Below are 115343 nucleotides of genomic sequence, written 5' to 3'. Positions count from 1 at the left end.
GCCAAAACCCAATCTATTAAAATGATCATCAAAAGCAATAACAGGAGTAATGATTGTGTCGGGAATTACGTCTTCATTTGTTTTGTTCCATTCCTCAAATTTTAGTAACTTATTTTTATTAGGAATTGCTACTTTATAATCTAAATCGAGTAAACTATGCATCAAAGGCACAACATCTATTTCCTCATCCATTGGAATGTAAGCTGCTATTGTTTTGCCTTTAACGTAGCTTAAGTTCTGATTAAAGAGATTAATAAGGGAATTTGCCGCATAACTGGAATAACTTTCATCAATATCTTTTCTTATAGCTCTATATTGCTCTCTTATTTCCTTTTTGTGCTGTTTAATATCTTTGAACATGATCTATCCATTTTGCAGTAAGTTTTTCTTGTAAACTATTTTGCTTCAAGCGCTCACTTAAAAAGTCAAAGTCAACACACCCCATATCCTGGTCTTGATTACTGCAACTATAAACAAAACTCCTTTCTCCTGTTTTCGCATTTATATGTTGCTGCACACACTGAGCGCAGATTTCTTTCATCATACACTGCATAGGAGAATTAACTGATGATATCGCTATGTGGCCTGATTTCAGATATGGCTTTAAAATTGTTTTTCTAGCTTCATTCACAGCTTTCATCATTTTGTCAGAACCAATAGTGATAATTTTATCTATAACGTTCAAATTAATACCTAATCTTCCTTGTTGATAAGAGACTATTGCATCAACTATATTACCATGAAAGGATTTATCTTGATCTCTGCTTGTTTCTATCAATCCTTCTTCACATGCCCAAACTACTGCATTTGATGCACGCTCTATCAGTGCTCGTTTAAATACATCACTTAACTTCTTATAGCCAGCAAAGTACAAAACCTTGTTATTATTTTCAAGACATGCCTTCCCTATCGAAAATAACACTGCATTTCCAACTCCACCACCAATTAGCATTATATTCTTCATGTGCTATTTTAACTGCATTTGTTCAAATTTTTTGAAATTTTATAGAACAAAGTAATTTATATAGTTCTATACACAAAGACAAGAACACTCTCTGACTTCAACTATACCGATAACTGATAGCTGCATTTTTACGCATATCATCTAATAACAAGTTGCTTTGTATCATAATCTTTTGTTGGTACATTTTCTGTTTGATTGCTTCTATACCCGCTACATTACTCTTGATATCACACAACATCATCAACTTTGCAGTGCCATTTTCTCTCAATTCTACTATTTCATTCACACTTGTTTTACTAAATAAAATCTGTAAATCAGGATTTAAATCTCGCATTTTTATTTCAAATTCTTTTGCGTTTGGCAGCTTAAAATTATCTGCCAATTTATCAAAATTTAAACAACTGACCTTTTGCTCCTTGAGATTATCTAATAAACTTTCTGAACCTTCAACCACAATCTGTTTTAATTTTAAAGTGCTTTCCAGCAGTGCATGATTAAGTTGTACTTTATCTATTACTTTTATAACGGAGTAACCTTCACTGAAACTGAATGGACCTGCTATGTCGCTGGTTTCTAATCCTTCTAAAACGCTCTTGAGTTTTCCTTTTAGCTGACTTAAATTAACTGTTGCTTTACGCATCTTTATTGGAGATTCTGGGTTATCACTGTTGCGTAATTTTTTTACTAAATCTTCAGCTATACCATAAACGTCCTTGTCTTTTTGTTCAGGAATTATAAACTCTTGGAACGTGATAAGATAATCCGGCTTTTCTGTTTGCCTTTTTACATCATCTACTTCTTTATCGCTTATATTAATAAATGGCACAATTCTTACTTCAATAATTTTGCTCCACAGTAACTGACATTTTATTTGTTTTCTTAAAATACCAAGATCTATATTATGCTTCTCTATGTATTGATCAACTTCATTAGCCTTAAGTTTAAAACTTTGGGTTAAAAATAACATAATAGCATTATCTAACTCCTCGTTGCTCAATTTTATATTCAGCCTCTGTGCTTCATTGATAATGATAATTTCGTCTATTAGCTCCCTAAGCACTTGAGGCTTTGCTTCTTTTTGATTAACACTTTGAGTGCCAAACAATGAATTTATAAAGTTGATGCGTTTTTCGATATCTAAATTTGAAATTGGTTCACCATTTACATCTGCAACAATTTCAATCTCGGTTGCAAGCAACCTAAGTGGCAACACTATCAACAGTAAAATTAGTATTTTATACATACAAGTAAAGTTAATAACCAATTCTATAATAAATACTGAGTCAATGCTAGCCAACTTTTTAATAGTGATCTCAGTGACAATGGAAATAAAAACCATTGCAACAAAATCAGGTACGCTGGTAAATAGGCTAAAAACATGCTAATATAGCGAATTTAAACCGTGCTAAAAACAGTATACGGAAGGAGAGGGATTCGAACCCTCGATACGACTTTTGGGTCGTATAACGGTTTAGCAAACCGCCGCCTTCAGCCGCTCGGCCACCCTTCCAAATTTAGAACCTAAAGATTATATAATACCAAGACCTCTACCACCTGTCTAATGCTTTTAATTGCAATATTTGTATCTGTTCAGATGCATGGCTAATGCTGAAACAAAAATTCCAGTGCTCCCTTTCTTGTCATCCCAGTGCCCAGACACTGGGATCCAGGATTTTGATTAGCACTAAGTTGGTGAGCATATAAGTGTTATGTTAAAATATAACGTTTTTACGGAAAGTCTGGATCCCAGTGTCACGCACTGGAATGACATCGTTTACTATGTGCCATATTGCAATGTTCGTACAGTTGTGCGCGGTATAGATTCCGCTAACAAGTAGCGGAATGACGAATTTGTTGTTTTTCAAATTGTGGGCAAACCTAAGCCACTTTAGCTATAAATCAATAAAAACTAATTTCTGCTTTTTTCAATGATTTTCTTTGCTTCTTCCACACCAACCCATTCTCCAACTGCTACCGTTTTTCCCTTTTCCAGATCTTTATAATGAGAAAAGAAATGAGTAATTTTATCTAGTAGGCTTTTAGATAAGTCAGAATAGTCCTTTATATTGTCATAATAGCTATCAACACTGGAAACAGGCACTGCTAATATTTTCTCATCTTCTCCTTTTTCATCTTTAGTGAGTAATGCGCCTATTGGACGCACCGATATTAAAACACTAGATGCTAAGGGAAATTGAGTTAGCACCAAAACATCCACAGGATCACCATCACCTGCGCAGGTATTTGGTACAAACCCATAATTGCAAGGATAAGTCATTGAGGTAGATAAAAATCTGTCAACTTGTAACAACCTAAACTCTTTATTAAATTCATACTTTACAGGCTCAGCATTCGCACTTATTTCAATTACCACATTCACCGCATTTGGTCCTGCTGTTATTTTACTTAAATCCATAAATTACCTCTTAACTTAAGAATAAGCATTATACAATATATGCTTTTAAGTTGCTACATTTATGTAATTCTAAACTTATTTTGCACGGGCTGTCCTAAATTTTCATTCGTCATCTTATTGACTGTTGAAAGTGGTGGTTCCTGTGATAATTGAAATAAAGCATATACTATTACGATAGTAAGCACTGCAGCAATTACTAGATTAGCAAAATTATCCTGTGGTAGGACACCTTTTATTGGATTAAATAATTTTTGCTCCATAAAGAAATAATCAGCAACATATAACCCAACAGATAATACAAACATACCTAAAATAAGTTTACAGACTGTGTTTTTATGGTCTTTTTCTTTTTTCTTGCTGGTGATAGGATTTGGCCTACATTCATTCTCTTCTTGCAGCACTGAGTAGTATATATTATCAGGGCTCGTTATTAATTGTTCAAATTCATCACTATTTTGGTTTTTTAACAGTTGCTCTAGGGTGTTTTTTGTATTTATAGGATATATTAATCCATCCATTTTCAATGCTTTCTCTTGCCGATCCACATTCTCATGGTCGATTGTATATTTATCTCTACTTAATAATCCGATCATGTGTAGTTTGCCAGCTAAGAACATTATATAGCTCTCTATTAACTGATTCTCACATATCTCTAATACTTCTCTTTTTACTGTTTTGTTAGATGACGAAAGTTCTTTATAGTGACCACCCAAAGAAAAGAACAATGCTATATCTTTATCTGCTTTTATGTCATGAATGGAATAATAGCTGCTGATAACGCACTTATTTAATGCAAATTCTCTGTCATATTTGTTTAATGTATTTCCTTCACTTAGTAACTTTCTAAGACCAATGAGTACTTTATTTTCAAAATCTTCTTCTGTTTTAAATATTGGTTCTCTCTTTGGATTTGCTAAGATGTTAAGTAAATCTAATTTTCTTCCATCTACTACTTCATTTATATATTCATTTAACTCAGATCCTTTAATAACTTCATATATTTTATCTATGACATCTTTAGTATTCAGGTTATTGTTTTCACTTAGAATTTGATAAGCTTGAGCATAAATTAAAAACAGCCCTTGTAGACTAAATTTTAAGTTAAAATATTTATCTAATGGTTCCTCTTTTTTTCTAATGAATTCAGACAAACCAAAATGATTTCTGTGATCCATAAAACGACCTAAGTCAGCATGTTGAAAGCTACCTAAAAAAATAAATAACGTCTCTAATAAATTACCCTTACCAACAATTTTTATTAGTTCTTCAATTTCTTTTATCATTGCTGAAACCTATAATGTTCTACTTTATAGTATAAGGGATACATGGCAAAATAGCAATAAATGTTATTAGACTTCTTGCATAACCCAAACTAAGTAGAAAAAGGTATAGCTATACCGCCGCGGCACTAACAAGAGATCCCGCTAACACGCAGCGGGATACTATCTACACCGTCATACCGCGATTCATTCGCGGTATCTCTCAACATAGATCCCGCTAACACGTAGCGGGATGACGAGACTTATCTTTATGCTGCCACGAACCGTCATACCGCCGCGGTATCTCCAGATCCCGCTAACAAGCAGTGGGATGACGAGACTTATCTTTATGCTGCCGCGAACCGTCATACCGCGATTCATTCGCGGTATCTCTCAGCCACTAACAAGAGATCCCGCTAGCGGGATGACGGTTGTCGTTTAGCTACAAACATTAAGAAATTTACCAAACGAAAAAAAAGGCAAAAGAAGCCCCGTGGTTGGCTAATTACTTACATTATACTTTCAAGTATGGCGTTTTTTTATTCTAAACACTTAATAACCGCGATTTAGCTGCTTTTAAGCCGCAACTAATCTAAATTATAAACGTTAAGAAATTTACTAAACAGAAAAAAAGGCAAAAGAAACCCTAGGGTAGCTAGTTATTCACTATCCATTTTTTAAGTTGGCGTTTTTTAATGTTTTAAATGCTTTATAAGCGTATTTCAGCTTGTGTAGGTAAAAACCCAGAAATTTGATAAAGACATAGAGTGCACATAGTGCAAAAAATTAAACATGAGACGCCAGATACGTGAGTTTTTTTGTCATTTAATCTGTACAGAGAAGATAAATAAATAGCTTCAGTTTCATGATAAGGGGGCTGGCGGAGTTTGTCAAGCAAGTTTTTTCGTTTCTGTTATATGGTTATGCAAGAAGTCTATTGTATGTTTACACTCTGCATTAAAGCTTTTAGTTAAGAGCATATCCATCCACCGCCGATAACTTGCTCATCTTTATACGCTACACAGGCTTGACCTGGACTGATGCCAAAGTAATCGTCGTTTAAAATGACACAGGCTTTATTTTTTTCGTCAGTTGAATGTATTGTTGCTAAACTTCCCACATGTGATGATCTCAGCTTCACAGTTACTTCCATACCTTCCTTTGGTTGTTCTAACCAATTTAACTCCTTGATCAATATTTTTTTTTGCATTAATACGTTGATCGGACCTACTATAACCTCATTATTTTCTGTATTAATTTTTATCACATAAAGAGGTTCATTGTGTGCGATACCCAAGCCCTTTCTTTGCCCCACTGTAAAATTTACTATGCCACTGTGCTCGCCTAGCACTTTTCCATTAACATCCACTATTTTACCTTTCTGTACAGATTGTGGAGCTAATTTAGCTATTGTTTTACTATAGCTTTCGGAAACAAAGCATATATCTTGACTGTCCTGCTTTTCAGAAATTTGTAAGCTGAAATACTTTGCTAATTTTCTTATATCACTTTTATAGAACCCACCTAGTGGAAATCGCAAAAGCTTCAATTGCTCTTGAGTTGTAGCAAACAAAAAATAACTTTGATCTTTACTTTTATCAATGCTTCTGCACAACTTTACCTCACCATTTTTTTCTAACCTTCTCACGTAATGTCCTGTTACGAGCACATCCGCACCAAGATTTTTTGTAACTTGCAATAGATCACGAAATTTTACCGTTTGGTTACATCTCACGCATGGTATGGGAGTTTCCCCACGCATATAGGTACTCGCAAAATCCTCTATTACTTCCTTTTTGAATATTTCCTCATAGTTTAAAATATAGTGAGGAAAGCCAACACTTTCAGCTACACGCTTAGCGTCATAAATATCCTGTTCAGCGCAGCATGCGCCCTTTCTTGCGTTAGCATTACCGTCGGTGCCATAGAGTTGAAGAGTCACACCTACCACTTTGTACCCAAGGTTATGTAGCAGTGCTGCAGCAACGGAGCTATCAACTCCCCCGGACATTGCAACAACAGCCTTGGTCTGGTGCGGAGCTTTATCTTTTAGCAGAGGTTCTATTTCAAATTCTTTTAGCATAATCGCCTTAATTTATAAACACAAACTTGGTGTCATGCAAGTAGCTGACACTGGAATCTAGTTTCTATTACACAATTTCATCGAAACAGCATACTTGTTTATAGTCAATTTTTCTGGATCCCAGTGTTGGCTACTTGGATGACATCTTTATGCTTGAGGTAAAATTTGCTATAAAATTCGATGAACTACCTTTAAAAATAATTTAATCCTGCTTAAATAAAACATGGCCAAAATAATCCATGTTTTCAAGCACTTTTCCGCTACCCAGAGCAACACAACAAAGTGGGTCATCTGCAACACGAACCGGTAATTTTGTTGTTTCACTGATAACTTTACCTAGATTACGTAATAATCCACCACCACCGGATAAAACTATTCCTCTATCGACTATATCAGAAGAAAGTTCAGGTGGAGTGCTCTCCAGCGCAGTCTTAATAGCAGAAATTATCTGATGTACAGGCTCTATTAAACTCTCTGCAACTTGGTATTCTGATAAAAGCATTTCTTTTGGCATGCCACTCACTAAATCCCTGCCCTTAATTATCATTCCCTCTTTGTTATTTTCACCTGGCAGACTGGCTGAACCTATGCTTTTCTTAATTTTCTCAGCGGTTGTTTCACCGATTAATAATTTATGATTTTCACGAATATATGACTTTATTGCCTCATCCATAATATCGCCACCTACTCTGGCAGAACGTGAATAAACAATTCCGCCTAAAGAAATAATTGCAACTTCAGTTGTACCGCCTCCTATATCAACAATCATAGAACCCTCAGGTTCAGTAACCGGGAGCCCAGCTCCGATTGCTGCAGCCATTGGTTCTTCAATTAAAAATACTTCATTTGCACCAGCACTTTCTGCTGCATCTTGTATAGCACGCCTTTCAACTGGCGTGGATCCAGATGGAACGCATATGATAATATTAGGTTTATTAACAGTGAATTTTGTGTTTGCACTGCGTATGAAATATTTTAGCATTTCTTCCGCACTTTTAAAATCAGCAATAACTCCATCCTTTAAGGGCCTTATCGCCTCTATTTCTCCAGGCGTTTTCCCAAGCATCATTTTAGCTTTTTTACCAAAAGCATAAGGAACGTAACTTCCTTTTTCTTTTATTCTTGCTACAACTGAAGGCTCATCAAGCACTATTCCCTGATTTTTCTGATAAACTAAAGTGTTTGCAGTACCAAGGTCTATAGCAATATCGCTAGCAAACAAACCTTTGAAAGTAAAAAGGCTATAAAACTTTCCGGTTAATTTTCGAACAAAATTCATACATAACTCAAGAAAACCATTTATTAAGACAAATTATACTTTTCAGATAAGTAGTAAGTAACACACTCAACGTCTAAACCCTTACCTGTTACTTTTTTTAGCAGTTCCAGGCCACACTTTGCACTGTATATATTTTGAGATAACCAACTGATAAGTAAACTAAAATCTCCTTTTATTATAGCACTTAATGATTCGTAATGATTCTTTTTAACGCAAGAGAAAATCTGCACAGCAGCAATTAAAGCAATAATTTTTATAGGAAAGTAGCCCATAACACCGCTTGCCCAATATTCATCTTGAAAATAAGTGTTTAGCTCATTTTCAGCTTTTACTGGAATTTTATAGTGCTTCATACCTTCCAGCCACGCATCATGCAGGTCTTTGACTTCCAATGTACCATTTATTATATCTTGTTCTAACCTAGTTCTCAACATAATATGAGCTAACAGACTAAATTCATCTGCATTTTTTAAAAAAGAAGAAAGGTTTATTTCATTGAAAATCAAGTACAAATTTTCAACACTGCTAACTTTCTCGTTAGTTTTGCCTTTTATAGCAAATTTCTCTTTTATGTGTGGTTGAATAAACTCAATAAATTCTCTGGATGTTCCAATCATCCTTTCCATGAATAACCCTTGAGTTTCATACATAACATGTCTCGTAATTGGACTACTTATAGAATTTTGCGCTAAACATTTTTGATAAATTGCATAACCACTATGCCGTAAAAGTGAAAATAAACCATAACAAAAATCAGATTCATCATAATCTATAGGGTAGTAATAAGAAGTACGAATCTCATTTAGTGCAATACCCATTTGCTGTAAACATAATGAGCCAAGTTCAATCTGTTTCTGAGTAGCAACTTTTTGTATATTAGTAACCTTATCCTTTTTCTGCTTTTCAATTATTTTATCTACATTTTCGCTAAAAAATTTGCCTACCTTGGGGAATACTTCCCTTATATTCTTTTCTGTGATATCAGAGTCATAGTCAGCAAGCAGTGAGTCGTATTTTGAGCATTTTAATTGCTGCGATTTTATAGAAGCTACTTCGCGAATGAGTGTGATTAAATCAGTAAAACGTTCTTTTAGTTTTTCTAAGTTACTGGTTTCAGAATGAGATAGCTTCCATAAATTTTGGCATTCAACCTTAGCTTTGGATAAAGACTTTACTAAATCAATAGGAACAGCACTGTTGCTTTTATGTATTCTCTCTATTAACTTTAGCTGCTGAGTATTTGCACTTTTTTTGTTACCAAGAGCATCTGCTAATGATTCCTTTATTGCGTCATGAGAGATAATTTCATGTCTGATTTCTTCTAGAAGACTCATTTGTTCAACTTTGTCCTCTATATTCAATTGGCTTTGGTTTAGTACTTTTAGCGTATTTTCGATATTCTTTACCCTATATAATACTTCCTCTAAAAACTTATAAGATTGCATATTTGTTCATTATTTTAGAAAACATCTGTTTAATACCGTAATAGATTAATAATAAAGTTAAAAGTATATTTGCTTAAAGTACAATAAAAAATTGTACTTTTTATTCTTTTATTGGATTTTTCTACTCAGAGTCCAGCATATTATAGGAAAATTAATTGTAAGGTTGTAGAAAAAGTATTTAGTATTTTATTTCTCTTGACTATATTACAATATGGAGAGATATTAGCTACTGAAATTAAAGTTACGCACTATTTAAAATTTATGGAGGTTTAGTAATGTGGAGTAGACTGGTTATAATGTGCTGTTTTTGTTTATTACTTACTGGTGTAAGTTCTTGCCCAAAAAAAGGAGCAAATACAACAAATAAAATAAATTCTGTTGTTAAGCAGATAGGTGATAAAAGAGTTTTCTTTGGTTATGATGAATCTAGTATTGCTGAAGTAAGTGCAGATGCATTACTTGACGTAATGGAGGTGTTACAAGATAACCCTGACGCGAAGGTTACTTTAACTGGTCACACTGACAACCGTGGTTCTCATGAATATAATCTTGCGCTAGGCGCTAGAAGGGCTGATGCAGCTAAAAAATTTATGGTTAGTTGTACACCCTACATAGAAAACAGAATAAAAACTGCTTCTAAAGGTGAAACTGAGCCTTTGGTTAATGTAAAAGATGATTCTAGAAATTCTAAATATGAAAAAGAGCATGCTAAAAATCGTAGAGTGGAATTTTCATTTTCTGGAATAAAGAAATAGTTTCTTGCATTAAAACCTGGATCCCAGTGTCAAACACTGGGATGACATAAAGAAAGGGCACTGGGGTAGACAAAAAAGGACAAACTTGTCATATTTCGTTGCTTGTTAGCGGGATCTATATATACCACAAATAAGTCGCGGTATGACGTAAGAGATCTGACCTTTCTGGCCATCAAGAGACATAATGGAATTAGAGTTATTATTTCAAAATGTGGTTAATAGTTTTGCTTTCTATAACAATCAAGTTGCAGTTGCAGTATCAGGTGGTGTAGATAGTATAGTCTTACTGCACTTAATGACTAACTGGGCAAAAAAAAACAAGCTTTCACTTCCTATAGCATTAACAGTAAATCATGGATTACGTCCAGAGTCTCAAAAAGAAGCTGATTTTGTTGTAAGTTATGCAAAGGAACTTGGAGCAAAGGAATCGTTCATATTAAATTGGGAGAAGCAAAATATTAAAGGCAATATTCAGTTACAGGCACGAAAAGCACGGTATAAGTTACTAGCAGAGTGGTGTAAAAATAATAATGTTAAATATTTACTTGTTGCTCATCACAAAGATGATCAAGCAGAAACGTTCTTGTTAAGATTAGAGCGAGGTAGTGGCGTAGATGGATTATCATCAATGGACTACAAGTCTTTCCTAAATGGTATTTATATATTTAGGCCATTGTTAAATTTTAGTCGTAGTGAAATAGAAAAGTACGCTAAGCTTTATCGGTTAAAATGGATCGAAGATAGAAGCAATCATGACTTAAAATACAGACGAACTTTATACCGTAACTTACTTAAAGCAAGTGATAATCAAGAGATTTTAACAGAGCGAATATGCCTCACAGCCCTTCATATGAAAAGAGCTGCAAAAGCGTTGATGCACTACACACGCCTTGCGTTTAATGACTGCGTTAATGTGCATGATCTTGGTTATATTGAAATTAAACTAAGTGAATTTTATCAATTGCCAGAGGAAATAGCCTTGAGGCTTCTTCTTTACTCTATAATGGCAATTGCCAGTAAACATTATAAACCAAGGTACAGCAGCCTCATTGCAATATTTAATAGAATATTGCAAAAGGATAGTAATGTTAACTGTACACTTTCTGGGTGTAAAATAAGAAAGTATGGAGAAAATATCTTAATAATTAGAGAATCGTCAAGGATACAAGAAATTACCGTAAACCTACCTTTAAATGAACCTACCCAATGGGATAACAGATTTAGCTGCACAATACTCGGAAATCAAGGGTGTTCAGTTATCATCGCTCCATTAAAAAAAACACAAAAAGTTCCTGAATTTCTGAAGGATTACAACTGCTGCCCTGAAGTTTTCTACTCTTTGCCTACAGTACAAAAAGATAGCAAGGTGCTTGCTTATCCTGATGTAAATTATAACGGAAAAAATACCAATGACGATAAGGTTCAATGCATTATTAATAGCACGATAAAACAAAATTTGGTAAGCTTGATTAGTATTTAGTTAGAAATAGAAATGAAAAAATTTTTAGAAGGCTTATTGATCTGGTTAATAATTATTGTTCTTATTTCAGTTGCTTTTATTCAATTCAGCGGAAATGTAGGTAAAAGTAAAACAATTATACCTTTTTCGGAATTTTTAACTAGACTAGAAGACAATGATGTAGAAAATATTGTCATAAAAAACCAGAGCATTGAAGGCAAGTTCAGGGACGGTTCAAGTTTCAATTCAAGCGGTGTCATATATAGCAACCTAATAAAAAATTTACATGATAGAAAAGTGAGATTCTCCTTTTCAACTGGAGATTCTGCCATGAACGTAATTGGTGGATTACTTATCTCATGGGTCCCAACATTTATCTTTATTGGCTTTTTGCTATTCTTTCTTAAACGAACACAAGCGGGAGGCAACAGCACTATAAGCTTTGGCAAGTCAAGGGCTAGACTCATGACTAGTGGAAAAAAAGTAACATTTGATGATGTTGCTGGAATTGATGAAGCAAAAGAAGAGCTAGTAGAGATCGTTGATTTCCTTAAACAAAGGCAAAAATTTCAAATATTAGGTGGAAAAATACCAAAAGGGTGCCTTTTAATTGGCTCTCCTGGAACTGGTAAAACTTTACTTGCTCGTGCAATTGCAGGAGAAGCTAATGTGCCATTCTTTAGCATTTCTGGATCTGATTTTGTTGAAATGTTTGTTGGTGTTGGTGCGAGCCGTGTTCGTGATATGTTTGATCAAGGCAAGAAAAATGCTCCTTGTATAATTTTTATAGATGAGATAGATGCGGTGGGTAGACATCGTGGCATTGGTCTTGGTGGCGGCAATGATGAAAGAGAACAAACATTAAATCAGTTATTAGTTGAGATGGATGGCTTTGAGTCTAATGAAGGTGTAATAATAATTGCTGCGACTAACCGTCCGGATGTCTTAGATCCAGCACTGCTTAGACCTGGTCGTTTTGACCGACAGATTACTATTTCTTTACCCGATATAAATGGGCGTGAAAAGATATTAAATACTCATATAAAGAAAATATCAATAGCACCAGATGTAAACGTGAAAACAGTTGCAAGAGGAACACCAGGTTTTTCAGGGGCTGATCTAGCAAATTTGGTGAATGAATCTGCACTTATCGCTGCAAGAAGAAACAAGAAAATTATTACCATGGATGATTTTGAATATGCACGTGATAAAGTAATGATGGGCGTAGAAAGACGATCCCTAATTATGACAGAAGAGGAAAAGAGACTGACTGCATACCATGAAGCTGGTCATGCGATAATTGCGGTTAATATGCCTGCTTCTGATCCTATACACAAGGCAACAATCATTCCAAGAGGTATGGCCTTAGGTTTAGTTATGAGACTACCGGAAACAGAGAGAGTGTCCCACACAAGAGAAAAGCTGATAGCAGATATAACTGTTGCCATGGGTGGCAGGGCAGCAGAAGAGTTAATTTTTGGCTACGATAAAGTTACAAGTGGCGCGTCTTCTGATATACGACAAGCATCTAACATAGCACGTGCTATGGTAAAAAAATGTGGAATGAATGATGAGATAGGGCTAGTGTATCACAATCGTGAGCAGCAAGATCCACAACATCCTCATATGACATCTGAAGATACGCTAAAGCTCATAGATGAAGAAGTGAAAAAAATCATATCTTCTTGCTATGAAAAAGCAAAAGACATTTTGACCAAGCATAAGAAAGGCTTAGAGCTTATTGCTGAAAATCTACTGGAGTTTGAAACTTTAACAGGAGATGAAATAAAGGATATACTAAACGGAAAAAAAATTGTTAGAGAAGAAAATGAGAAGAATGAGAAAGTAAAAAAATCCTCTCTCTATGAGAGTTGACCTCATCTTAAAAATGCTAATCAGCTAACGCTGCAATAAAACATTCAGAATTGTAACTGTCAATATAAATTGTATTAAAATATTCATAATATTGCATTTTCATCACAATAATGCTATCATTCAGTTAGTATTAATGTTTAATGAGGTGTGAGTGATGATTGATATAGCTTCTATTGGTGTAAGTACAGTTATTGATCAGAATTATAGAAGAAAAGCACAATTATGTTTATCAGGATTATTTGTAACTGTGTCAATAGCAACTGTTACCTGGTTTATTTTCCCTGCGTCACAAAATGTATTAGCTCCGTTTTTACTTCCGGCTATGTTCTTGCTCTTCACTTTATCGATGGGTTATTACATGTTCATATTTAGTTGTGAAGAAAAATCTTTGGTAAAGAATGTTCTTGGTATGGTTGAACCGGCTGAATCGGTAAAGAGAGTGCATTGCCAAGAAAATATTAAGTCCTTATTAGCAGAAGTGAGAAGTACTACGAAAGATAGGTTTCGTAACGTGCTTGTTAATCTTTGTTTTGAAGATCGTAGTAAAGCACACAAACTTGCATTATATGTGAAAGAAATTGACGATATTGTGTCTTCAATAAAAAATAAAGACCTCTTAGACCATTTTGATCAATTTTTTACTATTACTGAAGTAAGCAATAAAAAAAATAGAAGTGAATTAATGAACCTCGCAAGGGCATATAAGATGATAAGTGAAGAAGATCCAGACAAAATACAGGATTTTTTAGCTACTCAAACAAAAAGTTATTCATATGAAATAATGTTACCTGAAATTGATAATTTTCTATCACAAGCTAGGTGATTTTATCAATAATTTCATTGTGTACGTGATTATCATTTTTTGTTTCAATTCCAGTGATAACACTGCACCTAACGGGCTCTTTTATGGCTATTTCCTGAAATCCTTTTCTGACCTTATTGTAAAAATTAACATCCATTTCTTCATATTTATTCTTGTCTTTTGCTCTATTTAACCCAACTTTAACATCAATATCTAGAATGAATGTAATATCTGGATATTTAATTTCCACTAGCTTATGTAAGTCCCTTATTAGCCCTAAGTCAACTCCAAAGCCATATCCTTGATATGCAATAGTTGAATCAATAAACCGATCACAAATCACTATTTTTCCTTCTGCAAGAGCTGGTAATATTAATTTTTTCATATGTTCGCGCCTCATCGAGATAAGTAGCAAGAGTTCAGAAATAGAATCAATATTATTCGTTAACAATACTCCTCTTACCTTCTCTGCAAAGTTAGTGCCACCTGGTTCTCGAGTCAATACCACATTATTTTCGCCGCGAATTTGCTTAAAATGATTTGCAAGTAGCTTAGATTGTGTTGTTTTACCAGAGCCGTCTATTCCTTCGAAAGTTATGAACATAAGTTTTATAATTATAATACTAAAAAAGAATATGCAAACAGTATACATAGAAACCGTTTGACATTTAAATAATAAGACCGTAAATTACATGTGGTATAATAATAGTCTATGGTTGCTCTGAATACTCCTAAAGTCGATTTTAGTTTTACTGCAAAAGATTTTAATCTTTTGGGAGTAGACAATAAATATTATGCATTAAGTGACTGTTGTGGAAAAAATGGTCTTATTATAATGTTTATATGCAATCACTGTCCTTACGTTCAGTCAATTATTAGCAATCTGGTAAGCGATGTTGATCAATTGAAAAAAGATTATCAGGTAAACACCATTGCAATAATGCCAAATGATGTAAATGAATATCCAGAAGATTCCTTTGAAAATATGATTAATTTTGCCAAGGAAAATAAGTTTATATTTCCATATTTAATTGATAGTACACAGAAAATAGCTAAAGAATACGGGGCTGTTTGCACTCCTGACTTTTTCGGCTTTAATTCCAATTTAAACCTTTGCTATCGTGGACGTTTTAACGACACAAAAAAAGAAAAGGTTCAAAGCTATGAAGTAGGAAGTAGTGACTTATTTCAAGCTATGAAATTTATTGCAGAAACTGGTAATTCTCCAATTGACCAAAAATCAAGTATTGGCTGCTCAATTAAATGGTCTAATTCTACAGGTTAAATATCATGCACAGTGGCTCTCAGCATTTGTTTGATATTATAATTTTGCTTTCTGCTGCTGTGTTTATAGTCATAGCATTTTGGAAAATGAATATTAGTCCAGTGCTTGGTTACTTCGTTGCAGGTGCAGTTATTGGTTCTCACGGATTTAATCTGATACACTCAGCTGAAGCAATGGATAATCTTGCAGAATTTGGTGTAGTTTTTCTATTATTCATTATAGGCCTTGAATTGACATTTGAACGCCTGATCGCTATGCGTATTCATGTATTTGGGTTCGGTTCTCTTCAAGTTATAGTTACCATGGTAGCAATATGGTGCATCGCTCTTGCTTTCGGAGTGAATACGAATATAGCAACAGTTATTGGTGGTGGGCTTGCGCTATCCTCAACAGCAATAGTGTTGCAGGTTCTGCAAGAAAAAGGTTCTCAAGCAAGTCAGGTTGGTAGGTTGTCGATAGCAGTGCTATTAATGCAAGATTTTGCAGTGGTACCATTAATAGTATTGGTACCTTTACTTACTGGCAATTCTGAGCACAGCCTGATAAGCTCATTGGCAGGTTCATTGGTGCAAGCAGCTATTGCATTAGTGCTGATATTTATAACTGGTAGATTATTGCTTAGACCTTTATTTTCGGTTATTGCTAAAATGGAAAGTAATGAGATCTTTATATCAACAACGCTTTTAATAGTATTAGGAGCAGCATTTATTACTGAGCAATTCCATTTATCGTTAGCATTAGGTGCATTTGTTGCTGGATTGTTAGTTGCAGAAACAGAATATAGACACTCAGTAGAACACGCAGTATTGCCATTTAAAGATTTGTTTCTTGGCTTATTTTTCATGACTGTTGGTATGTCCATCAATACCGAACTTTTACTCAATAAGTTACCACTAATTACTTTATTATCGATTATCCTTATCGTTTTAAAAACATCTATTATATATATATTGTGTAGATTTTTTGGGTTTAAGAGTGCACCTGCTATACAAGCTGGGTTACTGCTTTCACAAGGCGGTGAATTTGCGTTTATTTTGTTTCGCTTAGCAGATGAGCTAAATGTGCTACCAAGTGAAATCGCTCAAGTACTTATGATGGTAACTACAGTAACCATGGCTTTCACTCCTCTTTTATCGGGGCTTGGAGATTGGATAGCAAACTCATTTAGCACTGAGAAAACAATATTAGATGATGAAGCTGTTGAAACAGATACACAAGATCTTTATAACCATGTGATAGTTGCTGGATTTGGTAGAGTGGGATATATGGTAACAAAAATGCTTACGGCAGAGCATTTAAGTTACGTTGTTGTAGATATTCAATCGAAAATAGTCAAAGAAGGAAAAAGTGATAGTTTTCCTATATATCTTGGAGATGTTACAAGATGTGAAATTTTAAAATCGGTAGGAATAGAAAGAGCTCAAGCTCTCGTTATTTCAATAAAGAATGAAGTTACTATAAAAAAAGTTGTTTCTTTAGTTGCAGCAAATTTTCCGCATGTAAATATTGTAATACGCTTACCAGATCTGAGTAATGTGGAGGTTTATAGAGATCTAGGAGCTAGTAAAATTATTCCTGAAACATCTGAGATAGGATTGCAGCTAGGTGGAGCTGCACTGAGCCTTAGTGGTATTAGCGAAAGTGGAGTTACGTCTTTAAAAAGTAGATTCAGAAAAGGCAATTACAGTATGTTAAAAGACCTTGGTAGTGATAAAGATGAATAACTACTTCTCTAATTTTATGTACAGAAAGCTTCAAGCTTTATTGAGGTTTTGCCTATAGTAAATTACGCACATAATCAACCAAATTAAGGAAAGTGCAAACCAAGTGATTGCATATTCCAAATGCTTCATTGGCTGTATAGCTACTTTGCTGCCAAAATTGTTCGGCCACAATACACACTTCTCTAGCTTAATACCTAACTCATTGGAAATTTCTTCTGTACTCAGGGTAAACCATGTATTCGAAGCAGTATCGTTCTTGATAAACCAATTTTTACTTTTATTGCTATCGCAATATAAAATTCCATCTGCAACTACTTTTTCAATTTTTACTTTTTTCTCCTTTTTTTCTCCGACTACTCCTTTATTCACCAACATGTAACGTCCAGTGGTGAGCAACATAGGAGACAGCACGTGATAGCCGTGTTGCCCTGCAAAAACATATAGTTCTATGTCACTTAGAATCCCATCAATCTTGACATGCCTATAGTTAAATTTTTCAAGGTCGTTATTGGGCAACAGATGAACAACAGGAAGACTCATATTTTTGATAATATTATTCTTCCAGTTCAATCTGAATACTTGCCATAATCCTAATAAAAAAAGGAGCAAGCAAGGTACAATTAAAATAAATACTATTTTTTTTAACACTCTATATTTGTGTTCTTAAATAGTTTTCAACACCCATTAGTTCAATAAGGTCAATCTGTTTTTCAATCCAATGGAAGTGCTCTTCTTCATTTTTTAACATCTCTTCTAATAACATTACACTAACAAAATCTTTTTCTTTCTCAGCGATAGAAATCGTTTCTTTGATATCCTTAATACCTTTTCCCTCTAATTTCAAATTAGCTTCTAAGATTTTCCGTATTGTGTCTTTTGTCAACTTTCCATCATGCTTTGATATTTCGTTTGTATCCTGAAAATTTGGAACTCCTTTGAATAACAAAATTCTTTCTGCCAACTTGTTTGCATGTTCAAGTTCTTCGTTAAGCTCATTTTTTACTTTTTCTGCAAATCTATTAATTCCATTGTTTTTGAGAATCGCAAAATGCAAAAGATACTGGCGTACAGAAGTTAGCTCATTGGTCAATAATTTGTTCAAATGTTTTACTATCTCTTCATTCATAATCTTCCCTTAGTTCAATTCATCAGCATAATTTATATGATAACGATAGTTATAGCAACTCATTTAATATTTCCTTTGATAACAACCGTATTAAATAGCATGTCGTGGTATGTCTGTTTTTTCTTAGAGAAGCAAGCAACTAGATACCAGCAAAGAGTGAGCAGCACCGTTAATATAGTGAGTAGCACTATTAATATATCGAAAGCGTTTATTAACACGTCCTGTTCTTGGAAAAGCTCGATGAGGATAACTATTATGTTATATAATAGAGAAAGAAAAAACTGAGAAATGCTTCTATCAAATGCTAAACTCAAATCTATTTTAGAACCGTCCAAGCTTATGGTATGTATGTTCATTAATTGCTGACCAGGAGTTGCTTGGGCTTTTGAAGATATAAAATATGTGAAGTAACTGCAATCTATACACATAGATGAAATTAACGGAAAATTCTTTAACAATAGTCTGATTAATAAGTTTGGAATTAATAAAATTGCTCTATCTATCAAATATGCGCAAAAGCGTCTTATTATACTGGCAATCTCTGTAACAGTGGTCATTACCTATCTTCTAAATACTTTATTATAAAATCTGTAAGTTTATCAAAATGTTGAAAACATAACAAATCTTCATAACCGCTTATTGATTGACCGTATATAATAGGTAAACAATTGGCATTTTGTGCACACAGAACATCTGTGATGCTATCACCAACGAAAAACACATTTTCTCTATTTATAGGCAACGTACTCTCTTCTAGTGCAAATAGCAGTGGGGTTGCAGATGGTTTATCTTCTGCAGTATCGCATGACCCAACCACTCTTTCAAAGTAGGAATCTAGTTTAAAATAGGCAACTTCTTTACGTAAATTAGTATTTTTCTTATTACTTACTATTGCTAGATAAATATTGTGGCTTTTCAGTGTCTGCAACATTTTCTCTACTCCTTGATTCAAAGCAATGTTTTGCAATAGTGCATCATCTAAATATTGTTGATATATCTGATTCGCTTTTTTCCACTGATCGCCAAATAAATTGACCATATAGCTCTTTCTCGACTCATGGGAATTTCTATCAGCAGCTTTATTACTATACCCCATTGAGTTTATGGTATGCTTAATAGCATTAAAAATATTATCTTGAGTGTCAACTAAGGTATTATCCCAATCGAATACTACTGCTAATGAGCTATCTTTCATCTCTTATATAATTATACATTTTAACTTAATAAGTAAATAGCATTTTAATGAAAAAGATATAAATAGGACGCCCTTGATAAACACTTTTTACCACAAGTTATGTTAACTGTTTTTTATATAATTAGCTAATATACTGATTATATGATATGTTTTAATAGGTAACAGGTATGGCCCAGACATCTAAAGAAAGTGTTGAAAAAAAGTTTAAAGATGTTTTTGAACGTTCTCCAGGTGCTTTTCCAGAAGGTACCTCATTAGAAAAGAAGGTTAATTATATCGCAAAAGGAACAGAGGCTCTAAAAGCTGTGAAAAGTAAGGAGCTTGAGAACAAAATGAAAAACGTTGCAGAATTGAGTCAGAAATTTGAAAGTCAAAAAGGACGTGCAGATGAAAAAGTACGTCAAGATTTTGAAAGAATTGCTGAGCTTGACCAACAATATAAAGGGAAGGGCATCTTCACAAGTGAAAAAGTTGCAGAGCCAAAAAGTGACAAAAAACTCCAAGACACTCCGAGAAAAACTACAACAGCAGTTAAAGACCTTGAACATAATACACAAAAAAAGACTACTGAAGCTTCTGTGCAAACAGCATCAGAGCACGATTCACAAACCGTTAATCCCTCAGTAAGCAAGAGTTCTGTAAAAGAGAAGCTCAACACTGAGCCGGACAAAAAAGATAACACGCCTCAACCACAAGAAAATCAAAAAGAAGAAGGGTTTTTGAGTCTTCTGAAGCGCTTTGTTAAGAAAATATTAGAAAAATTTTTAGGTGAAGGTGAAAAGGATGTAGAGAATGCTCGTGGCATGAAAGAAGATGCTCAAAGAGATACGTCAAATAACGAAGAGCAACAAAAGAGTAAGCAGCTTGATGAAATTTTAAAGGACAAAAGTGTAAGCGAGGGTTTGAAGCAGGCAACAAAGCTTGAAAACCCGGCAATAACGCCTGTTAATACTCCTAAAGTGAATGAAGTAAACACGGGTCGTGAAAGGTGATCCGCTTTCAAGCTTCATTATACCGCCACAAACCGTCATACCGCCGCGGTATCTCATCCGCTAACAAGTAGCGGGATGACGATTGTCAGGGTGTCATCCCAGTGTCCCTATGATGTCATCCCAGTGCCCTGACTACTTGGATCTAGCAAGCTTTGCTTGCAAATAAGTCTAATACGCGTCGCGTTTTATGCCAAAACACAATTGGAGTTACATGCAAAATAGATCCCAGTGTCAGCTACTCGGATGACAAAAAAAGGAGCACTGGGATGACACCATTTGTTGTATTTAACAAAGTTCGTACTTAGCTTCATGTTAGCTATAAACATTAAGAAATTTACCAAGCGAAAAAAAAGGCAAAAGAAGCCCCAGCTAATATCTATTTTAGAACATTGGCGTTTTTTAAGTCTTAAACACTGCAATTTAGCTGCTTTTAAATGCAACTCACCTTAGTTTAAATGTTTAAGAAATTTACTAAGCAGAAAAAAAGGCAAAAGAAACCCCGTGTTAGCTAGTTGTCACTCCCTAATCCTGCAAATTGGCGTACTATACTGTCTTAAACGACTTATAAGCGCGTTTCAGCTTGTGTAGGTAAAAACCTAGAAATATTGTGAAGACATAAGGTGCACATAGTGCAAAAAATTAAAAATAAGACGCCAACTACGTTGTTTTCTTGCTGTTTAATCTGTACAGATGAAGATAACTGAATACCTTCAGTTTCATGATAAGGGGGCTGGCGGAGTTTGTCAAGTAAGTTTTTTCGTTTCTAACGGTTGTTGCCAAAAACTATGCAAGAAGTCTATTGACAGGTGATTAAATTATAATGTAGCCTATCGCCGTATATCCGGGGGTGGGTTGTTGTGAGGCTTTTTCACTTTTTATTCTTGTTAATGTGTTTTTCTCTGTATTACTATGCGGGTTTTATATTTTCGCCCTGCCCAAAAGCTACGGTTTGCTTTTCACCTGGAGAAGATTGTGCTGTACCGATAATCAACGTAATAGATCAGTCTAAAAAATCTATCTTAGTTCAAGAATATACATTTACTCTTGGAACAGTTGCAAAATCTTTGATTAATGCTAAAGAACGCGGTGTTGATGTTAAAGTCATCTTAGATAAATCGCAACTCTACTCAAAATATAGTGTTATAAATGAATTATTTTCAGGTGGAGTACCAATTTGGATCGATGATAAGCCAAAGATTGCTCATAATAAGATAATGATTGCTGACAATCAAAAAGTCATCACAGGGTCATTTAACCTTAGTAAGACAGCTAAAAAAGGAAATGCTGAAAATTTATTAATTATTACAGATTATCCTGAATCGATTCAGCAGTATGTGAAAAACTGGGAGGCACGAATGTCACAATCTTACAAATACGCTCCCAACTAATCGAGAGCGCTTGCTCAAAATCAGTTTTAAAAACAGCAAGGGAGAGCTTTTTTGATTGATTGGCATAATGATTATGATATAATGAACTAAAAATTTAAGGAATAAAGTAATGGATTATATAAATGATGCTGCCGGTAGCTACACTGCTATTCATGATTTTTTTCAAAACAACGGTGTTGGAGATTACAAAGTTCAATGCAATTATGGTGGGGTGCCGTATGCTACTGATGAGTACGTGCATTCTGGCGGTAAATTTTGGAGTAATAATTTCATAGACTCACATTTTGGCAGGGAAATAAAAATGTATCCTCAAAGTGAACTTTTAGCTAAAGAATATGCTGGAAATACGTTGCCAGTTTCAATATCACTAGATAAGGATTTAATAAAAATGAAGGAATGTCAGAAAAAAACGAAATTTGTGGAACTAGAAAGGGAGTCAGGTGATTTAGTGCATGATAAGCAAAAGTATGTAAAGTGTTACACAACAAAGCTATCATATGATGATGTACATATTTACAATAACGATAAAGTTTCAACATTTAGCATAAAATACGACGTGCCAAATGATCCGAAATACAGTTTAAATATAACATTTACAAAGGTTAATGATAATAAACCAGGATTTTGGCAGAAATTTAAAAATATGTTTTAACGTGACCATTCACTGGTTTTTACTCAATCAACCAACAACAGTTAATATCAAATTTTTATAATTAAAAAATATGCTATTTTTTAAAACTTTCATTCTCATTGACTCTGTCAACTTCACAAAACAACTCTTGGACCAAATGTATCTGGCATAACACCTTTTGGTAACTTGCTACTTCTTTTTTTCCGCATCTCCGACAACAGCCATTGATATTCCACTACATAAGGCTTGATTTTTGGTAAATCAACTTTTTTATGAATAATACTATGCTTCTCCTTAAATTGACCATTTACCCTAAACGCTATTAGCTTCCTTAAAATTTACATTAATGCCTATTTTGCCTAAACTGAAGCGTCTTTTCCAATTTTTTCTAGCATCAACTCAGCAGCTTTTTGTTCAGCAATCTTTTTACTAGAAGCGCATGCAGAAACTTTACCATAATCTTCTATGCAAACTGATATAGTAAATTCAGGATTGTGCGCTGGTCCAGTTTGTTTTACAAGCTCATACTCTGGTAAAGGCAATTTGTTTTTCTGAGTCCACTCTTGCAGTGAGGTTTTAGGATCTTGAGGGGGGTCAAGCATGCCTTTAGCTAGCTTTTCCCAATATTGGATAATAAATTTTTCAACATTTTCAAGCCCGCCATCAATATAAATTGCACCTATTAGTGCTTCAAGCGAGTTTTCTAAATTTTTTAAGTTACATCTCCCTCCATTGCAGCGTTCACTATTATTCATGATGATAAAGCTGCCTAATTTTATTTCTTTAGCAACATTAGCAATGGTGTTGCCACAAACTAAATCCGTCTTTCTTTTTGCCAATGCTCCTTCTTTTTCTTCAGGAAATAGTTTAAACAGTGTGGCAGATACAACCATATTCAAAACACTATCGCCCAAAAACTCTAGTCTTTCGTAGCTTACAATCTGGTTTTTGCTATTCCTTTTATTTACGCTTGGGTGAGTTAGTGCCTCTTCTAATATTGCATAATTTGTAAATTTATAATCAATGATCTTAGATATTGCATCATTCAAACTCTTCATACCCATTATTTAAAAGAAAAGCACTTTCTACCACCTTTATACCAGAGAATTAGTTTTATTTTATTAAAATAATACCACCAACTTTCAAAATTAATGTATACAACCCACCACCTCATTAATGTTACTAAATCCATCTCTCCTTATTAGTTCTGCAAGTTCTAGATTAATTTTGTTTACAACTTGAGGTCCGTGGTATATGAGAGCAGTGTACAACTGCACCAAAGAAGCTCCTGCCTTTATTTTTTTATATGCATCAGCACCACTTGAGATTCCTCCGCACCCTATCAATAATATTTTGCCCTTAGTAAATTTGTACATATCGCCCAATAACTCGGTTGAAAGTTTAAACAGCGGTTTGCCACTCAACCCACCACTCTCATTATGGTGAGAATGCAGATTATCTCTACTTACCGTAGTGTTGCTTACTGTTAATCCGTCAATCTTATATTCCAACGCAAGCTCAGCGATATTTTCTTTCGTTTGCTGATCTACATCTGGTGAGATTTTTAATATTATTGGTATGGATTTAGAATTATCAATTGATTTTCGGGTTAGAGTTACGGATTTCAACAATTCCGATAATTCTTGCTTATTGTGCAGATTGCGTAAATTAGGCGTGTTTGGGGATGAGATGTTCAGCACTATATAATTGCTCTTTCCATATACTATCTTTATTAAGTCAACATAATCGCTGATTTGGTCCTTTGATGTACTGTTTTTTCCTATGTTGATGCCAAAAATGCAGTCATCAAGCTTGGTTTCACCTATTTGTTTAAGAAAATAGTCTATTCCTTTATTGTTAAATCCCAATCTGTTAATTACCCCTTGATCTTTAATTAACCGAAAAATTCTTGGCTTTTTGTTTCCATATTGTGGATTACGAGTTACAGTACCAGTTTCAATAAACCCAAAACCAAATGAGAGCATAGGCCTTATAACTTCTGCATTCTTGTCAAAACCTGCAGCCAGACCTACGGGGCTTCTGAGCTTATTACCAAAAAAATTCACACTCAAAGATTCTGGTAGCTCTATAGGATTCTTATAAGGCATTTTCTTTAATGCCATAATTGCCAAAGAGTGAGCAACTTCGGGCGGTAGTAAAAATAGTAAATTACGTTTGTAAAACACTTTGCTTATTTTTAGTTTATTTTTTACCATGAAACGCTATAAGAGTATAACCATAACTTGAAAAGAAATTGATTTTACTATGGACAAGCTTTCTCTATAGGTTACACACTTAAAGCTACTGTTAACTTTTACAAGATATAGAGAATGAAAGAGGCCGGGACCGGAATTGAACCGGTATAAAAGGATTTGCAGTCCTCCGCATAAGCCATTCTGCCACCCAGCCGTTTTTTATGTGTAGATATCCATTATATCTTTTAGCATAGATAAAGCCTCCTCCCTTTTGCGTTGAAAAGTGTTACGTCCAATGATTGAACCATTACCGCCACCCTGCTTAATTTCTTTCGCTTCATTGTATATGTTATCTACTTCCTTCGATTCACCACCAGAAAAAACTACTATTCTTTTCCCTGCAAAACAAGACCTTTTAACATATTCAATTCTTTTAGATAATGATTCAATATTTTCTGTTTCTATTTTCTCCCTTTCCAAATATTTAGTTGGAAGTTTTACTTTTATTATATTAGCGCCAAGCAAAGCTGCCATGTGCGCAGCATAGGCAATAACATCAACTGCTGTTTCACCTTCTTTGGAAATCCCTTCACCGCGTGGATAAGACCATAGCACTACTGCAAGTCCATAAGATTTGGCTTCAGCTATGATTCCACGGGCTTCCTCCATCATATCGAAACACTTAGCAGAACCAGGATATATAGTAAATCCGACAGCTAAGCATCCCAAACGCAGCGCATCTTTCACAGAAGAGGTTATTGCCTGATCAGAGGTTAGATCCTTTGAATGTAAAGAGTTGGAACTATTAAGTTTCAAAATAAGTGGGAGCATTCCAGCATAAGTTGCAGCACCAGCTTCAATCATACCAAGTGGAGCAGCATATGCACTTACTCCCGAATCAACCGCAAGCTGAAAATGATAATGTGGGTCATAAGCATCAGGGTTAACTTCAAAACTTTTAATTGGACCATGCTCAAATCCTTGATCTACTGGCAGAATCACTAACTTGCCAGTGCCGCCAAGCTTTCCATGCATGAGAATACGAGTAAGATTTGCTTTTACCCCAGGGTTTTCACTTTCGTAGTAGCTTAGGACTTGTTTTACTTTATCACTTATCACTATAATTCAAATTGAATTTAAGTTATAGATTGTAACAAAGATGAAGTTCAATACAAGGATTTTAAACTATATCAAAAGCAATTTTATTTTCTACTTTATTCATATAGATTCTTAATTTCTTTCCTTTTATTAATTTACGATTCAGTATTTCTTCCGCTAAGTAACTTTTTATCTCTTTTTCAATAAGTCTCTCTATCGGACGTGCTCCCATTTCCTTACTATAACCTGTTTGTGCAAGATAAGATTTCACTTCATCTTCTACCAAGCAGTTTATGCCTTTTTGCGTCAGCTGCTTTTTCAGTTCCTGAATAAATTTATCTACAATATGCAGAATTATATCCGCATTTAAGTCAGAAAAAGAAATAATCGCATCAAGACGATTACGAAATTCAGGGCTAAAAACCTGTTCTATCGCTTTTTCACTATCACCAGTGTTAAATTTTTTATGCCCAAAGCCAACAAAACTTTTGCTGCGTTCAGCTGCTCCTGCATTAGTTGTCATAATTAAGATTATATTGGAAAAGTTAACTTTACGTCCGTAAGTGTCTGTAACGCAACCATAATCCATAATTTGTAGCAATATATTATAGATATCGCTATGAGCCTTTTCAATTTCATCAAGCAGCACAACACTATATTGATTATTAGATACAGACTCTGTGAGTAATCCACCCTGATCATAACCTACATATCCAGGAGGAGAACCAATCATCCTTGATATCGTATGAGACTCAATATATTCGGACATATCAAAGCGTATAAGATTCATGCCCATGCTTTCTGCTAATTGTTTTGCTAGCTCGGTTTTACCAACACCGGTTGGCCCTGCAAAAAGATAATTTGCTAAAGGCTTATTGTAATTTCTCAACCCAGATTTAGCAATTTTAATAGAATTAACAAGAGATTCTATTGCCTGCTCTTGGCCAAAAATCACCTTCTCTAGATTAGCTTTTAAAGACTTTACTTTCTGCAAATCATCAGATTCAGATCCGCAAGGCACATTTGTAATTCTAGTAATGGTATTCTTAATATCTCTACTATTTACAATTTTACCCCTGTTTCTTAGCAATTTACAATATGCCCCTGCCTCATCAATAACATCAACCGCTTTATCAGGTAATATTCGCCCAGTAATATACTTATGCGAAAGTTCAGCCGCAGACCTAATGGCATTCTTTGTATAATATACTCCATGATACCCTTCATAGTAGTGCTTTATACCATCTAGTATCTTTATCGTTTCGTTAACAGAAGATTCCTTAACATTAATTTTTTGAAACCTCCTCGCTAATGCTTTATCTTTTTCAAAACTATTGCTGTATTCTCTATATGTAGTTGCACCTATACAACGCAGTGTACCTCTTGCAAGCGCAGGTTTGAGTAGGTTACCTGCATCAAGAAAGCTACCACTTGTAGAACCTGCTCCAATGATAGTGTGTATTTCGTCAATAAAAAGGATAGCACCTGGTTTTGCCTCAATCGCTTTTATTATAGATTTTATTCTCTCTTCAAAATCACCTCTATAGCGTGTCCCTGCAAGGAGTGACCCTAAATCCAAAGCATAAATTATACTGGACCTGAGCGCACTTGGAACACTGTTTTCAATGATTTTGAGTACCAAACCCTCAACTATTGTGGTTTTGCCAACACCTGGATCTCCAACATATAAAGGGTTGTTTTTTCTACGCCTCAATAATATTTCTATAGTGCGATTTAATTCATAATCACGACCAATAACATAATCTATTTTTTTGCTTCTTGCATAGTCATTTAAATTTTTACAATAACTTTGTAGAATTTCCTCATCTTTTAGTAGCTCACCTTTATTTACTGTAGTAGGAGCATCATTATTTTTATCAAGTTTTACTTTATGATTAGTGGTGTATTCATCTATATCGTTAGAGTATTTCATGTTAGATATGTGGTAAATCAAATTGGAATCTTTCGCACTTTGTTTCTGCAATAGATCTTCAACGTATAAATCTTGCCCAGACAAAATTTCTACTAGAACACTTGCTCCATTTATTTCTTTTTTCCCCAAGCTATGAGCCCGTATTATTGCTCTGTGTATTATGCATTGAAACATTGAGCTAGGTTTAACTCCACTGATAATCAATTCAGAACTGCTTTGTAAAAACCCTTTTATATTATTATTATAATCATTAGCCTTAATATTGCATCTTGATAGAATGTTATCCATACTGATGATTTCATCGGCTCTGATATTACATCTTGATAAAACGTAATTTACATCCACGTCTTTAGTTAACGCCAGCAATAAATGTTCTACTTTCGCATATTTAAGATTAAAATTAGAAGCAATGAATAGTGCTCTATTCAAACTTGCCTCTAAGTTTTTGGAAATCATCTCCTATTCTCTTTAAAAGTGGGAACTCATATATAATGAATAGCACACAATTATTAAAAAAATTGAAATCCAGCAGTTCGCTGTAGCCAATTTGAATCCCACTCTGGATCTACGTCATAGCACCGCAATATCTCAGCATAGATTCCGCTAATGAGTAGCGGAATGACGAGTTTTACGCTTATCAAATTGTAGGTAAATCCTATCTAATACGCTTTTTCTAGTACTCTGCTTTTCTTCTTAAATGCATTGATCTTTTTTCTACCGTATTTAGTCTTTAACGTACTTGGCCTTTTAAAGACCTTTTTGCTGTTACGTTTTTTAAATTGCACACTACAATCAAAATTTAGCTCTCCTTCTTTGTCTGCCAGTGCAGGCAGTCTTCTCTTATCTTGAGGTGTAACAAAAGATAGCGCATACCCTTCAGCTCCAGCGCGTGCAGTTCTACCTATACGATGAATATAGTCAGCTTGCGATTGTGGTGCATCATAATTGATAACATGTTGAATGTGGGGAATATCAAGGCCGCGAGAAGCAACATCTGTTGCAACCATGATTTGATTACGGCCACGACGAAAAGAATTAATGACCCTTTCGCGCTTGTGCTGCCTTAAATCACCATGAATTGCTAAAGCGCTATAGTCATCTTTGTGCAATCTGTTAGCTAGCTGATCCGCTCCTCGCTTTGTTTTGACAAAGATAATGATTGATCCTTCGCGCTGACATAGTTGTGTAACAAGCTTTTCATATTTTTCTGATTCTGATGCATAAACAATTTCTTGCTTAATTTTTACAGAAGTTGTAACCTCACAATCAACAGAAATACGTTCTGGTCGATTAAGGTACTTCTCAGCAAGTTTTACTATATCTCCAGGAAGAGTTGCAGAAAACATAAGAGTTTGCCTTATTTTAGGCAAATGCTTCATAATTTCTTCAATCTGAACTCCAAAGCCCATATCAAACATACGATCCGTTTCATCAAGCACAAGAACGCTAACATTGCGAGTAATCAAAGTTTTACGCTCAATATGGTCTATAATACGACCAGGAGTACCTATTACAATTTGTGGTTTTTTCTGAAGCTGATTTAGCTGCCTAAAAATAGGCTCACCACCAATCAACAAAGCGACCCTTAGTGCAGAATTTTGAGATAAGAGTTTTCTTATCTCATTTGTTACCTGATGCGCAAGCTCTCTGGTTGGCACGATGACTAAAGCTGAACCAGTGTTAGGCTCATTCAGCAACTTAGCAACCAACGGAATAGCAAATGCTAAAGTTTTTCCAGTCCCCGTTTGAGCAGATCCGAGAATATCTTTACCTTGTAGCGCTAAGGGAATCGCTTGTATTTGAATCGGAGTTGGGACGAAAAGATTATTTTTATCTAGAGCTTGTCTAAGCGAAGCTGGGAGACCCATCTCATGAAAATTATTCACAATACGTTAATCCTGTTAAAAGACTTCATAATAGATTAATCTTCCAATCTTAAATTTATTGCAGATTTTTTATCTTCTCCGTTTCTACCGCGCTCCTCTTTAACCTCATAACTCACCCTTTCTCCTTTTATTCCCTTCTCTTTATTCTCTCCTTTAAGTGCCTCAGGTCTTATTCCCGAACGTTCCAATGTGCTAATATGTACAAAAACGTCACCCCCTTTACCTTCTGGCTTGATGAAACCATAGCCTTTTTCGGCATTAAACCATTTTACATTACCAAATTCCATTTAAACAACTCCTAAATTATTAACTAACATTACTAATGTGATGAAAAACTTTGAAATTACGATTGAGAATGCTTTAAGCTTAGCTATTGAAACTAAACCTTTATACTCCATAGTCTATTCTTAACATTACATGACAATAATACACAATTGTTGTACTTGATGCAAATAAATTTTTTAATCGTTAAGCGAACCTGCAACCGTCATTTCGCTAACTTTAATCGTTGGTGAATTAAATTGCCCACAAAAAGTTAGATCATCTGCAACGACTAAATTGCTAAACATATCCTTCAAATTGCTAGCAATGGTAATCTCATGTATTGGATACGTTATTTTTCCATTTTCTATAAAAAATCCGGAAGCGCCTTGGCTGTAATCGCCATTGATTAAATTGACACCAAAACCAAATAAATCAGTTACATATATTCCCTCTTTCACTTCCTGAATTAATTCTTCAAACGATACATCACCATTCTCAATGTAGAGGTTACTAGCTGCAGGAATAACTGCAGCATTACTTGCACGAGTTGCACTTCCGGTTGTTTCTGAGTCTAATTTTCTAGCCGAGTATAAGTCTAAAATCCAATTTTGTAATATTCCGTTTTTTACAAATATATTTTTCTTGCTAGTTATCCCTTCTCCATCAAATGGTCTCGATGCTATGCCTCTTGGCAACAATGGATCATCGATAATATTAATTCTATCGTTGAAAATCTGAGCGTTTAAACTACCCCTCAAGAAAGAACTGTTGCTTATAATACTGCTCCCATTTATAGCAGAAGCAAAACTTTTTACTAGCCCTTTTGCTGCTCTTTTTTCAAAAATAACTGGAAATTTACCAGTTTTCATTGTACGTGAATTCAATTGATCAACTGCTCTTTTTGCTGCTTCTTTTCCCATTAACTCTGGCAACTTTAAATCACTAAAATTACATGCTATATCATAATCGTAACCAACCTTCATTTCACTTTCTCTTCCAGCAACAACAGAGACCTGATTAGCAAAGGTTGATTTACTAAACGAGCCAATAAAACCAGAAACAGTCGATAATACTGTATTCACTAAAGCGTATGAAGAAGAGGCTCCTTCAGAATTAGTGATACTCTTATGTGCAAGGGCTGAATTTTCTGCAGCTTCAGCAATTTCTTTTAGGTTATCAACGGTTACAACATTATTATCTGAGATACTTAAATCTGCAGAAGAGATATAATTACTACCATTTACAGCAAAATTAATGCAAGGATCTTCTGGCGCATTCTTTGCCATTTCTACCACTTGGCTTACTGTATCACTCAGATTATTCAAATCGTTTGTAGAAATATACGCAGCTTTGTTTTTACCTGCTATAGCTCTGATTCCTACAGTGCAATTTTTAGATTGTGATATTTGCTCAATTTTTAATAGACGCTGAGAAACTGAAGTCTTATTAGTTTCATATATTGTAACTTCCGCATCTTGATTTTGCTTTTTTATTAGTTTAGTAATATCTGCTGCAATATTTAATATATTCATTTTCTATTCCTTAGATTTCTATAAAGATTCTGCACCACCTATAACTTCAATTAAATCAGTCGTAATCGCTGCTTGACGAGAACGATTATAAAGCAATGCTAATTTGTTCAGTATCTCTTTAGTGTTTCTGTTTGCTGATTCCATAGCAACCATTCTAGCACTATTCTCACTCGTTGCACTTTCAAGTAAAGCAGAGTAAAGAGCAATTACAACGTAATCTTGAACCAAAGATTTTAAAATAAATTCAATATTTTGTGGTTCATACTCATAGCCGTAATCTGTTGTTGGACCAGCCAGAGAGCTATCAATCAAGGATGAGTCTTTACTCCATGGTTTTATTGTTTCCAACATTGGTTTTTGCGTGAAGGTATTATAGAATTTACTATAAAAAACTTTAACTTTATCGTATTTACTTAAATCTATACCATCAACCAAAGCTTCTACGTGCTTTAACGTGATTCCCTTACTATTTTCAATTTTTAAGATACTTTTAGAGTCAAATCTATTTTTACCTACATCAAAAGCTTTTTTACCAAGAAATACAATATCTACTTTTTTGCCATTTGCGATTGACTTATTTACACGCTCTTGACTAAATTTGACAATAGAAGAGTTAAAGTTGCCGCACAAGCCACGATCAGACGCAATAATGAATACTAGGTAAGAACCGTCGTTACTGACATTTAGAATTTTTGCCAGTAATTCTTGATCAACTGATAGCATTAATGAAAAAATAATGTTATGCAGCTTAGATACATATAATTTTGAATTTAATAACTTCTTTTGGCTTTGTAACAACTTTGCTGCAGAAACCATTTGCATTATTTTCGTGGTTTTCTGTACAGACCTAATATTCTTAATTCTTAAGGATAATTCCTTTAAGCTCTTCATTTTGTATACAACCCTGATTTATTAAAATATATAACTGTTAGTGTCTAAAAGCAAGTTTTTTTGACATTAAAACCAAGTCTAGCTAAGAAACTTGCAGGTTTATTGTTTGGAGATAAGGATTATATTAAGAAAGTGCTCTAACTTCAGCAATATCAATGTGAAAGTAGCCTAATGGTAATTTCTACACTTTGTGGAATTTTATAATATATAATAAACACAATTAAAACTATTACAACTTGAACACTTATGATCCCATTGTTCTAGTTCCCTGTTACAATTTTTACATTTCCAGCCTGGATCAGGCAAAGCTTCTGAGCCCATCTTGTTTAGCCAATAAATTACCTTGTCGTGTTCTTGCAATGTAACCTTGAGTTGTATTACAATAAAGTAGATTGACATGTAATTAGCTTTTTTCATAGCAGTATCTAAATATTGACTTGCAAGATCATATTTACCTGAACTCATTGAGGACAAAGCAAGTAAACAGTAACTAAAATAATAATCAGGGCGTAAGTTGTATAGTCTTTCAGCACCTTTACTATTTAAATTGATGTACATTTTAGCCGACTGAGGAGTAGGATTTACTGTATACTCTGCCTCTAGCACTGCAGAAGCTTTTCTGATTTTTCCAAGTTTAATATATAATTCTGCCTTTAAATAATTGATGGGCTGAAAAATTGCACTATAACGTTGTGCTCTAAATAAAGACTTTATAGCCTCCTTAAAATTTCCTTTACTTTCATATTGCTTTGCTAAAGCGCAATAAAACACTGCAAACATTTCTTTATGATCAAAGGGGAGAAAAATATTGGACTTAACTGCTTCCTTCAACCTCAAAATTGCATTAATCCAATCTTCTTTCAATATGCAATGCTCTATTTGAAAGGGAATAGATAGCATTTTATCGTTAATTGAACTAGAGCAATATTCTATAAATTTTTGAAAGACTACTTTTTCTTGTTTGAGGTGGACAATCAGCTTATTGGCTAGAAGTAGAGCTAAGTTACGATTTTTATTTGCAATATTTGTTAAACCGTTACTGAAAAAGCTGTAATTTCCCGTCTTACCTGAGTTAAAGAGCTTTATTAAAGACAACCTATCGCTCTCCTCACTCAGACTTTAACTAGCTTTTGGGCATTCTCTATATTGTCTAAGTCTATGCTAAAGAAAGCTTCAAAGAGAAGCAATTCTTCCCTATCCCTTCTTCTATTTCTTATGTTGGCAAATGTTGATGAAATGGAGGAAAAAAAGCGTACAAGTGTAATTAATAAAAATAATAAAACTACACAAGTAAAAATAATGAAATATAGATCAATACTTATAGTGTAATTGCCTAATTCCAATTTTATTACTTCACCACTTACCTTGACCCATATACCAAATAAAAACGAAAAAGCGAAAATTATAAAATAAATCATGAGATATATTGTAATAAGTGATGATATATTGTTGAAATATTCTTAGAAGCTACAATAAAACCATTCAATTTATTCAGCCATAGCTTGAATTCTGAATGCGTTAAATTGCTTACTGTAACAGTTATATTTTGCCAATCATTATCATTTATTGACTCCTCAATTTCTGCGAATTTTACTCTTAATGGATCATTTCGGTCGTCTACCTTTATCCAGTTTGAAATGATTTTTTTAGACAATGTACTTTTGTTGTAATCGATAGTATCAATAGTTTTTTCAAAAGATAACTTCAATTCGTGTAAGGTATTTATCTCTTTCAAATTTTCTAATTCATCTACTGCATTTTCTATCTCTGGATCGTCAAGCTCTGATATCAAAGGCTTTATTGAATTTATATGGTTATCAAATTTTGCTTCTCGCAATAACGAATTCTTCATTTTAACCACAAGTAATAGCAATTTTGCAAGGTTCTTACATCTTGAGTTATTATCACCTTGCTCACATTGAGTATGCTGACTTCTCTTGAGGTCAAATATCTTTTTTTCTATTCTAGATTGATTAACTTCAAGCAACATTCTAAATTCATCCATGTTTTCCGTTAAAGCTTTCACATTGTTTTCACTCTCTTGCTGATTTATTTTTAAAAAGATTATGTTATTTATTGTGATGTAACCGGTAAATAACAATACAATTAAGAACCAACCTATGTACTTTTGCTGAGTATCATTCATAACGTAGTATCTCCGCAGGATCTTGTGCAGCTGCCTGCAACGCAGGAGCAATTGTCGCTAAAAATGATAAGAGTAACGCAAGTGCAGAAATATTTACTACGTCTTGGGGTACTAATATCACTGGCAAACTTGAAAAAAAGTATATCATAGGATCAAACAGCTTGACGTTAGTAATGTTTTCTAAAAACACTCTAATGCTTTCGATATTGAGAGAAAAAACGACACCTATAATACAGCCAAGACAAGTTCCCGTAAAACCGATTAATAGACCACAAGCGCAAAATATACGCATAATGCTTCCACTTGTTGCACCAAATGTACGCATAATTGCAATCGCGGATTTCTTTTCTTGCACTATCATCATTAAATTTGAGATAATATTAAACGCTGCTACAACTATAATCAAAGTGAGAATTAAAAACATCACATTTCTTTCAGTTTTTAAAGCACTAAAATAATGGCTTTGCTGTGATTGCCAACTTTCAGCTTCCATTCCTATTTCTTTTTCTATAGCATCTGCCAGCTTATCAGCTCTAGTAACGTCGTCTACAAGTACTTCTATATTTTTTATGCTATTTTTATAATTAAAAAAGGCTTGTGCTGATTTTAGAGGCATATATATCAAGGTATTATCATACTCAAACATACCCATATCAAATATTGCTATAACTTTATATTTTTTCATTCGCGGCATTTCACCAAGTAATGCATCAAATTCTTCAGATGATATAAACGTAATTTCGTCGCCATAGTCAATGTTCAAAACTTCTGCTAAGCGTGCTCCTATTATTATCCCTTCATCAAATTTTTTTACATCACCTATAATTACATTATTTGTAACGGCAGTACTATCAAGCAAATCTTTAGTTGACACACCTCGCACTACGCTACCTGCAATTTTACCATTTGCTACAATAATAACTTGATCATTGGTCATAGGAGTAGCTTTTAATATACCAGGAATTCTCTCAATAGATTTTGAAACTGCGTAGTAATCTGAATTTATGTTCCTATCAAAATAAACGTTAATATGGCCATCAATGCCAAGTATTGAGTCAAGCAACTTTGCTCTGAATCCGTTCATCACAGACATCACCACTATTAGTGTTGCAACTCCAAGGGCAATGCCGATAATAGAGAACAAAGTCATTATAGAGCAAAATCTGGCATTTCTTGCTCGCAAATAGCAAGCAGCCATAGTAATTTCAAAGGCAATGGACATTACAAAATATTTTGAGGTTAGACATTATATTTTTGAAACTTCGTATAATTGTAGACTTTTCTTTATTTAAAAACTAGAGATTTTTGCTTCCTTAAATTTAGCAGACTTATAGAGTATCTTTAACATTAGAATTTCAAAATCTTCCATATACATCATCCAACCTCACTATATCATTATCAGATAAATGCTCTCCTATCTGAAATTCAACTATTTCAAGTGGAGAGCTTGTGCTTTTATAACATAGAAAAAATCAAGAATATTATTGGGTTTATTCAATAAGTTATAATTCTTTCCTTCCATAATTTTCAAATTGTACAACTAGTTGCTTTACATTTACATCTGTGAGAAGAGCATTTTTGCTAACATGAGGTCTCGGATCAGATTTTGCTGATAAGGGATTCATCTGAGATATTTCATCCCTCATTGGAAATAAGCGAGATTGGGAAGCAACTTTTGGTGATGGCCTAGTTTTTTTCTCCACATCTATATTCACTTGTGCAACAGGAGGGGTCCTGCTTTCAATAGTTTGCGCATTAGGACTTTCTTTTGCTTGATTTTGTTTGAATTTTTTTCTTATCTCTTGTACTTTAATATCGATATTATAATTAATTTCTTTTTCCATAGAAGATACTACCATTTCTAGCTTTGTGCTTGATTTTTGATCAGTATGACCTAACTTTTTAAGTTTTAGTGGTAATTCAGGTTTATCTTTAGTTGATTTAGGAACAGTTCCTACTACTTTTGGTTTTTGTCTAACTTCTTGACCAGCAGTAAACATTTTTTTTGGCAATGGGGGTGCTATTGATGGTTTTGGCAATATTGGAGGTTTAGATTGTTGTTTTTGTTTAAGTTCTCTTTTTGCTTCCATATGTTCTTTAGGAACTGTTACATAAATTAGCTCTTCTCTAGGCGATTTTGAACTTTGTGAATTTTCTGTTAAAATTTTACTCTTCTTCTCTTGATAATTTGATATCTCTTTGTATCCAGGCTTTTCATCTAATGAATTTCCATGGCCTGAATCATTATAATTAACTTCTACTTGTCTATCTTCTTTTAGAAAACTGCGTTCTGGCTTTTCTGGAGCTATTGCAATATTTCCTCTTTCAACTTGCTCCAAACCTGAAATTTTACGATAAGCCTCTAGATATTCAAAGATTGTCATTGAAGTAGGAGGAGGTAATTTATCAATAAAACTACTTATATTCTTAACTGGAACATTTCTTCCCGAGATTCTATTCAATATTTCCTTTAATATCTTAAGACCTGATGGCTTTCCATTCATCGATTTTACATAATCAATTGAGTCACTACGTATAACAAACTTAGCTACATCTTCTGCCTTATCTGTAAAACGCTTTAATGCCTGAGATAAATCCCTTACCGTTTTATTATAATGTCTAATAGTTACTAACTCATCTCTTGCTTTTATAGCTTCTTTAAGGAAACCGAGATTTTCTCTATAATTGTCACTTTTAAATGGATCCTTCATATTAATTACAACTCATTATTTATTAAAATATGGGTATAGGTTTAAAATATTAAGATTTAGTAAATATTATTTTTTACATAAAGCAGCTATACCCATATTATAAATTGCCAACAAATGCATTTATGGCGTTACCATATTCTTCCATATACATCATCCAATCTCACTATATCATTATCAGATAAATGCTCTCCTATCTGAAATTCAACTATTTCAAGTGGAAAGCTTGTGCTTCTATTTTCAATCCTATGGGAAACTTCCCTTGGGATTTCTATCATATGGTCCTTTGCTATAGCATATTCTTTGTCTTCTAAACTAACATATCCAACTCCTGATAGCACTATATGGTATTCATCTCTATAGTGATGGAATTGCTTAGAAGTGCAGCTTAATGGATTGATAAAAAGATATTTTATAAGAAAATTTTCGCTCATTAAAATTATACTACAAAATCCCCATGGTTTAACTTCTTTCCTTATCACCTTTACTTTCTTAACTTTATGAATAAATGAAATTAGACTTTTGTTTGGTTGCTTACAAGCTCCACTCAATAAATTTTTATTACTTTCTGTCGTTGAAACTGGTTCTTTTTCTCTAATCACATGCTGAAATGATGCCGGTTCTTTACTAAACTTCTCACTCAATTCTAAAACTGAATTCCAAGTTCCAACATCCAACCAATCGAAATTAGCTTCTATCATTGCAACGTTTTTTGCTTTCTCCATCACCAAGTAATCAATGGATATGCCTTCAATTCCTGCAAAATCTCGTTGTTTTAAATACAGAAATCTCTCTTGCGGTGTGAAATATTTAAAACATAAATTGTAAAGATTCGGGGCAGATTTTTTAATCTCATCTATGTAGCGTTTTGCTTTAAGAGGTTGTCCGGAAACTAGTAAATTCAAGCATATTCCCTCTTTAACATAACCCTACTCATAGCTAGGTATATGAAATTCTCAGTGGATGTTGTGAGTAAATCATACTCCTTCGATAGCCTTCTATTCCTATTAACCCAAGCAAAAGTCCTTTCTACAACCCATCTTCTTGGCTGTACTTTAAACCCTTGTTCTCTTGTTGGTAGTAGCTCAGGTGGCGTATCTTTGTGCACCCAAAATCTACATGGAGGCCTTTTAACAATTTCAATATCTATGTCATATTCTTCCTTTATGTGATTCTTTAAATTTCTTCCTTGGTATCCCATGTCAGCCCACATTTTTTTAACTTTAGTATATTTTGTTCTCATATTGTTTAATGCTATTTTAATACCATCTCTATCATTTTCGTTAGCAGCGCCTACGTAACAACCTAGTATAAAACCCTGAGTGTCTGTAATTATATGCCTTTTTCTACCCTTTACTTTTTTACTTCCATCATAGCCTTTGATCCCCCCTTTTCTGTAGTCTTTACAGATTGACTATCTACTATACAGGCACTCGGCTGCTCATTCCTTCCTATTTTTCTTCTACTATATTTTGTAATTTCATAATTCATTTTCTCAAAAATTCCCTGCTTCTTCCATTGCCTGAACTGCTCATACACAGTCTTCCATAGCGGAAAATCATTTGGTAAATACCGCCATTGACACCCTGTACGCAATACATAGAAAATTGCTTCTAATATTTCTCTTTTGCTATACTTTGGCGGCCTTCCTCCTTTCTTGTATGATACTCTGAAGTGTTTTTCTATTCTTGCCCATTCCCTTTCGCTTAGATCTGTTGGATACTTTTTTCTCATCTTTACCCCGTACTAAAATTTCAGATATTATAGCCTTTTACTTGTTTCCGGACAACCTCTAAACACAAATATTCCAGAGTTCCAATAATGATCGTTACTTAACTTACGCTCGGGCTTTTCTGTAAAATCTTTCACTATATGACATTTTTCTTTCTGATCATATACTGCATTTATATAGCCGTATTCAGAATTGAATTCATGAGGCTTAACCCCAAAAGTGACTATAGAGTTAGTTTCAGAGGCTAACTTAGACGCTTTTTGAGTAGAAGCATAAAAACTATTCAAATCACCTATAAAATGGTCTGAAGGCAGAATTAACATTGTCTCGTTTTCATTGCAGAGAAGTGCAGCAATTAATATTGCCGCTGCTGTTCCAATTTTCACTGGTTCGAAAATCACTTTATATTCTTGCAGTGCATGCAATTCCTCCATCACTAATGACTCGTACTGTATATTTGTAGCAATTATGGGCGGCATATAATCGCTTTTTAGCCTCAACAAAGTGTTGTGAAACATAGTGTTCTGACTAAATATTTTCTGAAATTGCTTTGGCTTAGATAAAGGCCAAAGTCTGCTACCACTACCACCACACAATATTACAGGGCGCATTTAGTTAAGATATTAATTAAATAATTAATATCTTATACTGAGGGCAAAATACATGCAAGTTTTTGTTGTGGAATAGTTAATAAAGAAAGTAAATGTTGATTTAAAGTAATTGCTAATGAGAGTGATCATGTGTAGCGCCTTGCCCTTGCTGTGAATTTCTTCTATTTTGTAATTCCTCAACATGACCTTTTCTTTTATCACTTAATATTTCATTACCCTTATTTTGTTCTTCCTCAGGACTCTTTAGTATTTCATTACTCTTGCTAACTTCTTTATCATCCCCTTGTTTCTTTGGCCTTCTAGCGTTAAGCTCATCCCATGTGCCCACTAGTGAATCACGATTCCCATGATCCGGCTTTAGCCTTTCTTCACCTTTAATAACATTAAAGTCACTTTTTGCTTCTTCCAAACATCCTTTCAGTTGGTGTTTCCACATGGTGTAGTAAGCATCACCATATTTTTTCTCATTTGCTACAAACAATAAAATTGGAGCCTTAAGTATGGTAGCTCCCATATCCACTAAATTTTTTACTGCCATTGCAGGAGTAAATAAAAGATAACCAAAAGACTTTGCAATTGGGTTTTGTTCGCTTATTAAATGCTCCCCTAACTTTATAGGAAGAGAAGTCAACAATTTAGTACAAACTTTAGCTAAACTTGTAGCAAAAACGATAGGAACAGATATAAGACTTTTATCTAGCTCTAGATTACCATTCTGATCTCTAATTTCTGAAAAATGGGTGCTTAGCTTCTTGTAATCACTAGTGTATAATAATTCTCCATTTCTTCCTTTTTCATCAACAACTTCCTGAACTTTACCTTCTTTATTTTTTACCTCTTTAGTTAGCACAGAAGAATTAGTTAATTCAAATGGATATTGAGGATCCTTAGTTTTTTCAGCTTCAAAAATTGGCACGTGTTTTTTCAAATCCATTCTCGAAAAGCCTAATGGCTCAAAATATGACTTATGCAACTCATTTATCGGAATTTGCTTACCCTGATTGTCTATATAATTGATAGTAAAATAAGATCTATCATTATCTTTATCTTTGGTAACTAAAGATAATCTGAAACTTGGTTGTTCTCCATTCTCATCTTTTTGACCATACAAAAGTTTATAGGTTGGATTTTTATCTTTATCTAGTATAGCATTTCCATGCATATCCCTGTTTTCTATGATTTTAGCAGACTGTACAATTTGATCATAATTTTTTGGATACTGGCATTTCCTTCCATCATACATCATTACCTTTCTAAGGTCTTCGACGTAAACTTGAGATTCAGGTGAAGTAAGCAGACCTTTTGCTTTAAGTGTAAGATCTATTGCTCCCTTTTTTAATGCTTCAAACATATTGTCAAACCAAAATCGCTATAATGCTATAGTTCAATAATAAAACTAGTACACTAATAATATATTAACACAGCACCGGTGATTTTACAAGAAAATATGCCTGTAGAAGATAAAGATTGTAAAAGCGAGGGTTATATAAGTAATGCTTGATAAGTACTTTATGCATGTAATTGTAAAAATCCTCAAAGGTACGCTGTGTATATAATCTTCGCATACTACCTGCATTCCAAGAACTGCGTGCCAAAAAATGCAAAACAACAATACAACAAAAAATAAAAGCTCTAGAGGGTGATTAATAAATTTTTCACTAAAAGACAAAGAGCTATCAGTATAAAATGTGCAAGAAAATGAATAGATAAACCAAGGAAACAGGAACAGTAAAATTACCGCAGAAACACGCTGAACCCACCAATGATGTACTGAATTTCCAGACTGACTCATATAAACATAAATAAAAAAGCCATAGTAGAAAGAAGTAGCGTTACTGTCAGCAGTATAGCACTCCTTGAAACGCCAGTAATTTCTAAATTAAGCCCAACATCCCACAATAAATGACGAATACCATTAAGAAAATGATATACAAAACTTATAAAACATAAGACATAAGCTAATTTAGCAACAGGAGTGAATAATAATGCATTTAAGTACCTTACTATAAGTAACTCAGGAAAGTAAACATGTAATATGAAATACCAAGAAAGTATCATTAATAAAAGGAATAGCAAGATACCAGTCAATCTATGCATAATAGAGAAAAAACTAGTAACTTGTACTTTATATATTTGTAAATGTGGAGAAAGAGGTCTATCACTCATAAAATTCCGTTATCGGGAAATTAAAATAAAGTAGAAGTAAAGACAGCAGTATAGCACATAACAACACCATCATTAAAAATGGTAAATTATGTGCAAAGCCTAAGGAGGTAATCCAGCTGCAGATTCCCCTACTGCTACCTTGTTACGACTTCACCCCAGTCACCGATCCCACTTTAAATAACTCCCTCCTTGCGGTTAGGTCGTTAGCTTCGAGTGAAACCAATTCCCATGGCGTGACGGGCAGTGTGTACAAGACCCGAGAACGTATTCACCGTGGCGTGCTGATCCACGATTACTAGCGATTCCAACTTCATGCACTCGAGTTGCAGAGTACAATCCGAACTGAGATGGCTTTTAAGGGATTAGCTTAGCCTCGCGACTTTGCAGCCCATTGTAGCCACCATTGTAGCACGTGTGTAGCCCACTCCATAAGGGCCATGATGACTTGACATCATCCCCACCTTCCTCCAGTTTATCACTGGCAGTTTCCTTAAAGTCCCCAGCATTACCTGATGGTAACTAAGGATGAGGGTTGCGCTCGTTGCGGGACTTAACCCAACATCTCACGACACGAGCTGACGACAGCCATGCAACACCTGTGTGAAACCCGGCCGAACCGACCCTATCCCTTCGAATAAGTATAATTTCCATGTCAAGGAGTGGTAAGGTTTTTCGCGTTGCATCGAATTAAACCACATGCTCCACCGCTTGTGCGGGTCCCCGTCAATTCCTTTGAGTTTTAATCTTGCGACCGTAGTCCCCAGGCGGAATGTTTAACGCGTTAGCTGTAATACAGAAAGTAAAACTTCCCATATTTAACATTCATCGTTTACAGCGTGGACTACCAGGGTATCTAATCCTGTTTGCTCCCCACGCCTTCGCGCCTCAGCGTCAGATTTGAACCAGATAGACGCCTTCGCCACTGGTGTTCCTCCTAATATTTACGAATTTCACCTCTACACTAGGAATTCCTCTATCCTCTTTCAATCTCTAGATTAGCAGTTTTAAAAGCAATTCCAAGGTTGAGCCTTGGGATTTCACTTTTAACTTACTAATCCGCCTACGCGCCCTTTACGCCCAATAATTCCGAATAACGCTAGCCCTCTCCGTATTACCGCGGCTGCTGGCACGGAGTTAGCCAGGACTTCTTCTGTGAGTACCGTCATTATCTTCCTCACTAAAAGAGCTTTACAACCCAAAGGCCTTCTTCACTCATGCGGCATGGCTGGATCAGGCTTTCGCCCATTGTCCAATATTCCCCACTGCTGCCTCCCGTAGGAGTCTGGACCGTATCTCAGTTCCAGTGTGGCTGATCATCCTCTCAGATCAGCTATAGATCATTGCCTTGGTAGGCTATTACTCCACCAACTAGCTAATCTAATATAGGCTCATCTAATAGCAATAAATTTTTCCCCCGTAGGGCGTATACGGTATTAGTTGCCGTTTCCAACAATTATTCCGTACTACTAGGTAGATTCCTATACATTACTCACCCGTCTGCCACTAAGTTATACCATAGCAAGCTACAATATAACTCCGTTCGACTTGCATGTGTTAGGCCTGCCGCCAGCGTTCATTCTGAGCTAGGATCAAACTCTCAAATTTAGACTTCAACCTATAAAAGGTTGAGGGTACATCGGATAAATCCGACAAAAAATAATTTAGCTTAATACTGCTGTCTTTATTTCTACTTTAGAAATATTTTAATCTCCAACTATTCAAACAACTTTAAGAATATTATTATGTGATATAATCACTATGTCAATATGTTTTTGCAAATCAAAAGCATTAATGTATAAATATATAACTATTCAGAATATTACCATGAAAAAATACATCTTTCTGCTTGCACTCGCGCCAATGTTAGTTGGCATCACATTATACTTATTGCGCAACATTGATAACACAAAACAATCTATAACTGCAGGTGACAAGTTTTACGAAGTATTATTCTTAAAAAAAGATAATAAGCCGCTGCTAGAAGAAATAGATTCAAATTGGGAGTATTTAGCAAATTTTGAACGCGCATTCAATCATATCTCAGATTCAATGCCAACAGACACAGCATCTATTTATAATGATTTGGCAGATGATAAAGATGCTCCTAATGTTTTGCGTGAGTTAGCACAATATTTAGAAGTAATGAGCTTACTTCACTCCAACGGTGAAAAAATAAATAAAGACAAAATTGATAATTTAGAATCAAGCACAGTGTATCCTTATTCAAGCCAAGAAGCTATCGCTGTAGTAAAGATACATAATAACGACATTAAAGGTGCAACTGAAATATTGCGTTCCCTATTAAATGATAGAAAATGCCCTATCCTAATCAAAGCTAATGCACAAGAATTACTCAGGATATATGGGAGTTAACTCATTGGACTTTTTGCATAGCTTTTGGCAGCGCATCGGATGAAACGAAAAAACTTACTTGACACCCTTCGCCAGCGCCCTTATCATGATAGTGAAGCTATTGTATTTGCTTTCGCCAATCTGCAGATTAAAAGGTAAGGATTACTTAATGTATCGGCGTCTTATGTTCAATTTTTTGCAGTATATAGATACTGTATGTCTTTACAAAACTTCATCTACATCTAGATTTTTATCTAAATAAGCTGAACGCGCTTATAAAGCGTTACAAGACATCAAAAAATGCCAATACTCGACAGAGATAGTAAAAGACTAGCTAACTCGGGGGTTCTTTGTCTTTTTTTCTGCTTAGTAAACTTCTTAAACATTTGCAGCGTAAGTTAGTTGCAATTAAAAGCAGCTTAATCTTGCTTGTCAAGCGTTTAAAACATAAAAAACGCCAATATTTTAAAGCGGATAATAACCCCAGGGCTTCTTTTGCCTTTTTTTTCATTTGGTAAATTTCTTAATATTTATGGCTAAAGATTGCACGAATGTTGCAATTACAAAAACGATTTCTACTAGGGTGTCATCCCAGTGCGTGACACTGGAATCCAGCCTTTATTATGCAGCCACTTGGTTGAAATTAAGTCTTCTGGATCCCAGTGTCAGCTACTTGGATGACACCATTCTTTTTCCTGGATCCAAGTAGTCAGGGCACTGGGATGACAGCTACCCTGACAATCGTCATCCCGCTGCTTGTTAGCGGATACCGCGGCGGTATGACGTAGAAGTTATACTTTTATGCTTACCAACTTAATAAAATTCCTGGATTCCAGTGTCAGCTACTTTCATGACACCAACAGTTGATATTGGTTTGTTGCTTTGCTAGCCAACTACTAGCTATGCCTCAAGTTTCCTATTCAAAATTTTCAATATCAAATCCAATTCATTTGGATTATCATACCGTATCATAACTTTACCCTTAGAATTGTTGTCATTAATTTTGATCTTTAAACCAAGTTGAGAAGATATAGCGCCTTCTATTACTGTCATATCTTGATTTCTAGTATATCTCTGCTCTTTTTGATTGTTGTTTTGATGTAGGTCCTTTATCAGTTTTTCAGTTTGTCTAACGCTTAAGCCCTGAGAAACTATTTTTTCTGCAATACTTTCCGCATTTTCAACATTAATCAACGCTCTTGCATGACCCATAGACAATTTTTTCTCATTGATCATTGTTTTCACCCTATCAGGGAGCAACAACATCCGAATCATATTGGTTATGTGGCTGCGGCTTTTGCCTATAGCTGAAGCTAATTCCTCATGTGTATAGAAAAACTCATCTATCAGTTTTCTGTAAGCTTCACCTTCCTCTATTGGATTAATATCTTGCCTTTGTATGTTTTCAATAATGGATACTTCCAAGCATTCCTTGTCGCTCAGATCTTTTATGATAACCGGTGCACTATCAAGATTTGCAATCTTGCTTGCTCGCCAACGACGTTCTCCAGCTATTATTTCATAACCATCATCATTTGAATCTTTGCGTACCACGATAGGCTGTATAATGCCACTTTTCTTTATCGAATTTGCAAGTTCTCTTAATGACTCCTCGTCAAAATGTTTCCTCGGTTGAAATTTGCTTGGGTGCAGTAATGAAATAGGCAAATGCTCTTGTCGATCTTCTTTATTATCATAATTATCGCCTATGAGGCCGGCAAGACCTCTGCCGAGGCGTCTATCATCCTTCATACTACGCCCTCGCTTACTAGTTTCTTCTCCTTACAACTGCTCGCGTGCTTTTTTAAAATTTCCCTTGCCAAACTTATATATGCTTGTGCACCAGGACACTTAAGATCATACACAATAGCGGGTTTTCCATGAGAAGGCGCTTCTGATAACCGTACGTTACGTGGAATAACAGTCTCATACAATGGGATGATAGTTTTGTATACTTTATCATTTAAATACTGGCAAATATCGTTTTTAATCTGTTCACTGAGTTTGTTGCGCCTGTCATACATTGTTAACACTATCCCTTCTATTGCCAAAAAAGGGTTTAGGTTATTCCTTTTTATTAGCTCCACAGTTTTAACTAAATGGCTTAATCCTTCCAGAGCAAAAAATTCACACTGAAGAGGAACAATAATAGAATTAGCAGCAGTCAAAGCATTTATGGTCAGAAGCCCAAGTGATGGAGGGCAATCGATGATTATATACTCATAATTATCGCGTATCTTCTCCAATGCGCTTTTTAGTACGAATTTTCCTCGCTCAAGTTGCGATAATTCAATTTCTGCAGCTGACAAATCAACTACTGACGAAATTAGCGATAAATTCGGAATTTCCTTTATATTGAAAATTGCCGATTCTATCAATTTATTTTCGCTGCTTAGTAGTATTTTGTATATGTTTTTTTCTTCCCTACTACGATAAGAAATCCCGAGTCCGGTGCTAGCATTTCCTTGAGGATCAAGATCTACCAATAAAGTGCTTTTTCCCACAGCAGCAAAGGCTGTCGACAAATTTATACTAGTTGTGGTTTTGCCAACTCCACCCTTTTGATTTACTATTGCAATAATCTTGCTCACGCCTTTTATCTTATGTATAAAATAATTCTATTGTATATATGCAAGAAACTTTTGCATTAGAAAATTTTTTTGTTGCTAACCACACTAAAATTAGACTGTCTTTTTTGCTTTGTGTAACACACTTTGAACCTTGTTTCCTAATTCATTCAGAGTGAATGGTTTTGGCAAAAAGTGAAAATCTTCTATATTGATGTCATCACTCTTTAAAAAAGCATCTTCTGCATACCCAGAAATAAAAATAACGTTGATATTTGGCCTATGGATCAATGCTTCTTTAACTATTTCTGGGCCGCTCACCTCTGGCATGATTACATCAGTGATTATAAGATCTATATGTTGACTTTTTTTACTGATTATTTCTGGCGCCTCGCTGCCTATGCTTGCTTCTATTACATCAAATCCTTTTCTTTTGAGTGCTTTAGAGATGAATTCCCTTACTGAATCTTCATCTTCGATTAATAAAATTATACCATTACCTTTAATTTCACTTACTACCGGTTTTTCTGTTTCTTCACTATCTTCCTCTCTATCATTTTCATCTGATATGTAAACCATGGGCAAAAATATGCTAAATTTAGTTCCATGATTTACTTTGCTAGCAACATAGATGTATCCTTCAGTTTGTTTAATAATGCCATATACAGTAGAGAGGCCAAGACCTGTACCAGAGGTAATATCTTTGGTAGAAAAAAATGGATCAAAGATCTTTTCAGTTGTATCACTCGTCATTCCACATCCAGTATCAATTACTTCAATCACAACATAATTTCCATGTTCAATCGCTTCCTTGTCTGGAGAAAACATATCCTGAGGTGTAGAATTTAATGAGTCAATCTTTTGATTAAAGGTTCGTATAGTTAATTCTCCGCCCTTTTCCATAGCAGCACTAGCATTGACTGCTAAGTTAAGTATAACTTGCTCTAATTGCCCTTGATCAGCCCTAACAGCACCCAAGTCTCTACCATAATAAATATTAAATTTTATATTTTCACCTATTAATCTTTTTATCATTTCATAAAGATTAGCTATAGTATTATTTACATCAATAATTTTTGGCTGCAAGGTCTGTCTTCTTGAGAAAGCAAGCAATTGTCTTACTAAATTTGATCCACGCTTTGCATTTTGCTGTATCTGTATTATATCTCCAAAAGATGGGTCACCAGCTGAGTGTTGGAGTAAAAGCAAATCGCAAAATCCTATTATCCCAGTCAATATATTGTTGAAATCATGCGCAATACCACCTGCTAACTGCCCTATAGCTTGCATCTTTTGATAATGCTCAAGCTTTATCTCTAGGTTTTTGTGTTCAGTATTGTCAATAAAATAACAAAGTATGAAGATCATTTTATTATGAAGAAACTTATTGAAATATATTTTTATGTTATTACCGCCGTTGAGCTGTACATCAAAAGACGCATTATTTATTCTATTACTCGAAAAATATTCACGTATTTTCACATGATAACTATCCAATATCAACGTAAAGATTGAATTATTATCTGACCCTGCAAGCTTTATTAGTGCCGTATTTTTCTTTACAAAGTTGCCGTTTATGTCACATTGTGCAATAGCAATTGATGAATTTGCAAAACAAGGGTGTAATTGATAATCAACAATATTTGATTCGGTTGGTGTTATAAAGCCATATATATAGCTATGGTTGTATTTATCACAAAATATAGCAGTGCTCATATAAGCCTTGAATGGAATACCACTTATAGTAAAAAACAAAATTTCATTATCGGTTGTTGTATTGTTATATTTAGATTGAGATATAAAATCACTGATTGAGCTACCTTTTTCCAGTTTTTTTAGTTCAAATATGTCTAAAAATCTTTTATTTACAGATAAAATCACCCCTTTGGCATTTGCAATGTAAGTTCCTATGCTGTGTTTTTCTATTAACTCTTCATATATCTGCTCCTTGTTTATCTGTGTTGCTTTTAATACAAAATACCCATCTGGCCTTGCTATTGGCACTAATGATAAATTTAAAATCTTATTACTATTTATAGCAATTTGGGGATTATCTGGTATCGGCTCAAAGAGCAAAAGAAAGTTAGATACTCTATTCTTCTTGTTTAAGGAAATGCATACCTGTACAGAAGAGTTATTTTTTAGTGCATGATAGAGTACTTTTTTGTCTGCTTCTGAAACATCTCCTATTTCAAGAATCTTGTCTAACGTAATGTCATCATCTATATGATCTTTAAACCTTTCGTAGAACCTTGCATCAGCATAAATAATACCTTCATCTTTATGTAAAATAAGGCAAAATTCTGTATTATGATTTAGTGCATTTGCAAATATTGCATTTTGAAATTCTATAGTATTAAGTAGGTATCTGTAGCGTTTTACATTATACATCATAAAGAGAGTTGTTAGAATGCTAACTAATAAATTAATCTCTATATTAATATGCTGACTATATATATCAAAAAAGTAGAGTATCGATATTGCTACTGGAGGTAAGAGCATAATAACTGCCATCACAACAATTGACATTCCATAATTTCTTAGTATGAAGTCAACCCTGTTCTCTTTTTTGTTATCTATGTATCTTTTATTCATTATTGTTACTTGGCATTGTTGTACATACGAAAATGTTCTATTATATTGATTTAATTATTATAGATTTATTAACGTCTTTGATAGATAATTATCATCCAAATCTAATTAAGTTCCTTAAATATCAGATATAACAATGTTAATAAGCTAGCAAGAGGATATTATGGAAAAACAAAAAACACAAGCATTTAAATGGTTCTGTGCACTAAGAGATAAGATTATAGAATCTTTCTTATTAATTGAAAAACAATCATCCGCAGAGCCAAAAATCGAAAAGAGAAAGTGGGATCGCCCAGGTGGTGGAGGTGGTGAATCTACAATTATTTTTGGTAATGTTTTTGAAAAAGTTGGAGTAAACGTTTCAAAAGTACACGGAAAATTTGCAGATTCAGCCATTAATGAAATTCCTGGTGCAAGTGAAAGTAACGGAGAGTTCTGGGCAAGCGGTATATCTTTAGTGTCTCATATGCAATCGCCCCTTATCCCTGCAGCACATATGAACACAAGGCTGATATATACTTCAAAACAATGGTTTGGTGGAGGAATGGATTTTACGCCAATATATAAAAATGAAGAAGATTGCAAGTATATTCATGAATCAATCAAAATGACATGTGATAGATTTGACACCGGATATTATCCAAAATTTAAAGAGCAATGTGACAACTATTTTTTCTTACAACACAGAAAAGAGCCGCGTGGTATTGGTGGCATTTTCTATGATAATCTGAGTTCTAGCAACTGGGAAAACGATTTTGAGTTCACAAAAGCAGTAGGTGAAGCCTTTTTGGAAATTTATTTGCACATCATACGTAAACATATACAAAAATCTTGGACAAAAGAACAACGAGAAAATCAATTAATAAAACGTGGCAGATATGTAGAATTCAATCTGTTATACGATCGTGGCACAAGGTTTGGTTTAATGACTGACGGCAATCCAGATGCAATTATGATGTCAATGCCACCACTTGTTAAGTGGTTATAGAGAGCTGCTATTAGTAGAAAATAAATCATCATAGTTTAAAATTGTACCATGGTAGTGAGCTTTTATATAGGGGGTATAATCATGGGCATAATAGATAATTTTTTAATTAAATCTGTCAAAAACAATGACATAAAAGGTGTTAAACTGACTCTAATTCTCTATGATGCATTAAATAGTTTTAGAAAATTCTTTTCAAAGACTATGTCTCTCAAGAATACAGGATCATTTGATATAAATAATAATCAAGCTTTAAATCAGGCTTTAGGACATGCTACAGATCACAAAATAATGGAATTGCTGATTAATCGTGGAGCTGATATCCACTCAATAGATGAGAATGGAAAGAATGTTATAATTCGTGTTATTTAGAGTTTAGCAGAATCAAAAAATCTAAAATTGGATAGTGAGAAAAACTTACCAGCAGAGATAATTCTTCACCCCACAGTTTCCTTTTTACTAGGAAAAGGCGCAGAGTATTATTCTACAGATGATTTGAATGTTGAAGCTATACAACAAAAACCTCCTAGAACCTCTGAATATGAGCCAATAACTATGTACGCTGAGGTGAACAACAATGTAATACCACCTCAAAAACCTTCTAGAACTTTTGAGTATAAGCCAAAGAGCACTAATTATGATGCTTTGCCTTCAAAAGAGCCAATTTACGCTGAGGTGTATGATGCTAAGGTTAGTAACTCATTAGGGGAGAATGGTTATTTGAGTGTATCAGAAGAATCTATTTATGCTGAAATATATGATTCACATAAAAAATCCACTGAAAATTTATCATTGGAAGATAGTGGTTATTTGAGTATATCAGAAGAACCTATTTATTGCACTATAGATGATCTTTCAGAACAAAAAAAGCCTACTAGCCTAAAACAGAAAGAGCCAGAACAGTCGTCAGAACCTATTTATGCTAGGGTAGATTTGTCCAAGAAAAGAGCAGAAAGAAAAGCAAAAGACATAAAAGCTAATTCTGGAACTTGCCATGGGTTAGTGCAAGATAAAGTGAATGATTGGCAAGTGAAGCTAAATGAGCTAAGTGCTAATAAGTCGATAAGTCAGCAACAGACTAATGATCAAAAAATTAAGACCAAGGCTGGCTTTAGTGTAGAAGAAATAAGGCAGAAATATGAGCGTAGAGATTCTGGCTACGATTCTGGCTATGATTCCGATACAAAAGTTGAACAACAATTAGAATTAGCTCCTAAATCTGAGATAGGTTCAGTGAGTATTGAGCATGGAGTAATAGGAGGCTGTCGATATAAGATTACTGATATATCCCTCTAACTATGTGATTCAAAATAATTGAATTGACTTTATATATGTAATCGATATAACCTAGTTAGATTCAAGTTGACTCTTTCGTCTAGTGGTTAGGACACCACCCTTTCACGGTGGTAACACGGGTTCAAATCCCGTAAGAGTCACTCAAGTAGGATATAATTAAAGTTTTGAATGGGAAAAATTAGGCTCTATGTTGAAGAAGCTTTATCACAAGGCGTGAGTTTAGCACTTAATCCACAACAAAGTCACTATATTTGCAATGTAATGCGGCTTAAGAAGTATGATAATCTCTCTCTTTTTAATGGAAAAGATGGAGAATGGTTAGGAGAAGTAGTTAATATATCGCGTAAATTGACAGAAGTTACACCCAAAGAATGCACTAAACAACAGCAATATGAGGAAAATTTATACCTGTATTGTGCCATGGTAAAAAGTGCTGCTTTGAACAACATAGTAAGACAGGCAACTGAAATGGGAGTAATCTGCATTCAATTTATTTCAACGGAACGTACAGTGGTAAAAAATATTAACCTAAGTAGAGCAAAATTACAAGCAATCGAAGCAGCGGAACAATCAGGTAGGATAAGTATACCAGAGATTTTGCCTCCTATTAACTTTTGTGAGTTACCTGATTCCCAGAGTAAAAATTTTGTTTTGTGTGATGAAACAGGTAAAGCTGACAAAGTGCTGAAAGGCAAAAAAAATGTTGCTATTATTGTTGGCCCTGAAGGTGGTTTTTCATCTTATGAACTTGATCTTGCCGATAAGTTTTGTCAAAAATTGAGTCTAGGAAAAAGAATTTTAAGGGTCGATACTGCTGTAGTTGCTGCACTCACTTTCACCAATTGGTGTAGCTAGATTTTTAAATATGACTAAGGTTTGGGTCATAAAGAAATCTGGTTCAGTGTTGCGCGCACAAAAACCCTGTAGACTTTCTACGAAGCAGTCTGTTGTTAAAGAGGAGCTAATAAAAAACATATTCTAAGATAATATTAAATCTCATATTATATTTTTTCTAAAGTAAACAAATGAATCTTGCATTTTGCCTGAGTTATTGATACTCTGAGTAAAGAAGTCGGGGCGTAGCGCAGCCTGGTAGCGCATTTGGTTTGGGACCAAAGGGTCGGGAGTTCAAATCTCTCCGCCCCGATGTTAGTATAATTGTAAGAACGCTGTAACATAAGAGCAATCTCCATCAGTAAGCAAGTAGCTGACACTGGAATGACATTATTTACCATGTAAATTATGGCATATTACATTTTAACGCTCAAGTTTATAAAATAATTGACAATGTTAATTTTCTAATTTATAAATAGATTTTGAAATGATTACCGAAGGAGGTATAGAGTTTGATAGAAGTATCAGTCCATTATGGTGATGTAGACAGAGCTCTTCCAGTATTGAAAAAAACAATTCAAAAGGAAGGAAGAGGGTTGAAAATGAAAAAACAATATCATGAAAAAAAATCAGAAAAAAGAGCTAAAAAGAAAGCTGAAGCTAAAAAAAAGAGGTACCAACAAGAGTGCAGAAGGCAACGTTATGGTTGGTAGTTTGTACTCAAGTTAATAGTTTATCATTGGTTATTTTATGAATATTCACGAATATCAAGCGAAAGAAGTTTTGCATAAATTTAATGTCCCAGTGCCAAAAGGTTTTGTTGCTACATCTGCAGAAGAAGTAAAGACTCAAGTAAGTCAATTAAAATCTGACGTGTTTGTAGTTAAAGCTCAAATTCATGCAGGTGGTAGGGGTAAAGCCGGTGGCGTAAAGCTAGCAAAGTCAGTTGAAGAAGCTCAACAGTTTGTAAAGGACATGATTGGTATGACTTTAGTTACTCATCAAACAGGGCCAAGCGGGCAGCAAGTAAGAAAAGTGTACGTTGAAGAAGGCTCAAGCATTAAGAAAGAGTATTATTTAAGCCTGGTAATCGACCCGAAGCTCAGTAGGCCAATATTCATATTTTCCTCAGAAGGTGGAATGGACATCGAAGAAGTGGCAAAAAATTCTCCTGCAAAAATTGTGAAATTTGATATTGATCCTGCTACAAGTTTTGATAGCAGCAAGTTAAGCAGCAGTTTTCATTTGAGTCCAGAACAAATAGAAAAGATATCGAACATTGCAAAAAAAATATATGATGCGTTTATTGCAACTGATGCGAGCCAAATTGAAATTAATCCACTGGTTGAAACAAATTCTGGAGATTTTATTGCGCTCGATGCAAAAATTAATTTCGATGATAATGCTTTATATCGTCACCCAGAAATTATGGAACTTCGTGATTATGATGAGGAAGTGAAAGAAGAGATAGAGGCTTCAAAGTATGGGCTCAGTTACATCAAAATGGATGGCAGTATTGGTTGCATGGTAAATGGTGCAGGTCTTGCTATGGCAACAATGGATATAATAAAATACTACGGAGCAGAGCCTGCTAACTTTTTGGATGTTGGTGGTGGAGCGAGTAAAGAAACTGTAACTGAAGCATTTAAAATCATATTGTCTGATAGCAACGTAAAAGGAATTCTGGTTAACATATTTGGTGGTATAATGCGTTGCGATATTATCGCAAGTGGAATTGTTGCGGCTGCAAAAGAAATGAGCATTAAAGTTCCTCTAGTGGTTAGATTATCAGGTACTAATTTTGAAGAAGGAAAAAAAATTTTAGAAGAGTCAGGATTAAATATTATTGCTGCAGATGAGCTAGATGAAGCTGCGCAAAAGATAGTAAAAGAGGTAAAATAAAGCATGTCCGTTTTAGTAAACAAAGATACAAGATTAATATGCCAGGGTTTTACTGGCGCACAAGGCACATTTCATTCAGAGCAAGCAATTGATTACGGAACGAAAATGGTGGGAGGTGTAACTCCTGGAAAGGGTGGGAGCACTCACCTTAATTTACCGGTTTTTAATACTGTAGCAGAAGCCAAAGAAAAAACCGGTGCAAATGCTACAGTTATATATGTACCTGCTAAATTTGCTGCTGCTGCAATACTTGAAGCAATAGATGCAAAAATAGAATTGATAATTTGTATTACAGAGGGCATTCCTATACTTGATATGGTGAAAGTTAAGCGTGCGCTTATCGGCTCAAAAAGTCGATTGATTGGTCCCAACTGCCCGGGAATTATTACCCCTGAAGAATGCAAAATAGGAATTATGCCTGGCCATATCCATAAGCGTGGACACATAGGAATTATGTCTCGCTCCGGAACTTTAACTTACGAGGCAGTAGCACAAACAACCGCTGTTGGTCTTGGTCAATCCACGTGTATCGGAATTGGGGGGGATCCAGTTCATGGTATAACATTTGTCGACTGTATGGAGCTCTTTTTAAAAGATAACGATACTCATGGTATTGTAGTTATTGGTGAAATAGGTGGAAACGAAGAAGAAGATGTATCACATTTTGTGAAAACAGAAAAAACTAAAAAGCCAATCGTTGGTTTTGTAGCAGGCCAAACGGCACCTCCAGGAAGACGTATGGGACACGCTGGAGCAATCATCTCTTCCAGCGGTGGAAGTGCTGGTGCAAAACTAGAAGTTATGCGGAGCGCTGGAATTGCAATTGCTGAAACCCCTGCAGTAATTGGTAAGAAGGTATTGGAAGTAATGCATCACTAGAATTAGGGTCACAAAAACCCTATATCACCGGTCATGAATACGTTATTTGCCCATTCGATTAATAACTTGCCTCCTGGTAAATTTACTGAAGTCTGTTGGGCAACCAGATATCCACGTAGTGTGGATGCAACAAGTGCTGCACAGGCTGCACTACCGCATGATGCAGTAATGCCTGTACCTCTTTCCCAAACTCTTAAAGCTATTTCTCCAGACTTTTCAACTTGTGCAATACTAACATTAATTTTCCGAGGAAATAATGCGTGATTTTCTAGCTTTGGTCCTAAATTTCGCAATGGTATTTCACTTATGTTATCAACAAAAAAAACTATGTGAGGATTGCCAATATTTACTGCAACAGGATCTTTTAGCATTTCAAGCTCTATAGGTAAGTGAAGAGTGTCACACTCAGTAGATAAGGGAATTTCATGCCATTTTAGCAAAGGTTTACCCATGTTAACCTTTATGGATTTATCACCCACTTTAAAACACTCTAAAATGCGTTTGCTTGTTAGCTCAATAATGGAGTATTCAGCACCTTTTTCTGACATTATCAAATATCCAACACAGCGTGCTGCGTTTCCGCACATTTCAGCTCGACTGCCATCAGCATTATAGATATGCATAAAACAGTCTGCAGCATTAGACATTGTTATAATTATCACTTGATCACAACTGCTTTGATCAGCAATTTGTCTATGGTTCCAGTCTAAATTGTTTGTTGAACGTGAGTCTATGATAACGAAATTGTTACCAGTGCCGTGCATTTTGATAAAATTTTCAGAATTTTGGCCACTCATCATAAAAAAATATTTCTTCTATTGGTCTTCTTTTCTTCTTACTTGTTTCAGCACCCTCTTCTTCGTAACCAACCGCTATCACTGACATTACGTTAAAGTCATTGGGTATATTGAACTCTTTCACTATTTTATCTCTATCAAATCCACCCATTTGATGGGCCATTAAGTTCATAACTGCAGCTTGTAACATAAGTCCATAATTCGCTGCACCAGTATCGTGATTAGCCCAAAAATTTTCACCTTTATCAGATTTGCGGAAATTCTTAGCGCTTAAAGATATGATTAACACTTGTGCATCTTTTGCCCATTTTTGATTAGATTCATCAAGGCAATTTAGCAGCTTTTCCCATGCGCTTTGATTGTTCTGTTTGTTGCATATTACGTATCTCCAGGGTTCATCACCAAAACATGAGGAAGTCAGCCTTACAGCTTCCATTAAAATATCCATGTCTTCCTGAGATATTGCTCTTGTAGGATCGTATGAACGTCCGCTGTGTCTTGCTTTCATCAACGATAATAGATCTTGTTTACTCATCATTTTTAATTTAATAGTGCATAAATAATTCATTGTAGCACAATATAAGCAAAATTTAAATTGCAAAACCTCTCATACACATATATTACATTTAATAAGTTATTTTTATTGGGAAGGTATGTTTATAACACAATCTAGCAGCAGATCAACACTGGCTGAAATATTGTCTTGCGTTTTACTTTTATTCTTGATGGCTCAAATAAGTATACCATTGCAGCCTGTGCCTATCACATTGCAAACTTTAGGAGTAATGCTTATTGGGCTTAAATTTAACCGCAGAACAGCATTCTATTCTGTGCTTACATATCTATCACTTGGTGCAGCAGGATTGCCTGTTCTTGCAAATTTTTCTGGTGGTTATCACGCTCTCCTTGGACCAACAGGTGGATATTTAATTGGCTGTTTAGCTGCTGTTATGGTAATGAGCAAAGTAAATGAATTACTGAACTCTAAATATAAATCATTTGTGTGTAATTCTTTAAGTTGTCTGGCTGGTACAGTTGTAATCTTTATTTGTGGTGTTAGTTGGCTTGCTGTTTACTTGGGTCTGGGACAAGCAATAATGGTGGGTGTTTTACCATTTATCCTTCCTGGTTTGATAAAAATTTTTCTACTTGTAGCAGCTTTGCAATATTTGAAAAAATGATAAAATTTCGCCCTCATCATTTTATGTGCACCCTCGCGTTTCGGGGATATGGGTATTCTCAGGGTTTTGTAGAAAATTATAGGAAGATAGCAAGTGAAGTGGTTAGTACTCAAATCGAAGTAGTTGGTAACCTTGATAGTATTTGTAGTGCTTGCCCAAACCAGACTAAACAAGGTAAATGCACCGAACAAGCTAAAGTTTTAGAGCTAGATAGAAGGCATATGGAAATTTTAGGAATTAAAATTGGCGAGACTTTGACCTGGAGTGAAGCGGTAGAAAAGATTAGGGAGAAAATGTCTTTAGAGAAATTCGAGTACGCATGTGAGGGGTGCAACTGGCAGCCATATGGAATATGTAAAAATGCCCTTTTAAATCTACAAAGGTAGTTGACAAAATGTTAAGATAAATTGAAGCATTTTTGTGGAAATAAAGCGAAATATGGAAGACAAAAGATAAATGCATTCTGAAAGGCTACACAGCATGTTCGTCCCGCTAATTAATAATATCTTTATTATTGTATGAGATAGGTAATTTAGCATTTATGAATTTGTAATGTGTTGCATATAGCTCAAAGAAATAAGGTTTACTGGTTACACGCTGCAGCCAATGCCACAACACTAGGACCTATGTTTATCTGCATGTTAATTTGCGTTGTGATTTTATGGAGGTCTTCTGTTACCTATGCTAGTGAAAATTTGGAGATACAGAAGGCCTTTGATAGTGTTGTCAAGCATATAAAAGCTGATAAAAAATATAAAGATCTTGATGTTATTGAGAGAAAAAGTGATAAATTTAACATCAAAATTGCGCAGAATTCTGGCAAGAGTTTTGACATATACTCTACTTTAAAAAAAGCAAAAGATTCCTTTGAATCAGGAGATAATGAAACAGCTATTTCTCTCCTTAATCAGATCATTGCAAAGTTTCCTTATCATAAAAATGCTTTAATTGGATTGGGAAATATTTATTACGCTAATAAAGAATACAAAAAAGCTGTAGAGATTTACACAAGACTGTTAAAAGAACACCCTAGTAACCCTTACATATTAAAAAATTTTCTGACGATAATCTCACAATATAATCCTGATCTGGCGTTGAGTGAAATGTTAAAATTGTATGATATACATAAAAATTATGCTCCTTTATTAGCAAATTTAGGTATGATCTATATGAAAAAGGAGGATTATGTAAAAGGTAAAGAGTATATGATAACTGCTATTTCCCTCGATGAAAACAATATTTTTTATACTTATAATTTAGCTGTTATTCTAGATAAACTTTCAGATTTTCAAAATGCTACAATATTCTACTTAAAATTGTTGAACATGGCTACAACTTCGAAAGATGTGAGTGAAAAAATACCTTTATACAAAGTGACAGCAAGACTAAAATTTATAAAACTTCACAGCACGCACTCAAAGATTTCATAAAAGCTTATAGCTCACCTAAATCTAATTTATCGTATCTGTTCAAGGGAGTGGCTAATGTGCAAATATTGAAGCAAAGTGTGTGAAACACAGATGTACGAACATTTGTTTGCAAAGGTAATTTACACAACAAATGCATAACTGTACGAACATTGTGATTTTGGCCTATCAGGAGGGTGTCATCCCAGTGCTTGACACTGGGATCCAGGAATTTTATTAAGTTGGCGAGCATAAAAATAGCTGTTTTATGTAAAAATACAACGTTTTAATGATTATGAAAAAGCTGGATTCCAGTGTCAAGCACTGGAATGACACCATTCTTTTTTCTGGATCCCAGTGTCGGCTACTTGGATGACACCATTTATTGTAAGGACTTACCTCACATTTACTCTATGATTATCTTTTTAGATCACCTTGTCTACCTATTTTGCCACTCTGCTGAACGGATACAATTTATTGCTATTTTTGTTTACAATAATAATATTGAGCTATAGAATTAGATCTAAAGGGGCAATTAGCTCAGCTGGTAGAGCATCTCGTTTACACCGAGGAGGTCGGCAGTTCAAGTCTGTCATTGCCCATTTGCTTAACTGAATGTTAGTATTATTAATTACTTCAATTAAAGTATAGAAAATGCAGGATAATATAGTACCAATCTCAATAGTAAAAGAGCTGGAAGATTCTTATCTTTCCTACGCAATGAGCGTTATCATAAGCCGGGCTATACCTGACGTGCGGGATGGATTTAAACCTGTTCACAGGCGCATATTATATGCAATGTCAAGAGCTGGATTCGATGCCGGTAAGCCATATAAAAAGGCAGCTCGTATAGTTGGGGATGTAATGGGGAAATATCACCCACATGGTGATGCAGCTATTTACGATTCCTTGGTTAGAATGGCCCAAGATTTCTCTCTTCTTTTACCACTTGTTGATGGGCAAGGTAACTTTGGTTCGATAGATGGAGATCCACCAGCTTCAATGCGATACACAGAAGCAAGACTTCAAAAAGTGTCGCACTTTTTACTGAATGATATTGATGAAGATACAGTTAATTTTAGGCCAAACTACGATGGAAATGAAACAGAACCAGTTGTGCTGCCTGCAGAGTTTCCGAATCTATTGGTAAACGGTGCAAGTGGTGTTGCAGTTGGTATGGCAACCAATATTCCTTCTCATAATCTTGGAGAAATAATAGATGCTTGTATATTATATGTAAATAATCCTGAAGTTACTTTGGATGAGTTACTTGAAGTGATGCCAGGGCCGGATTTTCCAACTGGGGGAACAATTCTTGGAAGGTCTGGAATAAGATCAGCATTTGCAACTGGTCGTGGATCAATTGTTGTGCAAGGCAAGACTCATATAGAAGATCTGCCACAAGATAGGCAAGCAATAGTGATTGATGAAATACCTTACCAGGTAAATAAAGTAAAATTAATTGAGAAGATAGGTGAGCTTGTAAAAGAAAAAAGAATTGATGGTATAACAGAAATTAGGGATGAGTCCGATAAGTCTGGTATTAGAGTAGTAATTGACCTCAAAAGAAATGCTGAAGCAAGTTTTATACTTAATCAAATATTGGGGCTAACTCCACTAAGAAGTAGTTTTAGTGTTAACACTTTAGTGCTCAATAACAACAGGCCTGCTTTGATGTCATTGAAAGAAATCATAACTGCTTTTGTTGATTTTAGAAAAGAAGTATTAATCAGGAGAACAGAATTTCGTCTAAGAAAAACGAGGGAAAAAGCTCATATATATATAGGGCTCTACATTGCGGTCCTCAGCATAGATGAAGTGATAAAAATCATCCGCGGTGCAAAAGATCCTGCGGAAGCAAGTAGAGAACTTTTAAATAAAGAATGGAAAACTTCGAATGAAATCAATACTATTATCGAGTTGATTTCAGATAGCGCAAGCTTTTTGAAAGATGGAGTGTATAGATTAACTGAACTACAAATTAAAGCTATCCTTGATATGAAACTGCAGCGTTTAACAGGCCTTGAAAAAGACAAATTAGAAGCTGAGCTAAGTTCAATGATCAACCTGATAAAAGAATATATCGCTTTTCTTGGCTCAGGAGAGAAGTTGATGAAAGAAATAAAAAACAATCTACAAGAAATAAAGAACAGATTTGCTGTGCCGCGAAAAACTTCAATAGAAGAGTCAGACGCGGACATTGAAGCTGAAGATCTAATTCCACAAGAGGATATGGTGATAACCGTAACTATGAATGGTTATATCAAGCGTGTAAAACTTTCTCACTACAGAACTCAGCGTCGTGGTGGAAAAGGAAAGCTAGGACAGGGATTAAAAGAAGAGGATGTAATCACAGAATTATTTGTTGGAAATACCCATACTAGCTTTTTATTCTTTTCTAACATTGGTCGAGTTTATAGATTAAAAGTTTATAAGTTACCTCTTGCAGAGCCAACCGCACGTGGAAGAGCACTTGTTAACATATTTCCGCTTAGCGATGGTGAAACTATAACTAATATCATGCCATTGCCAAGTGAAAATGACGAAAATCAAAACATAGTTTTTGCTACTGCCTATGGAAACATAAGGCGTAACTCCTTAGCGGACTTTCACTATATTCCAAGCAATGGAAAAATAGCAATAAAGCTCGATGAAGGAGACAAATTAGTATCGGTTAAGGTATGTAATGAAATTGACCATGTTTTACTTTCAACAACGCTTGGAAAAAGTATCAGATTTGTTGTAAGTGATGTGCGTCAATTTAAGAGTCGCAATTCAGATGGCGTAAGAGGTATCAAACTTGTAAAGAATGACAGCGTGATATCCATGACCATATTAAATGGGATAGGTGTAGCAACAGAAACAAAAGAACTTTACTTAAAAGTTCCACTTGCAAAAAGACTGGGGACTGCAATTAATAACTCCATTGATTCTAAATTGGAAAAGACTTTGAATGATTTAGGAATAGATAACGAATTATTCTTAAAACTTGCAGTGAATGAGGAGTTTATATTAACTATTACTGAAAATGGCTTTGGTAAAAGAACTTCTGCGTATGAGTATAGAGTAACTAACAGGGGTGGTGTTGGTATCACCAATATTCTTACTACTAGCAGAAACGGTAATGTTGTTGCTAGTTTTCCAGTTGAGCAGGGTGATAATATAATGCTTATTACAGATAAAGGAAAGTTAATTCGCATTTCGGTCAATGAGATTAGAATTGCAGGACGCAGCACTCAAGGAGTCACTCTGTTTAAAACAGAAAGTAGAGAAAAAGTGGTGTCAGTAGCGAAAATTGAAGATCCTGATTCCACTGAAGATAGTATTTTTGAAGTTGAAAACTCTATCGCTTCTTAACCGTAGTATAGGTTAAACAAAAAGCGCAGGTTTTTGTTGATTAATACGCAGTATTTAAATTAAAATATATACTTATGGCTAAGTAAAGATCAATGGACAAAAAATTAACTAAAAATAAAAAACCACTGGCAGACAAAGAGGATAAAAAAACACCTCCTGTTAAAGATCTTACTAAAAATAAGAGTAGGAGAGATTTTATAACATTAACTACATGCGCTATGGCAGGTATAGGAGCTGCAAGCGGACTTTGGCCACTGGTTAAATCTATGAATCCTTCTGCTGAAGTTCTAGCAACTTCCACAGTGGAGGTGAATTTGTCTGGAATTCAGGAAGGACACGGAGTAAAAGTAAAGTGGCAAGGTAAACCAGTATTCATTCGTAGACGCACAAAGCAAGAAATTGAGGCTGCAAGAGCTGTGAATGTGAAGAGCTTGAGGGATCCTCAATTAGATGAGCAGAGAGTATACGAAGGAAAAGACGAATGGTTAATTATGCTTGGAATATGTACACATCTTGGGTGTGTACCGGTTGACCACGCTACAAGAGATGGTAATGGTTGGTTCTGTCCTTGCCACGGTTCATATTATGATACATCAGGTCGAGTAATTGGGGGTCCTGCACCGAAAAATATGGCTGTACCTGATTATTTTTTTCCCAGTGAGAATGTTGTGGTAATTGGCAAGAAGGCTTAACGAATATAAATAAACTCGTTAAAAAAAACTCACAGGATCAACATCTATTATCACTGCAATACTCGAATTCAAGTTACAATTTTTAATCCAATATTTCAGCTTTTTTTGTATGGATAGACTATGCTTATTGTGTATTTTTAATAATACCCTATACCGATACTTATTATTTAAAAAATTTATCGCTGCTGGTGATGGGCCAAGAATTTCAAATTCCTTTTTGTCTACACCTACATTTTTTTCCTGGATACAAATAGTTGAGCTACTTGAATGACAGAGAAGAGATTTTACTATTTCATTCGCTGCTTTTTGTGTTGCAATCTGATTCTTACCACAGATTATAAGCGCTATTAATCTGCTAAATGGTGGCATTTTGGCTTCGCGTCTTGACTTAAGTTCGATTTCATAAAATGAGTCTCTTTTTTGATGCAGCAATGCTTTTATTATTGAACTTTCAGGATTATTGGTTTGCACTATTACCATTCCTTTTTCATTAAACCTTCCTGATCTGCCTGCAACTTGGTGCAATAATTGATACGTCTTTTCCGCTGCTCTCAAATCAGAATTTTCGAGACTCAAATCTGCATTCATTACTCCAACCAAAGTTAATTTGGGAAAATTGTGCCCTTTAGCAATTATTTGTGTGCCGATTATAATGTTCACCTCTTCTTTCAATATCAAGTCAATTACGTTACTAACCGACTTCTGATCGCTGCTTATCATCGCAGTTTTTGCGTTTGGTATTAATTTCACCATTTCTTCAAGCAACCTTTCAATTCCTATGCCGTAGAGGGACAATGGCTGTTCACTTTGGCAATTAGAGCATTTCTCTGGAAGTTTTAATTGATAAGAGCAATGATGGCACAAAAGAGCATTTTTTTTCTTGTGATATGTAAGCCAAACAGCACAATTTAAGCAGGAAATTTTATATCCACACTTTTTACAAATTGCCAGTTGTGCATACCCTCTGCGGTTTAGAAAAAGCATAACCTGCTGTTTTTTCTCTATGGTTTGTTTGATGCTTTCAAAAAGCTCAGAGGAGATCCATTGCTTGTTGTTCCTCATATCTACTACTTTAATGAGTGGCAATTCTGCACCACCAAATCGTTTAGTTAGCTTTACATGATTGTAATTCCCGTTTTTAACATGATGAATCGTTTCAAGCAGTGGAGTAGCTGATGATAAAATAATCGGAATATTTTCAAATTTGGCTAAGATTATCGCCATATCTCGAGCATTATATATAATTCCCTGTTCTTGTTTAAAAGATGAGTCGTGCTCTTCATCAACGATAATCAATTTTAGGTTTTTATAAGGCAAAAAAAGTGCTGATCGTGCACCAATAATTATCTGCGCATTTCCACTTGCTATATTGAGCCAATTATTCCGGCGAGTTTTTGGAGTGAGTCCTGAGTGCCATTCAACTAAGTTTTTTGATATCTGACCGCGAACACGATTTACCAATTGTGAAGTTAAAACAATTTCAGGTAGGAGGATTAAAATTTGTGTATTACCTTCTCCTGATGTCATTTCAACATATTCTGGTGTCATACTAGTACGTGGCAAAGACGGTATGCTAAATGTTACAGTGGGTTTTGCCTTGAGTATAAAGGTGTCATTCCAGCGCTTGACACTGGAATCCAGGAATTTTGATTGTAAATTAGGTATTGGTTTTAAGTTAAAATAAACATTTGTAATGAGGTTATATGAAAAACTGGATCCCAGTGTCAGGCTACTCGGATAACACCCTCTTGGTAGACCCAAATCACAATGTTCGTACAGTTGTGTCTCTGGGCACTGGGATGGTAAAGTCTGAGCAGCATTTGGAACGGCAGTGTAATTCTTAATCAATTGTGCAATCACAGAGAGATAAACTTCCGTTTTTCCAGATCCTGTCTCACCATCAAGCAAAGTCACTGAATACTCATTCAAACTGCTGATTATTTTATCACTAGCTACCTGCTGTTCAGGGCTTAATTGGCAACTTATTTCACTTATTTCCTGCTTCTGCTTAGCACAAACCAATTTATCTATGTGATTTACTTTTAACACTCCTCCCATTATCACTTTGGCAAGCATACCAACAGGTATTAAGTTATACTGCGCAACCCACTCTGCAAATGCGATCAATTTTGGTCTAATATTTGGTAAATCAATTTTTTGCTCAATAAATTTTAATTCTCGGTTACTTTTATCACTGTATTTCCAAACTATTCCGATTAAGCGTTTTTTGCCAAATGGCACCACTACGTAATCTCCAAGTAAAATCTCAGTATTTTCCTCAATTGCATATGAAAATAACTGATCAATTGGAAGTGGTAGTAATACGTCAACTGTTTTTGCCATAGTGATTGAGTTTAACATTGTTTTAAAGAGCTTGTAACTTTATTAAGCTTGGCAATATAGATGAATCGGTACAGAGAAAATCTTAACGTTTAACACATTTTTCATAGTACAGACCGTATGATTGATAAATAAAATGATTTATAGAATTTGTGGAGGCTACCAATGGTCAACGACAAGATTACTTTGAACTTTGAAATAGAAAAAGGCGAACCTATAGATCGATACTACTTTTCTGCACATATAAAGCTTACAGATGAAAGCAAAAATCTTTTGCGCGAGAAGCTTGGCAGTACAATTCAATTCGATAATCTAGATGATCACTTCAATCTTAACCATGAGAATTTTTATATCTACTACAACAAATATAGTGAGCACAATGGTAGAAGTGAGCTACACGTTAGGGATGATAACGGTAAATATTTAACCTCCAATCTTCCACTTAATTACTATGGATTCTCAATGGAACTATCACCTGACGGAGCGTCAATTGCAGATTATGGTTTTTATCCTCTGTATGCAATCTATAACCCAAATCACTATGATAAAGCAAAGGAAAAAGTATTTGATGATCACGGTGAATTGTCACCAATTGCATCAAATGTGTTAGATAATTTTTTAAGCAACACAAATAGCTTAACCACACAAGATATATTACAAAATGTATTCTCACAACTGCAGAAGAAAGCTGATGAAGAAGCAGAAAGATTGGCAAGAGAGAGAGAAGCAGAAAGACAAAGGGAGGAAGAGTTAAATGAAAAGAACGAGGAGTTAAAAGAACTTGTAGAAAAGGATGAGATTAAAATATTCAAAGTGGTAAAAGGTAATGATTTAGGTAATGGGCATTCAGCAGTAGTTTTACAACTTGATGGGGAAGAAGGTGACAAGATACCTCTCGACTCTAGTAAATACTACATAGCAGAGTATAGACACCACCCAGAATGGGAAGGCGATGAATATTTAAATTTTGTTAGCCCTGATAGTGATATGCTGGTTAATTATGAAAACTTATTTTTTGTGCTCAATCAAAGCTCCTACTCAGACTTTGAAAGTGGGTTTTATTCAGAAAACAGAACCGATCCCCATAATTATGCTAAATATTCAAAGGAACCATATTTGAGTGGTGACCAGCTATCTGAAAAATTATCTAATGAATTGGAGGAAGATAGCAATCAGATAGGTACTGAATTTACAATTGATGATGAGCAAGTAGACGAAGAAGTTGTGGTAGAGAGTGAAGCCAAGTCTGGGGAGAAAGGAACGGTTGGTGAGGATAACGCAAAAAATACTATACAGGAAGAAGAATCTAACTATATAGATCAAATGCAAGCGGATGATAGCAGCAGTTATAAACCAGCTTTGCAAAGCAATCGTGATGATTATGCTGATACGAAAAAAGCTCTGCAGGAAAAATTGCATGGAGATGAAATACACAAGCAAAGTAATGAGAAAGCTCAAAAAGATATAGAAGTAAAAAAAGTAACTGTGGAAACTGACAGTAGCAGTAATAAGACTGAAAAACAAACAAAACCAACAGAAGATGAACAAGAAACTGTTATGGCAAGTGTGATAGAAAATATGGATAAAAATTCTGATATTGAAGCAGAAACTTCTAACAGTGTTGCAAATTCACAACATCCCTTAAAAATAAAGACAGGAAGTCCTCTTGAAGTGGGAAAGTATAAGGTGGAGCTGCAAGTGACATATGATGATGTAAAGAATTTTTATGATACCGTACGTGGTAAATATCATGCTGGCGATGGATATAACTACGAACAAGTAATGGTTTTATATAATGAAATTGTTAGGCCCGCTCACAATCATCATTACGAGCTGTTTACTCTTGATGAAGCACATGTTGCTAATGATCACCTGTTTATCAAGGGTCAGGATTTTGGAACTCTAAATGATTTTAATGAGATGTTCTATAAAAGTGATGAGTTAATGTGATGTAAAAAGCAAGATTCAATCTGGTGAACGAGAGTTAACTGACAGAGGAGATTGACACGTATGCCTTTATCTTTAAGATTGTTTATCAAGTATAGACATCAGCTCGCCCCATTCTCTTTTACCAATATTACTTTCTTCTCTAGTAACGTTTTCCCCTTTAATTAATTTGCGAATTATTTCTAGACCAGTTCTTGAAATACAGGCTGATTCTAGGCAATATTCAACAAAGGCATTGTAGGCCAGTGGAACCCATTTTTTTATTATATCCAGCATAACTTCTGCATAAACTCTGATTTCATATTGGGCATGCTTATCAGCTCTAAGCTTCAAAAAATGAAGGAGATTATGCAGATCTATTTTCCAATAAAATTGCGTGTAGTAATTAAGCATTAGGTTAGTTCTGGCAATTTCTCTTGCAAGCCCCTGCTCAATAAATTTTTCATAATGAGAATATACTAAATTAGAGTCATTTATTAGAGAATCTATTATTTCCTTTGAGGTATCTGGATCAAAAGCTTCCCCGCTACCTTGTTTATTATTGTCAGATTGTTTTGCAACTTGTTCTGGTTTAGGTGTATAAAATTCATTATCAAGTATTGAATACCTTGCTGAATATTCATTCACATTTGCAGTTCTATGCCTTATCCATTGCCTTGCAACAAAAATTGGAAGTTTCACGTGAAACTTAATTTCACACATTTCAAATGGAGTTGTATGATGATGTCTCATTAAATACTTTATAAGTGCTTCATCCTGACTTATCTGTTTTGTTCCCTTGCCATAAGAAACACGAGCAGCTTGAACTATAGCGCTATCAGAGCCCATATAATCCACTACTCGAATAAATCCATGGTCTAATACCTTATGTTCTTCATATAAGATTGCATCTATTTCTTTTACTATAGTTCGTTTGGTTGCTTCATTCATAAAATATCCTCAAGACGAAATGGAGATATCAGCTCCACATGAATTGAGTTTTTCATGCATTGCTTCATATCCTCTCCATAAATGATGTGAATTGTTTATTATAGTTTCTCCACCGGCTACCAAAGAAGCAAGCACCAAAGCTGCTGTTGATCTTAAGTCAGTAGCATATAGATTAGCTCCAGATAAGCTTTTTATTCCACTTATAGTAGCTTTGCTTTTCTCGATGCTGATATTAGCACCTAACTTTCTCAATTCATCTGCATGTGTAAATCTGTTTTCAAAAATGTTCTCTTCAATTACTGATATCCCATCAGCGATGCACATTGCAGACATCAGTTGTGGTTGCATATCACTGGGAAAATTGGGATATGGATCTGTCGCAACGTTAGCAGACTTAATAGAGCCATTTTTTCTGGAAATAACAATGCCTCCATCATACAGTTCAACCATAGCTCCTATAGTCTCCAACTCATTTGTAATACACCTTATATCAGATAGATTTATTCCTTCCAACTCCAACTTACCACCGGTTATTATAGCAGCTAGTGCATAGGTGCCTGCTTCTATGCGATCTGGTATTATTTTATGAACACATCCATTTAGTGCTTCAACTCCTGTTATTATGACCTTTGTATTATCAATTTCAATATCAGCACCCATTTTCTTCAGAAAATCTATTAAATCAAGAACTTCCGGCTCAGTTGCAGCATTGTTTATTGTTGTCACTCCTTCTGCAAATGTTGCTGCCATTATTACATTTTCTGTTGCGCCAACACTTATTTTCTCAAATGTGATTTCTTTTCCTTGTAGCTTTCCTTTCACTGTTGCAATTATATTATAGCCGTCAATTTCAATTTTAGCTCCCATTTCTTCTAATGCTTTAATATGCATATCAACGGGACGCTTTCCAATGTTGCATCCACCAGGAAATGCTGTTCTCGCTTTGCCAAATCTGCTAAGCATTGGACCCAATATTAGAAAAGAAGTTCTTAGCTTACTTGCGGTTTTATATGGCATCACGTGATTGTTGATATTGCTGCAGTCAATTTTCAAAGTATGGTTCGCTTTATAATTTTTATTGTGCATAAAGTTCACTTCTGCTCCAAGACTTTCAAGCAACTTAGACATTAGATGCACATCAATTAAATCAGGTACATTATGCAAAATTACCGGGGAGCTACTTAATAGACTTGCTGCCATTATTGGTAAAACAGCATTTTTTGAGCCATTAATCTTGATTTTTCCGACCAAAGGTTTGTAGTTATTTCTTATTAATATCTTGTGCATTTAATTAGATATAAAGTATAATTCATTAGTTTATTGAAGTCTTACTAAGTATAATAGATTGACCGTAAAAGGCAAAATTTGCTTTTTCTTCCTCATCATCCCAGTGTCATGCTACCTGCATGACACCTGATGCGAATTGCCCCCGAAATTTTATACTATGAATTACTCAAATGACGCTCTCGAGCTTTATCAAACCAAATAACACCAATTGCAACAATGAAATAACCAGCTGCTCCTAATGTAAGGCGAATTACTGCATCGAAAGTTGACAGAGGAGGAGACGGCATTAGAATGCTCAAAACACTATACACAAGATTATTTGTTGCATGAGCAATAGTTACTGGCCAAATCGAGTTGTCTTTTTCAAACAACCAGGTAAACATTATAGACATTGCACAAATATAAAGGGTATAAGCACAAATAGTCGGGAATGTAAAGCCATCCTTCCACAAAGCTGAGCCAGCAACCACATAAGTTGGTATGTGCCATACTGACCAAATAATACCGACAATAATTGCTCTGATATAAAAATTTGATATTTTGCTTTTAAGATTTTTCAAAAGATAGCCACGCCAACCGATCTCTTCACCAAGAGACATAATGATCCACATCACAAAGGTTGATAATAAAACAAATAACATCACTAATGGACTCAAAACTGCACTCAAATCCTTTACACGGTCTAACGTAAAAGACTCTCGGAAAAATGAAAAACCGCAATAAATTGACAAAAGACCATTGGAAATTAGCATACTTACCAGAATAAGTATAAACCCTAATAGACAGTTTTTTGGCGAACTAAGTTTAAAAAGATCCCTTACCTTCTGTTTATTATAAATGGTTAGCAAAATTGCAACTGAAGCCGGAACAAATGTTGTTAATGATGTTATGTCTTTGAAAGGTAAGCACCAAGCTATAATGCACGTCAAAAAATATGTAATTACAACAAATAATGTACAATTAATAGTGGTTAAATTCATGCATACGCCCATCAATTCCTTTTCTGCATTATTGATCTTTATTCATAAATTGTCAATAAAATACTTCTTCAGGGATGAATAGAATATTTTTTCTTTTTGAATTGCTATTGATAGTTTAATTTTTATATGTATTCCCTTTCACAACCGTTTGTCATCCCAGTGTCACGTGCTGGGATGACAGTAGGAGAGCTGCTTGCATGACAAGAGGAGGGTACTGGAATGACAAGAGGAAGACACTGGGGTGACATCAACTAAACTTGTCCAAATATGAGCGATGCATTAGTGCCACCAAAACCAAACGAATTAGAAAGTGCATATTGAATTTTATGCTCCTGAGCTTTAAACGGTACAAAATTTAAATCACATCCTTCTGAAGGCTTGTGTAAATTTAAGGTTGGCGGAATAATTCCATTATTTAACGCAAGAATACTGAATATTGCTTCAACGCTCCCTGCAGCACCAAGTAAATGTCCTATAGAAGATTTAGTTGAAGAAACAGGTATTTTATAAACGTAGTCACCGAATAACTGTTTCATTGCTATTACTTCAATTTTATCTCCAAGTGGCGTTGAAGTTCCATGTGCATTGATATACCCTACTTGATTGGGATTAATTTGTGCGCTCTTTAAAGCAAGCTGCATTGCCTTAAATGCGCCTCTTCCTTCTGGATGTGGTGCTGTAATGTGGTGCGCATCTCCTGTGAGTCCGTACCCAACCAGTTCAGCATGTATTTTTGCCCCCCTTTTTTTCGCATGTTCGTATTCCTCCAGCACCAATATACCTGCTCCTTCACCCATAACAAAACCATCGCGTTCTTCATCCCATGGCCTTGAAGCTTCTTCCGGTTTATCGTTAAATTTAGTTGATAACGCCTTCATAGATGCAAAACCTGCAATTCCAACTCTACACAGTGCACTTTCTGCTCCACCTGCAATCATAACATCCGCTTCACCAAGTTTTATAGTTCTTGCTGAGTTTATGATTGCATGCGCACCTGTTGCACATGCGGTTACTGCTGAATCGTTTGGACCTGTAAATTCGTATTTAATAGAAATATGGCCAGATATCAAATTTATTAGACTTGCAGGGACAAAAAATGGACTGACACGTCTGGGCCCTTTTTCCTGCATGGTAATAACATTTTCCTGAATTGACGGAAGACCACCTATACCAGAGCCAATAGTCACACCAACACGTTCCCGATTGATATTTTGGCTTTCCAAAATTAATGAATCATCTACTGCCTGAATAGCTGCTGCAATACCGTAATGGATAAAACGATCTGTCCTTTTTGAGTCTTTCTCAGAAATATAATCTAGTGGATTGAAATGGTGCTCAATGTTGTCTGATTGCAACGGCACCTGCCCTGCAATTTTGCAAGCAAGATCAGAAGAGTCAAATCTATCCGTATTGATTGCTTTTATGCCAGACTCACTTTTTATTAGCCTTGACCAAGTGTTGTCAACATCTGCCGCTAGTGGAGTGATTAAACCAACACCAGTGACTACTACTCTTCTGCTCATTTAACACTAACTATTAGCCTTTTTTATTATTAATGTACTCAACTATTTGCTCCATAGTTTCCATTTTTTGTGCGTCTTCATCTGGAATTTCTATTCCAAACTCTTCTTCTGCTGCCATGATGATTTCAACTGCATCTAAGCTGTCTGTACCATGCTCCGAAAGCTTTGAAGAGCTGTTGAATTTCTCTACATCCTTACTAATATGCTCTAGTATAATCTTTTTCACTTTTTCTTCTATGTCTTCTCTAGTGCTCTTTGCTAGTTCGCTATTCACATTTCTTACCAAAAAAATAACCTATTCTTTGATGTTATAAAAAATTTTTATGTTTGCAATATCTTTTATAACTGGTAAACTACAGTAAAGTTTTCTACTGCCCTAGCTGGCTAGCGTTACGTGCTAAACAATTAACAATTCAAAAATGCTAGACGAAACAACAAAAAATTTGCTTATTGTAGAAGTAAATAAACTCTTACCCGAAAATAGCGAGAATAAGCTTATATCAGCTATGCGTTATATACTCCTTGCTCCTGCAAAACATATACGCTCCTTTTTAGTCGTAGCTTCATCGCGAGTGTTTAACGCGGAAGCTAAAAAAGTAATATCAGTTGCTGCAGCAATTGAATTTGTTCATGCTTACTCTCTAATTCACGATGATTTACCGTGCATGGACAACAGTGATACTCGCAGAAGCCAGCTAAGCTGCCATAAAAAATTTGATGAAGCAACAGCAGTGCTTGCCGGAGATGCACTACTTACTCTGGCTTTTGAGGTATTATCTTCGTTAAATGAGAAACGCTGTGAGATCATAAAAGTTCTTTCTCAGGCAATAGGAATTAGGGGAATGGTGGGAGGACAGGCTTTAGATATTAACAGTGAGCATATAGATTTTAGCCCCCAACCCTCTGTCATTCAAGTAGCGGACACTGGGATCCAGAAGGCTTTGCCTACAAGCATTTCGTGCAAAAAGCCATGCGATAGTGGAGCTGAACATGAAATGGATTCCAGTGTCAGCTACTTGCATGACACCCTTTCTACCTTAAAACTACAACATTCGTACGGCTGTATGTATGACGCTGGAATGACGTCGGGCCAAGCTGATAAAATAAAAGAAATTCATTTGATGAAAACCGCAAAACTATTTGCAGCTTCATGTGAAATAGGTGCTATAATAGGGGGTGCTACAGACAAGCAACGTAAAGCGTTATATAACTATGGAATAAATCTAGGGCTTATCTTTCAAGCTAAGGATGATATTGAAGACTACGAACAAGATAAAACAAATAATCTTATGTCTGTGCTTGGTAAAAGTGAAGTAGAGGACTATATAGACGGCCTCTTTAAACAAGGCTTGGATAATTTGAGTGCGCTTTCAGGGGATACTAATTATTTATATGATTTATTGAATCAAGTAAAGAAAGATGGTTAGAAAAATTATATTACAAATGCTTATTTCCGTAGTAATGATTCTCACTTTAACTTCTGCTTTTGTGTTTACTATTGTCTATATAAACAAAGGTAAACCGGAAAAAAAGGACAAGCTTTATGAGATAAATGCCACGCATGGTGGTTTGATACAGACGATAGCACATTACCTAGTGAAGCCAATACTTGAATCAGCACTTGACCGCTATATTGAAAAGCATGGGCTGACAGAATATTTAGAAGAAATAACGCAGCAAAAGGAAGAAGATTCAATAAATTTTTATGAAATTACTGAAGGCAGTGGCAGCAAGGCTTTTTGTGGCCTGGAAGTCCTATTGCAAATATATAAAATTTCTAATAATAACTCAGCAACACTCCCTAGCAAAGTTTCTGATGTTACTTTGAAAATAGGTCAAGATGACCTAAAAGAAGTGAGTTTAGGGGTAATAGGTATGAAAGAAGGCGGAGAGCGTGTAGTTACTATTGCCAACGAGAACAAAATGAATTTTAATTCTTATTACGTCAAACTGATCGAAGTAAAGGATAAATATCCCGACTCAGTAAATAATCTGATGGTTTTTAATGACTTAATTAACAAGACTGGAAAACAAGTAAGGTGCGGTGATGAGATATCGGTTAAATATAGCGTAAAGGAGCATAATGGGGAATATATAGTCAAAGATCAAACAGTGCAATTTAGGGTTGGCGATAAAAAAATACCACTTGCTATAGAGCTTGGAGTTGTGGGAATGAGAGCTGGTAATAAAAGAACTATTCTTTCTCCGCCTGACCTTTTGACTATTACTGACGATATGTTAATAAAAGACATAGATTATGATGAAGAAAATATCTCAATAATTGACTTAAGCTTAGATGTTAAGCAAGAGGTCGCAGCACACCATTCTACTGTTGAAAAACAGCCTAAAGAATATAGCTGAAATTTTAGGTCTACTGGCTAATCTTCTGAACACTCTCTATACTACTTAAAGTAGGCTTTTCGTTTTTCCTAAAGTATAAACTTAGATAAATCAAGCTGCTTCGAAATTGACTCAAGTTTATCTTTTACATACTTGCTGTCTATAATGAATTTTTCGCTATTTTTCTCAGAAGCAATGAAACTTATTTCATCTAAAAGCTTCTCCATGACAGTGTGAAGCCTTCTTGCGCCTATATTTTCCACTTGCCTATTAACTGTAAACGCTATTTCAGCTATGGTTTTTATACCATCATCAGTGAACTCAAGTGTCACATTTTCTGTTTTCATTAAAGCTATGTACTGCTTTAACAAACTAGATTCTGGTTCCTTTAATATTCTTATTAAATCCTCTTGAGTAAGTGCCTTAAGTTCTACCCTGATCGGTAATCTGCCCTGCAATTCCGGTAAGAGGTCAGATGGTTTAGACTGATGAAAAGCACCAGATGCAATAAATAATATATAGTCTGTTTTTACATGGCCATACTTAGTTGTAACAGTTGTTCCTTCAAGTAATGGTAACAGATCGCGTTGCACTCCTTCTCTGTTTACTTCACCTTTTACTTCTGTACGCGCTGCAATTTTGTCTATTTCATCCAAAAATACTATACCGTCATTACTAACAAGATCAATGGCTTCTTTGATTATCTTATCTTCATCCATTAGCCTTTCACTTTCTTCATTAATTAATATTTCACGCGCTTCTTTTACCTTCACCGTAATAGTTTTTGTTTTTTTGCTCCCGTTAAACATCTTGCCCATTATTTCTGTTACATTCATCACACCAACTTGCCCACCTGGCATGCCTGGTATATCGAAAGTAGGTAACATACTCTTGCTCTCTCTGACGTTAATAGAAACTTCTCCGTCCTCAAACTCTTTATTCCTCAACCTTTCTCTAAAAATTTTTTTACTCTCTTCGGTTGCATTTTCGCCTACCATAGAGTTTACTATTGTTTTCTCAGCTAAAATTAAAGCCTTTTTAGCTAAGGCTTTACGGGCTTTCTCTTTAACTAAAACTATTGCTGCATCAACTAAATCGCGTATTATCGAATCAACGTCACGTCCAACGTACCCTATTTCAGTAAACTTCGTTGCCTCAATTTTTATGAACGGTGCACCGGCAAGTTTTGCTAAGCGACGAGCTATTTCAGTTTTACCAACCCCTGTATGACCGATCATCAATATATTCTTAGGTATGATTTCATCACGCAATGGAAATGGAACCTGATTGCGACGCCAACGATTTCTGAGCGCAATAGCAACAGCACGCTTTGCATCATCCTGTCCGATTATGAATCTGTCCAATTCTTTAACTATCTTCTGTGGTGGCAGGTCATCTAACAAAACTTGAGTGCTGTCATTAACTTGAACATCGCTGTCATTTGAATCAAAACCACTCTTAGTATCTTTATAGAGGTTATCTTTTTCATCGTAGGTGTCACTACTACAAGACCGCCCTTCTGAAAGGGTTATGGGCTGATTGGAAAAATTGGTGCATAAAGTTTTTTGCTTGGAAGACATATCACTCCTCTATCTTTTCAATAACTACATTATGATTTGTATAAACACATATATCGCCAGCTATCTTCATAGCCTTTTTCGCAATTTCCTCTATTGATATTCCTTTAATGTCAATTAAAGCTCTTGCTGCAGATAGAGCAAAATTTCCCCCAGAGCCAATAGCTGCGACTCCATCTTCAGGTTCAAGAACATCACCTGTTCCCGTAATTACTAATGAAATAGATTTATCTGCAACGATCATCATAGCTTCTAATTTCCTCAGATATTTATCCATTCTCCAGTCTTTTGCAAGTTCAACACATGCTCTCATTAATTGCCCTGGGTGCTTGTCAAGTTTAGATTCTAATCTTTCAAAAAGAGTAAATGCGTCGGCTGTTGCCCCGGCAAATCCAGCAATTACGGAATCACCAGAAAGACGCCTAACTTTTTTTGCTCCAGATTTTATAACAGTGTGGCCCAGTGAAACTTGTCCGTCACCTATTACTACTACACTTTTATCTTTTCTAATTGATAATATAGTAGTGCCATACATTTTATTGTTATCGTGTTGAATCATTTTTCTATCACTTTAAATAAGAATCTCATTATACTTTAATCTTTAGTCAAATTTACTAAATATGTTCAACTATAGCTTATAATATAATACCTTCCTTATAACATTTAAAGTGCAGATGCAAAACATAATTCACCCAGATTTGGAAAAAAGTATAAATAATTGGTTCGAAGCAAAATTTAATGGCCTTACATCGCCATTTTATAGCTCTATAGATCTTAGAAACTCTGGCTATAAAATCGTTCCAGTAGACGCTAATTTATTTCCTGCGGGGTTCAATAACTTAAGTGAAGAATCAAGAACGATGGCAGCAAGATTGATAAAAAGCTATTTTAAAAGACATCAATACAAAAAGGTTCTTATAATACCGGAAAATTATACACGCAATAAAATGTATATAGAAAACGTATTTGTTATAGAGAAAATACTACAACTCGCAGGTTTTGAGACTAGAATTGGCCTTTTATATAATGAAGTATACAATTTAATAGAACAGTATGAAACTGTTGTGAAAGAAAACTCTCTGCTAAAGACAACTTCAGGATTTGTGCCTGATGTTATTATACTGAACCGTGATATGACGAGCCACATTCCAGACACGCTGAAAGACGTAAAGCAAGATATAGTACCAAGCCCACTATACGGTTGGCATAGCAGGCAGAAATTTAAGTATTTTGAAATCTATCAAGAATTAGCATCTGAGTTTTGTGGCAAATTTAAAATAGACCCATGGCTAATTTCTGTGCTTACAGAGAGCTGTGATGGAGTTGATTTTGATGATGATTTGTCACTAGGAGCAGTAGCAACTAAAGTTGACCAAATATTATCTCTAGTGCAAAAAAAATACGAAGAATATAAAATAAAAACACAACCTTACGTTTTTATCAAAGCAAGCAATGGCACATATGGGATGGGCATTATAACAGCAACAAGTGGAGAGGAAATATTAAACCTCAATAAAAAAAAGCGTCATAAAATGAAAAAGATAAAAGAAGGAATAGCAATCAATAGCGTTATTATACAAGAAGGTGTACCAACCATTGACATGTTTAAAAGCAGTTCTGCAGAACCGCTAATATACTATATAGGAGATACTTCAACATGTTACTTATACCGATGTAATAGCAGAAAAGATGTATATTCTAGCTTGAATGCCACTGACTGTGAGTTTCATGATGTTAGCCAGGTTGTAGAAGGTAAAATTCTATCACTTTGGAGTATTGTTAGCAAATTAGCAGTACTAGCGTTGGCAGTAGAAATAAAATCTTTTCATCCCTAATTCTTATACCTCTACAGTGCTGTCATTAGAATGACCGTTTATATTATGAACATCATCAAGTTCAGTGGAAGGATCATCATTGACAGGTTGATTAAACAACTTATCAAGTTGAACTGCAAGAAATACTGCACTATATATTATGCTGACTGTTACGCTTAAGTTGAAATTATAGATTATACCACTACCCAAGTTTATTGGTATAGTTGGAGTTTCTATCCTTCTTAATATGAAGTTTAATAAACCTAACGACAAAGTTAATGTGCTGATAATAAGGTCCTTCTTACACTTAGCAGACTTTTCAGGATCCTTATTATCCAGATATTTCTTGCATGTATAATAATAGCTTATAGGTTCTGAAATGAACAAAAATAGGATCGTTGATGTTGAACTAATATAACTTGTTACATCTGCATTACCTCTAGCCAAAAAATGGATGACTTTCAACATCATCAATGCTTCTATGGTGCTGCTTGCAAGATTAGCCGATTTACCCACAATTTTTGCCAGCTCTTTTTTACTCTCAGGGTTTCTGTAATCCTTAATTAGATCCTGTAGAGTAAATGCAGAATGGGCAATGTATAGAATAGATGTCGGAAACTTTACTAGTCGAGCAACATTCCGTATAAGAAAGATATTGGATCTATTATTGTCAATGAACTCGCAGCAAAATTGCAGTGAAATCTTACACAATAGGGCTGTTAAACCTGTTGTGATGCAGATTACCTTCCTGAAATCATGATCATAAATATCATGCACCCTTTGTGCGAGTATGTTAGATTTCTTTTTTAGCTTGTTTGGCATGAAATAGTTAATAACTTCCTGTTATTCTATCACATAAAATCCTAAAAGAAAAGCCCTATGAATCAGGACTTTAAGGGAGATTTATGCACAAATCGGCTAAGCATTTTATAAACAAGGGATCGGTACTGAGAGTTGGCACACGAAAGTAATATCCATCCTTGATAATTGCTTTATATTCTATATCAAGTTCAACTAGAGTTTCTGAATGCTCAGAAACAAAAGATATAGGTGATAGAACTACAGGTACACCATCAGCTTTTGCGCGTAATAGCTCACTTTCAGTGCTTGGCTCTAGCCATTTTACAGGACCAATCTTACTCTGATAACATATTGACCAATCTAAGTTATTGATAGCTAACTTTTCTACTATTAACTCTACGCTTCTTTCTACCTGTGAAGCGTAAGGGTCGCCCTTTTTAATGATACTAAGAGGTAAGCTATGGGCTGAAAATAGGACTCTTGGTTTACCGATTTTTCTAGCCAATTTATAGTACTTAGCTATCAGATTAGCGTGAGCTTCAATAAAATCTTGGTTATCATAATAACGGTGAATCATTTTTGTATTGCATTTTAGGCCATACCGTTTAGCATTTTTTTGCCAATTCTCGATGGATGACAGAGTTGTGGTAGTTGAATATTGTGGATACAGTGGCAGCAGAATTACTTCGTCAGGATCAAACTGTTTTACACTTTCAATAACTTCGTCAGCAAATGGACGCCAATAGCGCATGCAGATGAATACCTTGTGTACATGGTTTCTATTTTCGTTTAATTTTAGTTCTGAAGCATTAGCTTGCATTTTTGTATTCTCTAGAATTGGCGATTTACCTCCAATTTCCTCGTATATTTTTCGTGCAGTATTTTCTCGTTTCGCAGATATAAACTTTGCTAAAAGAAACCGAAAGGGATTCGGTAGATTGATTATTCTCCTGTCATAAAAAAGGTTGAATAAAAAAGGACGGACCGCATTTAGTGAATCAGGCCCGCCAAGATTAAATAAGATAACTGCCTTTTTCACCTACGCACTACTACAACAAGTTACTTCTGGGGTGCCTATAAAATTAGCTACACACTCATCAAATTTAGTTATAGGCACTAAATTTCTTACACTGGCATACAATAAGTGGCCTGATCTCTTCAGGTTACTCTTGGTGGATGTGAAGTTCCAATCGAAAAATGTATCGACAAAAAGACTTGGTACCGTTTCAAGAAGTTCAACAGCAGCTAAAGATAGCATTATACAACTTTGCAGGACATTCAGAAGAACCTTGAGGGGAAAAAGTAAAACTTTAACGAAAAGAGAGGTGCTACTTGTTTCATCCAGTAGTCGCCCTGAGTTAGGCGAATTATACTCGGTGTGTTTTCTATTTTGATCAAAGATAGGAAATTTTATAGTATCTTTCTTAAATTCCGCGTCTATTTCTTTTCTACTATGGTTAGTGATTTTTTCCATTAACTTCTCACGCAGATGAAAAGTTCTGACAATAAAACATGTGGCAATCATTAAGGAAGCACATAAAAGTGCGCATTGCATGAGGCTCATACTGCCTAGCATAGCTGGCAGTGCAAAACAAACAAGCGGTGCTATGATTGTCATTTCAAGAAATGGAATAGTGTTTCTTTTCATTGCAAAGGCAGCACCTTCTTTTAATTTTGTATTATGATGTGAACTATATTCCAAATAACTTAAAAATGCCAGACTAAAAGTCAAAAACCCTTTTGTTCCACAAAAAAGTGATGACTTAAAGTTACTTACTAATTTTTTAGTAGTAGATTTAGCTTGTTTTTTAGTGGTAGGCTCAGCTTGTTTAGTAGTGTTATTTTTACAACATTCACCCATACAATACCTCCTTGATGGTTTATTCTTAACTATAAATAAAAAACTGCTTTTATCAAATCAAAATTTACAATAAAATAAATCTATAAATATACTATTTTATATAAGGAAATAATATGGCAATTGAGAGAACACTTTCGATATTAAAACCTGATGCAGTAAAAAATAATATTACAGGCAATATAAATTCCTACATCGAACAATCTGGGCTGAAAATCACAGCACAAAAAATGATGTTACTAACAAAAAAACAAGCAGAGCTGTTTTATGAAATTCATAAAGATAGGCCTTTTTTTGGGGAATTAGTAGAGTTTATGACCTCTGGTTCTGTGGTAGTTCAAGTTTTAGTTGGTGAAAATGCAGTAAGTAAATACAGACAAATCATGGGAGCTACCGATCCAAAGCAGGCAGATAAAGGCACAATCAGGGGTGATTTTGCTGATGATATTAGTGAAAATAGAGTTCACGGCTCAGATAGTCTAGAAAATGCTCGTAAGGAGATAGCTTTCTTTTTTGCTGAATGTGAGTTGGTGTAGTCAACTCAGATTGGCGTCATCCAAGTAGCTGACAACATAGAAACGAAAAAACTTCCTTGACAAACCTCGCCAGCCCCCTTATCATGAAACTGAAGCTATTGTATTTGCTTTCGCCAATCTGCAGATTAAAAGGTAAGGATTACTTAATGTATCGGCGTCTTATGTTCAATTTTTTGCAGTATATAGATACTGCATGTCTTTACAAAACTTCATCTACATCTAGATTTTTATCTAAATAAGCTGAACGCGCTTATAAAGCGTTACAAGACATCAAAAAATGCCAATACTCGACAGAGATAGTAAAAGACTAGCTAACTCGGGGATTCTTTGTCTTTTTTTCTGCTTAGTAAATTTCTTAAACATTTGCAGCGTAAGTTAGTTGCAATTAAAAGCGGCTGAATCTCGCTTGTCAAGCGTTTAAAACATAAAAAACGCCAATATTTTAAAGCGGATAATAACCCCAGGGCTTCTTTTGCCTTTTTTTTCATTTGGTAAATTTCTTAATATTTATAGCTAAAGTAATTTAAAAGTCCGTGAAGGGTGTCATGCCAGTGCTTGACACTGGCATCCAGTTTTCCATATAATCTCATCAAAAATGTTTATTTTCTAGCTACTTTTATACTTATCAACCCAGTATGCTTACTTACAATTAAAATTTCTGGATCCCAGTGTCTGGGCACTGGGATGACAGCTAGCCTGACAACCGTCATCCCGCTACGTGTTAGCGGCTAAGAGATACCGCGAATGAATCGCGGTATGACGGTTCGCGGCAGTATGACGTAGAGCTCACGTTAGCTATACTTTTATGCTTACAAACTTAATAAAATTCCTGGATCCCAGTGGGCTTTGTTGCATCGCTACTTATGAAAGGCTAACTATAATTAGGATTATAAGCAACTTATTGAAAATCTTGTTTTTTTTGCAATCAATCTGATAAAATTTAAGAATAGTAACTTGTTATTTATATTAATAAATTTAATTCTATTGAAAATAGCTAAAGCATTGAAATTCTTGAATTTTAGCCGGATTAGTGAGTGGTAGTGAAATTTCTTTTACTCAAAATTAGGTATTCACTGACCGTTCTTGTTATAAATACCAGAATAATAAGCTACTGATATTCTCCACCTTTTTTATCTTTAATCCATCATAGCTAGCGATGCAACAAAGCCATCCCAGTGTCTGGGCACTGGGATGACAAAAAAGGAGGCACTAGGATGACAAAGGAGAGCTACTCGGATGATACCTTTTTTCTACTTAGTTTGGATTATGCAAGAAGTCTATTATAATCAGGCTTTAAGTGTGCGGAAGTAATTTTTTGCGTTAGAGTTAAAAATTTTTTCTATAGCTAATCAAAGTGGGATCAAGAGAAACTTACCACTTTCTTTACAAAGGGTTTGATGTTACCATTTGACTGCCTATTCTGAATTTATTGAATGAACGTTAACATAAAGAATCTAGTTCATGCTTTCTCTAAATTGCCAAGTTTAGGGCCATCATCATCACGCAGGTTAGTTATACATTTACTCCAAAACAAAGAAAAAGTTATGCTACCACTTGCATCTTTGATTAAAGAGCTAGCAGATCTTATAATAGAGTGTGAAGTTTGCGGAAATCTAGATACTAAGTCACCTTGTTCTATTTGTACTAACCCAAAACGTGACACTAAGTTACTGTGTGTAGTAGAAGAATTAGGTGATCTATGGGCGTTTGAAAAAGGAAATATATATTCAGGTTTATACCATGTTTTGGGTGGCAGATTGTCTGCAATAAATGGCATAGGTCCAAAAGAACTCAACCTTGACACTATTCTGAAAAGAGTGACAGAGTCTAAAATTGAAGAGATAATTATCGCAATTAATCCGACATTAGAGGGCCAAGTTACTGCACAATATATAATTGAATTGCTAAAAAATTTGGATGTGAAAATATCACGCCTTGCTTGCGGCATACCAATGGGCGGAGAAATTGACTATCTTGATGAAGGAACGCTGAGGATAGCACTTACTTCAAGACAAGAATATGAGTTAAATATAAAATAAGACATGTGCTTAAAAAAACTTATATCGCTAATAACATTCAAAAAGAAAAAAATAGTGCCACCACTTAAAGTGGTGGCTTGGGAAAATAACCACCTAAACTATAAGCAATTTTCAGGTAAATTCAACACTATAATTAAAACAATTGATCAGTCTTTTGCAATAATATCTTTGGAAGGATATGATGGATGGGGCAAGACGTTTTTTTTGAAAGAATGGGTAAAAGAGTTAAAACAGCAAAATGAAATTGCAGCTTATTATAGTGCATGGGATATCAATGCATTGGACCAACCACTGCCTTCTTTTTTAAATTTCCTATTTGAAGATTTATTTGTATCGTATAAAGTAAAAAGAAGTGTTATACAACAGTTCAAGAACATAAACCAAGAGCTATTTTCTCTAAACACACTAGGAAAGCTGATCAGTAAATCTCCACTTGCTATGCTTTCAGTATTTCTTGATGCTGCAAAAGAGGCTGATAAAAAAGACATAGGTTTTGTCTTGAGTGAATTAAGTCTTCTCCAAAGAAGAAAAGAGAGTACTAGAGATTTTAAAACACAGTTAGCGGATGTGGTTAATAAAATCAGAAAAGACAAAAACATTTATATAATGGTGGATAATCTTGATGTGTGCCGTCCTAAATTCGTTGTCGATTTTTTGGAATCTATAAAGTATATGCTTGATGTGGAGGGGCTGGTTTTCATTATTTCTGTAAGTAAAGATAAGAGTAATGTACAAAGAGCAATCAGCACAATACTTGGACCAAATTTTGACCTAAAATCTTTTACTGATCTCTCTTTACATTTGCCAAAACAACCGATAGAAAAATTTACAAAAGAACTATTTGAAAATATTAAATTACCGAAAAAGTCAAAAAATTTGATTGTAGATAGTTTTATATTTTATGCAGAAAGCCTGTCACTATCGTTAAAAACAATAGAATACTGCGTAAAAAAAATAAAGCTGTGTCTTCTGAATCACACAAGAGAAGAATTACCTGATCCGAATTTGTTTTCATTTTTGGTAATACTGCAATCGATAAATATTGATATATATGAGGAATTAGGTTTTTCATATCAAAGAGCATTGGAAAAAATTGAAAATGAATATAAATCTTTAGTTCTAAATGGTCAAGAAGAATGGGAAAAACTTAAAACCTCTCTAGAAACTGCTTTTGCAGAGAGGGAGTCAAAAATTAACAAAGCTATAAAGGATATACTATTTTGAAAAGATACCCTACCTTTACATATACAAAGATAGGGTAACATTTGATTAACGCCCTTTTACTATGTCATTACCTTGTTCAAACTTTCTGATTAATTCGCTTACATTGACATTAGATAATTTTTTACCTGCAGATTTGTCATTATGTGAAGCATCAGGTTTACGAAGGTCTTCCTTACTGTTACTCCTAGTAATATTACATCTAACAATGTTTGAATTATTAGACTTATCGCTTACATCTGAAATATTGCTTTTTTCACTACATGAAGACGAATTACTCGACATATTGCCTAAGCTAAAGAGCTTTTTACCTTGATAGATTGGATTCCAATCAAGTGGATTATAAGTTTTTTTGCTAGTCTCAACCTTTTGGTTATTTTGCTGTTTAGGAGAAAAACCAAGTTTTTCTCTTTCTTTCTTGCTTAGCGTTTTGAGAAATTTTACGGTTTCTAATTCATCAGTTGCTTGTACTTTATGTAAATCAAAGCTTTTTTGATGGTTATCCTGCTTAACATTTTCCATCATTTTATCTTTTATTGTTCTATCCTCATCATCAGAAGTGCTGCTACTAATATCACTGATACCACTATCCCCTGAATTGCGGCGTTGTTTGTTAGGAGTGCTATGAATGTTGTCTTCCATGAGTTTTTGCATTGTTGGGCCAAATGTTCTTCCAAGATTGCTACTCACTGTTTTATTACTATCATTTGCTTGAGAATGAGGTACATTTCGCTCAAAAATTGCTTTTATTCCAGCAAATTTAGCTTGGGAAGATTTCGGAGGAACAGGTGGGGCAACCATGCCTTTTGAGTTAATCTTTCCTTCATTTTGAGGAAAAATTTTTGGATTATTTTTTTCTACTGTAGTATTCATTTTTTTACCTCTAAACCTATTAACTAATAAAAGTATAAACTTAGAGGTATTAATTTTGTAATAACAATGCTAATAGATTACCGCAGTTTCAATAAGCATCACCAGAGGATTCTCTATATAATGCTTAAAGGCATTTAAAAACTTTGCTCCGAGTGCCCCATCAACTGCTCTATGGTCAACAGAGAGCGTTACTGTCATTATTTCTGCTATTTCTATTTTCTCATTCATAACAATTGGTTGTTTTTTAGATGCACCAACTGCCATAATGCAAGATTGCGGCGGATTGATTATAGCACTGAAGGCTTTTATACCAAACATCCCTAAGTTGGAGATAGTAAACCCTCCTCCTTGAAACTCTTCAGGTTTCAATTTTCCAGATCTTGCTCTGCTTACTAAATCTTTCACTTCTTTTGATATAGATAAAATACCCTTTTTATCAGCATTTTTTACTATAGGAGTAATTAGCCCATCTTCAAGTGCCACAGCGATTGAAATATCTATATTTGAATATCTCAGTATTTTATTATCTATCCACGAAGAATTTATATCAGGAAATTTTTTCATGCTGAAAGCTGCAGCTTTTATGATTAGATCATTAATTGTTACTTTATTGTTTTCATCTGCTGAGTTAATCTCGTTTTTTAACGATATTAACTTATCAACCTGGCAGTCTACAGTTAAATAAAAATGTGGAACATTCTGTTTTGATTCAGTCAGGCGCTGTGCTATCACTTGGCGCATGTTGCTTACTTCAACTATGGTATCTTTCTCAGGACTTTCAGTATGTATACCACTGCCTAAAAACTCCAACACATCAGCCTTAATTATGCGACCATATGGTCCTGTACCTTTTAATTGCTGCACATTAACCCCTTCATTTTGAGCTATTTTCTTAGCTAATGGGCTTATTTTTGTTCTACCTTCTGCATAACCCTCTGTCATCTGAGTAGCTGACACTGGGATCCATTCTTCTTTTCTAGATCCCAGTGTCAAGCACTGGGATGACATTGAGGGGTTGGATTCCAGCGTCACGCGCTGGAATGACACCGAAGAATGACTTATTGGCTTTCCGTTTAAATCTTGGTGTTCTGATTTTTGATTATCAACAGCACTTTTTGTCACTTCCTTTTTAACTGCACTATTGATGGAAGTTGAAGTATAGTTGTTAAGTGCACTTTCATCTTCTCCTTCTTCCAGCATTAAAGCTATTGGTTGATTTACAGGCACGCCACTTGTTCCTTCTGTTACTAAAATTTTTGCTAAAACTCCTTCATCTATAGATTCAAACTCCATTATGGCTTTATCAGTCTCTATCTCAGCAATTACGTCGCCTACTTCAACTTTGTCTTGTTCTTTTTTATGCCACTTTACAATTTTTCCTCCAGCTTTGCTCATTGTTGGTGAAAGAGCAGGCATTAATATTTCTATAGGCATTGATTTTGCATTTAAAGATCTATTCAATTTTTAATTTACTCTTTATCTTATGTCAACCTAATCGTGAATTATGATGAATAAGTCTGTTACACTATCCCTCACGTTATCCCAGTGCGTGACACTGGGATCTTGGTTCAGTACTATTATCCTATTGTTTTTATTATTTAGCCATAGCTTGTTTGCTAACAACTTTGTTTCAACCAAATCAAAGAAGATCAACATGAGAACGGGGCCAGGGTTTCACTATCCTGTAAAATGGATATACACTTGCAAAAATCTGCCCCTGAAAGTGATAGAAGAGTTTGAGAGTTGGAAAAAGGTCTGCGATATAGATGAAGACTGCGGATGGATAAAAGGCAATCTTCTTAGTGATAAGCGCTACGCGATTGTAAAAGAAGATACTTATGGATATCAAAAACAGAGTGTAGACAGCAAGATTACTATGAAAATAGACAAGTTTGTTGTGATGAAGATAGAAAAATGCAACGAAGAATGGTGCTTTCTTTCCACCCCAAAACGCAAAGCATGGGTACAAAAAAAACATATATATGGGGTTGATTAGGTTGACAAAAGATCTGAATTAACACTAGTTTCTGGGCCTTCTGTAGCATGCTCTTCAGATGAAGCAGAGGGTTCTTGAGGCTCTGGAGACTGTACAGGGCTATCACAGAAACTCCTTAACATCTCCTCAGCGGATGAATCTAAAATTTGTACAATAGACTTTTCACTCTGCTCTTTTAGCGATTGATCCACTCTAGAAATCAACTCAGAAAACTCGCTACCTGATTTTTCAGCTTCACTTTTTATTTTACTTTCTATGCTTGCAATATTACCTTGGTCAATTTCTTCTTTTGTTATGTTGAATGACTTTGCAACATCTTGATATCCAATCTTGCAATTTCCACAACCAATTATGCAAAAAGTAATAGAATCAGATATTTCGCTTGCAGCCCAATTATGTATAGTGTAAGCCAAATAATTGTCATGGTATTTAATGCTAAATTGTTGTTCTATTAACTCAGAAATTTTATTCTTTAGAGACATAAAGCACCCTCCTACATTCGTTATACCTTTTTGTTAAGATACAGCAATTACACCATTTACTACATGCTTTACTTTAATTAATTATTAAAACAAGAGCATCATTTCCAGAGCTATATCTTTTTACCTTGATAATTCTTTTTTGACTTCCTCTTTAATTATCCCACTTATATTCACGTTAAGATCCCCTACCCAAAAATCAGTCATAGTTTCAAGATCGTATAGATCCTCTATTACTTTTTTAATAGCAGCATTTATTTCTTCTTCGTCAAATTCCTTTATAATAGGTCTAATCTTCACATACCCTGGAAAGCCTTTACCATAAATTCCTTTGCTTTTATTAATGCAGCCACCTGCACCAGATCTACTGCTTCTCAAACCACTTCCACACTCTACTGTTTCATACTTGATTTCACCATTTTCTATATATGCTATTTGATTGTCTTGTGTAGACTTCAGTTTATCTGCCTTTACAATTTTCTCCTCTAGCTTTAAATCTTGCTTATGAATTACTGTTTCCTCATAACCCTTACCACCGTATGTTCTATACTCACCTCCACCTGCAACAGTAATCAGTTGCTGGCAATGTTGCTTCTGCGAATTGCACATTTCTATGAAAACAGGTCCCCCGTCCTTATCTGAGAAGTTACTTTCCTGGTTACCCCCTCCCTCTGTGACTTGCACCTTAATTATAGGATAATTAGGATCGATTTTCAGTTTAGCTTTAATATAATCTCCTGGCATCCCTACTCTGCTTTCAGTAGAATGGCATTTTTGATTGTCACAGCCACTACCTTGTATATGACCTGCTTCACCACTTCCCCACGCTTCTATTTTAATACGATCAAATTTTATTGATAAGTCATCTGTATAAACATCTTTATTTTTATGATCATAGGATTTTTCATTATTTTTTTCAAGATCTGGTTTCTTATTTTTCAGATGTTCCTTGATTATCTCTTTTAATTTTTCTTTTAATTTCTTTTTGAGACCTTCTAAATCGAACCTACACAATTTATCAGCGTAAAAAACCTCTGTTCTGTTTGCTTTAATCAGTTGATCTTTTAATTGTGTACACTTTCGTACTTCATTTTTTTCATCTCTTAATACTTTACCATCCTTATCTTTACAATCCACTTCCTCATACCTTAAGTAGAATGGCTTATCATCTTCATTTTTATTCAAATATTGTTTTGAACGGCTACACTTTCCATCAAAGCAGATGCAACCATCATCACCTTGCTCACATCCTTCTTTATGCTCTACATCCGTCAATTTGTATACTACTTTCAGTCCTTCACCAGATTTTAATTTTTCGTCTATTTTGCTATCTTTCTTCACACAATAACTGCATTCTTCCTTCTTCTGCTCATTTTCATCAGGGAAGAAAACATACTCTTGCTTATTAAATATTATTTTATCCAACCTCTCTTGAGTTTCTTTCAAAGGGTAAACTATTTCCTTGCTTGGAAGATAATAGAACTGATTTGATTCCTTGGAGTAAACAGCATTGTATTTAGTATATCTTGTTCCCATTAATTTTAGTGGTATTATTTTATTTTCTCTTTTAAGAACAAACTCCTCTGGTTCTGGCTGCCATCCAGAAAGACAAAGCATTTTACTGTTAGAATTTCCTTTATACTTTACTTCTATTTCCGGCTGCCCAGAGTTATTAAATTCACATTGAATAGATTTGTCTTTTAACTTTTTCTCAAAATCATTAAAACTATAAAAACTTCCGCCTTTAGAACATTTAATTTGCACATCAGGAACATAGCCATATTCTTTCAGAACTTTAAATTGTTGCGGATTACTTTCTAATATACCTTCTATAATATTATCAATATTACTATCAGTTGTTTTTGCTACTATTGCTGGTTTTACTACTTTTAAAGATAGGGGGCCAATGTTTATAGGATGGTTGAGGTCAGTATTAACATTAAAAGTACAGGAACCATTACTATAGGTTCCATGTGCTTTAGCACAAGTGCTCTCACTCATCTTCATTTCTACTTTCAATGTATTTGCATTTACTATCTCCACTATCTCAGGTTCTGGAGCAGGTGGTGCAGGAAAACAGCGGATGAACTGTGGATTGTTTTCATCTATACTTTGAGTTCCAAGGTATTCAGCGCAGAGCTTATCTTTTTCTCTATAAGTTTTGAAGTAGTACGTGATGCCATCTTTGTCTAAAATAGAGCGCCACTCAGCTTTATTTTCTCCATACCCTTTAGGGAAATCTAATTTTTCTCCAATCTCTCCGTCTCTTCCTTTCAGATCACCAATGATTACCTTAACCTTAGGATTAAAGTAATCATTGTCTTTATCTGTTATAGGAACAATTCTAACTTGTGGAAGCGACATTGCAAGTTGTTCACAAAATGGAGGGGGGCCAGGTGCAAGTGGAACAGGAGCACATTTTACTGCCGTTTGGTAGCAGGTATCACAGACTTTTTCCATCTCCCCAGGACGGAAAATATTCTCACCCGAAAATACTCTAGAACCCGATGAAGAAATTCCTGACATACAAGCCCCTTTTTGACTGCAAGCACATATTTTAGGAGAGTTAGCGAATCTTCTTTTTTCCTCATCAGTAACACCGTCTGCCCATTCCCATTTAAGACCCCGAGCAATTTCTCCTCCAGCTTTTGTTTTATCTCCTTCCCAGTCGATAAAAGCTGCAGCAGAAACTCCAGCTCCTGTACCTTGCGTTCCATATATCTGGCGGCAGGATTCCCCACTTTGTAAGTCATAACAATAACTTTGTCCATCATAAGCACATACTCTAATTTTGGGATTAAAGTAACCATCAACTCCTTGATCTTTTATTGCTTGCACCTTAATTTCCTTTACCCAATCTCCACCAACTATTGCTTCCCACCAAGTATTACTTTCTACAAATGTTGGACAATCAGCATATCCTTGATACGAAAGACCAAGTATCAAAAAAAATATCAATAAGAAATTAAGCCTTACACTTCTCATAAAATACCGGTAACCACTCATTAACTTCTTCTCCTTTTTCTTTTATTGCCTCATACATATACTTTATAGTCTCTTTGTTAGCTGAAAGTACATGTATTTCTTGCATATCCTTCAAATCCAGATTTAAGGTTACTAATCCTTTGTACTGTTTTATCAAAAATAAACCTTCCTGTGTTGGCGTCTGCAGAATTATATTCAGCTCCTCTTTCGATAGAGAAAATGCCTTCATGTATAATCTATTTGCATTGACGTTCGGCATCAAGATTCTTGTATCAACATGTTTATCTAAATATTGAGTAAATTTGCTAGCAAATGCGAGATTTAAATTCTCAGTACTTAGGATTACTACAACATTTAGTTCCGTCATTCTTTGCATCCAGTTATCAAACTCTTTCTCTGTAGGAAAAATATTACTTATCTCCCATGCTTCATCCAAAACAAGTATTGCAGGCGAGCCATCACATTTTGCCTCAAAAGAATATAAAAAATAGTAAAGTATCACGGACATACATTCCTTTTGTTTTGTAAGGTTTGCGGTGTTGAGAGATATAATTTTTGTTTCCCAGTCAATATCTGATTCATCACCATCTTGAAATAAGTAAGCAAAGTCACCATCGTCACACCATCTACTTATCTTACCCCCAAGGAGCAAGAGCACCTCAGAAATTTGTGAAATAGAACGTGATTCCTTGGGTATAGCAAATATAGAATCCACAATTTTTCTTATCTTTTCTTCTACGTCCACCAAGCTCGTATCGGCTACCATTCTTCTGATCAGTTCAACCAACATATTGCGATTGGAAGCACTATCTTCAATGTTTAGTGGATTAAATTTTAGGCTTTTGTCCTTATATTTTGGATCGATTATGTAATATTTACCACTCACTGCTTTAGTAAAAATTATTGATTTTCCAGTGTTATCCAATATGACAATTCTTGGGTTAAACTTTCTTGATTCTGATAATAGAAAATTAATGAGTGAAGTTCTGCCTGAATTTGGAGCTCCGAGTATCGTAGTATGGCCATTATTTCTTTTTCCATGAAAATTAAAGAAGTAAGGATTTCCTTTTTTTGAAAAAAAAATCATTACCGCTTCTTTCCACCTTCTTCCTTTTAATGTACCTGACGTAAAATCGTGCAGCATAGCAAAGCTGCAAGCGTATTTTGTTAAGATATTTTTCGGTTGCGTAATAAAAGCAAAATTGCCTGGAAGTTGTGCCCAAAAATGACTTTCCATATGTAAATCAGCTCTAAACATCATGAAGCCAACTAATGACATTATAGAAGATAAATCACTAATACTTTCAGCTAACTTATTCCTATCATCTGCAAATATTGTAAAAATAATTTTCTGTTGGCAGAAGTCTATACTAGAGGTCTTTTCAAGCTCTATTATTTCTTCAATTCCTGAGCTTTTAAGTAAGGTATTATCCTCACTAATTTGCAGCATGTTGATTTGTTTTTTAAATTCTTTTATTGCTTTGTTATTACTAGTAAATATCATTATTTCTGTAATGATAAATTCAGATTCAAGCTGCAAGCATCTATCTATATTACCTAAAGAGATTTCCCGGTATTCTTTTATGCTGAAAATAGAGCCAAATTTCTGTTGATTTTCAAATATTGTTTGAAACGTATTGAAACCAAAAGCTATTTTAAAATTTCTAATATATTGCGACAGGTCCCTTTCATGTATTGGATAATCTTTGTGCGTTAATGTAACAATATAGTGGAGAAATTCTATCATTTCAGAATATATTTTACCTTCACTAAACCTTAGACTCAGTTTTTTAGCTCCAAAAGGTCCTAAATCATTTTGAATTACGTCAGTTATCTTTTGCAACTCCTGATGGCTTTCTTGTAAAGACAACTTATGCTTATTCTTTATTCTATTGAAAAAAAACGAATTATTAGTATGCTTGCCAAAATCGCTAAACAATATTACAATGTATAGTTCATTTATATACTGTAATTTACTATCAGTTAGTTTATTAAACCACGTTGAATGTAGGTTGTCAGAGAAGTCTTCAGTTTTATTCCATTTCAAGCTCAGTTTATTGCGCTTTCTAACGGTATGAATCCAAACGGTAAAACACAGGCTATTAATATTTTTTGATATGCTTTTTCTAATTTCAGTTCTGAGGTCGCTGTAGTTATCAACAGAAGAATAATCTTCTAACTTGATTATTTTTAACAATTCTCCCTGTTTTGTTAGTATGGTTTCTTCATCGTAATGACAAGCATAAGGAACAAAATCTAAATCAATGCTTTCTAGTAATGCTAAGTTGTTCTTTTTTTTAAGCTTAGAGTTAACTGTTGGTACTTTTAACTGCATATGCGTATTCAATAAAGATAATTAAAAAAGATAAAAATACTATCTTAATTTTTATCTTTTTTTTCGCTATCGGATTGTAATTTTATATCTTTTGCAAAGTTAAATTTTTCTTTTAAGTAGTCTGTTGCCTTTTCTGTACTACCGAACATCAGGACCAGTACACCAAACATTATCATAAAAAAGATTAGACCTCTGAACACTACTGCAAGTATCACTGCAGCTATACACAACCCTATGATTGTTGAAGGACTCATATTTTCTACAGTATCTTTAACTGAAAATGAAGAAATAAAATTTTTTACCGTTTCTTGTATACCCTTTAATTCATCACTCGCCGAACTTGCTTCGCTAGAATATGATGCAAAAATGAAACTTAATAAGGCTATAAAAACCAAAACTTTATTCAATTGAATGCGCATCAACTAAATACCTTTTAAACATTTCTTAAATATAACAACTTTTATATCAATAGGCAAGAACTGAATTCACTTATCCACTACAAGTAACACATATTTAATTTTTACAGACGTGAACATGCTGTAAGCTCTTTATCATCAACAAGAGGACTCACATTAATGGATGTTAATTTACTTGATAGGAAGTTTGAATGCAATTCAGCTACTGCTGCTATAGCAAACACTGCAGCCATAGCAAGTAGTCCTGCTCCTATCAATCCTGATGTCATTGCTCCTGCAACAATGCACCCTATTGTGGAGAGAGCACAACCTGCTACAAGTGCAACGTGAAGATTTCTGTTATTGGGTTGGTTTTTAAGTAGGATATCTTTCTTAACTTGATCTGGATTTGCTTGACCATCTGAGTTTTCATTTTCTTGCATTTTTGGCTCTTTTTTTACAGTCTGCTCTGGCTGCACTTGAGTCTCGTTTTCTTTTGGGGATTCCAAATTTGATTCTAATAACTCAGTTTTTTCTCCACCCTCTGGTTGTAAGCCATTATCTCCTTCAACAGAGCTCAATGTTGAGTTTAAACTTTCCTCAGATGAAGTGCTTGTTACTAAAGTTAAACTGCTCCTTCTGCTACTTACTGGTGATTTCAAACTTTCTTTACTCGTTCTAGGTGAGTCTATTCCACTATCTGAGTCATTGCCACTACTGAGTTTAGAAGTTTTCTTCTCCTCTATTTCTTTCACAACCTTGCTATATTTTTCAAACACTTCCTCTGCAACATCTGAATTACTAAGTATTTTATTATCACCACTTTTTTTCTCAGCTACATTCAAGGGTGTTTCTTGTGTGTTGTTTTGCTCTTCAATATGTTTTAGCTGCATTTGATCTTCAATATTTTCTTCAACAGCATTTGGTATTGAGCTTACACTGCTGCTCCTGTTAGTAATATCCAAAATTGTTTTTACTATTTTTCCTCTTATTGTTTGTGGTCTTTGTGATTGTTCTCTTTCATTGTTAAATACTGTAGGTACAGCTAGTTCTTCTGATTTTATTACTTCATCTTTCAATGCAGGAAGAAAGTTTTCGATATAATACTTATAATGTTTTTGATATTCCTCTTGTTTTTCTGGTGATTTTTCTAATTGTTCTCTCAGCGATTTTTCTAATTCAGTTAATACCTCAGGACTAGCTCCTTCCTTGAACAACTCTATGCATTTTTTGATAGTTCCATCTCCCTTTTGTGGGCTTCCATATTTATGATTTTCTTTTGTTACCTTTTTGTATATAGTGTCGTGCAATTGTTGGTTAATATCTTTTTTAGAACTTAGCATAGACTCCTCCATACATAACAAAATGTATAGATACCTCTTTAGCGTTAATTTTACATTAAAACTGGGCAATTATGCCATATTATAAATAATTGCGGCAACTTGCTTATTGGAAGGTCGCTTAACTATTTGCTTTCTGGGCTTTCTACTTCTACAGATTTGCTATTAATATGATTCTTTGCTTGTTGAACTAACATATCCACTACTTCTTTTACAGGCTTTTCCTTATCAACCATGCCAACACTTTGGCCAGCCATTAAAGATCCCGTTTCAACATCTCCATCAATTACTGCTCTTCTTAAAGCTCCAGCCCAGAATTTTTCTATTTCAAGCTGCCCATCTTCTTTTGAGATCTGTCCCTTTTGGTATTCATCAATAACTTCTTTTTGACGCTTCATAAAGTCATCGCTTGCTTTGTTGGCTATAGCTCTTACTGGAATTACAGGAAAATCAGCACTTATCTGTACAGAAGGTATTGCATTACGTGCGGCCGATTTAATAAACACTTCCTTAAAATTTTTGTGGGCAATTGACTCATTAGTGCAGACAAATAATGTACCTATTTGACAGCCACTTGCTCCCATTTCCAGGTAATTAACTATCATTTCACCTCTTCCTATTCCACCTGCAACAAACACTGGTATTTGTTCATTTTTAAAATGAGGCAATATCTCTTGTGCAAGAACAGAAGTGCTAACTGGACCTATATGCCCACCTGCTTCCATTCCTTCTATTATTAATGCATCTACTCCCATTTTTACTAACCTTTTCGCAAGGCTTAATGCTGGTGCAAAGCACATAACTTTAATGCCTGCACCCTTGATTTTTTCTATATTAGGCTTTGTTGGCAGTCCACCGGCAAGCACTATATGGCTCACTTTCGTTTCAATACACACATCTATCAACTCACTCAACTTTGGGTGCATAGTAATTAGATTTACACCAAATGGCTTGTTAGTTAATTGCTGCGTCTCTATGATTTCTTTTTTTAGCAAGTCTGGAAACATTGCACCACATGCAATCACACCAAAACCACCAGCGTTTGAGATTGCTGAGACCAAGTTTCTCTCTGAAACCCAGCTCATAGCACCACCCATTATAGCAAACTCACTGCTAAGAAAATCTGTTCCTTTTTTCCAGAGGCTACTTAACATATAACCTATATCATACGTTTAAAAATGTTTTGTTTATCTATAAATGTGTGTTTTAAGGCGCCAAGTATATGTAAGATTATAAAGAGTACCATAAAATATGCAAGCATCGAATGTAGCTCGTTAGCCGTGTTAGCTAGATCCTTGTTTTGATTAATCAACAAAGGGATATGAAAAAAATATTTGATCTGTTTGCCAGAAGCAGAAGACATGACATAGCCAGATAGTGGCATTAGCACCATCAAAGAATATAAACCAAAGTGTACTGCTTTACTTATATTGATTACAAACCGAGAAAAATTTGCTGGAAGTGGTGGAACATAAGTAAAGACGCGAAAAAATATGCGTACTATGATTAATCCAAGAATAGTGATACCGCAAGCCTTATGAATAGCGTATATGTTGAACTTAATTTCATTGCTAAGTGGCAGGCTTTTCATATAAAGTCCAGAACAAAGCATACCGATAATAAAAACAGCCATCAACCAATGGATAACTCTTAAACCTAGGCTATATTTATCGTCTTCCATTTTGATTACCCTAAAGTAGCATTTATATAATAGAAAAACTATTTTTCAATCAAAATCATTAAAGCAATTTAGATTTACCGACAATGTAGCTATACAAATTCGACCCAGCCGGAAGTCAAGGGCACCTAAATCAAGAAACGGATTAAACGAAAAACTTACTTGACAAACTCCGCCAGCCTCCTTATCATGAAACTGAAGCTATTTATCTTCTCTGTACAGATTAAATGACAAAAAAACTCAACGTATCTGGCGTCTCATGTTTAATTTTTTGCACTGTGTGCACTCTATGTCTTTATCAAATTTCTAGGTTTTTACCTATACAAGCTGAAATACGCTTATAAAGCATTTAAAACATCAAAAAACGCCAACTTAAAAAATGGATAGTGAATAATTAGCTACCCTAGGGTTTCTTTTGCCTTTTTTTCTGTTTAGTAAATTTCTTAAATATTTATGACTAAAGGTTAGTTGCATTAAAAAGCAGCTAAATCGCGGTTATTAAGCGTTTAGAATAAAAAAACGCCATACTTGAAAGTATAATGTAAGTAATTAGCCAACCACGGGGCTTCTTTTGCCTTTTTTTCTGTTTAGTAAATTTCTTAAATATTTATGGCTAAACGACAATCGTCATCCCTGTAAAGGTCAAGTATCCCGCTACGTGTTAGCGGCTAAGAGATACCCGGCGGTATGACGGTTCGTGATGGCATGACGATAAGGTTCCAGTGTCAAGCGTTTGGCATGCAAATTTCCTTAAACGTTCGTAAGCTTAAAACTTTACTTTAGATCAAACTGCTGTATAGTGACTTTATAGCTTCAATTTTGTAATGAATATACCTAGTATAGAAAATTGTGATCTTCACAATAAAACCGTCTTACTCAGAGTTGACTTCAATGTTCCTATAAAAGATGGAGAAATTCGTGACGTCACTCGTATTTTGAGAGCATTGCCTACTATTCAGTATTTAGTGAATGCGAGTGCAAAGATTATTATTATATCACATTTTGGACGCCCAAAGGCCAGAGACAATAATCTGTCGCTAAAAAATGTAATTGACACTTTATCGCAGTTACTAAATAAAAAAGTGAAATTCATTGACGATTGCTTTGGTGAAAAAGTACAAAGAGCAGTAAGTGTTATGGATGCAGGAGATATAATATTACTAGAGAATCTAAGATTTTATAAAGAGGAAGAGCAAAGTGACTCAAATTTTGCCAAACAACTAGCATCTCTAGCGGATATATATGTAAATGATGCATTTTCTTGCTCTCACAGAGCTCACGCTTCTATTTCACGCATTACAGAATTTTTACCCTCTTATGCAGGGTTTTGCTTGCAAGATGAGCTAAAGTATCTTGAAAAAGCTGTATCGTTTAAAGCTAAACCTATTACTGCGATAGTTGGGGGAGCTAAAATATCAACTAAAATAAAAGTGCTTATGAAGCTAACAGAAAAGGTTAATTACCTAGTTCTAGGTGGTGCAATAGCCAATAATTTTTTGTCATTTAGCAAAGTAAATATAGGGAAATCTTTCTTTCAAAATGGTGTTGACGACCTTCTGCATAATATTCTTGAAACAGCAAATAAAAACAATTGCAAAATAGTTGTGCCAGAAGACGTTCTGATTGCAGTAAACTCTGATTACAGCACTAGTATTTCAAGAAGAACTGAGTCCATTTTGGACGGTGATATAATTTTGGATATCGGACCACAAACTTTGAGTACAATAAGCAGTATAATAGCAAGCAGTAAGACTCTGCTGTGGAATGGACCTATTGGTGTTTTTGAACATTCAGCTTTTGCAAGCGGTACAATAGGGGTAATGAAAATCGTAAGTGACTTAACGCACAAAGGAAAGTTAACCAGCATAATAGGGGGAGGCGATAGTCTATCTGCAATAAGCGCTGCAGGCCTTGCCGATAAGGATTTTACATATGTTTCCACTGGTGGAGGAGCATTTTTAGATTGGTTAAGTGGCGATGAAATGCCGGGAGTTGCTGCTCTGCAAAAACGATTAGATTAAAACTTTTTTAAATTATTTCTTATAGGCTAGCTTTTTTGTGAACGTGATTATGTCGAAGACAGTTAAACTAATTTTGTGTTTAATAATACCAATAATAGGATTTATTTTTTATATTAAGGATCATTATTTTCACACCGGCTATGTAGAAGAAAATGTTGAAGTCAATTTTGAACCATTTTTCAGTTCACAACCAGCCACCGTTTCAGAATTAACTGACTTCGATAGAGGAGTGTTGAAAGTTTGTGGAGATTGGGGAGCACATCCAGATAAAGAAGATTTCAAAATTTTACTTAGTTGTCCGCAGCATCAAGAAGTAGTGAAAGGAATATATAAGTGATTACGCCAGATGCGGATTTGGAGTTACTTAAAGATGAACTGGCTAACATTTGGTTTACAAATAGTGGAAGTGAAAAAGAAACTATAGGGTTTGGACATATTTTTTGTGGTGAGCCAAACGATAAATTAGGTGGTATGCATTTTGTAGGTAGATATGTTGAAGCTCAAGAGGATAAATGGGCAGTTGGAATCCTGTGCAATGAATCAGATATTAAGCCGCCGGTTTATACATTTGGAATGAAATATTTGGGTAAGGATGGGGAAGTGAAAGTTAAATGCCCAAATGGATACGCATATAACCTTCATGCCGATAATTTCTGCAACTAAGGCGTTTAAGGAATTAGGAAAAGATGGAATGTGTCTATATGAAATGGAAGATGACAATTATCAATCAGTGTTTGTAAGAAAGAATGATGCTATACTCACGTTCTATCCTGACTTAACACCAAAATGTGATGATAAGAGTACTTATTGTAGTTGCGGTAAATCTTAATTTCAAAACCAATAGGGTGAACAAATGATAAAAATGCTATAGGGTGTAGCAAATCTAAATGAGTTAAAATTTTGATTAAAGGGTTTTGTGAATAATAATGAAGAAGGGCATTATTCGTCTAATAAAAGCAATTCAATACTCTTGTGAAGGAATAAAATCAGCTTTTATATCAGAAATTGCGTTCAGACAGGAGTTACTGCTTTTTATAGTATGTGTCTCAATTTTGTTTGTTTTGGATGTAAGTAATCTAGAACGTGCAGTAATGATAAGCAGCCTATTCCTGGTGTTAATTGTGGAAATTGTTAACACTGCTTTTGAAACGACAATTGAGCGTATTTCCAGTGAACAACACATACTTTCAAAAAAGGTGAAAGATCTAGGTAGTGCAGCAGTTTTTCTTTCATTAATTAACTTCCTGATAACATGGATGATAATATTGATAGGTTAATACGAATGTTATTAAGATATGTTGTCAAACTCACCAATTAAAGTTTTTATATCTTGCGGTAAATCAGAGACAAATTCCATGTATTCCTTACTTTTTGGGTGGTATAAGCCCAGTGTATAAGCATGTAGTGCTTGTCTATTGAAATTACGAATGAAACTAGAGTTTTTAGCATATTTTGTGCTTTTACTACTATTTTTTCCATAAACTTGATCACCAACTATGGAATGTCCTATGTGGCTCATGTGGACTCGAATTTGGTGTGTTCTGCCTGTCTCTAAAGTGCATTTAACGAGGCTTACTTGTCCTATAACTTTTTGCACTAAATAGTGAGTGATTGCTAATTTGCCTGTGATTTTTGTTACACACATCATTTCTTTATTACCGCGTTTGGGAGCAATGTTAGTTTTTATCGTGCCTTGCTGAGAAGATAATGTTCCCCAAACTACTGCTAAGTATTCCCGCTTTATTTTGCGATTCGATAACAATTCAGACAAAAAACTATGGGCTGCTTCATTTTTTGCAATTACCATTAGCCCACTAGTATCTTTATCGAGTCTATGAACAATTCCTGGTCTTACATTAAGGTGAGCGATAACTGCGTTCAAAAGCGTATCATTGTTTGTCCCAGCACCTGGGTGCACTGTTAATCCACTTTGTTTACTCAGAACTATAATGTCCTCATCTTCATAGACGATATTAAGTTTTATGTCATAATTAGGCTCAATTGATGTGGATATGTCAGGTTGAACGAGATGCACCACATACTCTTCATCTGGTTTTACTATGTAGTCATTATTAATTATCGGTGTGCCAAGTAATTTCACCTGCTCATTTTGTATCAATCTTTGCGCTTTGCTGCGTGATATGTTGCATTTTTCAGCTATATAGGTGTCTAACCTTAATTTCTCTTTATCATTATTAACACTTAAGGTTATTATTGAGTAATCTATAGTGATTTACCCCGCGCCATTTCCCATGCTGCTTGAACATTTGGGTCTGTAAACATTGTTGCACTAGACTCAATTTGCAGATCACCTTGTTTTTTAATATGGCAAATTGTTTGAGAGCCATCTTTCCAGTAGATTGTAACTTTATTATCAAAATCTCGTAATGTTGCCTCAACCTTTTTTTCTTTATTATCTTTTTCTTCCAGCTTAATAGATTCTAATAAATAATATAAGAATTCACTTGGTTTGCCGTTGATTTTTTCTTTCCATTCATCTGTTTTTTCTTGTTCAGATTTTTTTTGCTCTAACTTTTCCTTCTTTTGCTGCAGCTTATTTTGTTCTGCTTCCAGCTCTAACTTTCTAACTGTGTCACGTAGTTCTTTGACTTTATTTTCTAATACTAATAATTTATTAGTATTATTTCCATTGTTAGCTTCTAAATCAGGCGTACTTGGTTGAGCTTGCTTCTTTTTTATTTCTTCTAATTCATTCCTTACTACGTTTAATTGCTCCTTCAATTCCGTTTTTTCCTCTTCTGTATCCTCTTTTAACTTTTTTAGCATGCTAAGGAACTCGTTATTATTAGACTGCGTAGTTGATTGAAGCCAGCCTACAAAGCGGCTTGGTTCAAATCGTTCAATTTTATCTTCAGCAATTTTAATAGCATTCTCTAACCTAGAAAAAGTACCTTCAATATCTAGTGAATGTGCTTTTTTTGTCAATTCTTTAGTGTTGTTTAAAACTTCTGAAATTTCTGCATGTAGCCAATCTAAATCTTTTTTGATGTCTTCTCTGATTTTTTTTAGGTGATCAAGCGTTTCTTTAATGTTAATATTTGCAGGCTTTAAAAGACTATTATCAAGTAAATCGCAAGCTTTTTTAAGGTTACTGTCAAATGAGTTGCAAAGCGGACTAAGTAGTTTTTTCATTAGAGATATTAGTTCATTTTCCCTTTTACCAAGCTTATTTTCTACTACTGATACAACCATGCCCTTTCCAGACCAGTATGGAAATAGAAGACCTAAAGAACTGTGTTTTCTAATAGTATGATTTTCATGATCCACGCTATTACTTATTAGATTGCTAAGTGTTGATATGATGCATAAAAGAATAGCGACTAATAAAGCTATTAATATTATTGGAGCATTAATGGATTGTGATATTGCTGAAACTACTATAATAGTACCAAATACATATGATCCAGTAAACAAGAGAATCCTATTTCTATTTTCTGCTTCTATATCTTCTAGTATTTCTCTCTGCGTCTTAGAAATTGGTAAAACTATTGAAAGCTTTTCCCCCTTTTTATCTAAATTTGTTACAATTTCAATTTTTTTAGCTTCTTGAGCAATCTGGCTGTACTGTTCATCAACTTGATAGTTTCCTATTTTTTTATCTATTTCATTCTCTTTTATTTTTTGTGTATTTATAAAGTTTATAACAGCAGTAAATAAGAGAACTATAAGAGGAATAAAGGCAAGAGGTGCTGGCGTGAACGCAAACCCAGCAATACTTACTGTAACAGGCTGAATAGAAAAGGCAGTAAATGCTATAAGAGTAGCAATGGTACTTGCTATCGATATAGTACCAGAATACTTTCTTATAGAGCTCAAAATTCTACTGGGCTGGTCAGAAAGTTTTCTAAATCCTAAAAAATCAAAATAGTCTTTGAAAGGATCTTGAGTGTCTGTAACCATAACATTTTTCTAGTTTAAACTTATTTAGGTATACGTTAACCAAACCTTAAAATCAAGTTTCTTAATTTTTCAACATGTGCCAAGGCCTATTGGAGCGCACTGTATTAATCTTTACGTAACGATTTGTTAACCAAACAGAATGTGTGCCATACGTTTCTAGATCAGCATGTTTAATAATTTTAGCGTTGCAAGCTGAATAGTCGAATTCACTTAATTGAATTGTTAAATCAACTTTATCACAATTTTCTGAAATATCTTCTTTTTTATAAGCTAGCAGCACTAATTTATTATTTCCTTTATTATATATGCAGCCATAATCGTTACACTTTAGCCTTTTATCTGAGTTATTGTATTTTTTATGATTCAAAATTTGGTTCTGCCCATTTTGCTTCGCCCATGTTTTGACAACAAAGTTCCTATTTTTTCTGGTGAGAGAATATAGTAAGTTATCACTCTCCTTTGCAGCAACATTATCAGCATTTATCAAGATATCAGGAGTTCTATACATAGCACTAGAGAAAATACCCAGCACAATAAAGAAAATTCCGAAGAAACGCCAATTTCTTTCCCACAAGCACAGCCACAATAACCCAAATGTTATTATAATAATTGATGAGGCAGGAAAAGTACGAATGGGAATAACCAAATACTGAAGACTAGCGATTGCATTTGTTATATACAAAATGCTGTCAATTGGGCGCTCTATAAATGGCGCTATAATCCATTCAACACCCAAAGGAATCAACAAAACATAGATTATTCCAAGTGGAATAATAATTAATGTAACTATTGGTATAGCAACTAAATTTGTGATAATGCCACTAATTGAAAAATAATTAAAATTATATATCGTATACGGAACAGTTGCTAAACTTGCTATTACTGAGCTGATCATTATCGACACAAAATATTTCATTATTTTTATTTTGAACAACTTATTAGCATTAATTTGATAACTGGCAACCAGTGCCAAAACAGCAGAAAATGACATCTGAAAGCCAGGCTTTAAAATTGCTTCTGGTTCTACTGAGAGTATCACTGAAGCAGCAAACGCAATTGCTATTAACCCTCGATATTTTCTCTCTATCATTATTGCAACGAGTACTAAAATCACCATAATGTAGGCACGCTGAGCAGAAATTTGCATACCGGTAATCAATAAATAAAACGTGGTTGGCAAGATAGTAAGGAATGCAGATATTTTCTTGGTGTTATACTTAAGAGTCAAAGTTTCAGATATTGCGAATAAATTACGAAACACTACAAAAAACAGACCAGCAACAAATGATAAATGCAAACCAGATATGGCAAACAAATGTGCTATACCTGAATCTCGTATCGCGTCCATAGTTTTTTGATCTATGCCATCTTTTTTACCGATCAGTAATGCAGAGATTATATCCGCATGTGGTTTTTTGATATTTTGCTGCAGGTTTTCATAAATGTATTGACGGAAAGATTCTATATACTCTAGAAATTGCCTTGCTTCAGCCTTTTTGTGTAGGGCTATTTTGCTTGTTGCAAAACCTGTTGCACTTATTTTCTGGTAATATGCTATTCTTGCAAAATCGTATGCATACTCCGAAGGTGCAATCTTTAGAGGGAAGAGTTTTGCTGATAATTTTACTTGATCGCCTATTTTAATGCCTTTTTCCACTTTGGTTCTAACTGATATTCTGATGTTATCTAGAGCTCTATCCGGTGTCATTCCAGCGCGTGACGCTGGAATCCATATCTTTTTTTTCTGGATCCCAGTATCAAGTACTGGGATGACAAAAGGGGGCACTGGGATGACAAAAGGGGGCGCTGGGATGACAGGAGAGGATTTTGAGATAGTAGGGGATTTTTCAACAGAAAGCAGAAATTGTTTATATGAGCCCCTGTCGTTAATATCCTTCACTGTGGCAACGATATTTTTTACATACCTCTCTTTATCAAGAATTTGAGTATCAACTAAAGCTGTTCTTAATTTACTGGCTGTAAATCCTATGAGCACTGCAATTAAAGCAATGCATAATATTGCGTACTTTCTGTATAATATTGCAATCAAAATTAGTGTGGGTAAAAGCAAAAGAAAAATAGATATGCAGCTTGGTTCAAAACTTAGGGAAAAATATGTTAAAATTCCTGCACACTGAAGAACAGGAAACCACAGTATCAAGTTATATTGTTCATTGCGCAGATTGTTACGTATATAACTAACTATTATGTCAAGAAAAGTTAATAAGTGTGTCGATATTTGCATGTGGTGAAATTTTATTTTTCTTTTTTCATTATTTGTATATATAATAACTAAATAAGCAACGACGCGGGATGGAGCAGCTCGGTAGCTCGTCAGGCTCATAACCTGAAGGTCGTAGGTTCAAATCCTACTCCCGCAACCATTTTTAAGGATATAGTTGTTCCACTTTCCAATCGCTTCCCTCAACAAGAGTGTATCTAAATCTAATATGCTTCCTATATTCACCTTCTTGCCAAAATTCAATTACTTTTGGGATTACGCAAAATCCCACCCAAAAATCAGGACGAGAAACTTGTGTATTGTGAAATTCTTTTTCCTTCAATTTTATAGCTTGCTCAAAATCTTGCCAATCTTTCAGAATGCTCGATTGTTTTGAGCACCATGCGCTAATTTGACTACCCAGCGCTCGAGAAGAGAAGTATTTGTCAGTTCTTTCATCGTTTAGAAGTTTAACCTCTCCTTCAATTCGCACTTGCCTAGCAAATTCTATCCAATGAAACACTAACGCAGCTTTGGGGTTCTCAGTCAATTCTTTCCCTTTTTTACTGTTTACGTTAGTGAAAAACACAAAACCTTCTTTGCTATATTCCTTTAGTAATACCACTCTTGCAGATGGAATACAGTCTTTGCTACAAGTTGCTAGCGTCATTGCAGTTGGTTGTTCACACGGAGAATTAAGTACTGCTTTGTACCACTTTGAAAACAAATCAAATGGATCTTTTTCAAGTGAAAATATCATATCAAAAAATAAAATCTTAATTCTGGCACGCGTTGCAAAAATAAGTGCTACGGCCATTTTGTCGTATAAGTGTTATGATATTATTGCAAATCTTGCAAGGTTTTTGAACTTTACCATATACGTAAAAGTTATTTTGAAAGTATCCAGCAGATCCAGATGGCTGTGCATAATCTTTCAGTGTTGAACCACCTGCAGCAATTGCATCACTCAGAGTATTTTTTATTTCAGCAGCAAGTTTTTCGCACTCTCTATAGGTCAAGTTTTTTGCTGACCTGAGTGGTGATATACGGGCTCTAAACAAGCTCTCAGAAGCATATATGTTGCCTACGCCAACTATTGATTTATTGTCCATTAACGCTGATTTGATATTCACTTTTTTGTTTTTCAGCAACTCCTGTAAATAGTCTCCACTGAATTCATCCGTGAGGGGCTCTATTCCAAAATCGCTAAAAAAATCCGTTTCTTGTTCTTTATTTAAAACGATAACTAATCCAAATCTTCTTGGGTCATTAAAAATTATTGAAGTATTGTCAGAAAATAAAAATACCACGTGATCATGCTTATTCCGCATTTGATCGTGGTCAGCATATATAAGCTTTCCGCTCATGCCAAGATGTATGATTACAGCCACACTACCATCTGTATTCCAGATGGTATACTTACCTCTACGCTTGATGTTGCGTATGACTTTGCCCTTTAGCATATCATCAATATTTTTTGTTATTGGGGCACGTAAATTCCAATTATTCACTATAACATTACTGATTTGCTTGTTTTTAATTTTATCAAGCAAAAAATTAGAGATTACTTCCACTTCCGGTAGTTCTGGCATGATACCTCCTTCAAAACTTAAGTTTCTGATGGTAATTTTGTCGTTCTCAAATACATTCGAGTATTCTGCGGTGCTTTCTCCTAAAAATTCCTCACCACAAACGAGTTTTGAAAGGGTTCTCTGTCTACTCTGTTGCTGCTTTTTTCTTTTCAAAATATTTTGCTTTAAAGCTTTCGCTAATCTTTTTTTCTCCTCTTCTTTTTCCTTATTCTTTTTTGTGTTATTCATTATCATAATATATAAACTTGCCGTTGTAGCTCAGGTGGTAGAGTACGTCATTGGTAATGACGAGGTCCCAAGTTCGAGTCTTGGTAACGGCACACTGATTATACTTATAATATTGCATAACTTGTAAGCAAGGCTTAGAAGAAAGTTACAGAGGTAAGTTGTCATGCTTTTTCCATATCCTTTCTACCTTCTTGTTTTTGAGTAGCTCTAATGCTTTACAAAAGTGATACCTTGTTTTACTTGGCACTATAATGTCATCAATGTATCCATATGATGCAGCAAAAAATGGGTTAGCAAATTTTTCTTTATATTCTTTAATTAACGTTTGCTGATCTTTTTCGTGTCGAAATATAATCTCAACTGCACTTTCAGGGCCCATCACAGCTATTTCAGCAGTTGGCCAGGCATAATTTATATCACCTTTTAGATGTTTCGAATTCATAACAATGTATGCACCACCATACGCTTTTCTAGTGATAAGGCTAATTTTCGGCACGGTCGCTTCAGCGTAAGCGTAAAGCAGTTTCGCTCCGTGTTGTATTATATTATTGTATTCTTGATTTGTACCCGGCAAAAATCCTGGAACATCAATAAGTGTGATGATCGGAATGTTAAATGCGTCACAAAACCTTACAAACCTCGCAGCTTTTCTTGAAGAATCAATATCCAAACATCCTGCAAGGTGCATAGGTTGATTTGCAACAATACCGACAGTATTTCCTCCAATTCTACCAAAACCAGTTATGATATTACGAGCAAAATCAGGTTTCAGTTCAAAGAAATTCCTTTCATCACAAACTTTTTCAATGAGTTCATACATATCATAAGGAGTATTAGGATTGGTAGGAATTAGAGTGTTTAAGGATTCATCAATGTCGTCAACATCATTACAGATTGGTGCAGATTTTGGTGATTCTTGATTATTTGCTGGTAAGAAAGTAAAGAATTCACGCATTTTTAGCAGCATTTCAACATCATTATTGAATGCAAAATCCGCTACTCCTGTTTTGCTTGTATGAATTTTTGCTCCACCGAGGTCTTCGAAACTTACATCTTCGTAGGTAACCTTTTTTACTACATCTGGCCCGGTTATAAACATATATGAACTGTTTTTCACCATGAAAGTAAAGTCAGTTAATGCTGGGGAATAAACTGCACCTCCTGCACATGGGCCCATAATTAAAGAAATTTGTGGTATAACACCCGATGCATTTACGTTTCTTTGAAAAATTTCTCCATAACCAGCAAGAGAATTTACTCCTTCCTGAATTCTGGCTCCACCAGAATTATTTAGTCCGATAATTGGAACTCTGGCATTAATTGCCATATCCATAATTTTGCATATTTTTTTTGCATGTGACGCACCAAGTGAACCACCAAAGACAGTAAAATCCTGAGAATAAACAAAAACTTTTCTGCCATAAATAGTACCATGACCAATCACTACCCCATCACCTAAAAAATTAGCATTTTGCATGCCAAAATCATTTGCATGATGTTTTACGAATTTATCGTATTCTGCAAAAGAACTTTCATCGAGCAATATACTGAGCCTTTCTCTAGCAGTTAATTTCCCTTTTTCATGTTGTTTGGTAATCCTGTCAGAACCGCCTCCTTTTTCAGCTTCTAGTGCTTTGGTTTTTAGATTTTCTAGTATTTTAAAGTCTTGCATACAATAAAGTAGTTTTCAAATTAGTTGTAGACTTTATTAAGTTTACAAACCCTACTAACTATACACATACACTATTGCTATATGCAACAATGTATGTATGATAATTGTTAATGCTCTGGTGATTCATGGTCACTACTTTGAAAATGTTGCGATGTGTCAACTCTTTTCATATTAGAAAGAGGTGGACTAACTGCACTGCTTTTCGTTTGTGCAAAACTTTTAGCAGCTTCAACAACCTTGCTTATACGAGGTTCTTTTTCTAGCTCTTTTAGGTACTTTGAGAAGATTTCACAACTTTTGTCATCCATATGTACCATTATTTTACCAAAACTTTCAGCTTTTTCAGAAGATAAAATCATTTCGATCTTTTCATCGCCTACCCTAAAGGTCATTTTTACTTTGCCTTGCATATCATGATATTGCCAGCTTTTTATTCAGATTAGATTATCTCCTTCTCCTATTCGCAATGCACCATATTCTAAGTCCTTAAATTCCGGGGAGTTCATAAATTTTGCAGGAGTGATCACACTTTTTTCTGGACACTGTACATAATAAAATTTATTATCTCTTTCTACTACAATTCCTTTTTTTTTGTCATTTTCAATACTATCACTTACAATTTGTTTTAGACGTGACAAATATTCGCCGCGTTCTTTCAGTATATCTTCTGGCAATAATCTCCGAACTTCTTGGCTCACATCAGTGCCTGTTGAAACTAGATTAAACATTTCTAACATAAGAGGCCGTAGTTTTTCTTTTCCAGTCTCAGTAACATTTTTATCTTGCTCCATGAGGTGGTATAAGATCAGTATCGAATAATCTATTATTGATGACTTTTTTCTCCTTGGAATACATCAACACTAAACATGACCTTGTGCTTTTTTGCATCGTCTATAGATTTTTGAAGTCTCTTTGCTATGTTTTCGATAGCTTCATCATTAGGTAAGTGTTCAGGCAATGGCGTCAACTTAAGGAAAAATATCAGCGATAGTATATAAAATTTCTCTCTAAATTTTTTATCATTAAATTATCCAAAGAGTGCAAGGGACAGCACTTTTGTTTCTATTTTATTGCAACAAAAAAGTTTAAAATGTGTCTTTTTTAGGTGAGGCATGCAAAAAGGAAAAGATCTTATCTTACAAATTAAAAATGCAATATACTCGAAAACTTTTCAGAAAATCCATTGTGTTGAGTTTTACACGAACAAGAAAACTTCCTTTTTCGACAGTATTTTCTATGATTTTAAAGTTAGTTAAAAAAAGTTTGGGAATAGAATGTGAACTTATGGAGCCATTGACATGTACCCTCAAAGCAAGCTTTTTCTAAAGCAAGGTATAAGATTTGCCATACAGGCTTTCAAGAATCTAAGCATCCAAACAGCCTATCAGGATGAACCTGAGTTGGAGAGGCTATAGACTTATTGCAGCAGATGGTTCTGGTATGAGATTACCCAGCTCTGGGGAAATTGTATCCGAGTTTGAACCAAATGGAACAACAGGCACCATTGGCAATTTGTTTGTTGATTTGTGTACTTCATTGATTTGCAGTGCTCGTCTTGCAGCTTGGAATATAGGTGAACAAACGTTGGCGGCAGAGCAATTACCCGAAGTTATCACTCAAATGCGTTTATTAAATCAAGAGAAATTATTATTTATCTATGATCGTCTTCAGTAAAATTCATTCAGCAGCATTATAATTTGGAAGTAGATTTTATTTTTCGCTTGCAAAAAAGAAATTATAGTAAGCTATGGGAACGCTGGCGAATTAGATTTTGATTTTATATTAGAAAATGAAAAGCTAAAAAATAAAATGAAAGGACAGAAAGTAAGAGTTATAGTGCTGACATTAGCCAACTGAGAAACAGAGTTTTTGACCGAGACTTTGGAGCAAAGCTTATGTGTTAAGGTGGCACATAGAGGAGTGCTATAAACGACTCAAAGTAGGAGCAGAGTTAGAGAATTTTTCTGGAGAGGCTGTATTACAAGAATTTTGGGCAAACTTGGTCATGTGCAATATATTATCGCTTCATATGTGTGATGCACAAGGGCCTTGGAACCCAGATCAAATTACTGATACCAATTCCCACTGCACAATAAACGGATAGATAACAATGGAAAAAAAGCCATACTATTGCCTTTCTTTCTCACTCCACAATTAAATAACTCTACAATATCGCTTATTTGATTCACTAATAATGAGAATTGGTATGAGTATCGTTTAAATTTTTCAGTTTTATTTGGTGTAATGAGGCAGAAACTCTATCAGGTACTTATTGCGCCAAAAAACTTTCAAGCCCTTTTTAAGTATACGCGCTAAAGTTAAAATCCGACCGGGACAGCCGCAATAAAGTAGATAAGCCTAAACGCCATCATGTCTTTAGGAGAGTTTGCTAATGAAAGTTCTTAAGTTGACGCCATTGGCTGAACGGATACGGAATGACACCATCCTTTTTTCTGGATTCCAGACTGGAATGACACCTCTGGACACTTCCGTCGTAAAGGAACCAGTGTCAGCTACTCGGATGACACCTTTTTTCTACTTAGTTTGGGTTATGCAAGAAGTCTAATGAAGTGAAAATAAATTTATTTACCAAAATAGAGTTGCCTTGGTCTACAGATCTTAGTTTCTTTATCATTTATCATTTCATACCACTGAGTAACCCAACCAGTGGTTCTTGCAAGTGCAAAAATAGGCGTGAACATATTTGAGGGGATATCAATAGCATTCATTATTATACCTGAGTAAAAATCAACATTTGGATATAACTTACGCACGATAAAATATTCATCCTTTAAAGCTATTTCTTCAAGTTTTTTTGCAATTTTAAGCAGTTCATTATTTTGTTCTAGTTTACTTAGAACCTCATGGCAAGCGCCTTCCAATATACGCGCGCGCGGATCATAATTTTTATAAACACGATGTCCAAATCCCATCAATTTAAATGGATCTTTATCATCTTTAGCTTTTTCGATGAATTTATCTATATCTCCACTTTGCTCTATCTCTTTTAGCATATTTATAACTGCCTCATTAGCTCCACCATGTGCTGGTCCCCAAAGTGTAGCAACTCCTGCAGAGAGGCTTGCAAACAGATTAGAACCAGCCGATCCCACCAATCTGACAGCCGCCGTAGAAGCATTCTGTTCATGATCAGCATGGAGAGTAAATATTTTATCCAGAGCTTTTGCAAAAAGGGCGCTTTTATCATTATCAACAGCATCGCCAAATATCATCTTTAAGAAATTTTCACTGTAACTTAATTCATTGTTAGCATTTATGAATTCCTGATTGTTGATATGCCTATAAATCATTGCAATAATTGTGGAAACTTGCGCTATTGCAGAAATTCCAAAATCTAGGTCTTCACCATTGACATTGTTGCCATGCTTTTCATGATAAGATGCTGACAAACTTGCAAAACATGCAACTAAGATTGACATAGGGTGAGCAGTTTTTGGAAATGCTTTAATTACATTTGTAACTTGCTCTGATACTTTGGATGATTCTTGTATTTTGAGAAGAAATTTTTTGTGTTGCTCTGAACTGGGTAATTCACCATAGAGCAATAAATAAATCACAGCAGTAAAATTATTATTCTCTGCCAAATCAGCTATACTATGTCCCCTATATTTAAGAACTCCTTCATCTCCATCAATGAATGTAATTGTAGAAGAGCATGAAGCTGTAGAAACAAACCCTGGATCGTAAGTGAATAATCCTGTCATCTTATATAAATCCTTGATATTTAACACATCAGGACCTGTTGTTCCGCTTAATACAGGTAGCTCGATTTTTAATCCATTACTTAGTTCTAATAGCACTTTTTTATCCATCACTTAAGCTACTTAAATTTTATACAGAATATACAAACTGAGGAGTATATATTAATACAGTTAACTTTACATTAACCGTATTAAGCGGTCATCAATGCTTTTACTTTTGCATTTAAGCGACTTATTTTACGCGCAGCGGTATTCCTATGAATAACACCTTTATTCACACACTTGTGTAAATTAGATTCAGCATTCCGAAATGCCAGAACAACATTTTCTTTGTCGCCAGACTTGATTATATCAACCAAATTTCTAATAGCAGTGCGAGTTTTACTTTTCCGCATCTTATTTATTAAAGTGCGCTTTGCTATTACCTTTATCATTTTTTTAGCACTCTTATGATTTGCCATATATTAATACCTAAAATACTGTACTTTTCTTTTAATTATAAAGTTTTTTTGTTAATTTGCAATATCAGTTTTTCCTATGGTTAATCTACTGCTTCTCTCTTCAATAATTTTTTCTAAACTTTGCAAGAATTCATTTTTGTTTAACTCAGGATATATTGGGGGCAATATTTCTATTACTGCCTTTCCGGGATTCTTTCTCAGAGAAAGTATGCTTTTTGGCCAAAACAAACCAGTGTTTAAAGCAACCGGTAACACAGGAACAGATAATACGCTATATAAAGCAGCAATACCTGGTTGATATTTTATATTTTGGTTTATAGTTGTTCTTGTACCTTCAGGAAATATTATTATGCTTCTATTTTCTTTTATACGCATTTTTGCTAGTTTGATTATATGGCGTATAGAACTGATACCATCTGAACGGTTAATAAAAATCATTTTCAGCGCTATAAGATGCAAACCAATGAATGGAATCCATTTCAATTCACGTTTTAAAATAAAAACCGCTTTTCTAAATAGTAGTATAAAAATAAATGTTTCAAATGGAGATTGGTGTTTAGATGCAATGATAAAAGGTTGCTTAGGGATGTTTTCCATTCCCCTCACTTCATATTTAATGCCACATAATAAACGCAGCATGAATAATACAACTCTCACCGAACAGACGAGGAAAATGGTTATTACACACTCAGAAAAGAAAATTACAGGGAGAGTAATGAAAGTATAGAATACCTCCCATAATATAAGAAAGAAATTAAACAATAAACTTGAAATCACAAACTCACATAAATTTATTTAAATTTAACTTTATTACAAATTAAAAACAATAAATTTAATTATTGATCATCTGAGTAATAGGATGCGAATCAGCTAATTTGTCCTTTAACTTTTCGTTAGCAATATGAGTATATATTTGTGTTGTAGAAAGGTTAGTATGGCCAAGAACTTTCTGTATCAACACAATATTTGCTCCGCTATTTAGTAGATGGGTAGCAAAAGAATGCCTAACCACGTGTGGAGAGATCTTATTTTCATCAATATTGCATTTTCTTGCCAACTCCTTCATTAATTGACCGACCCTCTGCCTTGTAATTGGTTTATTAGGTTTATCACCTGGGAATAGCCAATCGGATTCCTTTTCTTTAGAGATCAGATTATCACGAACTGATAAATAATTTCTAAGGCTCTGCAATGCTTGTTCATTAAAAAGAATTTGCCTCTCTCTACCACTTTTTCCTTTTATTATTATATAGCATTCTTTGTTATTACTGTTTATTAAATGTGACACTTCACATAATTTCATACTAATTAGTTCAGAAACACGCATTCCAGAAGAGTAAAGGATATCTAAAATCGCACATAGCCTTTTACTGCTTATCTCTTTATTCGATTCGCTTGCTGATTTTCTCACTGTGTCCATTAGCAAAAATATTTCTTCGACACTTAAATACTTAGGCAAAGGACGAGAAACTTTTGGATTCTTTAATTCAGCATCATTAGCCGGCGCTGGATTAAAATCTATTATTCCGTCATTAAATAGACACTTGTAAAAATTTTTCATAGCGGATATTTTTCTTGATATAGAGCTACTTTTATATTTTTTTTGTGTACATAAAGATTTCACATAATCTTTAATATTGGTTTTGTTTACACCAACCAAGGTAGTGCCGCTTTCCAATAAAAATTCTTCAAACTGGTGTAAATCCGAACGATAACTTTCCAGAGTATTTTGTGCAGCGGACCTCTCTGAAGCTAAAGCATCTATGTAATATGTTATGTAAAGATTTTCTTTTTTATTTTGCGACTGTTTATTTTTCATTATCAGTTCCTATATTTATTTCTTTGGCTATAATTTGATTAGAAGTGTTCCCTGTGTTTCTTATGAGAAAATATGAGACAAATAAAGCATTTATCAATAGAGTGAACATCACAAACTTTTGCTTTAACCTTTTTCTTAAATTTAATCTTACTCTTATCATAGTTAAATTATAACGTTAAATCTATAAAAAACACCTTATAAAGTGAGCTCTACTATAAATATAGAATACTTCTTAGCTGTATCTATCTATATTTATTATAACATAACATTGATTATAATTCTAACATGGACAGGTAGAGATTCCAATTACGTTAGTGTTATGGGTGTTAATAAATTTTTAATATACACCTTTACAAAAGAAGAAATCAAATGGCATCTTTTTTTAATAAAGTGCTAATAAAAGGAACGGTCACATTTGACCCTATAGATTCATTATCTATCTTTTCTATAATTTTATCAATGCTATAGAAAGAACGTTCTATTCTTGCTAAAATATAATTAATCACTTTTAAATCAATTTTTAACTGTTTATCTGAAAATCGTTTTATTAGCATAATTCTTAATAATTCCTCGCTTGCAGGCAAAATTTTTACGCTGATAGTTGATAATATTCGAGAACTTAAATCTCTTAGTTTGAAGTTAAGCTTTTTTGGTGAAATTGAAGAAGTGATTAGCAGCCTCTTGTCGTTTTCTTTCATGTAATTGTAACAATGTAATAACATGGCTTCATCTTTAATGTTTTGTACGTCTTCTAAAATAAAAGCATCGCTATACCTAATCTCGCTTACGAAGTTATTCACATTGATAAAGATTGCATCGTTTATTGATTGCCAAATATGAGCAAGATGAGTTTTACCGGAGCTTTTAGGTCCAAAAAGAATCAGACATTTCCAAGATAAATCATTAACTACCGAATTATATACGTGCTTATTTTCATCTAAGATGATGTAATTTTGCCGGCTATAATCAGCTTGATTGTTGTTAAATAAATTTAATTGCACGTTGAACCTCTTACGTAACCTCTTTCTGGTAGTAATTTTTGCGCAGAAATTTACTTACGCTCCTCAAATGTGTCAGGTATTCTGGGCTCATTTCTCCTCTTACCATAAATTGATTATGCAAAAGGTCTGTTAGCCGTTTTTATAAAGCTCACTTTTAAAATATTTATTGATTGCATATTCTACTGATACATTGAACATTGCTATTATTGGAATAAAAAGTAATATACCTGTAAATCCAAAATATGAAGCGCATATAGTAATTCCCAGAATAATTACAGTTGGATGTATATGAACTTTTTTTCCTATTAATAAAGGAACTAATATATTTGAATCTATTAATTGTCCAACACCAAATAATAGCAAAACAGCAGCACTTTCAAACCATCCACTAAATTGAGTGATAGCGCTCAAAAACCCAATAATGGTATATAATAATGGCCCTACGTAAGGTATGAACGTTAACATTCCTGATAAAATTCCAATAACAATAGAGTGTTCCAATCCAATTATGCTCAGACTCACAGAGTAAAAGACCATCATGACAATACATACATTTACCTGCCCCTTTAGATAATTAGATATAATGAAATCCACTTTGGAAAAATAATCTGCAATTTTTCCTCTGTAAGGAATAGGGATTAATTTACTAGCTTTTTCTATAATTAAAGGCCAATCACGTAATATATAGAAAAACACTACAGGAGTAATCACCATTAATGATACCGTGTTAA

At 34.7% G+C, this 115343-nt stretch carries 101 protein-coding genes, 7 tRNA genes, 1 rRNA gene and 8 pseudogenes (2 of these 117 only partly in view); 42 read left to right on the top strand and 75 right to left on the bottom strand.

Translation table 11 applies throughout. The features are described 5' to 3' along the window. The 9 genes from ACJZL3_RS06925 to ACJZL3_RS06885 all read right to left on the bottom strand — a co-directional run. Nucleotides 1–360, bottom strand: partial view of a 5-formyltetrahydrofolate cyclo-ligase gene (locus ACJZL3_RS06925; RefSeq protein WP_010963143.1) — the 5' portion only. It extends 192 nt beyond the left edge of the window; the window shows 360 of its 552 coding nt (coding positions 1–360); the start codon lies at nucleotides 358–360; the stop codon falls past the left edge of the window. Further along, a complete protein-coding gene (locus tag ACJZL3_RS06920) occupies nucleotides 344–964 on the bottom strand; it encodes a hypothetical protein (protein WP_006279429.1) in 621 nt (206 codons plus the stop codon). Before ACJZL3_RS06920 ends, ACJZL3_RS06925 begins: the two co-directional genes overlap by 17 nt. Nucleotides 965–1061: 97 nt before the next feature. Next, entirely contained in the window at nucleotides 1062–2207 is a 1146-nt protein-coding gene (locus ACJZL3_RS06915; RefSeq protein WP_419198767.1) for a SurA N-terminal domain-containing protein, read from the bottom strand. 176 nt (nucleotides 2208–2383) lie between these two features. Then, nucleotides 2384–2474 (bottom strand) — tRNA-Ser (locus ACJZL3_RS06910). A gap of 399 nt (nucleotides 2475–2873) precedes the next feature. Continuing rightward, nucleotides 2874–3380 (bottom strand): inorganic diphosphatase, encoded by a 507-nt coding sequence (gene ppa / locus ACJZL3_RS06905; RefSeq protein WP_010082061.1) that lies wholly within the window; start codon nucleotides 3378–3380, stop codon nucleotides 2874–2876. A gap of 59 nt (nucleotides 3381–3439) precedes the next feature. After that, nucleotides 3440–4663 carry a WD1261 family protein gene (locus ACJZL3_RS06900; protein ID WP_419198766.1) on the bottom strand — a complete coding sequence of 408 codons (1224 nt, stop codon included), beginning with the start codon at nucleotides 4661–4663 and terminating at the stop codon, nucleotides 3440–3442. A gap of 946 nt (nucleotides 4664–5609) precedes the next feature. Continuing rightward, nucleotides 5610–6722 carry a tRNA 2-thiouridine(34) synthase MnmA gene (mnmA, locus tag ACJZL3_RS06895; RefSeq protein ID WP_419198765.1) on the bottom strand — a complete coding sequence of 371 codons (1113 nt, stop codon included), beginning with the start codon at nucleotides 6720–6722 and terminating at the stop codon, nucleotides 5610–5612. Between the two features lie 202 nt (nucleotides 6723–6924). Then, nucleotides 6925–8001 carry a rod shape-determining protein gene (locus tag ACJZL3_RS06890; protein WP_007548791.1) on the bottom strand — a complete coding sequence of 359 codons (1077 nt, stop codon included), beginning with the start codon at nucleotides 7999–8001 and terminating at the stop codon, nucleotides 6925–6927. A 23-nt stretch (nucleotides 8002–8024) separates the two neighbouring features. Further along, nucleotides 8025–9446 carry a carboxypeptidase gene (locus tag ACJZL3_RS06885; RefSeq protein WP_010963135.1) on the bottom strand — a complete coding sequence of 474 codons (1422 nt, stop codon included), beginning with the start codon at nucleotides 9444–9446 and terminating at the stop codon, nucleotides 8025–8027. 275 nt (nucleotides 9447–9721) lie between these two features. On the opposite strand from ACJZL3_RS06885, the gene ACJZL3_RS06880 reads away from it, so the two are divergent. The 4 genes from ACJZL3_RS06880 to ACJZL3_RS06865 all read left to right on the top strand — a co-directional run bounded on the left by ACJZL3_RS06880 (nucleotide 9722) and on the right by ACJZL3_RS06865 (nucleotide 14358). Beyond that, the gene (locus ACJZL3_RS06880; RefSeq protein WP_010081889.1) at nucleotides 9722–10201 is read left to right on the top strand and encodes an OmpA family protein; all 480 of its coding nucleotides are present in this window, start codon (nucleotides 9722–9724) and stop codon (nucleotides 10199–10201) included. A 184-nt stretch (nucleotides 10202–10385) separates the two neighbouring features. Next, on the top strand, nucleotides 10386–11681 hold the full coding sequence (gene tilS, locus ACJZL3_RS06875; RefSeq protein ID WP_419198764.1) for a tRNA lysidine(34) synthetase TilS: 1296 nt from the start codon (nucleotides 10386–10388) through the stop codon (nucleotides 11679–11681). Nucleotides 11682–11693: 12 nt separating this feature from the next. Then, a complete protein-coding gene (gene ftsH / locus ACJZL3_RS06870) occupies nucleotides 11694–13535 on the top strand; it encodes an ATP-dependent zinc metalloprotease FtsH (RefSeq protein WP_419198763.1) in 1842 nt (613 codons plus the stop codon). A gap of 154 nt (nucleotides 13536–13689) precedes the next feature. Next, complete coding sequence (locus ACJZL3_RS06865; protein ID WP_010081999.1) at nucleotides 13690–14358, top strand: hypothetical protein; 669 nt, start codon at nucleotides 13690–13692, stop codon at nucleotides 14356–14358. On the opposite strand, the gene tmk is transcribed toward ACJZL3_RS06865, so the two are convergent. Then, nucleotides 14351–14941, bottom strand: coding sequence for a dTMP kinase (gene tmk / locus ACJZL3_RS06860; RefSeq protein ID WP_010081998.1), 591 nt, complete (start codon nucleotides 14939–14941; stop codon nucleotides 14351–14353). The genes ACJZL3_RS06865 and tmk overlap by 8 nt on opposite strands. Nucleotides 14942–15049: 108 nt before the next feature. On the opposite strand from tmk, the gene ACJZL3_RS06855 reads away from it, so the two are divergent. Both ACJZL3_RS06855 and ACJZL3_RS06850 read left to right on the top strand, forming a co-directional pair. Beyond that, a complete protein-coding gene (locus ACJZL3_RS06855; protein ID WP_010081997.1) occupies nucleotides 15050–15622 on the top strand; it encodes a thioredoxin family protein in 573 nt (190 codons plus the stop codon). Between the two features lie 5 nt (nucleotides 15623–15627). After that, a complete protein-coding gene (locus ACJZL3_RS06850) occupies nucleotides 15628–17346 on the top strand; it encodes a monovalent cation:proton antiporter-2 (CPA2) family protein (RefSeq protein ID WP_010963130.1) in 1719 nt (572 codons plus the stop codon). A gap of 30 nt (nucleotides 17347–17376) precedes the next feature. Here ACJZL3_RS06850 and ACJZL3_RS06845 read toward each other — a convergent pair whose 3' ends face one another. From ACJZL3_RS06845 to ACJZL3_RS06830, 4 genes are read right to left on the bottom strand one after another with little or no spacing between them, the layout of a single operon-like run. Further along, nucleotides 17377–17994, bottom strand: a complete 618-nt coding sequence (locus ACJZL3_RS06845) for an SURF1 family protein (RefSeq protein ID WP_419198762.1) — start codon at nucleotides 17992–17994, stop codon at nucleotides 17377–17379. Between the two features lies 1 nt (nucleotide 17995). Next, nucleotides 17996–18472: a bacterioferritin gene (gene bfr, locus ACJZL3_RS06840; RefSeq protein WP_419198761.1), complete on the bottom strand. Its 477-nt coding sequence runs from the start codon at nucleotides 18470–18472 to the stop codon at nucleotides 17996–17998. Nucleotides 18473–18531: 59 nt separating this feature from the next. After that, a complete protein-coding gene (locus ACJZL3_RS06835) occupies nucleotides 18532–19029 on the bottom strand; it encodes an RDD family protein (RefSeq protein WP_010081931.1) in 498 nt (165 codons plus the stop codon). Continuing rightward, nucleotides 19029–19667, bottom strand: coding sequence for an HAD family hydrolase (locus tag ACJZL3_RS06830; protein WP_010081930.1), 639 nt, complete (start codon nucleotides 19665–19667; stop codon nucleotides 19029–19031). Before ACJZL3_RS06830 ends, ACJZL3_RS06835 begins: the two co-directional genes overlap by 1 nt. A 167-nt stretch (nucleotides 19668–19834) precedes the next feature. Between ACJZL3_RS06830 and ACJZL3_RS06825 the strand changes: the two genes are divergently transcribed. The 3 genes from ACJZL3_RS06825 to ACJZL3_RS06815 all read left to right on the top strand — a co-directional run bounded on the left by ACJZL3_RS06825 (nucleotide 19835) and on the right by ACJZL3_RS06815 (nucleotide 22699). Continuing rightward, nucleotides 19835–20659 (top strand): hypothetical protein, encoded by an 825-nt coding sequence (locus ACJZL3_RS06825; protein WP_022626161.1) that lies wholly within the window; start codon nucleotides 19835–19837, stop codon nucleotides 20657–20659. Nucleotides 20660–21516: 857 nt separating this feature from the next. Next, nucleotides 21517–22047, top strand: a complete 531-nt coding sequence (locus tag ACJZL3_RS06820; protein ID WP_419198760.1) for a phospholipase D family protein — start codon at nucleotides 21517–21519, stop codon at nucleotides 22045–22047. A 109-nt stretch (nucleotides 22048–22156) separates the two neighbouring features. After that, nucleotides 22157–22699: a hypothetical protein gene (locus ACJZL3_RS06815; RefSeq protein WP_419198759.1), complete on the top strand. Its 543-nt coding sequence runs from the start codon at nucleotides 22157–22159 to the stop codon at nucleotides 22697–22699. 338 nt (nucleotides 22700–23037) lie between these two features. Here ACJZL3_RS06815 and rnc read toward each other — a convergent pair whose 3' ends face one another. From rnc to ACJZL3_RS06715, 20 genes and pseudogenes are all read right to left on the bottom strand, one after another. Continuing rightward, nucleotides 23038–23736, bottom strand: coding sequence for a ribonuclease III (rnc, locus tag ACJZL3_RS06810; RefSeq protein ID WP_006279914.1), 699 nt, complete (start codon nucleotides 23734–23736; stop codon nucleotides 23038–23040). A 90-nt stretch (nucleotides 23737–23826) separates the two neighbouring features. Next, complete coding sequence (locus tag ACJZL3_RS06805) at nucleotides 23827–24894, bottom strand: quinone-dependent dihydroorotate dehydrogenase (RefSeq protein ID WP_010082053.1); 1068 nt, start codon at nucleotides 24892–24894, stop codon at nucleotides 23827–23829. Nucleotides 24895–25015: 121 nt separating this feature from the next. Next, a tRNA-Cys gene (locus ACJZL3_RS06800) sits at nucleotides 25016–25087 on the bottom strand. A gap of 5 nt (nucleotides 25088–25092) precedes the next feature. Beyond that, the gene (locus tag ACJZL3_RS06795) at nucleotides 25093–25989 is read right to left on the bottom strand and encodes a class I fructose-bisphosphate aldolase (RefSeq protein ID WP_038228077.1); all 897 of its coding nucleotides are present in this window, start codon (nucleotides 25987–25989) and stop codon (nucleotides 25093–25095) included. Between the two features lie 64 nt (nucleotides 25990–26053). After that, on the bottom strand, nucleotides 26054–28360 hold the full coding sequence (locus tag ACJZL3_RS06790; protein WP_070357007.1) for an AAA family ATPase: 2307 nt from the start codon (nucleotides 28358–28360) through the stop codon (nucleotides 26054–26056). A gap of 203 nt (nucleotides 28361–28563) precedes the next feature. Further along, on the bottom strand, nucleotides 28564–29790 hold the full coding sequence (locus tag ACJZL3_RS06785; RefSeq protein WP_038199603.1) for a DEAD/DEAH box helicase: 1227 nt from the start codon (nucleotides 29788–29790) through the stop codon (nucleotides 28564–28566). 35 nt (nucleotides 29791–29825) lie between these two features. Then, the gene (locus ACJZL3_RS06780) at nucleotides 29826–30077 is read right to left on the bottom strand and encodes a cold-shock protein (RefSeq protein WP_006279919.1); all 252 of its coding nucleotides are present in this window, start codon (nucleotides 30075–30077) and stop codon (nucleotides 29826–29828) included. Nucleotides 30078–30251: 174 nt separating this feature from the next. Then, nucleotides 30252–31586, bottom strand: coding sequence for a TldD/PmbA family protein (locus ACJZL3_RS06775; protein WP_419198758.1), 1335 nt, complete (start codon nucleotides 31584–31586; stop codon nucleotides 30252–30254). A gap of 18 nt (nucleotides 31587–31604) precedes the next feature. Beyond that, a complete protein-coding gene (gene atpG, locus ACJZL3_RS06770; protein WP_010081973.1) occupies nucleotides 31605–32477 on the bottom strand; it encodes an ATP synthase F1 subunit gamma in 873 nt (290 codons plus the stop codon). Between the two features lie 198 nt (nucleotides 32478–32675). Then, nucleotides 32676–33895 (bottom strand): annotated as a pseudogene (locus ACJZL3_RS06765) (heme biosynthesis protein HemY). Beyond that, the gene (locus tag ACJZL3_RS06760) at nucleotides 33892–34623 is read right to left on the bottom strand and encodes a hypothetical protein (RefSeq protein WP_038199598.1); all 732 of its coding nucleotides are present in this window, start codon (nucleotides 34621–34623) and stop codon (nucleotides 33892–33894) included. Before ACJZL3_RS06760 ends, ACJZL3_RS06765 begins: the two are co-directional and overlap by 4 nt. Continuing rightward, entirely contained in the window at nucleotides 34616–35845 is a 1230-nt protein-coding gene (locus tag ACJZL3_RS06755; RefSeq protein WP_070357005.1) for a lipoprotein-releasing ABC transporter permease subunit, read from the bottom strand. Before ACJZL3_RS06755 ends, ACJZL3_RS06760 begins: the two co-directional genes overlap by 8 nt. A 280-nt stretch (nucleotides 35846–36125) precedes the next feature. Next, nucleotides 36126–37334: a hypothetical protein gene (locus ACJZL3_RS06750; RefSeq protein WP_070357004.1), complete on the bottom strand. Its 1209-nt coding sequence runs from the start codon at nucleotides 37332–37334 to the stop codon at nucleotides 36126–36128. 128 nt (nucleotides 37335–37462) lie between these two features. Further along, nucleotides 37463–38206, bottom strand: a pseudogene (locus tag ACJZL3_RS06745) (cupin domain-containing protein); the annotation flags it as partial. Between the two features lie 26 nt (nucleotides 38207–38232). Then, nucleotides 38233–39065 (bottom strand): annotated as a pseudogene (locus tag ACJZL3_RS06740) (IS5 family transposase). Nucleotides 39066–39122: 57 nt separating this feature from the next. After that, a pseudogene (locus tag ACJZL3_RS06735) lies at nucleotides 39123–39674 on the bottom strand (sugar phosphate nucleotidyltransferase); the annotation flags it as partial. Nucleotides 39675–39786: 112 nt separating this feature from the next. Beyond that, nucleotides 39787–41025: a hypothetical protein gene (locus ACJZL3_RS06730; protein ID WP_010082038.1), complete on the bottom strand. Its 1239-nt coding sequence runs from the start codon at nucleotides 41023–41025 to the stop codon at nucleotides 39787–39789. 84 nt (nucleotides 41026–41109) lie between these two features. After that, entirely contained in the window at nucleotides 41110–41466 is a 357-nt protein-coding gene (sdhD, locus tag ACJZL3_RS06725; RefSeq protein ID WP_010963113.1) for a succinate dehydrogenase, hydrophobic membrane anchor protein, read from the bottom strand. Next, nucleotides 41463–41840, bottom strand: a complete 378-nt coding sequence (gene sdhC, locus ACJZL3_RS06720; protein ID WP_010963112.1) for a succinate dehydrogenase, cytochrome b556 subunit — start codon at nucleotides 41838–41840, stop codon at nucleotides 41463–41465. The genes sdhD and sdhC overlap by 4 nt, the downstream gene beginning before the upstream one ends. Nucleotides 41841–41940: 100 nt before the next feature. Next, a 16S ribosomal RNA gene (locus ACJZL3_RS06715) occupies nucleotides 41941–43445 on the bottom strand. Between the two features lie 153 nt (nucleotides 43446–43598). Between ACJZL3_RS06715 and ACJZL3_RS06710 the strand changes: the two genes are divergently transcribed. After that, entirely contained in the window at nucleotides 43599–44213 is a 615-nt protein-coding gene (locus ACJZL3_RS06710; protein ID WP_010963111.1) for a hypothetical protein, read from the top strand. A 560-nt stretch (nucleotides 44214–44773) separates the two neighbouring features. Here ACJZL3_RS06710 and ACJZL3_RS06705 read toward each other — a convergent pair. The 4 genes and pseudogenes from ACJZL3_RS06705 to ACJZL3_RS06690 form a co-directional block, all read right to left on the bottom strand. After that, nucleotides 44774–44857: pseudogene (locus ACJZL3_RS06705) on the bottom strand (WPE palindromic element domain-containing protein); the annotation flags it as partial. A 235-nt stretch (nucleotides 44858–45092) separates the two neighbouring features. Continuing rightward, nucleotides 45093–45944 (bottom strand): ParB/RepB/Spo0J family partition protein, encoded by an 852-nt coding sequence (locus ACJZL3_RS06700; protein WP_006279814.1) that lies wholly within the window; start codon nucleotides 45942–45944, stop codon nucleotides 45093–45095. Continuing rightward, the gene (locus ACJZL3_RS06695; RefSeq protein ID WP_006280226.1) at nucleotides 45941–46783 is read right to left on the bottom strand and encodes a ParA family protein; all 843 of its coding nucleotides are present in this window, start codon (nucleotides 46781–46783) and stop codon (nucleotides 45941–45943) included. The genes ACJZL3_RS06700 and ACJZL3_RS06695 overlap by 4 nt, the downstream gene beginning before the upstream one ends. A 90-nt stretch (nucleotides 46784–46873) precedes the next feature. Then, nucleotides 46874–49354: an ATP-binding protein gene (locus tag ACJZL3_RS06690; protein WP_070357002.1), complete on the bottom strand. Its 2481-nt coding sequence runs from the start codon at nucleotides 49352–49354 to the stop codon at nucleotides 46874–46876. Nucleotides 49355–49514: 160 nt separating this feature from the next. On the opposite strand from ACJZL3_RS06690, the gene hemF reads away from it, so the two are divergent. The 9 genes from hemF (at nucleotide 49515) to sucD (ending at nucleotide 55247) form a co-directional block, all read left to right on the top strand. Continuing rightward, a complete protein-coding gene (gene hemF / locus ACJZL3_RS06685) occupies nucleotides 49515–50339 on the top strand; it encodes an oxygen-dependent coproporphyrinogen oxidase (RefSeq protein ID WP_022626154.1) in 825 nt (274 codons plus the stop codon). 81 nt (nucleotides 50340–50420) lie between these two features. After that, a complete protein-coding gene (locus ACJZL3_RS06680) occupies nucleotides 50421–50708 on the top strand; it encodes a hypothetical protein (RefSeq protein ID WP_419198757.1) in 288 nt (95 codons plus the stop codon). Between the two features lie 27 nt (nucleotides 50709–50735). After that, entirely contained in the window at nucleotides 50736–51632 is an 897-nt protein-coding gene (locus ACJZL3_RS06675; protein WP_419198756.1) for a hypothetical protein, read from the top strand. A gap of 68 nt (nucleotides 51633–51700) precedes the next feature. Then, nucleotides 51701–51772 (top strand) — tRNA-Glu (locus ACJZL3_RS06670). A 28-nt stretch (nucleotides 51773–51800) separates the two neighbouring features. Continuing rightward, nucleotides 51801–52487 carry a 16S rRNA (uracil(1498)-N(3))-methyltransferase gene (locus ACJZL3_RS06665; protein WP_006279818.1) on the top strand — a complete coding sequence of 229 codons (687 nt, stop codon included), beginning with the start codon at nucleotides 51801–51803 and terminating at the stop codon, nucleotides 52485–52487. Nucleotides 52488–52705: 218 nt separating this feature from the next. Then, nucleotides 52706–52779: transfer RNA gene (locus ACJZL3_RS06660), tRNA-Pro, on the top strand. A gap of 199 nt (nucleotides 52780–52978) precedes the next feature. Then, on the top strand, nucleotides 52979–53179 hold the full coding sequence (gene rpsU, locus ACJZL3_RS06655; protein ID WP_006279819.1) for a 30S ribosomal protein S21: 201 nt from the start codon (nucleotides 52979–52981) through the stop codon (nucleotides 53177–53179). A gap of 37 nt (nucleotides 53180–53216) precedes the next feature. Further along, a complete protein-coding gene (gene sucC / locus ACJZL3_RS06650; protein ID WP_006279820.1) occupies nucleotides 53217–54368 on the top strand; it encodes an ADP-forming succinate--CoA ligase subunit beta in 1152 nt (383 codons plus the stop codon). Between the two features lie 3 nt (nucleotides 54369–54371). Then, the gene (gene sucD / locus ACJZL3_RS06645; RefSeq protein ID WP_010963102.1) at nucleotides 54372–55247 is read left to right on the top strand and encodes a succinate--CoA ligase subunit alpha; all 876 of its coding nucleotides are present in this window, start codon (nucleotides 54372–54374) and stop codon (nucleotides 55245–55247) included. An 8-nt stretch (nucleotides 55248–55255) separates the two neighbouring features. Here the strand turns inward: sucD and dapF are convergent, their stop codons facing one another. Continuing rightward, the gene (gene dapF, locus ACJZL3_RS06640; RefSeq protein ID WP_006279822.1) at nucleotides 55256–56044 is read right to left on the bottom strand and encodes a diaminopimelate epimerase; all 789 of its coding nucleotides are present in this window, start codon (nucleotides 56042–56044) and stop codon (nucleotides 55256–55258) included. Further along, complete coding sequence (locus ACJZL3_RS06635) at nucleotides 56025–56612, bottom strand: nitroreductase family protein (protein ID WP_419198972.1); 588 nt, start codon at nucleotides 56610–56612, stop codon at nucleotides 56025–56027. The genes dapF and ACJZL3_RS06635 overlap by 20 nt, the downstream gene beginning before the upstream one ends. Nucleotides 56613–56697: 85 nt before the next feature. On the opposite strand from ACJZL3_RS06635, the gene ACJZL3_RS06630 reads away from it, so the two are divergent. The 6 genes from ACJZL3_RS06630 (at nucleotide 56698) to petA (ending at nucleotide 62680) form a co-directional block, all read left to right on the top strand. Further along, nucleotides 56698–57225, top strand: coding sequence for a biotin transporter BioY (locus ACJZL3_RS06630; protein ID WP_015589442.1), 528 nt, complete (start codon nucleotides 56698–56700; stop codon nucleotides 57223–57225). After that, a complete protein-coding gene (locus ACJZL3_RS06625) occupies nucleotides 57222–57611 on the top strand; it encodes a DUF1284 domain-containing protein (RefSeq protein WP_010082044.1) in 390 nt (129 codons plus the stop codon). Before ACJZL3_RS06630 ends, ACJZL3_RS06625 begins: the two co-directional genes overlap by 4 nt. Before the next feature lie 168 nt (nucleotides 57612–57779). Continuing rightward, the gene (locus ACJZL3_RS06620; protein WP_010082043.1) at nucleotides 57780–58655 is read left to right on the top strand and encodes a tetratricopeptide repeat protein; all 876 of its coding nucleotides are present in this window, start codon (nucleotides 57780–57782) and stop codon (nucleotides 58653–58655) included. A gap of 505 nt (nucleotides 58656–59160) precedes the next feature. Further along, nucleotides 59161–59233: transfer RNA gene (locus ACJZL3_RS06615), tRNA-Val, on the top strand. A 52-nt stretch (nucleotides 59234–59285) separates the two neighbouring features. Continuing rightward, nucleotides 59286–61988 carry a DNA topoisomerase (ATP-hydrolyzing) subunit A gene (gene gyrA / locus ACJZL3_RS06610; RefSeq protein WP_070356997.1) on the top strand — a complete coding sequence of 901 codons (2703 nt, stop codon included), beginning with the start codon at nucleotides 59286–59288 and terminating at the stop codon, nucleotides 61986–61988. 92 nt (nucleotides 61989–62080) lie between these two features. Further along, the gene (gene petA / locus ACJZL3_RS06605; RefSeq protein WP_010963095.1) at nucleotides 62081–62680 is read left to right on the top strand and encodes a ubiquinol-cytochrome c reductase iron-sulfur subunit; all 600 of its coding nucleotides are present in this window, start codon (nucleotides 62081–62083) and stop codon (nucleotides 62678–62680) included. Between the two features lie 18 nt (nucleotides 62681–62698). Here the strand turns inward: petA and priA are convergent, their stop codons facing one another. Then, nucleotides 62699–65041, bottom strand: a complete 2343-nt coding sequence (gene priA, locus ACJZL3_RS06600; RefSeq protein ID WP_010963094.1) for a replication restart helicase PriA — start codon at nucleotides 65039–65041, stop codon at nucleotides 62699–62701. 144 nt (nucleotides 65042–65185) lie between these two features. Here priA and ACJZL3_RS06595 point away from each other — a divergent pair, with 144 nt between their 5' ends. Next, nucleotides 65186–66970 carry a hypothetical protein gene (locus tag ACJZL3_RS06595; protein ID WP_010963093.1) on the top strand — a complete coding sequence of 595 codons (1785 nt, stop codon included), beginning with the start codon at nucleotides 65186–65188 and terminating at the stop codon, nucleotides 66968–66970. Nucleotides 66971–67042: 72 nt separating this feature from the next. On the opposite strand, the gene thyX is transcribed toward ACJZL3_RS06595, so the two are convergent. The 3 genes from thyX to ACJZL3_RS06580 all read right to left on the bottom strand — a co-directional run bounded on the left by thyX (nucleotide 67043) and on the right by ACJZL3_RS06580 (nucleotide 70113). Beyond that, on the bottom strand, nucleotides 67043–67897 hold the full coding sequence (gene thyX, locus ACJZL3_RS06590) for an FAD-dependent thymidylate synthase (RefSeq protein ID WP_010082033.1): 855 nt from the start codon (nucleotides 67895–67897) through the stop codon (nucleotides 67043–67045). A 9-nt stretch (nucleotides 67898–67906) separates the two neighbouring features. Next, a complete protein-coding gene (gene murA, locus ACJZL3_RS06585) occupies nucleotides 67907–69184 on the bottom strand; it encodes a UDP-N-acetylglucosamine 1-carboxyvinyltransferase (protein ID WP_006279833.1) in 1278 nt (425 codons plus the stop codon). A 155-nt stretch (nucleotides 69185–69339) separates the two neighbouring features. Beyond that, nucleotides 69340–70113, bottom strand: coding sequence for a CPBP family intramembrane glutamic endopeptidase (locus ACJZL3_RS06580; protein ID WP_419198971.1), 774 nt, complete (start codon nucleotides 70111–70113; stop codon nucleotides 69340–69342). On the opposite strand from ACJZL3_RS06580, the gene ACJZL3_RS06575 reads away from it, so the two are divergent. Then, on the top strand, nucleotides 70022–70246 hold the full coding sequence (locus ACJZL3_RS06575; protein WP_419198976.1) for a hypothetical protein: 225 nt from the start codon (nucleotides 70022–70024) through the stop codon (nucleotides 70244–70246). The genes ACJZL3_RS06580 and ACJZL3_RS06575 overlap by 92 nt on opposite strands. A 169-nt stretch (nucleotides 70247–70415) precedes the next feature. Here the strand turns inward: ACJZL3_RS06575 and fabF are convergent, their stop codons facing one another. Then, a complete protein-coding gene (fabF, locus tag ACJZL3_RS06570) occupies nucleotides 70416–71687 on the bottom strand; it encodes a beta-ketoacyl-ACP synthase II (protein ID WP_010082030.1) in 1272 nt (423 codons plus the stop codon). A 13-nt stretch (nucleotides 71688–71700) separates the two neighbouring features. After that, nucleotides 71701–71925, bottom strand: coding sequence for an acyl carrier protein (gene acpP / locus ACJZL3_RS06565; protein ID WP_213863337.1), 225 nt, complete (start codon nucleotides 71923–71925; stop codon nucleotides 71701–71703). A gap of 181 nt (nucleotides 71926–72106) precedes the next feature. Here acpP and ACJZL3_RS06560 point away from each other — a divergent pair, with 181 nt between their 5' ends. Both ACJZL3_RS06560 and ACJZL3_RS06555 read left to right on the top strand, forming a co-directional pair. Further along, nucleotides 72107–73114, top strand: a complete 1008-nt coding sequence (locus tag ACJZL3_RS06560) for a polyprenyl synthetase family protein (RefSeq protein ID WP_010082029.1) — start codon at nucleotides 72107–72109, stop codon at nucleotides 73112–73114. Further along, the gene (locus ACJZL3_RS06555; protein WP_010963087.1) at nucleotides 73107–74048 is read left to right on the top strand and encodes an FKBP-type peptidyl-prolyl cis-trans isomerase; all 942 of its coding nucleotides are present in this window, start codon (nucleotides 73107–73109) and stop codon (nucleotides 74046–74048) included. The genes ACJZL3_RS06560 and ACJZL3_RS06555 overlap by 8 nt, the downstream gene beginning before the upstream one ends. A 68-nt stretch (nucleotides 74049–74116) precedes the next feature. On the opposite strand, the gene hslU is transcribed toward ACJZL3_RS06555, so the two are convergent. Together hslU and hslV are read right to left on the bottom strand one after the other, a co-directional pair. After that, nucleotides 74117–75607: an ATP-dependent protease ATPase subunit HslU gene (gene hslU, locus ACJZL3_RS06550; RefSeq protein WP_006280200.1), complete on the bottom strand. Its 1491-nt coding sequence runs from the start codon at nucleotides 75605–75607 to the stop codon at nucleotides 74117–74119. A gap of 1 nt (nucleotide 75608) precedes the next feature. Beyond that, entirely contained in the window at nucleotides 75609–76163 is a 555-nt protein-coding gene (gene hslV / locus ACJZL3_RS06545) for an ATP-dependent protease subunit HslV (protein WP_006280198.1), read from the bottom strand. Between the two features lie 115 nt (nucleotides 76164–76278). On the opposite strand from hslV, the gene gshA reads away from it, so the two are divergent. Continuing rightward, nucleotides 76279–77439 carry a glutamate--cysteine ligase gene (gshA, locus tag ACJZL3_RS06540; protein WP_010963085.1) on the top strand — a complete coding sequence of 387 codons (1161 nt, stop codon included), beginning with the start codon at nucleotides 76279–76281 and terminating at the stop codon, nucleotides 77437–77439. Between the two features lie 3 nt (nucleotides 77440–77442). Here the strand turns inward: gshA and ACJZL3_RS06535 are convergent, their stop codons facing one another. The 3 genes from ACJZL3_RS06535 to ACJZL3_RS06525 all read right to left on the bottom strand — a co-directional run bounded on the left by ACJZL3_RS06535 (nucleotide 77443) and on the right by ACJZL3_RS06525 (nucleotide 80080). Further along, nucleotides 77443–78240 carry a hypothetical protein gene (locus tag ACJZL3_RS06535; protein WP_208571599.1) on the bottom strand — a complete coding sequence of 266 codons (798 nt, stop codon included), beginning with the start codon at nucleotides 78238–78240 and terminating at the stop codon, nucleotides 77443–77445. Between the two features lie 70 nt (nucleotides 78241–78310). After that, entirely contained in the window at nucleotides 78311–79258 is a 948-nt protein-coding gene (hemH, locus tag ACJZL3_RS06530) for a ferrochelatase (protein WP_419198755.1), read from the bottom strand. Then, complete coding sequence (locus ACJZL3_RS06525) at nucleotides 79259–80080, bottom strand: hypothetical protein (RefSeq protein ID WP_182282735.1); 822 nt, start codon at nucleotides 80078–80080, stop codon at nucleotides 79259–79261. It lies immediately after the preceding gene. Between the two features lie 113 nt (nucleotides 80081–80193). Here ACJZL3_RS06525 and ndk point away from each other — a divergent pair, with 113 nt between their 5' ends. The 3 genes from ndk to ACJZL3_RS06510 all read left to right on the top strand — a co-directional run bounded on the left by ndk (nucleotide 80194) and on the right by ACJZL3_RS06510 (nucleotide 83876). Beyond that, on the top strand, nucleotides 80194–80613 hold the full coding sequence (gene ndk / locus ACJZL3_RS06520; protein WP_010082097.1) for a nucleoside-diphosphate kinase: 420 nt from the start codon (nucleotides 80194–80196) through the stop codon (nucleotides 80611–80613). 1433 nt (nucleotides 80614–82046) lie between these two features. Beyond that, complete coding sequence (gene recR, locus ACJZL3_RS06515) at nucleotides 82047–82652, top strand: recombination mediator RecR (protein ID WP_010963080.1); 606 nt, start codon at nucleotides 82047–82049, stop codon at nucleotides 82650–82652. A 3-nt stretch (nucleotides 82653–82655) separates the two neighbouring features. Next, nucleotides 82656–83876, top strand: coding sequence for a P-loop NTPase fold protein (locus tag ACJZL3_RS06510; protein WP_419198754.1), 1221 nt, complete (start codon nucleotides 82656–82658; stop codon nucleotides 83874–83876). A 45-nt stretch (nucleotides 83877–83921) separates the two neighbouring features. Here the strand turns inward: ACJZL3_RS06510 and ACJZL3_RS06505 are convergent, their stop codons facing one another. Both ACJZL3_RS06505 and ACJZL3_RS06500 read right to left on the bottom strand, forming a co-directional pair. Then, on the bottom strand, nucleotides 83922–84746 hold the full coding sequence (locus tag ACJZL3_RS06505; protein ID WP_007550761.1) for a hypothetical protein: 825 nt from the start codon (nucleotides 84744–84746) through the stop codon (nucleotides 83922–83924). Nucleotides 84747–84815: 69 nt separating this feature from the next. Next, a complete protein-coding gene (locus ACJZL3_RS06500; protein ID WP_010963079.1) occupies nucleotides 84816–86180 on the bottom strand; it encodes a pyruvate dehydrogenase complex dihydrolipoamide acetyltransferase in 1365 nt (454 codons plus the stop codon). A gap of 73 nt (nucleotides 86181–86253) precedes the next feature. Here ACJZL3_RS06500 and ACJZL3_RS06495 point away from each other — a divergent pair, with 73 nt between their 5' ends. After that, complete coding sequence (locus ACJZL3_RS06495) at nucleotides 86254–86742, top strand: SH3 domain-containing protein (protein ID WP_419198753.1); 489 nt, start codon at nucleotides 86254–86256, stop codon at nucleotides 86740–86742. Here the strand turns inward: ACJZL3_RS06495 and ACJZL3_RS06490 are convergent. From ACJZL3_RS06490 to ACJZL3_RS06460, 7 genes are all read right to left on the bottom strand, one after another. Next, entirely contained in the window at nucleotides 86739–87224 is a 486-nt protein-coding gene (locus tag ACJZL3_RS06490; protein ID WP_010082090.1) for a WBM0748 family T4SS-associated protein, read from the bottom strand. The two genes, ACJZL3_RS06495 and ACJZL3_RS06490, sit on opposite strands and share 4 nt — an antisense overlap. A gap of 120 nt (nucleotides 87225–87344) precedes the next feature. Then, complete coding sequence (locus ACJZL3_RS06485; RefSeq protein WP_419198752.1) at nucleotides 87345–90206, bottom strand: hypothetical protein; 2862 nt, start codon at nucleotides 90204–90206, stop codon at nucleotides 87345–87347. Continuing rightward, nucleotides 90187–92541, bottom strand: a complete 2355-nt coding sequence (locus ACJZL3_RS06480) for a type VI secretion protein (protein ID WP_419198751.1) — start codon at nucleotides 92539–92541, stop codon at nucleotides 90187–90189. The genes ACJZL3_RS06485 and ACJZL3_RS06480 overlap by 20 nt, the downstream gene beginning before the upstream one ends. A gap of 44 nt (nucleotides 92542–92585) precedes the next feature. Beyond that, the gene (locus ACJZL3_RS06475; RefSeq protein ID WP_022626145.1) at nucleotides 92586–92960 is read right to left on the bottom strand and encodes a hypothetical protein; all 375 of its coding nucleotides are present in this window, start codon (nucleotides 92958–92960) and stop codon (nucleotides 92586–92588) included. Between the two features lie 101 nt (nucleotides 92961–93061). Continuing rightward, nucleotides 93062–94279 (bottom strand): hypothetical protein, encoded by a 1218-nt coding sequence (locus ACJZL3_RS06470; protein ID WP_038199547.1) that lies wholly within the window; start codon nucleotides 94277–94279, stop codon nucleotides 93062–93064. Nucleotides 94280–94401: 122 nt separating this feature from the next. Then, complete coding sequence (locus tag ACJZL3_RS06465) at nucleotides 94402–95430, bottom strand: NAD(P)H-dependent flavin oxidoreductase (RefSeq protein WP_010082023.1); 1029 nt, start codon at nucleotides 95428–95430, stop codon at nucleotides 94402–94404. Nucleotides 95431–95435: 5 nt separating this feature from the next. Next, nucleotides 95436–95957: a cytochrome b gene (locus ACJZL3_RS06460; RefSeq protein ID WP_010082022.1), complete on the bottom strand. Its 522-nt coding sequence runs from the start codon at nucleotides 95955–95957 to the stop codon at nucleotides 95436–95438. A gap of 821 nt (nucleotides 95958–96778) precedes the next feature. Between ACJZL3_RS06460 and ACJZL3_RS06455 the strand changes: the two genes are divergently transcribed. The 3 genes and pseudogenes from ACJZL3_RS06455 (at nucleotide 96779) to ACJZL3_RS06445 (ending at nucleotide 99252) form a co-directional block, all read left to right on the top strand. Continuing rightward, complete coding sequence (locus ACJZL3_RS06455) at nucleotides 96779–97975, top strand: phosphoglycerate kinase (protein WP_419198750.1); 1197 nt, start codon at nucleotides 96779–96781, stop codon at nucleotides 97973–97975. Between the two features lie 49 nt (nucleotides 97976–98024). Beyond that, a pseudogene (locus ACJZL3_RS06450) lies at nucleotides 98025–98804 on the top strand (EndoU domain-containing protein). Nucleotides 98805–98901: 97 nt separating this feature from the next. After that, nucleotides 98902–99252, top strand: a complete 351-nt coding sequence (locus ACJZL3_RS06445; RefSeq protein ID WP_007549043.1) for a diacylglycerol kinase — start codon at nucleotides 98902–98904, stop codon at nucleotides 99250–99252. A gap of 11 nt (nucleotides 99253–99263) precedes the next feature. Here the strand turns inward: ACJZL3_RS06445 and ACJZL3_RS06440 are convergent, their stop codons facing one another. The 3 genes from ACJZL3_RS06440 to ACJZL3_RS06430 all read right to left on the bottom strand — a co-directional run bounded on the left by ACJZL3_RS06440 (nucleotide 99264) and on the right by ACJZL3_RS06430 (nucleotide 103892). Further along, on the bottom strand, nucleotides 99264–100208 hold the full coding sequence (locus ACJZL3_RS06440; RefSeq protein ID WP_038227940.1) for an RluA family pseudouridine synthase: 945 nt from the start codon (nucleotides 100206–100208) through the stop codon (nucleotides 99264–99266). Beyond that, nucleotides 100199–101896: a hypothetical protein gene (locus ACJZL3_RS06435; RefSeq protein ID WP_010082004.1), complete on the bottom strand. Its 1698-nt coding sequence runs from the start codon at nucleotides 101894–101896 to the stop codon at nucleotides 100199–100201. Before ACJZL3_RS06435 ends, ACJZL3_RS06440 begins: the two co-directional genes overlap by 10 nt. Before the next feature lie 61 nt (nucleotides 101897–101957). Continuing rightward, the gene (locus ACJZL3_RS06430) at nucleotides 101958–103892 is read right to left on the bottom strand and encodes a ComEC/Rec2 family competence protein (protein WP_419198749.1); all 1935 of its coding nucleotides are present in this window, start codon (nucleotides 103890–103892) and stop codon (nucleotides 101958–101960) included. Here ACJZL3_RS06430 and ACJZL3_RS06425 point away from each other — a divergent pair. Both ACJZL3_RS06425 and ACJZL3_RS06420 read left to right on the top strand, forming a co-directional pair. Beyond that, nucleotides 103885–104034: a hypothetical protein gene (locus tag ACJZL3_RS06425; protein ID WP_419198748.1), complete on the top strand. Its 150-nt coding sequence runs from the start codon at nucleotides 103885–103887 to the stop codon at nucleotides 104032–104034. The two genes, ACJZL3_RS06430 and ACJZL3_RS06425, sit on opposite strands and share 8 nt — an antisense overlap. 169 nt (nucleotides 104035–104203) lie before the next feature. Continuing rightward, a tRNA-Met gene (locus ACJZL3_RS06420) sits at nucleotides 104204–104280 on the top strand. A gap of 3 nt (nucleotides 104281–104283) precedes the next feature. On the opposite strand, the gene pdxH is transcribed toward ACJZL3_RS06420, so the two are convergent. Further along, the gene (gene pdxH / locus ACJZL3_RS06415) at nucleotides 104284–104877 is read right to left on the bottom strand and encodes a pyridoxamine 5'-phosphate oxidase (protein WP_022626142.1); all 594 of its coding nucleotides are present in this window, start codon (nucleotides 104875–104877) and stop codon (nucleotides 104284–104286) included. Nucleotides 104878–104893: 16 nt separating this feature from the next. Then, complete coding sequence (gene mutM, locus ACJZL3_RS06410; protein WP_010963068.1) at nucleotides 104894–105709, bottom strand: bifunctional DNA-formamidopyrimidine glycosylase/DNA-(apurinic or apyrimidinic site) lyase; 816 nt, start codon at nucleotides 105707–105709, stop codon at nucleotides 104894–104896. 247 nt (nucleotides 105710–105956) lie between these two features. On the opposite strand from mutM, the gene ACJZL3_RS06405 reads away from it, so the two are divergent. Then, nucleotides 105957–106029: transfer RNA gene (locus ACJZL3_RS06405), tRNA-Thr, on the top strand. Nucleotides 106030–106082: 53 nt separating this feature from the next. Here ACJZL3_RS06405 and ACJZL3_RS06400 read toward each other — a convergent pair. The 3 genes from ACJZL3_RS06400 to ACJZL3_RS06390 form a co-directional block, all read right to left on the bottom strand. Further along, complete coding sequence (locus ACJZL3_RS06400; RefSeq protein WP_209452439.1) at nucleotides 106083–107609, bottom strand: acyl-CoA carboxylase subunit beta; 1527 nt, start codon at nucleotides 107607–107609, stop codon at nucleotides 106083–106085. A 107-nt stretch (nucleotides 107610–107716) separates the two neighbouring features. Next, nucleotides 107717–108019, bottom strand: a complete 303-nt coding sequence (locus ACJZL3_RS06395) for a hypothetical protein (RefSeq protein WP_010963066.1) — start codon at nucleotides 108017–108019, stop codon at nucleotides 107717–107719. 24 nt (nucleotides 108020–108043) lie between these two features. Continuing rightward, entirely contained in the window at nucleotides 108044–108400 is a 357-nt protein-coding gene (locus ACJZL3_RS06390; RefSeq protein ID WP_223823154.1) for a hypothetical protein, read from the bottom strand. Nucleotides 108401–108721: 321 nt separating this feature from the next. On the opposite strand from ACJZL3_RS06390, the pseudogene ACJZL3_RS06385 reads away from it, so the two are divergent. Together ACJZL3_RS06385 and ACJZL3_RS06380 are read left to right on the top strand one after the other, a co-directional pair. Then, nucleotides 108722–109680 (top strand): annotated as a pseudogene (locus ACJZL3_RS06385) (transposase); the annotation flags it as partial. A 137-nt stretch (nucleotides 109681–109817) separates the two neighbouring features. Further along, nucleotides 109818–110002, top strand: a pseudogene (locus ACJZL3_RS06380) (IS4 family transposase); the annotation flags it as partial. Between the two features lie 189 nt (nucleotides 110003–110191). Here the strand turns inward: ACJZL3_RS06380 and ACJZL3_RS06375 are convergent. From ACJZL3_RS06375 to ACJZL3_RS06345, 7 genes are all read right to left on the bottom strand, one after another. After that, nucleotides 110192–111442 carry a citrate synthase gene (locus ACJZL3_RS06375; RefSeq protein ID WP_419198747.1) on the bottom strand — a complete coding sequence of 417 codons (1251 nt, stop codon included), beginning with the start codon at nucleotides 111440–111442 and terminating at the stop codon, nucleotides 110192–110194. Nucleotides 111443–111522: 80 nt separating this feature from the next. Further along, nucleotides 111523–111792 (bottom strand): 30S ribosomal protein S20, encoded by a 270-nt coding sequence (gene rpsT / locus ACJZL3_RS06370; protein WP_010081981.1) that lies wholly within the window; start codon nucleotides 111790–111792, stop codon nucleotides 111523–111525. A gap of 51 nt (nucleotides 111793–111843) precedes the next feature. Then, nucleotides 111844–112431 (bottom strand): lysophospholipid acyltransferase family protein, encoded by a 588-nt coding sequence (locus tag ACJZL3_RS06365; RefSeq protein WP_419198746.1) that lies wholly within the window; start codon nucleotides 112429–112431, stop codon nucleotides 111844–111846. A gap of 193 nt (nucleotides 112432–112624) precedes the next feature. Continuing rightward, nucleotides 112625–113611, bottom strand: a complete 987-nt coding sequence (locus ACJZL3_RS06360) for a site-specific tyrosine recombinase (protein ID WP_095742816.1) — start codon at nucleotides 113609–113611, stop codon at nucleotides 112625–112627. Next, a complete protein-coding gene (locus ACJZL3_RS06355) occupies nucleotides 113601–113771 on the bottom strand; it encodes a hypothetical protein (RefSeq protein ID WP_007549057.1) in 171 nt (56 codons plus the stop codon). Before ACJZL3_RS06355 ends, ACJZL3_RS06360 begins: the two co-directional genes overlap by 11 nt. A 205-nt stretch (nucleotides 113772–113976) precedes the next feature. After that, complete coding sequence (locus ACJZL3_RS06350) at nucleotides 113977–114612, bottom strand: DnaA ATPase domain-containing protein (protein WP_006280257.1); 636 nt, start codon at nucleotides 114610–114612, stop codon at nucleotides 113977–113979. Nucleotides 114613–114741: 129 nt separating this feature from the next. Then, a protein-coding gene (locus tag ACJZL3_RS06345; RefSeq protein WP_010963061.1) for an AI-2E family transporter crosses the window boundary here: on the bottom strand, nucleotides 114742–115343 show its 3' portion. 463 nt of this gene lie beyond the right edge of the window; 602 of the gene's 1065 nt are visible here — the last part of the coding sequence; its start codon lies beyond the right edge, outside the window — the gene reads right to left on this strand; the stop codon is at nucleotides 114742–114744.

Origin of the sequence: Wolbachia endosymbiont of Rhagoletis cingulata (genome assembly GCF_048537655.1) — a bacterium.
GTDB lineage: Bacteria > Pseudomonadota > Alphaproteobacteria > Rickettsiales > Anaplasmataceae > Wolbachia > Wolbachia pipientis.
The sequence above is the reverse complement of the archived record's forward strand: the minus strand, read 5'-3'. Positions and strand labels throughout refer to the sequence as shown.

Coding starts and splice junctions, on each gene's coding strand:
- ACJZL3_RS06480 (WP_419198751.1), bottom strand. CDS start 92,541: ATGCAGTTAAAAGTACCAACAGTTAACTCTAAGCTTAAAAAAAAGAAC.
- ACJZL3_RS06760 (WP_038199598.1), bottom strand. CDS start 34,623: ATGAATGATACTCAGCAAAAGTACATAGGTTGGTTCTTAATTGTATTG.
- ACJZL3_RS06355 (WP_007549057.1), bottom strand. CDS start 113,771: ATGATAAGAGTAAGATTAAATTTAAGAAAAAGGTTAAAGCAAAAGTTT.
- pdxH (WP_022626142.1), bottom strand. CDS start 104,877: ATGATATTTTCACTTGAAAAAGATCCATTTGATTTGTTTTCAAAGTGG.
- ACJZL3_RS06495 (WP_419198753.1), top strand. CDS start 86,254: ATGAATAAGTCTGTTACACTATCCCTCACGTTATCCCAGTGCGTGACA.
- ACJZL3_RS06525 (WP_182282735.1), bottom strand. CDS start 80,080: ATGGGTGAATGTTGTAAAAATAACACTACTAAACAAGCTGAGCCTACC.
- ACJZL3_RS06390 (WP_223823154.1), bottom strand. CDS start 108,400: ATGGAGCAAGATAAAAATGTTACTGAGACTGGAAAAGAAAAACTACGG.
- mnmA (WP_419198765.1), bottom strand. CDS start 6,722: ATGCTAAAAGAATTTGAAATAGAACCTCTGCTAAAAGATAAAGCTCCG.
- ACJZL3_RS06555 (WP_010963087.1), top strand. CDS start 73,107: ATGGTTAGAAAAATTATATTACAAATGCTTATTTCCGTAGTAATGATT.
- ACJZL3_RS06775 (WP_419198758.1), bottom strand. CDS start 31,586: ATGAATATATTAAATATTGCAGCAGATATTACTAAACTAATAAAAAAG.
- sucD (WP_010963102.1), top strand. CDS start 54,372: ATGTCCGTTTTAGTAAACAAAGATACAAGATTAATATGCCAGGGTTTT.
- ACJZL3_RS06920 (WP_006279429.1), bottom strand. CDS start 964: ATGAAGAATATAATGCTAATTGGTGGTGGAGTTGGAAATGCAGTGTTA.
- ACJZL3_RS06535 (WP_208571599.1), bottom strand. CDS start 78,240: ATGCCAAACAAGCTAAAAAAGAAATCTAACATACTCGCACAAAGGGTG.
- petA (WP_010963095.1), top strand. CDS start 62,081: ATGGACAAAAAATTAACTAAAAATAAAAAACCACTGGCAGACAAAGAG.
- hslU (WP_006280200.1), bottom strand. CDS start 75,607: ATGTCTTCCAAGCAAAAAACTTTATGCACCAATTTTTCCAATCAGCCC.
- sucC (WP_006279820.1), top strand. CDS start 53,217: ATGAATATTCACGAATATCAAGCGAAAGAAGTTTTGCATAAATTTAAT.
- ACJZL3_RS06485 (WP_419198752.1), bottom strand. CDS start 90,206: ATGAGAAGTGTAAGGCTTAATTTCTTATTGATATTTTTTTTGATACTT.
- ACJZL3_RS06730 (WP_010082038.1), bottom strand. CDS start 41,025: ATGTTTGAAGCATTAAAAAAGGGAGCAATAGATCTTACACTTAAAGCA.
- ACJZL3_RS06445 (WP_007549043.1), top strand. CDS start 98,902: ATGAAGAAGGGCATTATTCGTCTAATAAAAGCAATTCAATACTCTTGT.
- ACJZL3_RS06885 (WP_010963135.1), bottom strand. CDS start 9,446: ATGCAATCTTATAAGTTTTTAGAGGAAGTATTATATAGGGTAAAGAAT.
- ACJZL3_RS06805 (WP_010082053.1), bottom strand. CDS start 24,894: ATGGTAAAAAATAAACTAAAAATAAGCAAAGTGTTTTACAAACGTAAT.
- ACJZL3_RS06855 (WP_010081997.1), top strand. CDS start 15,050: ATGGTTGCTCTGAATACTCCTAAAGTCGATTTTAGTTTTACTGCAAAA.
- fabF (WP_010082030.1), bottom strand. CDS start 71,687: ATGAGCAGAAGAGTAGTAGTCACTGGTGTTGGTTTAATCACTCCACTA.
- ACJZL3_RS06510 (WP_419198754.1), top strand. CDS start 82,656: ATGTGCTTAAAAAAACTTATATCGCTAATAACATTCAAAAAGAAAAAA.
- ACJZL3_RS06575 (WP_419198976.1), top strand. CDS start 70,022: ATGGTTAGCAAAATTGCAACTGAAGCCGGAACAAATGTTGTTAATGAT.
- hemF (WP_022626154.1), top strand. CDS start 49,515: ATGGAAAAACAAAAAACACAAGCATTTAAATGGTTCTGTGCACTAAGA.
- ACJZL3_RS06400 (WP_209452439.1), bottom strand. CDS start 107,609: ATGCAAGACTTTAAAATACTAGAAAATCTAAAAACCAAAGCACTAGAA.
- ACJZL3_RS06500 (WP_010963079.1), bottom strand. CDS start 86,180: ATGCCTATAGAAATATTAATGCCTGCTCTTTCACCAACAATGAGCAAA.
- ACJZL3_RS06595 (WP_010963093.1), top strand. CDS start 65,186: ATGGTCAACGACAAGATTACTTTGAACTTTGAAATAGAAAAAGGCGAA.
- hslV (WP_006280198.1), bottom strand. CDS start 76,163: ATGATTCAACACGATAACAATAAAATGTATGGCACTACTATATTATCA.
- ACJZL3_RS06635 (WP_419198972.1), bottom strand. CDS start 56,612: ATGAATTATTTATGCACTATTAAATTAAAAATGATGAGTAAACAAGAT.
- ACJZL3_RS06475 (WP_022626145.1), bottom strand. CDS start 92,960: ATGCGCATTCAATTGAATAAAGTTTTGGTTTTTATAGCCTTATTAAGT.
- bfr (WP_419198761.1), bottom strand. CDS start 18,472: ATGAATGAAGAGATAGTAAAACATTTGAACAAATTATTGACCAATGAG.
- ACJZL3_RS06630 (WP_015589442.1), top strand. CDS start 56,698: ATGTTTATAACACAATCTAGCAGCAGATCAACACTGGCTGAAATATTG.
- priA (WP_010963094.1), bottom strand. CDS start 65,041: ATGTTAAACTCAATCACTATGGCAAAAACAGTTGACGTATTACTACCA.
- ACJZL3_RS06560 (WP_010082029.1), top strand. CDS start 72,107: ATGCTAGACGAAACAACAAAAAATTTGCTTATTGTAGAAGTAAATAAA.
- ACJZL3_RS06890 (WP_007548791.1), bottom strand. CDS start 8,001: ATGAATTTTGTTCGAAAATTAACCGGAAAGTTTTATAGCCTTTTTACT.
- ACJZL3_RS06360 (WP_095742816.1), bottom strand. CDS start 113,611: ATGAAAAATAAACAGTCGCAAAATAAAAAAGAAAATCTTTACATAACA.
- rpsT (WP_010081981.1), bottom strand. CDS start 111,792: ATGGCAAATCATAAGAGTGCTAAAAAAATGATAAAGGTAATAGCAAAG.
- atpG (WP_010081973.1), bottom strand. CDS start 32,477: ATGAAGAGCTTAAAGGAATTATCCTTAAGAATTAAGAATATTAGGTCT.
- ACJZL3_RS06490 (WP_010082090.1), bottom strand. CDS start 87,224: ATGTCTCTAAAGAATAAAATTTCTGAGTTAATAGAACAACAATTTAGC.
- ACJZL3_RS06455 (WP_419198750.1), top strand. CDS start 96,779: ATGAATATACCTAGTATAGAAAATTGTGATCTTCACAATAAAACCGTC.
- ACJZL3_RS06750 (WP_070357004.1), bottom strand. CDS start 37,334: ATGAAGGATCCATTTAAAAGTGACAATTATAGAGAAAATCTCGGTTTC.
- ACJZL3_RS06690 (WP_070357002.1), bottom strand. CDS start 49,354: ATGAATAAAAGATACATAGATAACAAAAAAGAGAACAGGGTTGACTTC.
- ACJZL3_RS06665 (WP_006279818.1), top strand. CDS start 51,801: ATGGGAAAAATTAGGCTCTATGTTGAAGAAGCTTTATCACAAGGCGTG.
- ACJZL3_RS06825 (WP_022626161.1), top strand. CDS start 19,835: ATGGCCCAGACATCTAAAGAAAGTGTTGAAAAAAAGTTTAAAGATGTT.
- ACJZL3_RS06465 (WP_010082023.1), bottom strand. CDS start 95,430: ATGTTAAGTAGCCTCTGGAAAAAAGGAACAGATTTTCTTAGCAGTGAG.
- sdhD (WP_010963113.1), bottom strand. CDS start 41,466: ATGAGTCAGTCTGGAAATTCAGTACATCATTGGTGGGTTCAGCGTGTT.
- ACJZL3_RS06790 (WP_070357007.1), bottom strand. CDS start 28,360: ATGATTTCCAAAAACTTAGAGGCAAGTTTGAATAGAGCACTATTCATT.
- ACJZL3_RS06850 (WP_010963130.1), top strand. CDS start 15,628: ATGCACAGTGGCTCTCAGCATTTGTTTGATATTATAATTTTGCTTTCT.
- ACJZL3_RS06900 (WP_419198766.1), bottom strand. CDS start 4,663: ATGATAAAAGAAATTGAAGAACTAATAAAAATTGTTGGTAAGGGTAAT.
- gyrA (WP_070356997.1), top strand. CDS start 59,286: ATGCAGGATAATATAGTACCAATCTCAATAGTAAAAGAGCTGGAAGAT.
- ndk (WP_010082097.1), top strand. CDS start 80,194: ATGGCAATTGAGAGAACACTTTCGATATTAAAACCTGATGCAGTAAAA.
- ACJZL3_RS06700 (WP_006279814.1), bottom strand. CDS start 45,944: ATGAAGGATGATAGACGCCTCGGCAGAGGTCTTGCCGGCCTCATAGGC.
- ACJZL3_RS06460 (WP_010082022.1), bottom strand. CDS start 95,957: ATGGAAGACGATAAATATAGCCTAGGTTTAAGAGTTATCCATTGGTTG.
- ACJZL3_RS06435 (WP_010082004.1), bottom strand. CDS start 101,896: ATGGTTACAGACACTCAAGATCCTTTCAAAGACTATTTTGATTTTTTA.
- ACJZL3_RS06880 (WP_010081889.1), top strand. CDS start 9,722: ATGTGGAGTAGACTGGTTATAATGTGCTGTTTTTGTTTATTACTTACT.
- ACJZL3_RS06425 (WP_419198748.1), top strand. CDS start 103,885: ATGAGCACTGCAATTAAAGCAATGCATAATATTGCGTACTTTCTGTAT.
- ACJZL3_RS06375 (WP_419198747.1), bottom strand. CDS start 111,442: ATGGATAAAAAAGTGCTATTAGAACTAAGTAATGGATTAAAAATCGAG.
- ACJZL3_RS06395 (WP_010963066.1), bottom strand. CDS start 108,019: ATGCAAGGCAAAGTAAAAATGACCTTTAGGGTAGGCGATGAAAAGATC.
- ACJZL3_RS06830 (WP_010081930.1), bottom strand. CDS start 19,667: ATGAAAGATAGCTCATTAGCAGTAGTATTCGATTGGGATAATACCTTA.
- ACJZL3_RS06815 (WP_419198759.1), top strand. CDS start 22,157: ATGGATTATATAAATGATGCTGCCGGTAGCTACACTGCTATTCATGAT.
- ACJZL3_RS06915 (WP_419198767.1), bottom strand. CDS start 2,207: ATGTATAAAATACTAATTTTACTGTTGATAGTGTTGCCACTTAGGTTG.
- ACJZL3_RS06680 (WP_419198757.1), top strand. CDS start 50,421: ATGGGCATAATAGATAATTTTTTAATTAAATCTGTCAAAAACAATGAC.
- thyX (WP_010082033.1), bottom strand. CDS start 67,897: ATGAATGAAGCAACCAAACGAACTATAGTAAAAGAAATAGATGCAATC.
- ftsH (WP_419198763.1), top strand. CDS start 11,694: ATGAAAAAATTTTTAGAAGGCTTATTGATCTGGTTAATAATTATTGTT.
- rnc (WP_006279914.1), bottom strand. CDS start 23,736: ATGAAGAGTTTGAATGATGCAATATCTAAGATCATTGATTATAAATTT.
- ACJZL3_RS06505 (WP_007550761.1), bottom strand. CDS start 84,746: ATGAATACTACAGTAGAAAAAAATAATCCAAAAATTTTTCCTCAAAAT.
- mutM (WP_010963068.1), bottom strand. CDS start 105,709: ATGCCAGAACTACCGGAAGTGGAAGTAATCTCTAATTTTTTGCTTGAT.
- murA (WP_006279833.1), bottom strand. CDS start 69,184: ATGCACAAGATATTAATAAGAAATAACTACAAACCTTTGGTCGGAAAA.
- ACJZL3_RS06835 (WP_010081931.1), bottom strand. CDS start 19,029: ATGACCACTGTTACAGAGATTGCCAGTATAATAAGACGCTTTTGCGCA.
- gshA (WP_010963085.1), top strand. CDS start 76,279: ATGCAAAACATAATTCACCCAGATTTGGAAAAAAGTATAAATAATTGG.
- recR (WP_010963080.1), top strand. CDS start 82,047: ATGAACGTTAACATAAAGAATCTAGTTCATGCTTTCTCTAAATTGCCA.
- ACJZL3_RS06470 (WP_038199547.1), bottom strand. CDS start 94,279: ATGCTAAGTTCTAAAAAAGATATTAACCAACAATTGCACGACACTATA.
- sdhC (WP_010963112.1), bottom strand. CDS start 41,840: ATGAGTGATAGACCTCTTTCTCCACATTTACAAATATATAAAGTACAA.
- tilS (WP_419198764.1), top strand. CDS start 10,386: ATGGAATTAGAGTTATTATTTCAAAATGTGGTTAATAGTTTTGCTTTC.
- ACJZL3_RS06365 (WP_419198746.1), bottom strand. CDS start 112,431: ATGCTGCGTTTATTATGTGGCATTAAATATGAAGTGAGGGGAATGGAA.
- ACJZL3_RS06865 (WP_010081999.1), top strand. CDS start 13,690: ATGATTGATATAGCTTCTATTGGTGTAAGTACAGTTATTGATCAGAAT.
- ACJZL3_RS06780 (WP_006279919.1), bottom strand. CDS start 30,077: ATGGAATTTGGTAATGTAAAATGGTTTAATGCCGAAAAAGGCTATGGT.
- ppa (WP_010082061.1), bottom strand. CDS start 3,380: ATGGATTTAAGTAAAATAACAGCAGGACCAAATGCGGTGAATGTGGTA.
- ACJZL3_RS06625 (WP_010082044.1), top strand. CDS start 57,222: ATGATAAAATTTCGCCCTCATCATTTTATGTGCACCCTCGCGTTTCGG.
- ACJZL3_RS06755 (WP_070357005.1), bottom strand. CDS start 35,845: ATGTCCATTGCCTTTGAAATTACTATGGCTGCTTGCTATTTGCGAGCA.
- ACJZL3_RS06710 (WP_010963111.1), top strand. CDS start 43,599: ATGTCAATATGTTTTTGCAAATCAAAAGCATTAATGTATAAATATATA.
- tmk (WP_010081998.1), bottom strand. CDS start 14,941: ATGTTCATAACTTTCGAAGGAATAGACGGCTCTGGTAAAACAACACAA.
- dapF (WP_006279822.1), bottom strand. CDS start 56,044: ATGAGTGGCCAAAATTCTGAAAATTTTATCAAAATGCACGGCACTGGT.